The 115343-nt window shown below is 47.2% G+C and carries 103 protein-coding genes and 4 tRNA genes (2 of these 107 running past the window's edge); 57 read left to right on the top strand and 50 right to left on the bottom strand.

Annotated features, from left to right (window positions below; all coding sequences use genetic code 11):
- Positions 1–2089, top strand: the 3' portion of a protein-coding gene (locus tag K300_RS15290) for an efflux RND transporter permease subunit (protein ID WP_022851495.1). Its footprint begins 1043 nt before the window's first position; the window shows 2089 of its 3132 coding nt (coding positions 1044–3132); the start codon falls outside the window, past its left edge; the stop codon is at positions 2087–2089.
- 28 nt (positions 2090–2117) lie between these two features.
- Here K300_RS15290 and K300_RS0109805 read toward each other — a convergent pair whose 3' ends face one another.
- Positions 2118–2573, bottom strand: a complete 456-nt coding sequence (locus K300_RS0109805) for a Fur family transcriptional regulator (protein ID WP_022851494.1) — start codon at positions 2571–2573, stop codon at positions 2118–2120.
- A 273-nt stretch (positions 2574–2846) separates the two neighbouring features.
- Here K300_RS0109805 and K300_RS0109800 point away from each other — a divergent pair, with 273 nt between their 5' ends.
- Entirely contained in the window at positions 2847–3200 is a 354-nt protein-coding gene (locus tag K300_RS0109800) for a FeoA family protein (protein ID WP_022851493.1), read from the top strand.
- Between the two features lies 1 nt (position 3201).
- Complete coding sequence (locus K300_RS0109795) at positions 3202–3390, top strand: FeoB-associated Cys-rich membrane protein (RefSeq protein ID WP_022851492.1); 189 nt, start codon at positions 3202–3204, stop codon at positions 3388–3390.
- A gap of 701 nt (positions 3391–4091) precedes the next feature.
- Here the strand turns inward: K300_RS0109795 and K300_RS0109790 are convergent.
- From K300_RS0109790 to K300_RS0109770, 5 genes are all read right to left on the bottom strand, one after another.
- The gene (locus K300_RS0109790) at positions 4092–4352 is read right to left on the bottom strand and encodes a hypothetical protein (protein ID WP_022851491.1); all 261 of its coding nucleotides are present in this window, start codon (positions 4350–4352) and stop codon (positions 4092–4094) included.
- Between the two features lie 8 nt (positions 4353–4360).
- Positions 4361–4963, bottom strand: coding sequence for an acetate uptake transporter (locus K300_RS0109785; RefSeq protein ID WP_026836401.1), 603 nt, complete (start codon positions 4961–4963; stop codon positions 4361–4363).
- A gap of 489 nt (positions 4964–5452) precedes the next feature.
- On the bottom strand, positions 5453–5731 hold the full coding sequence (locus K300_RS0109780; RefSeq protein ID WP_022851489.1) for an EscU/YscU/HrcU family type III secretion system export apparatus switch protein: 279 nt from the start codon (positions 5729–5731) through the stop codon (positions 5453–5455).
- A complete protein-coding gene (locus tag K300_RS15285; protein WP_022851488.1) occupies positions 5706–7001 on the bottom strand; it encodes an aspartate aminotransferase family protein in 1296 nt (431 codons plus the stop codon). Before K300_RS15285 ends, K300_RS0109780 begins: the two co-directional genes overlap by 26 nt.
- Positions 6979–7770: a DUF72 domain-containing protein gene (locus tag K300_RS0109770; protein WP_022851487.1), complete on the bottom strand. Its 792-nt coding sequence runs from the start codon at positions 7768–7770 to the stop codon at positions 6979–6981. Before K300_RS0109770 ends, K300_RS15285 begins: the two co-directional genes overlap by 23 nt.
- A gap of 214 nt (positions 7771–7984) precedes the next feature.
- Here K300_RS0109770 and K300_RS0109765 point away from each other — a divergent pair.
- The 10 genes from K300_RS0109765 (at position 7985) to K300_RS16270 (ending at position 15610) form a co-directional block, all read left to right on the top strand.
- A tRNA-Arg gene (locus K300_RS0109765) sits at positions 7985–8058 on the top strand.
- Positions 8059–8079: 21 nt separating this feature from the next.
- Positions 8080–8152 (top strand) — tRNA-His (locus K300_RS0109760).
- Between the two features lie 16 nt (positions 8153–8168).
- A tRNA-Leu gene (locus K300_RS0109755) sits at positions 8169–8249 on the top strand.
- 39 nt (positions 8250–8288) lie between these two features.
- Positions 8289–8361: transfer RNA gene (locus tag K300_RS0109750), tRNA-Gly, on the top strand.
- A 29-nt stretch (positions 8362–8390) separates the two neighbouring features.
- A complete protein-coding gene (gene tig, locus K300_RS0109745; protein WP_022851486.1) occupies positions 8391–9767 on the top strand; it encodes a trigger factor in 1377 nt (458 codons plus the stop codon).
- A gap of 29 nt (positions 9768–9796) precedes the next feature.
- The gene (gene clpP, locus K300_RS0109740) at positions 9797–10390 is read left to right on the top strand and encodes an ATP-dependent Clp endopeptidase proteolytic subunit ClpP (protein ID WP_022851485.1); all 594 of its coding nucleotides are present in this window, start codon (positions 9797–9799) and stop codon (positions 10388–10390) included.
- Positions 10391–10480: 90 nt separating this feature from the next.
- On the top strand, positions 10481–11719 hold the full coding sequence (gene clpX / locus K300_RS0109735) for an ATP-dependent Clp protease ATP-binding subunit ClpX (RefSeq protein WP_022851484.1): 1239 nt from the start codon (positions 10481–10483) through the stop codon (positions 11717–11719).
- 41 nt (positions 11720–11760) lie between these two features.
- The gene (gene lon, locus K300_RS0109730) at positions 11761–14070 is read left to right on the top strand and encodes an endopeptidase La (RefSeq protein ID WP_022851483.1); all 2310 of its coding nucleotides are present in this window, start codon (positions 11761–11763) and stop codon (positions 14068–14070) included.
- A gap of 7 nt (positions 14071–14077) precedes the next feature.
- A complete protein-coding gene (rpsU, locus tag K300_RS0109725; RefSeq protein WP_238320649.1) occupies positions 14078–14305 on the top strand; it encodes a 30S ribosomal protein S21 in 228 nt (75 codons plus the stop codon).
- 465 nt (positions 14306–14770) lie between these two features.
- Positions 14771–15610 carry an ankyrin repeat domain-containing protein gene (locus K300_RS16270; RefSeq protein WP_162139876.1) on the top strand — a complete coding sequence of 280 codons (840 nt, stop codon included), beginning with the start codon at positions 14771–14773 and terminating at the stop codon, positions 15608–15610.
- Between the two features lie 14 nt (positions 15611–15624).
- Here the strand turns inward: K300_RS16270 and K300_RS16265 are convergent, their stop codons facing one another.
- The 9 genes from K300_RS16265 to K300_RS0109675 are packed head-to-tail and all read right to left on the bottom strand — an operon-like array spanning position 15625 to position 24112.
- Entirely contained in the window at positions 15625–16143 is a 519-nt protein-coding gene (locus tag K300_RS16265) for a DUF456 domain-containing protein (protein WP_022851480.1), read from the bottom strand.
- Positions 16140–16904 (bottom strand): MBL fold metallo-hydrolase, encoded by a 765-nt coding sequence (locus K300_RS0109710; RefSeq protein ID WP_022851479.1) that lies wholly within the window; start codon positions 16902–16904, stop codon positions 16140–16142. The genes K300_RS16265 and K300_RS0109710 overlap by 4 nt, the downstream gene beginning before the upstream one ends.
- Positions 16901–17452, bottom strand: coding sequence for a hypothetical protein (locus K300_RS0109705; protein ID WP_022851478.1), 552 nt, complete (start codon positions 17450–17452; stop codon positions 16901–16903). Before K300_RS0109705 ends, K300_RS0109710 begins: the two co-directional genes overlap by 4 nt.
- Complete coding sequence (gene mutS, locus K300_RS0109700) at positions 17452–19998, bottom strand: DNA mismatch repair protein MutS (protein WP_022851477.1); 2547 nt, start codon at positions 19996–19998, stop codon at positions 17452–17454. Before mutS ends, K300_RS0109705 begins: the two co-directional genes overlap by 1 nt.
- 22 nt (positions 19999–20020) lie before the next feature.
- Complete coding sequence (locus K300_RS0109695; protein ID WP_022851476.1) at positions 20021–21013, bottom strand: tetratricopeptide repeat protein; 993 nt, start codon at positions 21011–21013, stop codon at positions 20021–20023.
- Positions 21010–21330: a LapA family protein gene (locus K300_RS0109690; RefSeq protein WP_022851475.1), complete on the bottom strand. Its 321-nt coding sequence runs from the start codon at positions 21328–21330 to the stop codon at positions 21010–21012. Before K300_RS0109690 ends, K300_RS0109695 begins: the two co-directional genes overlap by 4 nt.
- Positions 21330–21833, bottom strand: a complete 504-nt coding sequence (locus K300_RS0109685; RefSeq protein WP_022851474.1) for an HIT family protein — start codon at positions 21831–21833, stop codon at positions 21330–21332. Before K300_RS0109685 ends, K300_RS0109690 begins: the two co-directional genes overlap by 1 nt.
- The gene (locus tag K300_RS0109680; RefSeq protein WP_022851473.1) at positions 21833–22573 is read right to left on the bottom strand and encodes an SIR2 family NAD-dependent protein deacylase; all 741 of its coding nucleotides are present in this window, start codon (positions 22571–22573) and stop codon (positions 21833–21835) included. The genes K300_RS0109685 and K300_RS0109680 overlap by 1 nt, the downstream gene beginning before the upstream one ends.
- 30 nt (positions 22574–22603) lie before the next feature.
- The gene (locus K300_RS0109675) at positions 22604–24112 is read right to left on the bottom strand and encodes a sensor histidine kinase (protein WP_022851472.1); all 1509 of its coding nucleotides are present in this window, start codon (positions 24110–24112) and stop codon (positions 22604–22606) included.
- 112 nt (positions 24113–24224) lie between these two features.
- On the opposite strand from K300_RS0109675, the gene nikR reads away from it, so the two are divergent.
- The 6 genes from nikR (at position 24225) to K300_RS0109645 (ending at position 28963) form a co-directional block, all read left to right on the top strand.
- On the top strand, positions 24225–24629 hold the full coding sequence (nikR, locus tag K300_RS0109670; RefSeq protein ID WP_022851471.1) for a nickel-responsive transcriptional regulator NikR: 405 nt from the start codon (positions 24225–24227) through the stop codon (positions 24627–24629).
- A 78-nt stretch (positions 24630–24707) separates the two neighbouring features.
- Complete coding sequence (argB, locus tag K300_RS0109665; protein WP_022851470.1) at positions 24708–25586, top strand: acetylglutamate kinase; 879 nt, start codon at positions 24708–24710, stop codon at positions 25584–25586.
- Positions 25576–26193 carry a protein-L-isoaspartate(D-aspartate) O-methyltransferase gene (locus K300_RS0109660; protein ID WP_238320648.1) on the top strand — a complete coding sequence of 206 codons (618 nt, stop codon included), beginning with the start codon at positions 25576–25578 and terminating at the stop codon, positions 26191–26193. The genes argB and K300_RS0109660 overlap by 11 nt, the downstream gene beginning before the upstream one ends.
- 168 nt (positions 26194–26361) lie before the next feature.
- Positions 26362–26877, top strand: coding sequence for a TIGR00725 family protein (locus K300_RS15270; protein WP_022851468.1), 516 nt, complete (start codon positions 26362–26364; stop codon positions 26875–26877).
- Entirely contained in the window at positions 26874–27788 is a 915-nt protein-coding gene (locus K300_RS0109650; RefSeq protein ID WP_022851467.1) for a sigma-70 family RNA polymerase sigma factor, read from the top strand. The genes K300_RS15270 and K300_RS0109650 overlap by 4 nt, the downstream gene beginning before the upstream one ends.
- Entirely contained in the window at positions 27785–28963 is a 1179-nt protein-coding gene (locus K300_RS0109645; RefSeq protein WP_022851466.1) for a M24 family metallopeptidase, read from the top strand. Before K300_RS0109650 ends, K300_RS0109645 begins: the two co-directional genes overlap by 4 nt.
- 503 nt (positions 28964–29466) lie before the next feature.
- On the opposite strand, the gene K300_RS16260 is transcribed toward K300_RS0109645, so the two are convergent.
- The 13 genes from K300_RS16260 to K300_RS0109575 all read right to left on the bottom strand — a co-directional run bounded on the left by K300_RS16260 (position 29467) and on the right by K300_RS0109575 (position 42812).
- Positions 29467–30063 carry a DUF4376 domain-containing protein gene (locus tag K300_RS16260; protein WP_026836398.1) on the bottom strand — a complete coding sequence of 199 codons (597 nt, stop codon included), beginning with the start codon at positions 30061–30063 and terminating at the stop codon, positions 29467–29469.
- Positions 30064–30072: 9 nt separating this feature from the next.
- A complete protein-coding gene (locus K300_RS0109635) occupies positions 30073–31941 on the bottom strand; it encodes a LamG domain-containing protein (RefSeq protein WP_081646948.1) in 1869 nt (622 codons plus the stop codon).
- The gene (locus K300_RS0109625; protein ID WP_022851463.1) at positions 31941–32414 is read right to left on the bottom strand and encodes a hypothetical protein; all 474 of its coding nucleotides are present in this window, start codon (positions 32412–32414) and stop codon (positions 31941–31943) included. Before K300_RS0109625 ends, K300_RS0109635 begins: the two co-directional genes overlap by 1 nt.
- Entirely contained in the window at positions 32377–32964 is a 588-nt protein-coding gene (locus tag K300_RS0109620) for a hypothetical protein (RefSeq protein ID WP_022851462.1), read from the bottom strand. The genes K300_RS0109625 and K300_RS0109620 overlap by 38 nt, the downstream gene beginning before the upstream one ends.
- Positions 32961–37913, bottom strand: coding sequence for a phage tail protein (locus K300_RS0109615; protein WP_022851461.1), 4953 nt, complete (start codon positions 37911–37913; stop codon positions 32961–32963). Before K300_RS0109615 ends, K300_RS0109620 begins: the two co-directional genes overlap by 4 nt.
- The gene (locus K300_RS0109610; protein WP_283804761.1) at positions 37882–38259 is read right to left on the bottom strand and encodes a C40 family peptidase; all 378 of its coding nucleotides are present in this window, start codon (positions 38257–38259) and stop codon (positions 37882–37884) included. Before K300_RS0109610 ends, K300_RS0109615 begins: the two co-directional genes overlap by 32 nt.
- A gap of 10 nt (positions 38260–38269) precedes the next feature.
- The gene (locus K300_RS0109605; protein ID WP_022851459.1) at positions 38270–38881 is read right to left on the bottom strand and encodes a baseplate hub domain-containing protein; all 612 of its coding nucleotides are present in this window, start codon (positions 38879–38881) and stop codon (positions 38270–38272) included.
- Positions 38875–39213, bottom strand: coding sequence for a DUF2460 domain-containing protein (locus K300_RS0109600; RefSeq protein ID WP_022851458.1), 339 nt, complete (start codon positions 39211–39213; stop codon positions 38875–38877). The genes K300_RS0109605 and K300_RS0109600 overlap by 7 nt, the downstream gene beginning before the upstream one ends.
- A gap of 44 nt (positions 39214–39257) precedes the next feature.
- Complete coding sequence (locus K300_RS0109595) at positions 39258–41171, bottom strand: hypothetical protein (RefSeq protein ID WP_022851457.1); 1914 nt, start codon at positions 41169–41171, stop codon at positions 39258–39260.
- Positions 41172–41248: 77 nt separating this feature from the next.
- Positions 41249–41503 carry a hypothetical protein gene (locus tag K300_RS0109590; RefSeq protein WP_022851456.1) on the bottom strand — a complete coding sequence of 85 codons (255 nt, stop codon included), beginning with the start codon at positions 41501–41503 and terminating at the stop codon, positions 41249–41251.
- A gap of 65 nt (positions 41504–41568) precedes the next feature.
- On the bottom strand, positions 41569–41901 hold the full coding sequence (locus K300_RS0109585) for a hypothetical protein (protein WP_022851455.1): 333 nt from the start codon (positions 41899–41901) through the stop codon (positions 41569–41571).
- Complete coding sequence (locus K300_RS0109580) at positions 41898–42413, bottom strand: hypothetical protein (protein WP_022851454.1); 516 nt, start codon at positions 42411–42413, stop codon at positions 41898–41900. The genes K300_RS0109585 and K300_RS0109580 overlap by 4 nt, the downstream gene beginning before the upstream one ends.
- On the bottom strand, positions 42414–42812 hold the full coding sequence (locus K300_RS0109575; protein ID WP_162139875.1) for a hypothetical protein: 399 nt from the start codon (positions 42810–42812) through the stop codon (positions 42414–42416).
- Positions 42813–43318: 506 nt separating this feature from the next.
- Here K300_RS0109575 and K300_RS0109570 point away from each other — a divergent pair.
- On the top strand, positions 43319–44230 hold the full coding sequence (locus tag K300_RS0109570; protein WP_155827587.1) for a hypothetical protein: 912 nt from the start codon (positions 43319–43321) through the stop codon (positions 44228–44230).
- Positions 44231–44249: 19 nt separating this feature from the next.
- Here K300_RS0109570 and K300_RS0109565 read toward each other — a convergent pair whose 3' ends face one another.
- The 3 genes from K300_RS0109565 to K300_RS0109555 form a co-directional block, all read right to left on the bottom strand.
- A complete protein-coding gene (locus K300_RS0109565; RefSeq protein WP_022851451.1) occupies positions 44250–45020 on the bottom strand; it encodes an RMD1 family protein in 771 nt (256 codons plus the stop codon).
- 68 nt (positions 45021–45088) lie between these two features.
- Positions 45089–45322, bottom strand: coding sequence for a thioredoxin family protein (locus tag K300_RS0109560; protein ID WP_022851450.1), 234 nt, complete (start codon positions 45320–45322; stop codon positions 45089–45091).
- Positions 45323–45331: 9 nt separating this feature from the next.
- The gene (locus K300_RS0109555; RefSeq protein ID WP_022851449.1) at positions 45332–46624 is read right to left on the bottom strand and encodes a permease; all 1293 of its coding nucleotides are present in this window, start codon (positions 46622–46624) and stop codon (positions 45332–45334) included.
- A gap of 275 nt (positions 46625–46899) precedes the next feature.
- On the opposite strand from K300_RS0109555, the gene K300_RS16255 reads away from it, so the two are divergent.
- The 4 genes from K300_RS16255 to K300_RS15255 all read left to right on the top strand — a co-directional run bounded on the left by K300_RS16255 (position 46900) and on the right by K300_RS15255 (position 53973).
- The gene (locus K300_RS16255) at positions 46900–50328 is read left to right on the top strand and encodes a PAS domain-containing protein (RefSeq protein WP_022851448.1); all 3429 of its coding nucleotides are present in this window, start codon (positions 46900–46902) and stop codon (positions 50326–50328) included.
- Positions 50329–50474: 146 nt separating this feature from the next.
- Entirely contained in the window at positions 50475–51869 is a 1395-nt protein-coding gene (leuC, locus tag K300_RS0109545) for a 3-isopropylmalate dehydratase large subunit (RefSeq protein ID WP_022851447.1), read from the top strand.
- Positions 51866–52465 (top strand): 3-isopropylmalate dehydratase small subunit, encoded by a 600-nt coding sequence (gene leuD, locus K300_RS0109540; protein ID WP_022851446.1) that lies wholly within the window; start codon positions 51866–51868, stop codon positions 52463–52465. Before leuC ends, leuD begins: the two co-directional genes overlap by 4 nt.
- A 287-nt stretch (positions 52466–52752) precedes the next feature.
- Entirely contained in the window at positions 52753–53973 is a 1221-nt protein-coding gene (locus tag K300_RS15255; RefSeq protein ID WP_022851445.1) for a TsoY family (seleno)protein, read from the top strand.
- 40 nt (positions 53974–54013) lie between these two features.
- On the opposite strand, the gene K300_RS15250 is transcribed toward K300_RS15255, so the two are convergent.
- The 9 genes from K300_RS15250 to K300_RS0109485 all read right to left on the bottom strand — a co-directional run bounded on the left by K300_RS15250 (position 54014) and on the right by K300_RS0109485 (position 64072).
- Positions 54014–55069 (bottom strand): AI-2E family transporter, encoded by a 1056-nt coding sequence (locus K300_RS15250; protein WP_022851444.1) that lies wholly within the window; start codon positions 55067–55069, stop codon positions 54014–54016.
- Positions 55070–56319: 1250 nt separating this feature from the next.
- Entirely contained in the window at positions 56320–57180 is an 861-nt protein-coding gene (locus K300_RS0109520; RefSeq protein WP_022851442.1) for a glycine betaine ABC transporter substrate-binding protein, read from the bottom strand.
- A 22-nt stretch (positions 57181–57202) separates the two neighbouring features.
- On the bottom strand, positions 57203–58036 hold the full coding sequence (locus tag K300_RS0109515; protein ID WP_022851441.1) for an ABC transporter permease: 834 nt from the start codon (positions 58034–58036) through the stop codon (positions 57203–57205).
- Positions 58026–59213, bottom strand: a complete 1188-nt coding sequence (locus K300_RS0109510; RefSeq protein ID WP_022851440.1) for a quaternary amine ABC transporter ATP-binding protein — start codon at positions 59211–59213, stop codon at positions 58026–58028. Before K300_RS0109510 ends, K300_RS0109515 begins: the two co-directional genes overlap by 11 nt.
- A gap of 162 nt (positions 59214–59375) precedes the next feature.
- The gene (locus K300_RS0109505; RefSeq protein WP_022851439.1) at positions 59376–60185 is read right to left on the bottom strand and encodes a 4Fe-4S binding protein; all 810 of its coding nucleotides are present in this window, start codon (positions 60183–60185) and stop codon (positions 59376–59378) included.
- Between the two features lie 2 nt (positions 60186–60187).
- Positions 60188–60904, bottom strand: coding sequence for a 4Fe-4S dicluster domain-containing protein (locus K300_RS0109500; RefSeq protein ID WP_238320646.1), 717 nt, complete (start codon positions 60902–60904; stop codon positions 60188–60190).
- 14 nt (positions 60905–60918) lie between these two features.
- A complete protein-coding gene (locus K300_RS0109495; RefSeq protein WP_022851437.1) occupies positions 60919–61236 on the bottom strand; it encodes a chaperone NapD in 318 nt (105 codons plus the stop codon).
- 84 nt (positions 61237–61320) lie between these two features.
- Entirely contained in the window at positions 61321–63702 is a 2382-nt protein-coding gene (locus tag K300_RS0109490) for a molybdopterin oxidoreductase family protein (RefSeq protein ID WP_022851436.1), read from the bottom strand.
- A 13-nt stretch (positions 63703–63715) separates the two neighbouring features.
- Positions 63716–64072, bottom strand: a complete 357-nt coding sequence (locus K300_RS0109485; RefSeq protein WP_022851435.1) for a cytochrome c3 family protein — start codon at positions 64070–64072, stop codon at positions 63716–63718.
- A 240-nt stretch (positions 64073–64312) separates the two neighbouring features.
- On the opposite strand from K300_RS0109485, the gene K300_RS0109480 reads away from it, so the two are divergent.
- Positions 64313–65020: a hypothetical protein gene (locus tag K300_RS0109480; protein ID WP_022851434.1), complete on the top strand. Its 708-nt coding sequence runs from the start codon at positions 64313–64315 to the stop codon at positions 65018–65020.
- Between the two features lie 76 nt (positions 65021–65096).
- On the opposite strand, the gene secA is transcribed toward K300_RS0109480, so the two are convergent.
- Both secA and K300_RS0109470 read right to left on the bottom strand, forming a co-directional pair.
- Positions 65097–67721, bottom strand: coding sequence for a preprotein translocase subunit SecA (gene secA / locus K300_RS0109475; protein ID WP_022851433.1), 2625 nt, complete (start codon positions 67719–67721; stop codon positions 65097–65099).
- Positions 67722–67738: 17 nt separating this feature from the next.
- Complete coding sequence (locus K300_RS0109470) at positions 67739–68629, bottom strand: phosphate-starvation-inducible PsiE family protein (RefSeq protein WP_022851432.1); 891 nt, start codon at positions 68627–68629, stop codon at positions 67739–67741.
- A 124-nt stretch (positions 68630–68753) separates the two neighbouring features.
- On the opposite strand from K300_RS0109470, the gene hisB reads away from it, so the two are divergent.
- The 12 genes from hisB (at position 68754) to K300_RS0109410 (ending at position 78594) form a co-directional block, all read left to right on the top strand.
- The gene (gene hisB, locus K300_RS0109465) at positions 68754–69350 is read left to right on the top strand and encodes an imidazoleglycerol-phosphate dehydratase HisB (RefSeq protein WP_022851431.1); all 597 of its coding nucleotides are present in this window, start codon (positions 68754–68756) and stop codon (positions 69348–69350) included.
- 4 nt (positions 69351–69354) lie between these two features.
- Positions 69355–69975, top strand: a complete 621-nt coding sequence (gene hisH, locus K300_RS0109460; RefSeq protein ID WP_022851430.1) for an imidazole glycerol phosphate synthase subunit HisH — start codon at positions 69355–69357, stop codon at positions 69973–69975.
- Entirely contained in the window at positions 69969–70685 is a 717-nt protein-coding gene (gene hisA / locus K300_RS0109455) for a 1-(5-phosphoribosyl)-5-[(5-phosphoribosylamino)methylideneamino]imidazole-4-carboxamide isomerase (protein ID WP_022851429.1), read from the top strand. Before hisH ends, hisA begins: the two co-directional genes overlap by 7 nt.
- Positions 70685–71143, top strand: coding sequence for a phosphatidylglycerophosphatase A family protein (locus K300_RS0109450; protein WP_022851428.1), 459 nt, complete (start codon positions 70685–70687; stop codon positions 71141–71143). Before hisA ends, K300_RS0109450 begins: the two co-directional genes overlap by 1 nt.
- Positions 71136–72356 (top strand): CinA family nicotinamide mononucleotide deamidase-related protein, encoded by a 1221-nt coding sequence (locus K300_RS0109445; RefSeq protein ID WP_022851427.1) that lies wholly within the window; start codon positions 71136–71138, stop codon positions 72354–72356. Before K300_RS0109450 ends, K300_RS0109445 begins: the two co-directional genes overlap by 8 nt.
- A 28-nt stretch (positions 72357–72384) precedes the next feature.
- Positions 72385–73401 carry a recombinase RecA gene (gene recA, locus K300_RS0109440; RefSeq protein WP_022851426.1) on the top strand — a complete coding sequence of 339 codons (1017 nt, stop codon included), beginning with the start codon at positions 72385–72387 and terminating at the stop codon, positions 73399–73401.
- A 129-nt stretch (positions 73402–73530) separates the two neighbouring features.
- Positions 73531–74664, top strand: coding sequence for a type IV pilus twitching motility protein PilT (locus tag K300_RS0109435; protein WP_022851425.1), 1134 nt, complete (start codon positions 73531–73533; stop codon positions 74662–74664).
- Positions 74648–75136 carry a regulatory protein RecX gene (locus K300_RS0109430; protein WP_430681897.1) on the top strand — a complete coding sequence of 163 codons (489 nt, stop codon included), beginning with the start codon at positions 74648–74650 and terminating at the stop codon, positions 75134–75136. The genes K300_RS0109435 and K300_RS0109430 overlap by 17 nt, the downstream gene beginning before the upstream one ends.
- Positions 75108–75551: a 50S ribosomal protein L9 gene (rplI, locus tag K300_RS0109425; RefSeq protein WP_022851423.1), complete on the top strand. Its 444-nt coding sequence runs from the start codon at positions 75108–75110 to the stop codon at positions 75549–75551. The genes K300_RS0109430 and rplI overlap by 29 nt, the downstream gene beginning before the upstream one ends.
- Positions 75541–76887 (top strand): replicative DNA helicase, encoded by a 1347-nt coding sequence (gene dnaB / locus K300_RS0109420; protein ID WP_022851422.1) that lies wholly within the window; start codon positions 75541–75543, stop codon positions 76885–76887. The genes rplI and dnaB overlap by 11 nt, the downstream gene beginning before the upstream one ends.
- A gap of 124 nt (positions 76888–77011) precedes the next feature.
- On the top strand, positions 77012–77920 hold the full coding sequence (gene lpxC, locus K300_RS0109415) for a UDP-3-O-acyl-N-acetylglucosamine deacetylase (protein WP_022851421.1): 909 nt from the start codon (positions 77012–77014) through the stop codon (positions 77918–77920).
- 113 nt (positions 77921–78033) lie between these two features.
- Entirely contained in the window at positions 78034–78594 is a 561-nt protein-coding gene (locus tag K300_RS0109410) for a manganese efflux pump MntP (protein WP_022851420.1), read from the top strand.
- A 1307-nt stretch (positions 78595–79901) separates the two neighbouring features.
- Here K300_RS0109410 and rsmI read toward each other — a convergent pair.
- From rsmI to K300_RS0109380, 5 genes are read right to left on the bottom strand one after another with little or no spacing between them, the layout of a single operon-like run.
- The gene (gene rsmI, locus K300_RS0109400; RefSeq protein ID WP_022851418.1) at positions 79902–80516 is read right to left on the bottom strand and encodes a 16S rRNA (cytidine(1402)-2'-O)-methyltransferase; all 615 of its coding nucleotides are present in this window, start codon (positions 80514–80516) and stop codon (positions 79902–79904) included.
- Positions 80517–80568: 52 nt separating this feature from the next.
- Complete coding sequence (gene serS / locus K300_RS0109395; protein ID WP_022851417.1) at positions 80569–81834, bottom strand: serine--tRNA ligase; 1266 nt, start codon at positions 81832–81834, stop codon at positions 80569–80571.
- 1 nt (position 81835) lies between these two features.
- On the bottom strand, positions 81836–82615 hold the full coding sequence (locus tag K300_RS0109390; protein ID WP_081646945.1) for an outer membrane protein assembly factor BamD: 780 nt from the start codon (positions 82613–82615) through the stop codon (positions 81836–81838).
- On the bottom strand, positions 82612–83922 hold the full coding sequence (rimO, locus tag K300_RS0109385) for a 30S ribosomal protein S12 methylthiotransferase RimO (RefSeq protein WP_022851415.1): 1311 nt from the start codon (positions 83920–83922) through the stop codon (positions 82612–82614). The genes K300_RS0109390 and rimO overlap by 4 nt, the downstream gene beginning before the upstream one ends.
- Positions 83919–84842: a bifunctional riboflavin kinase/FAD synthetase gene (locus tag K300_RS0109380; RefSeq protein WP_022851414.1), complete on the bottom strand. Its 924-nt coding sequence runs from the start codon at positions 84840–84842 to the stop codon at positions 83919–83921. The genes rimO and K300_RS0109380 overlap by 4 nt, the downstream gene beginning before the upstream one ends.
- 140 nt (positions 84843–84982) lie before the next feature.
- On the opposite strand from K300_RS0109380, the gene K300_RS0109375 reads away from it, so the two are divergent.
- On the top strand, positions 84983–86941 hold the full coding sequence (locus tag K300_RS0109375) for a 2Fe-2S iron-sulfur cluster-binding protein (RefSeq protein WP_022851413.1): 1959 nt from the start codon (positions 84983–84985) through the stop codon (positions 86939–86941).
- Positions 86942–86996: 55 nt separating this feature from the next.
- On the opposite strand, the gene K300_RS0109370 is transcribed toward K300_RS0109375, so the two are convergent.
- Positions 86997–87374, bottom strand: coding sequence for a response regulator (locus tag K300_RS0109370; RefSeq protein WP_022851412.1), 378 nt, complete (start codon positions 87372–87374; stop codon positions 86997–86999).
- A gap of 6 nt (positions 87375–87380) precedes the next feature.
- Positions 87381–87884 carry an RNA chaperone Hfq gene (gene hfq, locus K300_RS17120; protein WP_022851411.1) on the bottom strand — a complete coding sequence of 168 codons (504 nt, stop codon included), beginning with the start codon at positions 87882–87884 and terminating at the stop codon, positions 87381–87383.
- A gap of 384 nt (positions 87885–88268) precedes the next feature.
- On the opposite strand from hfq, the gene dnaN reads away from it, so the two are divergent.
- The 10 genes from dnaN to K300_RS0109315 are packed head-to-tail and all read left to right on the top strand — an operon-like array spanning position 88269 to position 101827.
- On the top strand, positions 88269–89375 hold the full coding sequence (gene dnaN, locus K300_RS0109360) for a DNA polymerase III subunit beta (RefSeq protein WP_022851410.1): 1107 nt from the start codon (positions 88269–88271) through the stop codon (positions 89373–89375).
- Complete coding sequence (gene recF / locus K300_RS0109355; RefSeq protein WP_081646944.1) at positions 89375–90382, top strand: DNA replication/repair protein RecF; 1008 nt, start codon at positions 89375–89377, stop codon at positions 90380–90382. The genes dnaN and recF overlap by 1 nt, the downstream gene beginning before the upstream one ends.
- 8 nt (positions 90383–90390) lie before the next feature.
- Positions 90391–92757, top strand: coding sequence for a DNA topoisomerase (ATP-hydrolyzing) subunit B (gene gyrB / locus K300_RS0109350; protein ID WP_022851408.1), 2367 nt, complete (start codon positions 90391–90393; stop codon positions 92755–92757).
- Between the two features lie 4 nt (positions 92758–92761).
- Positions 92762–95200: a DNA gyrase subunit A gene (gene gyrA, locus K300_RS15240; protein WP_040463101.1), complete on the top strand. Its 2439-nt coding sequence runs from the start codon at positions 92762–92764 to the stop codon at positions 95198–95200.
- The gene (gene folD / locus K300_RS0109340; protein ID WP_022851406.1) at positions 95181–96032 is read left to right on the top strand and encodes a bifunctional methylenetetrahydrofolate dehydrogenase/methenyltetrahydrofolate cyclohydrolase FolD; all 852 of its coding nucleotides are present in this window, start codon (positions 95181–95183) and stop codon (positions 96030–96032) included. Before gyrA ends, folD begins: the two co-directional genes overlap by 20 nt.
- 11 nt (positions 96033–96043) lie before the next feature.
- Entirely contained in the window at positions 96044–97372 is a 1329-nt protein-coding gene (mnmE, locus tag K300_RS0109335) for a tRNA uridine-5-carboxymethylaminomethyl(34) synthesis GTPase MnmE (RefSeq protein ID WP_022851405.1), read from the top strand.
- A gap of 38 nt (positions 97373–97410) precedes the next feature.
- Positions 97411–99300 (top strand): tRNA uridine-5-carboxymethylaminomethyl(34) synthesis enzyme MnmG, encoded by a 1890-nt coding sequence (mnmG, locus tag K300_RS0109330; RefSeq protein ID WP_162139894.1) that lies wholly within the window; start codon positions 97411–97413, stop codon positions 99298–99300.
- Entirely contained in the window at positions 99293–99958 is a 666-nt protein-coding gene (rsmG, locus tag K300_RS15235) for a 16S rRNA (guanine(527)-N(7))-methyltransferase RsmG (RefSeq protein ID WP_022851403.1), read from the top strand. The genes mnmG and rsmG overlap by 8 nt, the downstream gene beginning before the upstream one ends.
- Complete coding sequence (locus K300_RS0109320; protein ID WP_162139874.1) at positions 99870–101318, top strand: type 1 periplasmic-binding domain-containing protein; 1449 nt, start codon at positions 99870–99872, stop codon at positions 101316–101318. The genes rsmG and K300_RS0109320 overlap by 89 nt, the downstream gene beginning before the upstream one ends.
- Positions 101319–101320: 2 nt before the next feature.
- Positions 101321–101827, top strand: coding sequence for a nitroreductase family protein (locus tag K300_RS0109315; protein WP_022851401.1), 507 nt, complete (start codon positions 101321–101323; stop codon positions 101825–101827).
- A gap of 1107 nt (positions 101828–102934) precedes the next feature.
- On the opposite strand, the gene K300_RS16250 is transcribed toward K300_RS0109315, so the two are convergent.
- Positions 102935–104194 (bottom strand): thiolase family protein, encoded by a 1260-nt coding sequence (locus K300_RS16250; protein ID WP_238320645.1) that lies wholly within the window; start codon positions 104192–104194, stop codon positions 102935–102937.
- A 347-nt stretch (positions 104195–104541) separates the two neighbouring features.
- On the opposite strand from K300_RS16250, the gene K300_RS0109305 reads away from it, so the two are divergent.
- From K300_RS0109305 to K300_RS15215, 9 genes are all read left to right on the top strand, one after another.
- The gene (locus K300_RS0109305; RefSeq protein ID WP_022851400.1) at positions 104542–105339 is read left to right on the top strand and encodes an IclR family transcriptional regulator; all 798 of its coding nucleotides are present in this window, start codon (positions 104542–104544) and stop codon (positions 105337–105339) included.
- 229 nt (positions 105340–105568) lie between these two features.
- Positions 105569–107851: a PAS domain S-box protein gene (locus tag K300_RS0109300; RefSeq protein WP_022851399.1), complete on the top strand. Its 2283-nt coding sequence runs from the start codon at positions 105569–105571 to the stop codon at positions 107849–107851.
- A 69-nt stretch (positions 107852–107920) separates the two neighbouring features.
- Complete coding sequence (locus tag K300_RS15225; protein ID WP_022851398.1) at positions 107921–109231, top strand: GGDEF domain-containing response regulator; 1311 nt, start codon at positions 107921–107923, stop codon at positions 109229–109231.
- 51 nt (positions 109232–109282) lie between these two features.
- Complete coding sequence (locus K300_RS0109290) at positions 109283–109684, top strand: hypothetical protein (RefSeq protein WP_022851397.1); 402 nt, start codon at positions 109283–109285, stop codon at positions 109682–109684.
- 13 nt (positions 109685–109697) lie between these two features.
- A complete protein-coding gene (locus K300_RS0109285; RefSeq protein ID WP_022851396.1) occupies positions 109698–111110 on the top strand; it encodes an NAD-binding protein in 1413 nt (470 codons plus the stop codon).
- A gap of 227 nt (positions 111111–111337) precedes the next feature.
- A complete protein-coding gene (locus K300_RS0109280) occupies positions 111338–112285 on the top strand; it encodes an NADP-dependent oxidoreductase (RefSeq protein ID WP_022851395.1) in 948 nt (315 codons plus the stop codon).
- 71 nt (positions 112286–112356) lie between these two features.
- A complete protein-coding gene (locus tag K300_RS16245; protein ID WP_022851394.1) occupies positions 112357–114210 on the top strand; it encodes an HD domain-containing phosphohydrolase in 1854 nt (617 codons plus the stop codon).
- Between the two features lie 80 nt (positions 114211–114290).
- Complete coding sequence (locus K300_RS0109270) at positions 114291–115178, top strand: alpha/beta hydrolase (RefSeq protein WP_022851393.1); 888 nt, start codon at positions 114291–114293, stop codon at positions 115176–115178.
- Positions 115179–115269: 91 nt separating this feature from the next.
- On the top strand, positions 115270–115343 hold the 5' portion of the coding sequence (locus K300_RS15215; protein ID WP_022851392.1) for a nicotinamide mononucleotide transporter. Its footprint extends 562 nt past the window's final position; the window shows 74 of its 636 coding nt (coding positions 1–74); its start codon is at positions 115270–115272; its stop codon lies beyond the right edge, outside the window.

The raw sequence follows: 115343 nt of genomic DNA, 5'->3' as shown, positions 1-115343 counted from the left end.
CATGTTTCTCGGTAAACGAAACTCTCTCTTTGTCGCCCTTGCGATACCCTTCTCCATGCTCATAACCTTCGGCGTACTCTACGTCCTCGGGATGACCCTGAACATGGTTGTGCTGTTCAGTCTTATCCTAGCTCTCGGCATGCTTGTGGATAATGCCATCGTTATCGTGGAGAATATTTACCGGCATATGACCGAAGGAAAATCCAGAAACGATGCGGCAAGAACCGCCGCCACAGAGGTGGGCTGGCCAATAATTAGCTCCACAGTGACAACTCTCTGCGCATTTTTCCCAATGCTCTTCTGGCCGGATATCATGGGGGAATATATGAAATTCCTCCCTATGACGCTTATAATAACCCTCTCGGCCTCACTGTTTGTGGGTCTTGTTATAAACCCCGTTATATGCTCATCCTTCATGACGGTATCAAAAAAGGCTGTAAAGAGTGACAGAGACCCCTTGATTATAAGGCTATATGAAAAAACCCTAGTTCGTGCACTGCGCATGCGCTGGCTGGCCTTTCTTAGCGCTGTCGGCTTTCTCGTATTTGTAGCCATGCTCTATGGGAAGCTCGGTCACGGTGTGGAACTTTTCCCCGATGTGGAGCCCGAAAGGGCTTATGTAGAGATCAAGGCTCCGGAAGGGACAAACATAGAGAGAAGCCGTTCCCTTGCGCTTCGTGTGGAATCGGTGATTCTGAACGAGCCCGATGTACTCTTCGCTGTAACAGAGGTAGGCGTATCCCCCAGCGGCGAAGCTGGAGCGAATACCTTGTCAAACTACTCTAAGGTGAGCATAAGGTTCAAGGAGAAGGACGATAGGCTGGAGAGCAGTTTTGTTGTGCTGGACAGGATGCGTGAACACCTGTCCCACTTCCCCGGTGCAGAGCTGAAGATTGAGAAGGAAGAGGGTGGGCCACCCACTGGTGCGCCGGTGAGCGTAGAGATAAGCGGTGAAAACGTTGAGGTGCTCTCAGTTATAACTGATAAGGCCAAGAATATGATAAAGGATATTCCGGGGCTTGTGGACCTTAAGGACAATCTTGTTAAGTCAAAACCGGAGATAAGTGTCTCCGTTGATAGGGAGAAAGCTACCCTGCTCGGTCTCTCAACCTCTGATATATCAAACACCGTAAAAGCGGCAATGGGGGGCTACAAGCTCGGCGTGTACCGTGAGGGGGAGGATGAATACGATATAACCGCCCGCATGCCTGAAGACAGGAGGATGAGCATGAGCGATATAAGCAGTCTGCTTATACCCTCCTCCCTCGGCAAACCTGTTCCGCTTTCCACGGTTGCGGACGTTAAAATGGGCTCAGGGTTCGGCTCCATCCGAAGGATTGATTCGAAAAGGGTTGTCACAATAACCGCCAATGTAACGGGCAGAAACAGCAACGAGGTGCTCAAAGATGTTATGCAGAAACTCAGCAATCTGGAGACACCCGCTGGATACAATATCGACTACTCAGGCGAGCAGGAAGAGCAGAAAAAGGCCTCCGCATTCCTTTCCAAGGCCTTCCTTATAGCACTTTTCCTCATCGCTCTTGTGCTTATAACCCAGTTTAACTCTATCCTGCAGGCCGGGATAGTGCTTACATCCGTCATACTCTCCCTCTCCGGTGTGTTCCTCGGGCTTATCATCATGGCGATGCCCTTCGGAATCATTATGACAGGTGTCGGCGTGGTATCCCTTGCCGGCGTTGTTGTAAATAACGCCATCGTGCTCATCGATTATACAAACCAGCTCAGGCAGTCAGGTATGGAGCTTATCGATGCTGTGATTACAGCTGGACGTGTAAGGTTCCGTCCGGTCATGCTTACTGCAGTAACAACTATACTGGGCCTACTGCCGATGGCGGCGGGAATAAGCTTCAATTTTAGGGATCTCAGCTGGGAAATCGGCGCTGAATCCGCACAGTGGTGGGGCTCTATGGCCGTTGCTATCATATATGGACTAGCCGTTGCCACAATGCTTACACTGATAGTGGTTCCGGTTCTCTACAGCTGGGCTGCTACCGGTCTGTTTAAAAAGGTCGCTAAAAATGGCAAATCGGGTTCAGATAACAATAACCTTCCAGTTGATATGGAATAACCAGAGATTCAGCTAGAGCTTGGAGTAATCAGCGCATCCCGTTTTGCTGACAGTCAGGGCATATTCCGAAGAACACAACGCTCCTGTTGTCTATACTGAAGCCGTGTTCTTTAGAGAGCCTTTTGCCCAGGCTGTCCATTTCATCATCGGAAAACTCAACACGTTTTCCGCACTCGCTGCATACCAGGTAACCCTTGCGGATACCTTCGATATCTGCCTCATAGCGTACAGAACCATCGCCTAGATGTAGCTCTCGGGCGATCCCGGCGTTTACAAAGAGACGAAGGGTGCGGTATACGGTGGCGTGCCCTATGGTTTCGTCACGTTTCTTAAGAAGTTCATAAAGCTCTTCGGCTGTAAGCTGTCCTTCCGTATCAAGAAAGTGTTTCAGAATGAAGTCCCTTTGGCTGGTAAGCCTCAGTTTCCTGTCAGAGAGAAAGTCAATAAGCCTCTTTTTGGCTAATGTCTGCATTCTCTTTTTCATAATCACTGCTCGCTTTTTTTTGTGTATTTGAGTTTTGAGCACATGCGCACATCATTGTGCCCTTTATTTATCCGAATTTACCATTATAAGATGCTTTCGGCAATATATTTCGAAAATACGACAGATTGAATCTGAAAGATTATTCAGCATGGCTTGAAAACTTTGGATTGACAAACTTAGTTGGGGAAATAGAATACATAATAAGGAAGACAGATATAATCCGATGGCTAAGATGTTTAGCTATACGGTAGTATATTCATTCAGGTGTAGGAAATGGGCAGATTGTTTAATCCAGAATGCGAAGAGAATGTCCTCTCCCAAACAGGCAGAGGTGAAGAATGCGAATTCAGAGGCTTTTGCGAAGACTGCGACCGTAAAACAGCCAGAAGACTGCTCGATATAGGGTTTGTACGCGGCAAACGAATTGAGATAATCGATTCCACGTCAAACGGCGATGTGACTGTTAGCATAGATGGAAACAGGCTCTGCATTTGTAGCGACCTTTCTGAGAAGATGCGCATTGCACCATGCGGTAAAAGAAAGAAAAGAAGAATGGGACTCGGTAGAAGATGCAACCATGAAAACCGCTGTGCCCTGAAAGTCTCCAATGAAGAGGATAAAAACTGATATGATTGAATACATAGACCTCGCCCTAACACTACTTATCGTTGGTGCTGCCTCATGGTACCTCTACTCTAGATACTTCAAAAAATCTGAGAATGAGTGCACCTCCTGCGCCTCATGCCCCTCCTCCGGCTCCTGCAAACTGGAAAATACCATCGAAAGAATCGAAGAAACGCCATTAGTAAAGAAATAACAGCAAAGTAAGTTTTTTATAATTTTCTTGAACAGACATTAAGAGTGCTTTTTCAGAAGCAAGCACCACTTGAAAACCCATTTCTACCTATCTGAATTATTTCACATTCATGGAAAAGTCCATTTATAATATTAATACTAAGGGGAAATTTTTTGGGAAAACTTTCCCCTTAGAATCCCCTTAAAAACCCATTTTGATAATTATTATAATGATTGATGTGTAGTACACTTTCATCCATGAAAGCTTATGCTAATCATACGTTTGAGCTTGAAGCGGATAAAGCCAACATGGATGTTGGCTCTGGAGGCGAAGCTGAATTGGGCTCTGCTCAATTCACGCAGCCGGAAGTACGAGAGGGCAGGGTTACCCTGCCCGAACAACGATGGAATTTCCATGGATGGTAAATTCCATATATAATATTAATACTAAGGGGAAATTTTTAGGGAAAACTTTCCCCTTAAGATCCCCTTAAAAACCCATTTTGATAATTATTATAATGATTGATGTGTAGTTCGCTTTCATACATGAAGGCTTTGCCAAGCGGAGCGGCAGGGAAATTCTCAGGATGATGAATTTCCCTGATTATATGGATGGAAAATTCCATACATTAAATGTGATGAATAAAAAGGCTCCTGTAAAGGGAGCCTTTGAGTAATTCGCCTGATAGCATCAAGTAGCAGTTGCGCAGTGAAAAACCTTACTCAGCCTGTTTTCTGCTCAAGCAGTGTGTTTTCACCGGGGTAGATCCCTTTTCTGCGCAGGAACGAGCGGAAGGCAACAACGGCCATATCCTTATACTTTGCTTCGCCGCTGGTGAGTCTTATGTTGCCGTCATCGGTAATAGTAAACTCGGCAACCCTTTCACCGCCGGAATCAGTGACATCCCCCCTGCCTTGGGAGATGCACACTGTCCAGCCTGCGAAGGAAAGTGGGCCTGTTTCCACCTTCGCGAAATCTATCATCTCGTCTGCTACTTGAAAGTTCCCAAAGGGAGCAATTCTCTCCCGTATATTTCATTCAGTATCTGAGCAGCACCTGCATAGATAGCGGACGCACCGCAGATAACTCCCTCATAACCAGCAATAACCTTTATGGTGGGGCTTTCAAACATATCGCCGATTGCGAGAAGGAAGAAGAGGATTGTAAGAAGAAAGAAGACAACAACAGTTGCCATGTTTGTCTTAAAGGTTCCTATGAAGAGGATGAGAGTGAAGAATCCCCAGAAGAAGAGATACGCCGCCACAGCATTCGTCTCCGGTGCATCTGCAAAGCCGAACTTGGGAAGCACAATCATAGCCACAAGGCTTATCCAGAAAAGGCCGTATGATGTGAAAGCAACGGTGCCGAAGGTGTTCTTCTTCTTCCACTCCATAAGACCAGCGATAATCTGTGCCACACCGCCGTAAAAGATACCCATGGAAAGTATCATACTGCCTATACCAAAAAGACCGATATTGTGCAGGTTAAGCAGAATAGTTGTGAGACCGAAACCCATAAGACCCAGAGGAGCGGGGTTTGCAGTTGTGTCTTTGATTATCGTCTCCGCAACGGATGCCGCCTCGGAAACCGTCATTGAAACCTGCGGAGCTTCCGCTGCCGCTTCTGTTACGTTAGATTGTTTTGCCATGATGAACCTCCATTATATTTCTAGCCCTATCCAGCCTTTAAATTTAATATGAAGTAAAAATAAATATGTTTCGGATATGGTTGTATAAAGTATAAAAAAAGACAGTGCAAGAACAAAATAACGTGTTAAAATGAGTTTTGAGCGAATGCGGATATATATACTCAGAGTTTCCTATATATTGATGTACTCTATGTTACTTTCAGTTAAGAGTATAAATGTTCACTATTAACTTTTACTAATGTAAGTGAACAAATTTTATCTGATATGAAAAATATTCATATTTTATGAAAGCTAAACAGGCGATTATCGAAGGAAGCCCATGTTTCCAACCAGCGTTATTTTATAAAAAGTAAAATTATTCCATAAATGGCAAACGGCGGGGTTTCGCAGTGTCGGTATGTAAAATATATAAGAACGTTCTAAAACGGAGAATGATTAGACCTTGTTGTTGATGCGGTAAATTTCAGCCAGAAGCTCCGCCACGACACGGTAGAGGTTTTCGGGGATCTCTTCATAGATGTCAAGGGTTGACAAAACCTCAACAAGGTCCCGATCCTCTTTTATGTCGATATTATGTTCTTTTGCCCGTTCTATTATCTTATCGGCAATAATACCGGAGCCCTTGGCGAGGAGCCTCGGTGCCCTGTCGCTATCCTGGTCATAGCCTAATGCGGCGGCTTTTTTACGGTCAAAGAGCCCCTTTTTTTTCTTCAAGAGCTGCCTCCAGAGATGCTCTGTATCCTTTCCTCAGTGTACCATGTATGTCTGTTTTGAGGTGTGCAAAGGAGAGTGCGCCCCCTGAGTGAACAGTGTAAATATTGTTCAGAAGCATGGCAGTTTTAAAGGAGTTCTCCATATCTTTGTCGGCTGAGGGGAGGAGTCTTGAGGGGCGGCAGATATGTTCATCCCTGTTCATGTCGGTAAAGTGCAGGCAGAAAAAAGATCCGAAGCCTGTTACGCATCCCTTGGCGGGGCTGTTGTCCAGCTCCTCCTGCATAATCTCCCGCACGATATCACCCGAGGCATTGAGCATATCGTAGTCCTTGTCTCTCAGTTCTTTGAGCGTGGCAACTCCACCGATCATGCTGAGCGGGGATGCGGAATAGGTTCCACCCCCGACGATTAGACCCTTTTCGGTTATCGACTGCATAATCTCCTTTCTGCCCCCGTAGAGGCCAATGTTAAGCCCTCCGGCGATGATCTTGCCCATGGTAAATAGATCGGGTCGAACGCCGAGCACCGGCCAGAAACTGCCGTAGCGGAACCGGAATCCGGTGATTACTTCGTCGAAGATAAGGAGCGTTCCGGTGCGGTTACACCATTCCCTTATCATATTTACATACTCACGATCGGCAACAATGCCTCCGCCGGCTCCCAGCATCGGCTCCATAATGACAGCGGCAGCTTTGTCCTTAACCGACTCAAGAAGCCCGGATGTTATCTCCATATTATTATAGGGGAGTGAAAGGCTCAGCTCGCCGCCACCTCTTTTGAAAGGGGGCTTAACATCGTAGGAGAGTTCACTGTTTCCGCCGTGCCATCCCCCTTCGATCTTCAGGATGAGCTCCCTGCCTGTATAAGCCTTAGCCACTCGGCAGGCATACATGGTGGCCTCTGTGCCCGAGGCGGTGAAGCGCATCATCTCAAGCTCTGGGACCGCACTCTTGAGTAGTTCGGCGAATTCGATCTGGTAGCGGTTCAGCAGGCCGTGGTGTACACCTGCTGATTCAGCTTCGGTGAGAGCATCCTTCAGGTGGGGTGAGGCATGGCCAAGGATATTGGCGAAGTGCCCCATCCACATATCAGTTATCCTGTTGCCGTCTATATCATAGATGTATGCTCCATCCGCCCTGTCTGTAACAAAGGGGTACGGGGGATAGCTTCGGATATCGTGGCAGATCCCTCCGGGGAAAAGCTCTTTGCTTCTTTCAAACTCTTTGGCTGATTTTGGAAATTTCTTTCTATACTCTGCTTCTAGTCCCATCGATCATTTCCTTCATGTACTTGGCGTTGAAGGCTCCCCTCCCTTTTTTGATATTACAGAAGGAGACAAAAACCTCTCTGGTGACAGAGGCTATGTTCTCAACACTCATAAGGATATTCTCAAGTTCATGTTTTTTATAGCTGTAATTCAGATCGATGCTTCGTGGTTCTTTCCAGTCAGGGTTTCTTCCGTGGAGACGGAAGTATGAATATCCGTTGGTACCAACGACCTTCATAGGGGGGAACTTGGGGTTATTGGGCATATCGGTTACGACAACACCGATCCTTTCGTCACGGAACTCCTCGGTGTACTTCTCCTTATGCCATGTTCTGTGGGGGAACTCGCAGAATAGGGGGAGATCTCCGAAGTGGTCCCTAAGCATCTTGATCTTATCGAAGTTCTGTCTGGATGCCTCGAAGTTATAGTGGTAGTCCGCAAGCCACCCTTTGATAAGTCCGGCCTCAAGAAGGGGGGCGAAGCCCTCCATAAATTTCTCCTGTTCGCCGAAATGCCCCTTGAGGAAATCCTTGTAAAGCCTAACGGCAAAGGACACCCTCCCTGCGGCATTCTGGGCAATGTGTTCCACGGTCTCCCTCTCCGGTACTGCATAAAAGGGGAACGTCAGCTCCACAAAGTTAAGTCCGAACTCGCCGGAGTAGTAATTAAGATACTCTTCATTCTGCATAGAGCCGGGGTATACCGCTCCATGCCAGTCGTCATGCTTATATCCACTTGTACCGATATATACAGGCGTATCGTTTATTTCCAATGTATTTCTCCTCACGTTTCACCAGAAGGTATGACTTTTTATATGCTAAAGCAAGAAAAATATCAGAAAAATATTGACTTATAACGTTGGTTTTGGTAAATAGTTTGGCTCCCAGTAGCTGGGCAGAGTGTGGTACGAGGTCATTTAAAATGGCAGAAAATGAATCATGCTCAGTTTGTTGGCTCGTTCTGGGAAAAAGTATTGAACTATTCATGCGCTCATAGCTCAACAGGATAGAGCAACGGACTTCTAATCCGTAGGTTGGGGGTTCAAGTCCTCCTGAGCGCGTTAGATGAGAAGTTATTTGTGGTGGGTGTAGCTCAGTTGGTAGAGTACTGGATTGTGGTTCCAGTTGTCGCGGGTTCGAGCCCCGTCACTCACCCTTTTATAATTTGCCTGCGAGTGTGGCGGAATTGGTAGACGCGCTTGACTTAGGATCAAGTGCCCATGGCGTGGGGGTTCAAGTCCCTCCACTCGCACTCTCAGGTATTAGAAAGTCCAGTTAATAAATCTATTAAGCGGGTGTAGCTCAGCTGGTAGAGCGCGACCTTGCCAAGGTTGAGGTCGCCGGTTCGAGTCCGGTCACCCGCTTTTATCTATTTTATCAAGGAGAGTTTATAATGAATGTAGAGGTGAGAGACGCCGAGAAATCCAGGAAAGAGCTTTCAGTGGAAATCCCCGTGGAAAAATTCGATGAAGTATTTGAGGCAGAGTACAAGAAAACTGCCGCTGATGTAGAACTACCCGGCTTCCGCAAGGGCAAAGCACCCCGTGAGGAAGTTCTCAAAAAGCACGGTCACTCCATTAGAGTTAAAGCTCTTGAGCAGGTAATCAACTCCAGCGTCTTTGAAGCTATCCAGAGTGAAGGCATCCAGCCTCTCAGCTCTCCCGACGTACAGGATGTTCAGTTCGAAGAGAACGAGCCCATCAGTTTCAAGGCTTATGTTGATGTATTCCCCGCTTTCGATGTTGAGAAATACTCCGGCTACGACTTCACAAAAGAGCAGGTAACTGTAAACGAAGGGGATGTCGACAAGGTGCTTGATAATCTCAAGCAGCAGCAGGTTTCCTACGAGCCCGTTACCGACAGACCCGTTGAAGACGGCGACAAGGTCGTTATCGACTTCGTTGGCAAGAAGGACGGCGTTCCCTTCGATAACGGAGCCGCTGAAAACTACAGCCTCGATATCGGTACAAAAACCTTCATCGAAGGCTTCGAAGAGCAGCTTGTGGGCATGAATGCAGGCGAAGAAAAGGTTATCGAGGTAACATTCCCCGAGCAGTACCATGAAGAAAGCCTCGCCGGACAGCCTGTTACCTTCGACGTAACAGTTAAGGAGATCAAAGGGAAGAAGCTCCCCGAGCTTGATGACGACTTCGCAAAGGATGTGGACGAGAGATTCGAAACCCTCCAGCAGCTCAAGGATGCCATCCGTGAAGAGCTTGAGGAAAACGCCAAGCGTCAGGCAAACGACAAACTCCTCAACGATATGATCGAGAAGATCATAGAGGACAACCAGTTTGACGTCCCCGAAACTCTCATTAAGGACCAGGCCGAGAAGCTTGCTCAGCAGTCCCTCCAGCAGTTTATGCAGTACGGCATGGACCCCGCTCAGATGGGTATCGATGTTTCCAAAATTGCAGAGTCCCACTACCCCACAGCTGAGAAGCAGGTTAAGGGTGCTCTTATCATAAACAACATCACAGAGAAGAACAGTCTTCAGATATCTGAGGAAGAGCTTGAAAAGGCTGTTGCAGATTATGCTGACAAGGCTGGAATGAGTGTTGAGGACTACAGGGCAGAGCTTGAGAAGGCAAACCAGATTCAAGCACTGCGCAACACGCTCAACACCGACAAGGTAACAGAATACCTTGAGGAAAATAACACTATCGAAGAGGTTTTCATGACAAGCGAAGAATATGAAGCTAAAATGAAAGCCGAAGCTGAGGCTCGTCAGGCGGAAGCCGAAGCTGCACAGCAAAAAGAAGAAGAGTAATAAAGGGGATATACCCCGGGGAGGCTCAGATGGACTCCGCAGCTTATGTACCGTTTGTTATAGAACAGACCGGAAGGGGCGAACGCTCCTACGATATATATTCGCGTCTGCTGAAGGACAGGATCATCTTCCTCGGCACACCCATCGATGACAACGTTGCAAACCTTGTTATCGCACAGCTACTGTTCCTGGAATCGGAGGATCCCGATAAGGATATCTTCCTCTACCTGAACAGCCCCGGCGGTGTTATAACAAGCGGGCTTGCCATTATGGATACGATGAACTACATCAAGCCCCCCGTTTCCACTATTTGTCTCGGACAGGCAGCCAGCATGGGCGCTGTGCTACTTGCCTGCGGCGAAAAAGGGAAAAGGTTTGCTGTACCCAACGCCAGGATTATGATCCACCAGCCCCTCGGCGGCTTTCAGGGACAGGCAACGGATATCGAAATCCACGCAAAAGAAACGCTCAGATTAAAGAAACTTCTTAATGAGATCATCGCTGATAAAACAGGCAAAACCCTCGAGAAGATCGAGAAAGATTCCGACAGAGACTTCTTCATGGGAAGCAATGAGGCTAAAGAATACGGCCTCATAGACGATGTTATCACCAATAGAGGTTGAATTTTATCCTCTTACAGGTATCTTAATTAAGACCTGTTCGGGCGCTTCTCAATTTTTCGATATTCACCCGAATCAGTAAGGGAGAACTAAATGAAGAAAAGTAAAGAATCCCTGCACTGCTCCTTCTGCGGTAAGAACCAGGAGGAAGTAAAGAAGCTGATTGCCGGCCCCGATGTCTATATATGCAACGAATGCATAGAGCTCTGCAATGAGATACTCCGTGAGGATACCATTGAAGAGAGCGAAGACACAGCCCTCAATCTGCTTACACCGCAGGAAATTAACGTAAGGCTTGATGATTATGTCATCGGGCAGACTATGGCCAAAAAGGTGCTCAGCGTTGCTGTGCATAACCACTATAAAAGAGTAATAAACAGCAAAAAGGCGGATGTGGAGCTTGAGAAGAGCAATATCCTTCTCCTTGGCCCCACTGGTACGGGTAAGACACTCCTTGCGAGAACACTTGCAAAGATACTGAACGTACCCTTCGCCATCGCCGATGCCACCACTCTCACCGAAGCAGGATACGTTGGTGAGGATGTGGAGAATGTCGTTCTCAAGCTTCTGCAGAATGCAGACTACGATGTGGAAAGAGCCCAGAAGGGAATCATTTTCATCGATGAGATAGACAAGATCTCCAAGAAGGGGGACAGCCCCTCCATAACAAGGGATGTCAGCGGAGAGGGTGTTCAGCAGGCCCTTCTTAAGATAATCGAAGGTACTGTGGCAAATATTCCACCACAGGGTGGAAGAAAGCACCCTAACCAGGAGTATATCCAGGTAGATACCTCCGGCATACTCTTCATATGCGGCGGAGCCTTCGACGGCCTCGAAGAGGTTGTTAAAAGAAGGATCGGCGAGAAAACCCTCGGTTTCAGTTCCAAGATCGATGAAACCAAGGAGTTCACAAGATACGAAATCCTCAGGCAGGTTCGCCCCGAGGACCTCAATAAATACGGCCTTATCCCCGAATTCATAGGCAGGCTTCCCGTTTACGCCGCCCTTGAAGAATTGGATGAGGAAGCACTTGTACGTATCCTCACAGAACCCAGGAACTCCCTTATCAGACAGTATAAGGAGATGTTCAGCTTCGATGATATTAAGCTCGAGTACACCAACAGCGCACTGACAGCAGTTGCAAAGCTTGCGATAAAACGCAAGACAGGTGCAAGAGGTCTGCGCTCCATACTCGAAGAGGCTATGATGGACGTTATGTACGATGTGCCTTCTAGAGACGATGTTAAGGAATGCGTCATTAATGAAGACGTTATAACATCTATGGCTGAACCGATTCTAATCTATGAAAACGATAAGAAGGAGACGGCTTAAGGCCGTCTCTTTTTTTCACTAAATCTTCCAAGAGGTGAAGAATGAGCCTCAAGGAACAATATTCAATGATCCCGCTTCGGGATCTTGTCGTGTTCCCATACATGATTGCTCCTGTCTATGTTGGCAGGAAGAAATCCGTTGAGGCGATCGAGGTCGCTGAAAACACGGATAAGCTGGTATTCCTTACACTCCAAAAAGAAACAGAGATGAACGAACCGGGCTGGGACGATCTCCATAAGCTCGGTACGGTTGTGCGCATATTGCAGGTTCTCAAACTCCCAGATGGTTCTGTGAAGCTACTTGTGGAAGGTGTCCGCAAGGCTAAGATGAGCAGGATATACGAGGAGCCGAACTGCCTGTATGTCGATGTTGAACCCGTTGAAGAACAGGATGTTGTAGACAGCAACAGCGAAGCACTTATCAAGTCGCTCCTTGGTGCATTTGACGAATACGTTAATGTCTCCGGCCGTGTGGAGCCCTCCATAGTTTCTTCCATCATGGAGATAGATGAGCCGGTAAAGCTCTCATATATGATTGCCAGCAATCTCAAGGTGAAGAATGCTCAGTTGCAGGAAATACTGGCAATAACAAGTATCAATGAGCGCATTGAGGCGATCATTGAACTGATACACACAGAGCTTGAGCTCATCCGCATCGACGAAAGGGTTAAGGAGAAGGTTAAGAGCCAGATGTCCAAGGCCCAGCGGGAGTATTACCTCGGCGAACAGCTTAAGGCGATCAACAAAGAGCTTGGCCGTGGGGATGACTTTCAAGCGGATACCGATGAACTCGCCGAAAAAATTGAGAAAGCTAACCTCCCTGAGGATGTGAAGGAGAAGGCGGAGCACGAGCTCAAGAAGCTTAAGCTTATGCCCCCCATGAGCAGTGAAACCACCGTTGTCCGCAACTATCTGGACTGGATAACAAGCCTACCCTGGGGGGAGACAACTGAGGATAACCTTGATATATCTCGTGCAGAGGAGATCCTAAACAGGGATCACTACAGCCTTGAAAAACCGAAGGACAGGATTCTTGAATACCTTGCAGTTCAGATCCTCTCAAAGAGACTTAAAGGTCCCATCATATGCTTCACAGGACCTCCCGGCGTTGGTAAAACATCATTGGCAAGATCCATTGCGGAGAGTATGGGTCGTAAGTTCGTTCGTATGAGCCTTGGCGGGATGCGTGATGAGGCCGAGATACGAGGTCACCGAAGAACGTATATCGGCGCCATGCCTGGCAAGATGATTCAGAATATAAAGAAGGCTGGCAGCATGAATCCTGTCTTCCTGCTGGATGAGATAGATAAGATCGGTGCAGACTATAGAGGTGATCCATCCTCCGCACTGCTAGAGGCATTGGACCCTGAACAGAACTCCTCCTTCATGGACCACTACCTTGAAGTTGAGTTTGACCTCTCGAAAATATTCTTTTTGACCACAGCAAACACCACAGACACGATCCCCAAAGCACTGCTGGACAGAATGGAGATCATCCGTGTTCCCGGTTATACGGAGAAAGAGAAGTTCCGCATCGCAAAGGAGTTCCTACTCCCGAAACAGCTTGAGGAGCACAGTGTAAAGCCGGAACAGCTCCATATAACCGATGCCGCCATCACCGATATAATACGCTACTACACAAGGGAAGCTGGTGTAAGAGGGCTTGAGCGTGAGATAGCCTCCATCGTCCGTAAGGCGGCAAGGCGTATCGTCCAGAAGAACGTTAAGAAGGTTCGTGTGAACGGTAAGACCGTTGAAAAGATGCTGGGTAATCACCGTTACCGCTTTGACGAGCTTAAGGAAGATGAGGGTACAGGTGTAGCTACAGGGCTTGCATGGACCCCCTACGGCGGTGATATCCTACAGACAGAGGTGACAGCCTATCAGGGTAAGGGTAATCTCCAGATAACAGGAAATATCGGCGATGTAATGAATGAGTCCGCTAAAACTGCTCTATCTGTGATAAAGAACCGAGCGGACAGGTTCGGAATACCAGCGTATAAATTTACTGATTTCGATATCCATCTCCACGTACCCGAAGGTGCTGTGCCAAAGGACGGTCCCTCAGCGGGGATCACTATGACAACGGCACTACTTTCTGCGCTTGGGGAGATACCAGTTAACTGCCGTATAGCTATGACTGGCGAGATCAACCTGCGAGGGAAGGTGCTCCCGGTGGGCGGGATCAAAGAAAAGGTCTTAGCCGCTCACAGAGCGGGTCTCAGGGAGGTTATACTCCCCGGTGACAACAGAAAGGACTTGACAGAAATCCCCTCAGACGTTAAAAGTACTACCCGGTTCCATTTCGTTGAAGATATCGACGAGGTGCTGGAGACCGTATTAATCAAATAAAAAGGATGTGATTACATTGGCTACAAACGCAGTTGTTAGAGTTGAAGGCGATAACGTAGATTTCGCTCTCAAACTCCTCAAGAAGAAGGTAGAGCGTGAGGGTCTCATCAGAGAGATCAAGAAGCACACCTTCTATGAGAAGCCCACAGAGGTTCGCCGTAAAAAACTCCTCAAGGCTAGGCGTAAGCAGCAGAAGCTTCAGCGTAAGCTTCAGGAAAAGTACAAGTACTATTAAAAAGCACTTGTTCTAAAAAGTATATAAAGGCTCCCTCAGGGGAGCCTTTTTGCGTTATTAATTAATATTTCAAATTTGGCTTGGGCTGATTTAATTTATGGAATTTACCATCCATGGAAATTCCATTGTTGTTCGGGCAAGGAAACCTTGCCCTCTCGTACTTCCGGCTACGTGAATTGAGCAGAGCCCAATTCAACTACGCCTTCAGGGCTTCCATCCTTGGAAGCCTTTTATATATATCAACCTTTAAAAAATCTTAAAATGGGTTTTTAAGGGGATCCTAAGGGGAAAGTTTTCCCTAAAAATTTCCCCTTAGTCTTAATTATATCTATAGAATATACTCTCAGCTTGATTTCTTATTCAAACATTACAGATATATCACATATGTATATCGACAATCTCATACTCTGAGGTTATATTTCTCATATGTTTAAATTCATCTTCCGCACTCTAGCGATTTTCATATTGCTGATCATCATTGGTCTCATCGTAGATTCATTTCGTGATGAGCCCGTAATCGGCAAGAGTCTCAGCAAGCTCCTTGTGCCGTTTAGGGAGCCTGAGGTAGTGCAGCGGGATGTACAGGATAATGCCACCCCGCGCCCGGCTCCTGACCCTAGGGATCTGAACCGTCAGGAGGAACAGCTTTTTGATGCCATTAAAGGTGGGCGTGTAGGTGAATCCAGACAGCTTATTTCCGGAACTGAAACACCTGAGATAAAAGATGAAACGGGGCGTACACCTCTTATGCTTTCGGCAATGTACGGTGAGGAGAAGGTTGTGCGTGAACTTATCGCCAGCGGGGCTAAGATCAACAGCCGTGATGATTCGGGCAACATGCCTCTTACCTACGCAATCAAGAGCGGCAATAATGCGATAACCGAGCTCCTGCTCACCCACGGAGCCGATGTTAATGCACAAAATGATGAAGGACTCACCCCCTCCCACACAGCTGCCAAGCGAAACCGAGAACAGGTTATCAACATGCTCCTTGAGCGTGGTGCAAACGTAAATATAGCCGACAGTGAAGGTAAGACGCCCCTTATGCTCGCATCGAGGTATGGCTACTTTGATACAGCCGCCACACTGATAAAGGCAGGGGCTGATGTCAACGCTACCGACACCGAAGGCACAACGCCTCTGATGTTTGCCTCCGAACATGGTAATCGTGATGTTGTTATGGCGTTGTTAGCGTCGGGTGCTGACCCTATGAGAGCGGATAATTTCGGGAACACTGCATACAACTACTCTAAGATGTACGGGCATGACAAGGTGACGAGGCTTCTCGTCAAGCAAATGAATTAAAACCGGCAGATTAACTAGACCTGAATGAAGGAGGCAAGCCCTCTATAGGTTTGAAAGACCGCAATAAAGCCCAGGACAAGCTTCATCCATATGCCGAGGAAACGCCCCGCAAAGGTCGCAAGTCCCCTTCGGGCGGCCTCTCTCGTGTCGGAATACTTCAGATATTCGTAGATCCATGTACCGGCAAAGGCCCCCGCAAAGGTTCCAAGCACAGCCCCGAAACCGAGCAGCAGGGACGCACCCATTATGCCGCCGATAATTGAGCCTATGATAGAGGCGATGAAGCTGGCATTGGATACCCCATAGCGTTTTCCGATATAGTACGAAGCCAGAAACTCGATAAGCTCCCCCATCGCCACAGTAAAGCCGATCCACATAACCGTCTCCCATGCGATCCTGTCTCCGAAGGCCCAGAAAACAGGGATAAGCAGAGCGGCAATATTTCCCGGCAGACCAAAGAGGTTCACTAGGACAAAGCTCAGCATTATCAGTAACGAGATCGCCATGAAGAATTCAGGCACACCTTCCATCATATCTTAATACCCTTAACAACCGTTTCTCTTGGGAGCCAGCACGCCTTAACTCCGAAGTTTTCAGTGCAGAATGCGGTGTACTTCTCAAGGAGTTCGTAGTCATTATTGTCGTTGCTGACATGGGCGAAGACCACCGACGAGAGCCCGTTGCCGGAAAGCTCACCGGTGATGCGAACTGCATCCTTATTTGACAGATGCCCCTTATTGGAGAATATGCGTCTTTTGAGATATTCGGGGTATGACCCTTCGCTGAGCATGTTGTCCTCGTAGTTCGATTCGAGCACAACAAGATCCGTTTTGTGCAGATTCTCCATGATATAGTTGCCGGCGTAGCCTAGATCTGTAAGAAATGCTGCGCTTCTCTCGCCGAAGTCGAAGCGGTAGGCCACTGGCTCACTGCTGTCATGGGTAATCCGGAAGGGCTTCACGGCGAAGTTATCGAGTTCATAGTTGAAGTCCGCATCCACAATGAAGTATGAGGATACGTCAAACCCCTTGCGCTCAAGCTCCTCCGCTGTTCCCTCGCTGGTGTATATATCGGGCGAGTAGCGGTTTATAAAGGGCTTAAGCCCTTTGACATGATCCGTATGTTCATGGGTTATGAAGAGGGATATATGCTTGTCGTAGAATGCATCTTCACCGCATGCCCGCACAGCCTTAACAGGTACCCCCACATCCACAAAAATGATCTGATCGCCGTGTTCTATGTAGTAGCAGTTCCCCGAACTTCCGGAGGCGACAACGTTGAGAGTGGGGGTCATAGGATTCCCTCGTACCTACGGAGAAAGCCTGCCGACTCAAGAAGGACAGCACCGAAGGCCATAACAAGGGCTACCTCGGGATGCTCTCCTGCGAAAATAATATAGAGCCATATGGCCGCAGCAGGGAGCCTGTATAGAAGACCGGATTTATAGCTCCAGCTCTCCTGTTTAGGGTAGGAGACCCTGTAAAGAACAAGCATAAGCAGAGCGAGAAGAACGAGGAGACCATCCCATTGCTCGCCAGTCAGGATATAAACGATAAGGAAGGGGTAGACCACGATGAAAACTGTTACCCCGAAAATATAGGTAGCCGGCTTCCAGACAACCCTCTTAAACGCATCAACAAGGGGGGAACTGCCGAAAACGGTATGCTCAACATAGCTTCTGGAGATAAGCACAAGGAGGAGCAGAAGGGCAGATGAAACCGGATCCGCACCAGCATAAAGCACCGCCAGAATCACAGCCCATACGGGTATGCGTGAAAGGAGAAAGGTAAGCATAAAGAACGGGTTTTCCGTAAGGTATCGGCTGAAAACTGCCGCCGGCATTATTCCTCCGCCATCTTCTTTAGTTTATCGAGCATAGAAAGCGCCTCAAGGGGCGTCATCCCGTTTATATCCAGATTCTTGAGCTCGTCCACCACAGGGCTGTCGTCGAATACAAGCATAGGCTGAATAACCTTGCGTTCCCTTGCGGCGGTTCTTGCGAGCTTGGGCTGTCCATCCGCCCCGAACTCGTTCTTTTCCAGCATGGTGAGAAGCTCGTTGCTTCTCTTTGTAACATAATCGGGCAGACCTGCAAGTTTCGCAACATGTATTCCGTAGCTTCTGTCCGCTGTGCCCTCTACAACCCGCCTCATGAAGATCACCTCATCCTTCCATTCCCTAACCTCTGTGGTCCAGTTCTTAGCACCGGGAACGGATGCGGGTATATCCGTAAGCTCATGATAGTGAGTGGCAAAGAGGGTTTTAGCCTTTACCTCTTTCAGGATGTATTCCGCCACGGACCATGCTATGGAGATCCCGTCGAAGGTGGAGGTTCCTCTGCCAATCTCATCGAGGATTATAAGCGATTTCTCCGTGGCGTTACCAAGGATATTGGCTGTTTCCACCATCTCCACCATGAAGGTGGACTCCCCTCCGGCGAGGTTATCGCTTGCGCCAACACGGGTGAAGATCCTATCCAGCAAGGGTATGGAGGATTCGGAGGCGGGAACGAATGAGCCTATATGCGCCATCAGCGCCACAAGGGCACTCATGCGCAGATACGTACTCTTACCCGCCATGTTGGGGCCTGTTATAACAGCCATCCGGCTGTCCGTGTCGTTAAGGAATAGGTCGTTGGGTACATAGGACTCGGGGATATTCCGCTCCACCACGGGGTGGCGCCCACCTTTGATAACCAGGTCCTCATCCTCATTCAGGACGGGGCGTGTGTAGCCGTATAGGGATGCCGATTCCGCCAGCGATATGAGAACATCCATCTCGGCGACTATCTCAGCAGATGTTCTTATCATCTCCGCATAGCCCGCCAGCGTATCACGCAGCTCAGAGAAAAGCGTATATTCAAGATCCCCGAGACGCTCCTCGGCATAAACCAGCTTACCCTCAAGCTCCTTCAGCTCAGGTATTATATATCTTTCTGCGTTAACAAGGGTCTGCTTCCGGTCGTAATAGTCCGGAACCTTGTTTATCTGGGACTTGGAGACCTCTATGTAGTAGCCGAAGACTTTGTTGAACTTGACCTTCAGGTTATGAATTCCGGTCTTTTCCTTCTCCTCTTTTTCGATGCGCATGAGGAGTTTCCGGCTGTCTTTACGTATGGTACGGTATTCATCGACATCCTTATTGTAACCCTCTTTGATGAGCCCCCCCTCTTTGAGGTTAACCGGAGGCTCCTCCACAAGGGCATGGTCTATGACGCTGTGGATACCGTCCAGCGAATCAAAGCCGGATGCGGTTTCTTCCAGGTGCGGGTTACCGGAGCTGTTCATAAGCTCCTTGAGTTGAGGGAAGACGCCAATGGAGTTCTTAAGCCATACAAGGTCCCTCGCACCGCATCTTCCGGCGAGAAGTCTGGCTGTAATACGTTCCATATCGTATACAGATGATAGAAGGTTCTGAAACTCCCACCGGATATCCGAGCGGTATAGAAAAAACTCCACCATCTCCTGCCTGCGCAGTATCTCCTGCCTTTCACGCAGGGGATTGAGCAGCCAGTTCTTAAGCAGTCTTCCACCCATGCTTGTCTTTGTGTGGTTCAGTATGGAGAATAAGGTGCTCCGTTCGCTTCCGTCGTTGCTGTTCTCCACAAGCTCAAGGGTTCTTGCCGCTATGGAGTCAATAACGAGCCTGTTCTCCGGCGCAACGGTTACGGGGCGCTTGAGCCGAACATCTATCATAAGACGCTTGAAGTAAATGAGTGAAAGGGCTAGTGCTTTGGAGAATCCCTTTTTATCAATACCAAGGGACTTTACCGAAGCCGCCTCGTAATGCTCCTGCAGACGTTTTGCGGAGCTTTCGTCGGTGAGCTTTGCATCAACAGTGCTGCATACAAAGCCCTTAATCTCAAGGTCATCCATGGAGATAACCTCTGTGGGGCTCCATCTGCCAAGGGTTTCTGCGGCATCTACGGAGTTCTCCAGATAAACCTCACCTGTGGAAATATCGATGAAGGCTGTGAAATACTCGTTCCCCTCTTTGATAACAGATGCAACGAAGTTGTTCGCCGCAGAGTTAAGGGCGGCATCATCCAGCACCGTTCCCGGCGTTACAACCTGCACAACCCCCCTTTTGACGATCCCCTTCGCCTTTGAAGGATCCTCAAGCTGTTCGCATACTGCGACGTTCTTTCCCGCTTTGAGCAGTTTAACAAGATAGGGCTGGTATGAGTGATACGGGATTCCGCACATCGGTATCCCCCCATCCTTCTGCTTATCTCTGCTGGTGAGGGCAATACCGAGGATCTTCGATGCATCTTCGGCGTCCTGGCCGAACATCTCGTAGAAATCCCCCATACGGAAAAAGAGGATGGTATCGGGGTAGTTTTTCTTTATATCGAAGAACTGCTGCATCATCGGGGTGACTTTGCTCATCACACCCTCCTTATGCAATCTGTCACAATTTCCTCAATGTATCCCTGCCGCCGCATCCGGGGCAGAGCTCATGATCTTCATTAAATCGTTCGCCGCACTCCCTGCATCTGTAGAGATCGTGGCTGAAAACATCGAGCAGAACGGGCTCTTCAATGATCTCCGCATAGGTCCGCACCACGGCGGTGTCGTACCCATGGTTTTTCATGTAATAGTCGAGTATCTCTATCGATTTATCCCTGTTTTCCTTTTTCAGGAAATGCCCTGCAGCGTATACATATATCCACTGGTTTGAGCTTTTTGCCGCTATACGTGAAAAAACGAGCTTGTGCAGAGCATCGACCTCACCAGCCTCGTAGTAAAAGGCCTCAAGCTTACCCATATCCTCGTAGCTTTTAACAAGGTCACGCCTTACTATCTCCGACGCCTCGTCAACCGCCTTCTGCTTCTTCTTCCGTCCTAGGTAGTGTCTTGCAAGTTCAAAGCGTGCCTCGGTGCAGTTTTCATCAGCCTTCAGAGCCTTGCGGGCGAATTTAACCATATCCGCCTCGTTCTCTCCCCTGTTACCAAGGGCTAGCTTAAGCCAGCACCTGGCCGCATCTGCACCGTGTCCACCCATCTTTTCCCAGAGTTTGGCCGCCTCTTCGTATCTCGCCTGATTCTCCACAGCAGAGGCTCTGAGCCATGCGGCTCTTTCGGTATGCTCCGCACGATGGTAGTTATCCTCAACGCATTTGAAATCACCCGCAGCGTAGTAGTCCTCCATTAGTTCAAGAGCCACCAGACGTGCAAGCCCACGGTCCAGATTCTCCCATTCAAGGATACTGTTGTGCACATGAACAGCCCGGGCATGATCCCCGCGCACCCTCATCAGGACACCAGCGGCAAAGTATGAATCCACCGAGTTCGCATCCTCAAGAGCAAGTTCTTTCAGGGTCTCCTGGGCTCCTTCTATATCACCATTTATAAGGCTTAACCAGGAGCGGCATTTCAGCATATCCCTGTTTACACCTTTCATTTCTTTTCGCCGCCTTCCTCTTTTTCGTCGCTCATAAGGGGGAGGTTGCGAAGACGCTTAATCTCCCCTTCGGCTGTTTTAAGCTGTTTTCTGCAGTTCCTCAGCTGGGAGGTGAGCTTGAACCTGTCGAAAAGATAGAATATTGAGGCTATCACAATCCCCACACAAAGAGAGACCAACATAACCACAAAGAGAGGGACCTCTCTGGAGGGGGTCTCATAGAAATACTGTACGCTAACCACCTGATTGTTCATCACTGCGAAAAGCACAATGGCGATAACCATAGCTATCTTGAGAAGATTTCCAATAAATTTCATCAAGCTGTCTCCTTCCTGAAACCTTCGAGAAGTTTGTCGTAGGTTGCCGTAATATGTTCTGAAATAACCTTTGTTTCCCCCACAGCGGGCATGAAGTTTGTATCCCCCACCCAGCGGGGTACTATATGGAAATGCAGGTGTTTGTCTATCCCTGCACCTGCGGCCTTTCCGATATTGAAGCCTGTATTGTATCCACCGGGGCCGAGGGTATTGTCGAAGACTCTAATACTCAGCTTTGTGAGGGTCATTATCTCAAGGAGTTCCTCATCTTCAAGGTCGGTAAAAACACCCGTATGTTTGTATGGAACCACCATTAGGTGGCCGTTGTTGTAAGGAAAAAGGTTCATGATAACAAAGGCTTTCTCACCTCTGTGAAGAATAAGGTTGTCTCTGTCGTTCTTCTCAAGGGGCTTTGTGCAGAATATGCACCCCTCATCCCTCGCTATACCTGTTATATAGGCCATGCGCCAGGGAGCCCAGAGCCTGTCCATCGTTTCTGACATTATCTTGCCTCCAGTTCGGAGATAACCTCTCCGATCGGGTTGTGGATAACCAGCTGGGCCATGGTGTCATAGGGTGTGGGCATATTGTTGATAATAACCACCGCCGCACCGGCACTCTTTGCATATCCTGGCATGAGTGCCGCAGGCATAACCGCAAGGGATGAACCGGCCACAACAAAAAGATCGCACTCCATGCTGTCTTTAACAGCATTGTCAATGGTATCGGCGGGGAGCTCCTCGCCGAAGAAGACCACATCCGGCTTTATCACTCCGTTGCAGGAGGGGCAGAGCGGAGGGTTCATACCGTCACTCACCCAGCGGAAGACCTTTTTGGTCGCAAAGCTCATTCCGCATTTCATACAGCTTGAGGTCTCAAGCGTTCCATGGAGCTCTCGAACTATCACAGAACCGGCTCTGGCGTGCAGACCGTCGATATTCTGGGTGATAACGCTTTTGAGTCTCCCCGTCTGCTGCATCCTTGCCATAAAGCTGTGGCCGGAGTTCGGCTGAGCGTTGCGGAAAACATCGTAAAGCGGTGTGAATGTCTCATAGAAAGCGGCGGGGTTCTCGTTGAAATCATCTATCCCAAGCCCCTCGCCTGCGCCCAGATTCCGCCACAGACCAGTACCCGGGGAGCGGTAATCGGGTATACCGCTCTCTGTGCTGATCCCGGCTCCGGTGAAGAAAATAATCCTGCCGGACTCATCAAGCAGTGTCTGCAGTTCAGCTATGCTATCCATTAGAATTTATATCAAATTTTCAATATGTTCTCAAGACTGATCAAGATACGAGCTATCTTCGGTGCAGTTGCAGACAAGGGGGAAGCGGAGCATGAATACCGTTCCTTTGCCCACCTCTGATCTGAAATCTATGGTTCCGCCGCTCTGCTCAACGATCTGCTTCACGATTGTAAGCCCTAGCCCGGTACCATTATGCTTGGTGGTGTAGTACTCAGTAAAGATCCTGTTCTTGGTTTCCTCGGGGATGCCGCCGCCGTTATCCTCAAAATCGAACTCAATCATTTCATCCTTAACCTTGGCACTAAGGCGAACTCTCGGTTTTTTCGAGTTTTCCACCGCTTCCACAGCATTTCTCAGGATATTGATAAAGACCTGCTCAAGCTGGAGAGGGTTTGCATGTATGCAGTAAAGATTATCGTCCATATCAAGCTCGAGGGGTATATCCGCCCATTTCATAAGGGTTCGGTTCACATAAAGGGTTATCCTTTCGATGAAGTCCCGCACATCAATACAGGCAGTGGAATCCTGATCCACCCGGGAAAACTTAAGGGTCTGGTCGATAATATCCCTTATACGCTCTGCATCCAGCATGATCTTGTCGCCATAGGGCTTCGTTTCCGGATGCTTCATCATGAGAATATCCGCATTTATCATTATCGAGTTTAACGGGTTCTTTATCTCATGGCTTATGGAGGCTGTGAGCGTCCCCATGGTCATCAGCCTGTCCGTATGCAGCATATTTTTGTGCATCGAGCTTATGGTGGAGAAGGCCTTGCGGAGGGAATAGACCATATAGTTGAAGAGGGTGGACATTCGCCCGAACTCATCGTTGGAGCTTATCTGCGTCCTGATATCAAGATTATTGTCCGCAACCTCCTGCATACCCTTCTCAAGGATGCTCACGGGGCGGATAACAAGGATATAGATCATCGTAAAAAGGACGACAAATATGAATATATCTGCCACTATCATAAAGGTTCTGACCTCAAAGACCTCCTTGCGCAGAAGGGTTGTCAGCCTTGTGAGATCAATATTTATATTGAGAGCGCCAAGGTACTCACCTTCGTCCACATCGTGGCAGGACTGGCACTTCTCTTTATTTTCAAGTGGTTTATAATAGGAGAGGAACCTTGTGCCGTCGTACTCAAGGTCCAGAAACCTCTCTTCGAAGGTGGCGTTTTTCTTCACCATGCGGAGATACTTGCGGTCGTACATATGCCGCAGTTCCGCAAGAACGCAGGAGAGATCCCCCCGGGAGTTTATGATGTGGATACCCATAATGTTGGCATCCTTCTCCAGGCTGAGCACAAGCTCCTTAACACCCGCCTTGTCCTCCATAAGCATATAGCTGTCCAAAGAGCTTTCCACCAGATACGGGAGGGACTTGATATAATCCTCCGCAATGGTATCCGCCTTCTTTTCAATGTTGCTGGTCAGCATACCGCTTACAACAAGGCTTATTATGCTAAGCATTATAAGCATAACCACAGTTATCTTAAACTGCAGCTTCAGGTATCGCTTCTGCCCCGGTTCTTTCATCGCTTATATCTACACTATTTACACACCCCTTGCAATAAGCTGTAAAAGAGCTTGAAGAAAAACCCCTCTAATCCTAGAATCGATCAATACTAAATATATTAAGGTGGCGGATATGGCAGAACTTGTACGCTTCGGAGTCTCCATAGAAAAAGAGCTTCTGGATGAATTCGATGAAAAGATCAGACAGGAGGGCTACGACACACGCTCAAAAGCTGTTTCCGACCTGTTCAAGGAATTCGTAATAGAGAAGGAGTTCAGCACAGGCGGCAGGATCGCAGGCGCCATTACCATCCTTTACGACCATCACAACAAGGATCTGCTGTCGAAGGTTATGGAGATTCAGCACGAGGTGCATGATGCTGTAATATCCATCCAGCACATACATCTGGATCATGACAACTGCCTTGAGATTATCGCCGTTCGCGGAGATGCTGAGGTTATCAAGGAGCTTTATACATCCCTCAAAACGATGAAGGGTATAAAGCATGCCAGTATAAATGTAACTGGTGTTAAATAGATATTACTCTGCAAAAATTCTTTATATGAACACAAAAACAGTTTATAAATATACAAACTTTTAACCGGAGAGTGGCCCATGGAGGAGCTGATCCGCAAAGCGGACGTCCTGATCGAATCCCTGCCCTACATAAAGCGTTTCTACGGCAAAACCATAGTTATCAAATACGGCGGTCACGCCATGGTGGATGATGAACTGAAGAACGGCTTTGCCAGAGATATCGTGCTGATGAAATACATCGGCATCAAGCCCGTTATCGTCCACGGCGGAGGCCCCCAGATAGGGGAAATGCTGAAAAAGCTCAATATAGAGAGCGAGTTTGTCTCCGGTATGCGTGTTACCGACACCGAAACGATGAATGTAGTGGAGATGGTCCTCGCCGGAAAAGTGAACAAGGATATAGTACGCCTTATCAATAAAAACGGCGGCAACGCCATCGGCCTCTCAGGGAAGGACGGCAACCTTATCCGTGCAGAAAAGCTGATGATGGAGGAGGGTATTGAGTATATACGAACACCCGAAATCATCGATCTTGGACATGTGGGGAAAGTTAAGAGCATTAATGTCGATGTAATAGATAACATTGTAGACCGCCACATACCGGTAATCGCCCCTGTGGGTGTCAGTGACGACTATGAGGCGTACAATATAAACGCAGACCTCGTTGCAGGGAGCATAGCCTCCGCACTCAAGGCGGAGAAGCTTATCCTCCTCACCGATGTACCCTACGTTATGGACAAGGACAAGAACCGCATAGCCACCATAAAGCTGGGCATGGTAGAAGGCATGAAGAAGGACGGCACACTCACCGGGGGAATGATTCCCAAGGTGGATTGCGGTGCGGACGCAGTTAGAAACGGTGTGAGTAAGGCACACATTATCGACGGAAGAACATCCCACTCTGTCCTGCTGGAGATGTTCACCGATCACGGCATAGGAACCCAGATTGTTGAATAACGTAAAGGTACCCGAAGAGTTCATTAGAGACATTATCACCCCGGCATGCGGCGGCGATACGAGGGTTGTGGACGCCTTCCGCAGAACCCCTAGATCAAAATTTATCGATGAGGCTATGTGCCGAAGGCCCTATGTGGATGATGCACTCCCCATAGGCTACGGCCAGACCATATCAAAGCCTTCCACCGTTGCTTTTATGACCCAGGCTCTCGATGTCACCAGCGAGCACAAGGTATTGGAGATCGGTTCAGGCTCAGGCTTTCAGGCAGCCATACTCAGCAGACTCGCCAAAACAGTCTACACCGTAGAAAGGATACCCGAGCTATACCGCAGGGCGATGACCATCATCCGCCGGATGAGCATCACCAACGTTCGCTTCAAGATAGATGACGGCAACCTGGGCTGGGATGAAAACGCACCCTACCACAGGATCATCGCCACAGCCGAGGCAAGAAACCTCCCCAGCGAACTCACAGCACAGCTGGCAGACGGGGGGAAGATGCTCATTCCCCTCAACGGCAACATAGTCCTCGTAACCAAAGAGGGGGACTCCATTAAAAAAGAAAACATTGCTCCATGTAGTTTCGTGGACTTTGTATGCGAATAACAAAACATGGTTTTCAGAACTGATCAACTTCGTTAATCGTTTTTGTATATTTAAAATATTGAATATAAAGTATTTATGTAGATTTTCTGTCAATTTTGTCAAACTTTTCTAATTCGGACAAATTAGTTACTTTTCCCCTTTCATTTTTAATAGAACCACGTTAAATTAATGATCGTGAGAACGATTTGCGTCATAGGAGCTGCTGATACTGATGCTTTAGCCGGGTCTGCCTCTGCAACCCAGAAGGAAAGTCCTTCTGTTTGCGGGTCTGATTCAGTTTTAGCAGAGGCCGCCTACAAGGTTGGTGCCTTGGCAGCCGAAAGGGGCTTTGCAGTTCTCACAGGCGGACGCACAGGCATCATGGAGTATGCTTCAAAAGGTGCCCGGGAAAACGGCGGTATCACAGTGGGGGTTATCCCCGGCTACAAAAGGGAGGAAGCTAACCCTTTCTGTGACATTGTAATACCCACCGGACTTGGGCACGCCAGAAACGCACTAGTCGTCTCCTCAGGCGACATAGTAGTTTCAATAGGGGGTGGTATGGGAACCCTTTCTGAAATCGCCATCGCTCTCAAGATGGATAAAAACCTTATCAGCTTACACTCGCCCTATGCCCACTCAGCAAACTTCACTGATCCTTCAGGTTTTTTTAATCATTTTATTCACCAAATGGAGTCCTTATGATTAACGATGAAACTTTACCAAAAACCGCACTTGATGAACCGGTCGTTGCCGAAGAGGTAAAAAGCGACTACAACTCTGATGATCTTGAAGTTTTTAAGATCTATCTGAATGAGATCTCCCGCTATCCTGTACTCACGAGAGAGGAAGAGGTGGAACTCGCAAAGGGGATTGAAAACCTTGATGAACGCTCGAAAGAGATGATGATCAAGTGTAATCTCCGCCTTGTGGTATCCATCGCTAAAAAGTACATCAACAGAGGCATGACCCTCGTTGACCTCGTGGAAGAAGGGAACATCGGGCTTCTCAAGGCTGTGGAAAAGTTTGACTACACCAAAGGATTCAAATTCAGCACCTATGCCACATGGTGGATTCGCCAGGCGATCGAAAGGGCGATCATAAACCAGTGCCGTATGGTACGTATCCCCGTACATATGTCTGAAAACATCAGCAAGGTTCTCAAGATGCAGGCAGAACTTCAGCAGAAGATCGGCAGAGAACCCACTATCCTCGAGCTCTCCACTGCATGCAAGATGTCTCTTTCAACGCTCAAGAAGGTTTTCGATGCGATTAAGCAGGATACCTCCCTTGATATGCCCGTTGGCGGCGACGAAAGCAGCACGCTCCACGAATTCATCGCTGATGATGAAAAATATCTCGACCCATATATGAAGATAGAGTCCGAAAGCAAGAAGGACACTATCCTTAAATGGCTTACATACCTATCAGAAAATGAGAAGGTGATAATCATCCGTCGCTACGGACTCGGCGGAAACGACCCCGAAACCCTTGAGGCCATTGGAAACGATCTCGGCATTACAAGGGAACGTGTTCGTCAGATAGAGAAAAGGGTACTCAGTAAACTGCGTAACCTTCTCAAAACAAAGAATATCACCCTTGAGGAGCTTCTGTGACAATTATCCCCAAAGGGGAACTTGAGCAACGAATTAACAGGCTCCGCAGTGAGCTGACTGGCTTCGATGCGGAATGGAAAACAGCTGTCCTTATGGACAGGATCAACTGCTATTATCTTACTGGAACGATGCAAAACGGTGTCCTTGTCATAAAGCGTGACGGGGACGCCGTTTTTTATGTCCGTAGAAGCTGTCAGAGGGCCATTGAGGAATCAAACTTCCCAGATGTAAGATGCTTCAAAAGCTTCCGTGAACTTGAGATTGAGTCTGGCGGCATCCTGCATCTTGACACAGAAAAGATACCAATGGCCCATTTCTCCCGATTCAGCAAATACCACTCCTTCGATGAAATCCGCTCACTAGATTTTCCTGTGGCAAAGGCAAGGGCTGTTAAGTCCGAACTGGAGCTTTCATTTATGAAACAGGCTGGCGAGATACACCGAAGCGTCCTGGAGGAATATGTCCCCTCCATACTCGAAGTTGGTATGAGCGAATTTGAACTTGGAACAGAGATCCTCTCAGAAATGATGCGAAGGGGTTCTCAGGGGCTCACCAGAACAGGCGGCTATGGAAGCGAGCTCTTTCTCGGTCTTGTTTGCTTCGGCGAAAGTGCGCTTTACCACAACACCTTCGACGGTCCGGGCGGAGTAAGAGGTATCAGCACCGCAGTTCCACTCATGGGCAGCAGTGAAGTGAAGCTTGAAAGAAATATGCCGGTTTTTGTGGATGTGGCTTGCGGAATCCAGGGATACTATACGGATAAGACCTCGATATACTCCATCGGTGAGCTCACAGATGAGGCCTGCCGATACCACGAAATATGTGTTCAGCTCCAGCAAAGGGGTGCCGATATGCTCCGCCCCGGTGCTGTCCCGTCAGAAATATACAGGGAGCACACCGCAGGAGTAGATGCTGAATTCCTCAAAGAGTATAACGGGTTCGGCCTAGGCAAAGTAACATTTCTCGGTCACGGGATCGGCCTGCACGTTGACGAATACCCTGTTATCGCCGAAAAATTCGATGACCCCCTCGAAGAGAATATGGTAATAGCCCTAGAACCGAAACGAGGTATACCCGGACTCGGCATGGTGGGCATCGAAAACACCTTCGTCGTAACCCCCGAAGGCGGAAAAAGCCTTACAGGAAGCCATTTTGATATAATCAGCAAAGGTTGAATGACGACTGCATGATTCCCTGGGAAATATAACCGCAGGGGAGTCTTTTGAAAGAGCGGAAAACTCTAAATATCTACTGCAAGAAAAGATGGACGTTTACAAACACACTGTAAAGAAAGACTATCAATGAGACAAAGTTGATAAGCGAACTAACTCCTATCCTAGTAAAAGAATAGTTTACACTTTCAGGATAAACTAGTTATGATTGTGTTAAATTTATTATTTTATAAGGCCGAAGGAGACGAATTCCACATAGCAGTACCGTTATGATGATTATTATCACTAAATCTCTGCCAATAGAGTCAACACCCCAAAATCGCTTATTTTCTATCTAAACCCTCTTATGCTTATAGACAATAACACACATACACATGAAGCGAAACAAACATCCACTATGTGTCGGAGGGTGATTTTTATTTCGCTAACCTAACATACAGCTGCCTCCGTACTAAGAGGCAGCTGTAAACAGTCGCACAGAACACCAGTCCATTCAGCCGGCAACCTCACCAGTTGATTTCTACGATCTCGGAAATAGTTAACGCATTCGCAACAAGTCCCTCAAGCTCCCATTTTCTAGCATATAAAGCATGGAGATTCTGCAACATCTCAATCTCAAGGAGCTCGAGCTGTTCTCTTGTAGATGTAACAAAAGTGTTATCAAAGATACGAAACTCTGTCGTTTCTCCCGCATCTAAGGTTTTAATAAGACCAGAAAGATTTGCAATGTGTTTCTCTCCGAAATTAACCTCGGCTCCCAAAGCTTCTGATGCCATTGATCTTACCCTCTGGAAATCATCTCTTATTTCAAGCTTTTTTGCATTTTTCTCTGCCTCAAGCCGTTTTGATACTATATCCTCAGGCAGAGGCTCAACTGTATAAGCTTGGCAGTACTTGCCTGATTTTTCGTCGAATATAACTCCTGATTTGGCAACCCTCTCTGAAGCTGGGTTATAGTCAGGAAGCTCATCCTCCAAATAGTAATACCCTTCACCCAGAACAACCTCATCAGGAATTGATGCTGGAAAGGATTTATTCGGGACTGCCCGCCTTATTTCATTCTTACTCTTTAATATTGTAGAATTATCCGGATTGTAAAACATACGACCTCCTTAATAGTATGTGTGTATTATGCCATTTTGACCGCTAGCAACAAGAATGTCCCCATTTGAAACCATACCATATCCCCAGAATGTGTCGTTTTTCGTAACATCAGGCAGATACTCCTGAAGAAATGTGTCTGGATATTCATACAAGTATAGTTTACCCGGGTAATCTGCTCCTCCATATGAGCAGACAATGAACTTGAGGCTGCCGTCTTCTACCCATCTGGCTTTTCTGCCGAAATATTCATAATCAAAAGGAGTAGGAGATGTAGCCTTGGTAGGGGAAGACCAGCTTCCAGACCCTTTGTATCCTTCTTCATAGAAATGATAAACTGCACCTCTGCGGGTGCCGCTTCCATTATCGTAGTATGCTCCAGCCAGAACAAACCTGCCGTCTGAGGAGATATCAACGAATATGCCCATTCTTGAATCGATATCACCACTTCTATATGTAAGAAGATCTGGAGAGTAAGATATACATCCATCTTCTGTGAGCTCGTAAACTCCTACAACTCCTCTCTCAGAGGTGTTTTTATAAAAATCGGCTACTGCAAGCCTCAAACCATCGTCAGATATGGCTACTGAATATCCAAAATTACTGGAAAACCAGTTTATAGCGCCACCGAATACCCTTGTCTTAGTCCATGTGCTTTCTGAACGTTTAAAAATACCAACCCCGTTGCAGCCATACGAGCCAACTGCTACGGTATCGCCATCATAATCCACAGCTACCGAAAAGCCGAAACCATTAGGATTCCAGCAGCTTATTTCAGATGCCGTAAGTGTCGCTTCAAGGATCCAGCTTCCACTCCTATCCGAATAAACATAAGCCTCTTCAACCTGATTATATCCGCCAAGTACAACGGTATGACCATCACCGCTGATCCTTAAGGAGTACCCTAACTTGTCCCCTGAAACAGCAGACGGTGGGCAGAAAAAGTCAATCAGGCTCCATCCTCCTGTAGTTATGTCTCTTTCATATAGATAGAAACCACCTCGCTCAGAGTTGCGGAACCATGCGCCAACAACCATAACCATGCCATCTCTGGAGATGTCAACCTCTACTCCAGTTCTATCTCCATCAATATGAGATTCAACTGTAAATCTATCATCAGCAGCGGAACCATCGTTTGTAAGTATTCCGTCATTGATTATTGCGCCATTGTTTTCGTTTTCATTATATAGCGTATTCACCTCTGAATCTGAAAGTGCCCTTTCATACACACGGATATGATCCACAGTGCCTTCGAATATCTGGGAATGCTGACTAGCGGGGTCAGAGTTTCCTTTTCCTATCCAAAGGGGCTTTTCGGCATCACCATTGAGCTGTCCATCCCAAAGCGCTGCAGCATATTTAACGCCATCCATGAAAAGCACAATTTCAGAGCCGTCATATCTAAAAACTAGGTGATGCCAGTTACTGTCATATGAAAATGATGCAGAACTTGAAATAAAGGTGCAAACTCCATCGACATCTGCCCAAACCCCAGCGTGAGCTGTTCCTGTTTCTTCAAGAAAAATGGCATACCCATATGATTCTGCCCCTGCTGAAAGCCATCTACCAAAAATTGTGTCCAGACCTCCTGTATCGGAGCCTGCACTTTCAAACTTAGCCCACACGGACCAGGTAAACGCACTCGAAGGCACTGTTAATGGAGTCTCAAGATATGCCCCATTTGACAAAGATGCCCCAAAGCCTTCGAATTTACCCGCTGAGTAAATCACATTCGGATCAGAGTATGTTATATGATTGTTGCCTGTTTCATCAAAACCGGAATTATCTTCTAGCTTGTAGAAGGCCACATAATCCGACGGGATAGAGCTCTGTCCACTATGCGAAGAAGCTGTAAATGGCAGAATTGTTTGATAGTTCATCAGAGAATGCTCCCGTGCAATGTTGCTCCGCCGTCATCGGACCAAACTATTAGAAAATTTGTGCCAACTGACTGAAGGATTACGCCCGCTTCTGAGAAATTTGTCGTACTGGTGCCATCACTCTTTCTCCAATGGACTAAGGGGAATGTGATCACAGAGCTGCCGCCATTCTCTACACGGATTACAATTCCCTGGGCTTTGCCAGCGACAAAACCTGTAAAATCAAAGGATACGGAGCCTGCTATTGTGACAGCCTGCCCCCTCCCTTCGGAGTAGTCAAATGTTACGGTACCGCTGGAAACTGTTCCTTTGTTGATAAAATTATCAATCTCATCAACGTGTATCCCTGCAATTCTAGAATCAAGGTCGTTTACTGCATCCTCCACCAGTCCCCAGTTATCATCATGTTCTACAGCTGTTAAAGGAGCCTGCTTCTCATTTACTTTCAATACGTTCAACGGATAACTCGCCATTTTCTCCTCCACATTTTCTTTTATGCGCACTTATTATCACTTCAGAGTTTCTTCTGCTGATTTCGGCAATTAATTTCTTCAAGAACACCAGATATCTACTTACTGAATTAAAATGCTTCATCCTGTTTTCACCATCGATCCAGCAGAGCTCGTCGGAGTGTAAGTCTTCACCGCTCTCAGACCGGAAACTTACCTCATGCACTTTGGCCATAGCCATGACGAGTGCCTTATCGTCAGCATCGTAGGTGTCACCCTCAATAGTAACCCTTTCTCTAAGCTTTCTATTTCGGTTTTGATTAACATCAATTCTGACCAAAGATTTGTCCACAACCCACTTCTTTTGAGCGTGGTCGAAGGACATCTCTTTGGAAGGCCGAGGTGGTTTCTCTGTCAGTTTCCCGTTTTCAATATAATAACTCTTTGGGTTAATTGCCCCGTCAACCTCAAGCCAGCCCTTTAGATACCTTCGGTATATGCTTGCTTCTTTAGCTGTAACTGTTTGAATTTGTTCAATCTTTCCGTTGCCGTCATATTTGATAAAGGTTTTCATTTCTTGACCCCCATAATAACAAGAGACGGGTCGACAATGGCTACTGTAGGCTCATCAGAACGCCATATTAATTTGTATGTATAAGTGGAGTTCGGAGTTATTGTGTCATATGCCACATAGGACATGAAATCAGCGTAGAATGTGTCAATAATCTCTGTTATTTTGATCTCGGTATTATTTTCGTCAACTCTTGTAATATTAAAGCCTGCGTTCCTAGCCCCACTAGCCGAAGTATAGATAATTTGGCCATGCACAGTGATCAGAGCATTCATTGGTTGACTCGAGCTATTAACGACTACAGCTTCAACTATCGTGATGGGATTCATCACATCTGAACCATAGAATGTTCCATCGGAAGATGCATGAACCGGAACGGTAACCGCATTATTAGCAATCTGGAGGGTATCCACAGCCAGGTCGTCAATAATGCCCGATTCCGCTGTTACTGCCCCTGCAGCAATTTTATCCGACACTATAGAGCCATCGGCTATTAGATCCCCCTTCAGTTTAACGGTTGCACTTCCTCCGTCCATAAGTATCTCGAAAGGCCTCTCAAGAGTTCCAGCGTTACTGGGATCAACAATAAAGAAGCTGTCAGCATTGATTCCAAACGCGGAATTAGAGCCGTCATTAAACATTCCAAACCCGCTGATATAGCCGTTTACACCCATCTTGAGGAAGTATTCAGCCTGCAGGTTCCCTGTGTCATTCTCCTGAATAAGCATTGATTCCTGGATGGCAGCCATGCCCGAATTGTTTTCAAATGCCACTTGGGAAATACTTCCATATATAACACTCTCGTATACTCCTTCTTCGTATACTGAATTGGTATCTATGAGGTCTATACGTGACGATAGTGTATCCTCAAGCATGTCTGCGGTCACAGCTCCATCAAGGGCATCAATCAGTTCAGAAGGATCCTGAAGCGTCTCAGTGTACACTCCTCCGCTATCGCTGAAAGGATACCAGCCGGAATAGTTGCCGAAAACATCCTTGGTTCTTGCCCATACATACCTGTGATCAACAAGCTTAAGATTCGTAAATGAATATCTTAGCGACTCTCCCGAATGAACCATCAGTGAATCAGCACGGTTGTTAGTCTCGCTCGCCCATATCTCTAAGGACGAAAAGTTGTTATCGGTAATTACATCTACACTGACATCTATTCCATAAAGTTTGGGCGTATGGGTTATACCAGTGGGATTATTGGGAACAGGGATCTCTGCAGCAAGTATTGTTTCTGGGCCAACATTTCCGGCGGTATCAACGGCAGAAATTGTATAATTCTTGGTGCCATCCCAGTCACCATCAACAGCCAGGAAGCTTTCTCTAATTATCTCACCGTCAACAATATAATGGCTGATAGGATAGGTGGTTCTAGCCGTTAATCCGTTCCAAACCAGAAGCATATTTGCTCCCTGCCTTTTATAACCAAGCATTGTGATTTCGCCGGGAGGAAGCACATCAATCGAAACCTCCAACATTGTTGAAGACTTAACTCCAGCCATATCTACAACATATAGCTGGTAAGCATATGAACCAGCCAAAAGCTTTTGAGGATCAACTAACATCTTCTCAGGATAAGGCTTTGTAGCTATATGAACTGGCTGGCTATTATCATTAAGGCTATACCTCCATATTTCATAAGCTTCAACCCCCTCAATACTGACTGGATGCGTCCATTCAAGGAGGGTTCCATCGTCATGGATATTTGCTACAAAACTCATTGAAGAAAGATCAGTATCTGTAACGCCGTCTGTAGCGATAGCCACCCATAGATCAGAACCATAAGTCGGGTTATTGGATACTCCGTAGTTGGTAATTGATCTTATTGCTATATAGTATGTTTTACCTATTTCAACATTACGAATAACACCGTAATTACCGTTTGTTTCCTCTGCTATTTGCCATCTATTGCCGTCACTTGAATAAAGAATCTGATATCGCTCCACTCTCACAGTAGTAGCCAAATTATTAACCGCAGGAGTGAAATAGACTTCAATATTACTGATGGGTCTTGTTGCCTTTATTGAGATAACTTCCCTTGCTTCGATATTTGTTACAAAAGGAGGTATCACCGTGGCAGGGTTGGCTCCGGATTCGATATCAATATCATCCTCTTTCACCAAGCCTAGCTGAGAGTACTTTGTCTCCTCCACTAATGAATCGAAATCATCTGTATAGATACTTTCATTGTACTCTTCTGCTGTGATCTTGATTGTTTCATCCTTCGCCTTTTCAATGGAAAGGATACGGTACGGCTTTGATTCAATATTAACCTTGCCGAATACCCATTCGTCGCCTGCCTGAATATCAGAAGGCTCTCCCTGTTCACCTGAGTTGCCGGATATTCCTATAGCGTTAGTCGTTGCTGTCGGAGATGAATGGATAAATGTACGAACATACATTACTCCTGAACGTTTCTGAACTCTTAGTGTATAGGTTTCGCCTTCAACCAGCTCTATATCTTCATCAAGCCCCAGGCTGTCGGCAGTGGCTGAAGTTATCTCTCCTCCCTGACCGTATTGGGGTGTATCATGCTGAAGAAGTATCAAGTCACCCACTTGGCAAACAACCGCTTTCCAAGAAGCCTCGAAGCTTACAATCTTCTTTGTAGCCTTAGCTTTACGGAGGGCGAAGGCGACTTCACGTTTTGCTCTTGATTTACTTGTTATACCGTATAGCTGTATATCCTTGCTGTTCAGAGGCTCTCCGATTCTTTCACTATCATATACAGCGATCGTTGCCTGTTTGTAATTATCCTCTTCATCAAGGATTTGAGCTGAGATCTGATTGGGGATAGAGCCTACATCTGTAAAACTTTCCGAGAATGTATCTTCAACAATGCTGCTCATATTGAACAGCTGAACAGGGGTGTCCGCCTTATCAATAACGATTCTTAGCTTATCACCCTCCCATACGGGGGTTGCCCTGCATGTTGAACATATCTTTGCTACAATCTCAGATGCCCTGTACTCTTTATCAAGTACAAGGTTTATTTCAAAGCGTTTGTGTGCCTTTGTTACCAGAGTTCCGTTTTCTTCGATCTCGAAAAAAACCATTTCATCTGCATAGCTTGCAAACTCTCTGAACGACTCGATATCGATCTGCGTGGGCTTAATCCATTTACCGAATCCCCATCGTTTGCTTGTTAGCAATTCATAAAGAATATTTGCAGGGTTAGAGCTCGCTTCTGGAGCAGGAGAATCGCTCGGGAACACACCGGTTTCATCGATATACCTGACATCGCCGACTTTTATTCCACTGATAGTGGCTGATATAGTAGGCATATTACCCGCAAGTGTATCAGTGGCCAGTATACGGACCCCAAGGAGTGCGGTGTTGTTATAAGCAATCTCGGAATCAAGGATTTCCTGAACATAGCCGAGGTATGAATCTGCATTTACCCTAAGGTTATCCTCATAGTCCTCGGTAAGACGAGTAATCCTGATAGTATAGCGTTGTTGTGTTTGAGAGAACTTACACCTTACAGCATAGGTTATCTCGGAGCGGGTTTCCCCTGTTACTTCAAATTCTGAACGATCCTCTACGCTAGTGTCAGGATTTAGAACAGTCGTCCAGTTTTCGGGGATATCCTGATCTTCATATGGCTTGTATTCTAAGCGAAACTTAATCTTAAAAGGTTCTATCCCCCCACTATCGGAGGTTTTAAATAAAGCAGGGAATCTAATGCCTACAACGGCAGAATCTATCATACCTGTAGAAATATATTCTTGGTAATTGCCGTATGTAATTTTTTTGCCGGCAACATTAATATGCTTCTTAATTTCTGAAAACCCACCCATGGATCTTTGGTAGGATTCTCCGGTTCTGGTATTAAGAGAATAGACAGTCCCGCGGCCTCTGTACTCTATGTTTTTAAGAACTGGATAGCTGCGGGGGATGCTGTAGTAATAATCGTTTACCTCTTTAATATACCCCTTAAACCGCAGCTCATACTCACCTTCAGGCATATCAAAACTTACAGAGAAGAATTGGCTTCTTCCAGAAACTTCTTTTGTGCCAGCATTAATCCAATCTGTGTCTCCGATTGTTCTACATTCAGCAGAAATATATGCCTTAAGAGGTACCCAGCAAGAATTAGTATAATACTCACCCTCGTCATACTCTTCCCAAGTCACTTCTCTTTCTAAGCCTTCTTCAATAAATAAATTGCATGTTACCTCAGAAAAGGTATGAACACCAAACTCTCCCTGGGGCTGCACAGGGTCAGTATGCTGAGTGTCTGACAAAAGTTGTTCAATTGGATATACCTGGCTTGCCTCAACGGTTTCCAGATATTTTATGTTATTGTCTCCGACATATACCTCGTCTTCGCTAATACTTCCCACTTCTCCCTCTGACAGAGCAATGAGCACATTCAAATACTCCTTCTCAAAAACACCACTGTCTTTTTCTCCATCAATAAAGGCCTCAATAACTGCTCCGCCAACTCTATGTCTGCCGAAAACAGCAGGAACTACGTTACCCTCCCCAACCAGGTTTCTTATGCCGTCCCAAGAGTATGTCCTGGAGCCGGCAAACTCATCCTGTATATTATTAGTTGGAACATTTGGGGTGAACATACCTGCCATCATGCCCACAGCAGTTCCTGCAAGCATTGATATACCCGCTGTGACTACGTGAATTCCATTTGGATTGCCCATAGCTAATAAATAAGCACCACCACCTATGAGCGCAACGCCTAGGGCAAACGATACCATTGTGCCGTTCTCGCCCTTTATATCATTGATAAATATGACTTCGTCATAATCATTGGGTTTGTCTTCCCATTCAGCGGTCTTGCCTGATATAACCGGGATAAAATCTTCCCTGTTGTACTCCGTATACTCATCGAAAAGCTCCCCGCAGGTCTGACCGCAATAATCGACCTCAATTTCTTTGCGGTTTGTCCTATCAAGTGCGTTGGGAACTATCTTTATCTGCATTTTTTGCTCTGTAGTATCCATATGCCTTACCCTTCCAAACACCTAGTTTAGATACAATTACCCCATGACCTCTAATGGAGTGTATGAACCTGTTTTTACCTAAATAAACTCCAATATGATCCGGTATATCCGTCTTTGTTCCGAACAGAATCAATTCGCCAGCCTTCGGCTGTTCAACACGCTCAAACTGCTCATAAATGTGTTCAATTATCATCCCTCCAAGTTCCGAATCATCGGAATACTGATAATCAAACAGTTTAATCCCCATCTCTTCTTTCAGAATAAGGATTACAAAACCCCAGCAATCTATACCCGAACGATCCCTTCCTCCTGAGAGATACGGAATCCCAAGATATTTAGATATAGAAATGGGACTTGAGCAACGCAGGGAATCCTCCGAAATTTACCGAATTACCAAAGGCCATGCAGGCCTTCAGAGTTTTACCGCACCGAACATCAGGATCAGCAGTATAGTATTTGCAATTAGAGTCCTTGAACTGATGCTGGCAATACTGTGTGAACATCCTTCTGTTTGGAGCGGTTATATTGTATAAATCAAAACCCAGAGCCAGGGTAAATGTGGCAACATCTTTTCTGGCAGTTGCGTTCTTTATCCTATAGCTTCCTCTGATCTCACCCTTGATATTCCCATCCACATCGGAGAATAGTTGCGTGACGGTAACCGTTTTGCCTAGTATGTTATGGTTCTCAAGGTAATACTGTATCTGTCTGTCTGCATTACCAATTGAAAGGCTTACGGTGTTCGTCTCCGAACCGGAAGAGCTTTTCAGACCATCATGGGTTATTGCGTTGCTGGAGTATATTTTTCCACCGTAGTCAATATCCTCATCACAGTCGGTCATCCGGAGGAACATCCCGTCAGCGTATTCAAGCTCGTATAGGTGATGGATCAGTAGCTCTTCGCTGTTTATTACTGTGTTATCTCCACCGGTGTTTATTCTCAGCATTCTATAACCCTCGCAGTAAGGTTAAAGGAGTAAGCATTTGCATGGTCTATACTTAAGCTATCCTCAGCAAACCTAACAACGTAGACGAGATTATCCACGTGATTGGCAAAGTAGAACTTCCTAAGACTTCCATGTCTATCCTCATGAAAAGCAATTATCTGGTCCCTCTCTTCAATGGACAGGTTATAATGCTTCAGTTCGAATTCTTTCTTACCCTTCTTCCAGTTGCTCATTCTCTGTTCGTTTCCTCGCTCAAAGGTTGCAACAGTGGTTTTGTGCCTTATTGTGGTTACGGTTATCCTATTCGGTTTCAGCGGGTATGTATCTGCCATGTTCCCCTCTCATATAATTACGTCTTTGACTGAATTGAATGAAATTATGCGTAAGCCTTAATAGACTTACGAACCTGTCCGTTGTTTGCTATGTCCTCTGTTACAACATCTTTAATGGTCTGTCTCAGTGCAGGAAGTGCCCGCATTACACTCTTTTCATCGCCGCCGTTGATGGTAATGTTGTTGTGCATGTTGATACCGCCGGACTTCTGTTCCTTGACCCATTTAGTGGTGTTTTTATCGAGTACTGTTTCACCCTTTTCGAGGTAGTAAGTGCCCGTATCCGGAACATCTTCCCAGCCGTCGTGGGCCTGCCCCACAGGGGCTCCTCCGCCGCCAGATTCGCTGTCGCCGCTGGAAAGCATATTCCCCGCCTTGAAGCCTGCAAGAATGGAAAGGATTGCAGGAACGCCACTTAAGGCCGCCGATGCAGCTTTGCTGTGTTTTGAGTCTCCTGTAACAAGAAACATGACGCCATTATAAGCGGCCTCCATAAGTAGATGTGTAACCTTCTGCATTGCGAAGATCTCTAGCCCTTTGGCCATCTCGCTTATCATCGCTCCAGTGTCCAAAGTCCCTGTTTCAAAAAAGCTCTGAAGATGTTTTTGACCGATATCCTTCATCTCTGTGAGGGCGCCATCTGTTGCCTGAAACACCGGATCAGCCTGTCGTTCTTCGGCCTCCTTTCTCTGTTCCAGATCAGCCAGTTTGTAATCCTTAATTTCCCGTGCCGCTTCTATGACCCTCGGATCTCCTCCTGATCTACGGGCAGTCTCACGCATCTCTCTGTGGATCTCAGCCTTCTGCCAGTCATAGCCGTCTCTTTCGCCGTAAAGCTCAGTGAGTCTTATTACTTTCTTTTCACTTTCGATACCTTCCAGAATTTTTTCTACATCACTGGAACCTTTTTTTCCTGCACCAGGCTCAGAGGCTATGTCAAAGAAACCATTTTCGTCGCTGTCACTGGTGGTTATAGGGGCACCACCCCCATTTGGTGCGGGGGGATAGGGGGTGTGCTCAATGTTATTAATAGCTTGCAGGATTTCATTGAGTTTACTAACGATGCTTTGGATATCTATGATGTAGGCTGGTTCAACCTCGGGCATGTCTTCTTCACCCAGAATGACCTGGGAATCATTGACATTTGTCTCGGCATCAGTAGTTTGAAGCTTTTTTGACCCTGTGCCATCCGTTACAGTTTCTTGATAGCTTTTAATGACTTCATCGAGCTTTTTGGTTACAACAGATGAGGTAACATGAACGTCATGAATTCCTGCCAGTTTTCGATCAATCTCAAGTTTATTATTATTTCTACCCGAGCTTTGGTCCAATCTAGACAGTGTTTTTGCGTCAGGATTGTCTGAGTTATTAACCAGTGATTGATTGATTTGTCTTAATATCTCATTAACAATAACCTGTCTTTGGTCTGGATTTAGTCTCCCAGACTGTTTTTCAAGAATTTCCGCAACATTCATACTATCAAGATTGATCCCTGCATTTTTCAACTTTTCATAATCAAATGTCTCGATATTCTTAAAGAATTCTAAGTATAGATCTTTCATGTTTTTGATATCGTTCTTGTCTCCATAATCGGATAGGTACTTTGTAACTGAAAATATATCATCATATGAAAACCCTAATCTTAGTGCCTTGTTCGCATACTCATATGGTTCGTTAATTTGCTTTTCTGTAGCGTCAGATATATCTTTGAGAACTTGGGTCATTGAGAGCCCAAGTTTCTTTATCGTTTCTTCTAGTTCACCAAGACTCTGTTCGCTAAATCTTATTTCATATTTATTAGGGTCAGCTTCCCAGTCTTTATTTACCAGGAACTGGATTCCATTAAATAATACTTCTATAACTATTTCTTTAACTATTCCTGCAAGGTTCATCGATGAAGCTATTTTCATCATTTTGCCTGCAGTATTTACAGTTGCTTTTGCAGTACCATCTCCCATCTCACACCCCCACTTTCATTGAAAGGCAGGCGGGGGCTGATTTCTCAGCAACCCCTATCCCTTTTCTTCCAGCCGGTTCAGTCGTTATTCCCTTGCGTTTTCTTTTCATCCCTCACCCTCTTAAACTCAATGGCATCCTCAATAGCCCTGGCATCTTCGCCTTTAATCACATCCATCATCAGCGTTCGCCATCCAGCCATGATTTCACCGGATGGATCGCTTGCGGCTGCATTAGATATGGCTCTGTGCCTGCTTTCATTGACGGTGATGTACACTATCTGCCGGTAAAGCCGGAAGAACTGACCGAGCGGGAGACGATCCAGCTCGGCCATTGATAACTGATAAAACCTCAGAATAGAGCAGTAAACAAAGTCGTAATCGTATTCATCTGCTTCCTTTATTGCCCGTTCTGCTCCTCTTCCTTCCCCCCTTCCTCCTTCTGCTTTGTCGAATTCTCGATAAGCTGGTTGGGGTCATAGCCCTGTGCGGTTAGCATCAGCGCATCGATAAGCATTCCCGGAAACTTTTCCAGCCTATCGTGGGGGATGTCTGTACAGCTTTTGAGGATCTCCACATACCTCTCCCTTATGTCGAAGGATGAGGGATTGTCCTCATGGTACTTTTTAAGCTGAAGACTTTCGATATGCGGAATCCCCCGCACCTCGAACTCCTCGCCGTCGATCTCAACCCTGCATACAGTATGAAAACTGTTCAGATTGATTACTTTCATGCTGTAACTGCGGGATCGCCGATTCTGTAGAGCCTGTCGGACTCATCACTCTCAGGAAGCGCCTCGAACTTAACGGACATAATGGAGATGTCGTCCTTCTTATAAAGGAGCTTGAGGCTCTCCATCTTAGGTGCCGCCCTGAAAAGGGTGAGCGTGTCGTCCACTTTGCCGCTCTTAGGTGTGCAGGTGAGAATGTCTGCCTTAGTGCTAATGCTGGTGCCGATGGAATCGGATACATCAACTGCTGTCTTTGCGGGGTCTGTGCCGTCTGCAACAACGGAAGCGCCGTAGAAAACAGATTCGATATCCTCACCGTCATATACAGCGAGGGGTACTGTCACACTTACGGTAGCCTTGGAGACCTGGCTGTCCACGGGGCTGCTGTACTGGTCTACTTCCGTATCGGAATATTCAACGGAGTGTTCGAACTCAACACCGCCGGAAGTAAGGCCTAGGTCACGGGTACCGAAGGTCACATAACAGGGTCCAAGTTTTTTCGTTTCAACAAACATTTAGTCCTCCCATAGGTTTGTTTCATACTCAGCGGCCATTGATATTGCCGCTATGCTTTTTATTGTCTCCCCCTGCTCGATAACGATGCTATCGCTTACAGGATAAAGATTCCGAGCCTTTCCTCCGAGGGTGCTGTCCACGGAGACAGCTGAATAAAAGTCGGAAACTGCCTGCCTCGCCTGCGCGGCGGAGCCAGTTCCGGAGAAATGAATTTTGATTATGATATTGAGAGTTCTTGATGTGAAATCTTCGGGTGACAAATCAACTGTGCAGTTTGTGTCTTGTACAACTGCCACCGGAAGTGCAGACGCGGCAAGGCAGTCGCCATCAACACCGCAGACCGCCTGAATATCCGTAGCGTATCCTTTTGCCGCAGTTATTGATTGAACAGCGGACACGATTCCTAAGTAAATATCACTGCGGACACTCATCCCTCACCCCGATTAGCAGATCGAGAAACAACAGGCATATAACCCTCCTCCCCATGCATAGAGCATCAGCAAAAGATTTCGATATTGATCTTCGCTCTCGTTTGCTGTGGGAGGATAATACTAGTGTTTGCGTAAACTGATGTTACGGGGTGTGACGAGTTGAACAGGAAATGTGAAGCGAAGGATATACACATTGAGTTGACATTTATTTTAAATTATTTGAGAATGACACTATAGTTAGAGTGTTATGTGGACGAGAGAATGAACGATGCAACCAGTATAGTCAATATTGATAACAATTTACTTTTGAATGTCATAGGTACTAATCTAATCTCATATATTCACATTTCAGACATATCGCTTGACAATTCTCGTTTTTATCCGATATTATTAATCAGAATTAATCGTAAGCCTCACCGCCGGCTCCCTTCAGGGAGTACAGCTGCTTTTGGCAGTCAGGTGAGGTTTTTTATTTGGATAAGCTCATGATTTTCATATCCGATGAAAGCGGTGACACCGGAGTACCCCATTCCATAAATGCCTCAAAGCTATACACAATATCTTACGCACTTGTTATAAACAAGAATCCGGATAGCTTGAAACATCTTATCAGTTCAGCATCATCTGCAAGCAAAGAAGCGCTGGGGACAGGATTGTCTGAGTGGAAAAAACTAGGAAAGGATAATAAAAACAACCCCCAGAAACTCCATAAATTCATTCAAAATTTCTATACTAAAATGAATGAAAATGGTGAGTTAGTACTTTTTGGGTTTTACATTGTTGATAAACAAGAAATTGAACAAAATGACGGCGATAGTAACAATAAGAAAAGGATTAAAGATGCTGCCGATCAAGGATACTATTTTATACTTAAGAGGGTACTGGCGTGCATGAAAAAAATACATTATGAAAAAGGTTTATATCCAAGTAATGGCGAGCCCGCACTCAAATGGATAATTGATAACAACAGTAAAGAATTTATATCCAGACAGAAAAAGATAGCGCAGGATTTTGAAAAAAACATGAATGTTAAGATTGAAGGTCCTGAGTTTATCTCCAAAAAAGAGAAACATTCTCATTATAAAGTAAATGCAATAAAGATTGTCGATTTATTGGGCGGCATCGCTTCGAAAATTTTTGAAAGTTACGCTATATGTAATACATATTGTAACTCTCTTGACTGTTTTAGAGAGGCAAATTGTGATAATAAAATGTTCAAGGTATGGGAAGAAATTCTAAAGTGCGCCATGAACCAGCAGATATATCTAGAAGAAAAAGATAATATTATTTGGAGATGGAAGGGAATACAATACTACCCTGCATTATCTAGATCTAAGCATGATCGATTCTTTACTGAAGATGGCTTCTTTTCAACCTTGAGTTAGCTATAGTTATTGATAACAATCAAACATGTCTGATAAACATCTCGTAAAGTGTGAGCAGGATCTCAACGACGATGAGGATAACGATATACCACTCCACCCGGAGGGAGTGCTTATTGTGAAGGAGTTCCAGCTGGGTTTCAGCTGTTGTGGTGATGAGGCTCAATTTCTTCTCAAGGAGCTGGTGGCGCTCCCTTATCTCATATTCCCCCTCAAGGGTCAGGTAAAGCTTCTCCATCTCAGGATAGTCCCAGAGCACCTCCGGCTTGTCGTTAACCTCTATGCTCCCTATCATCCTCTGCTTAACAAGTAGAGACGAGCCTATCCTGCGGACAAGGCTCTTCGGGCTTATGGTAATCTTTCCCTGCTCAAGCCTGTGGGCGAGGGGCTCTATCTCGATAAAAACCTTCGCCATATCCAGCTCAAAGCGGTTCAGCATAACGCTTTTTGCAAGAATATCCGCAACCATAAGGACATATTCCCTCGTGAGCTCATTCAGGTATAGCTCGTCTTCGAGGTACTCATCCTTTTCATAGCCCGTGTTCACACAGAGGTTCTCCGGCTCAAGCCCCTCGAGGGGGGACCCCACAAAGGGCTGAAGCTCGCTGATTACATCAAGCCGCTCCTTATCACCAAGCCCAACGGATACAAGAACGCCGAAGCGGTATACAACTACCCACTGATTCTCGCCGAGCCTGGCACAGTATGGGAGATGGTTAACCTTTTCGCCGATGTTAAGCCCTCTGGGCTTTATCTTTTCCCCAATGGGAACCGCTGAGAATGTGAGCTGCATATAAGACCTCTGGACTGAATTATTCAGCCTCTATTATCTCACATTTCCTGAGCTTTGAAAGGAAAATATTAGGACTTAAGCATAGCCTCAAGCTCCGCAACGGAGGGAACCCGGCCGGAGACCTTAACCTCGCCGTCCACAGCCATGGCAGGGGTTATCATAACGCCGAAGGACATAATATCGTTGATATCCTGAACCTTCTCCATTTCGTAATCAAACTCCGATGCCTTAGCCGCCGCTTCTGCCGCTTCATAAAGTTTTTCGCATTTCGCACAACCTGTTCCGAGGATCTGTATCTTCATTAATGCCTCCTAAAATATTTTTCCGAATATATATCCGCTAAAAGTGGCCATAACTACCACAAGTAGAACGAATGTTGCAGTCTTTTTTGTACCAAGAACGCTCCGGATCACAAGCATATTGGGCAGACTAAGCGCAGGTCCCGCAAGCAGAAGCGAAAGCGCAGGCCCCTTTCCCATACCGTTGTCCATAAGCCCCTGTATTATAGGTATCTCCGTCAGCGTGGCGAAATACATAAATGCGCCGGCAAAGGATGCAATAAAATTCGCCCGTAGTGATTCACCGCCGAGGGATATGCTAACCCATTCAGACGGGATCATCCCCTCATTCCCCACACGTCCAAGAAGGAATCCCGCAATAAGAACACCCGCCAGCAGAAGGGGGAGGATCTGCCTTGCAAAGCCCCAGGACTGCTCGAACCACTCCCGGACCTCACCCTTCTCCGTGGCGATAACCACAGAAAGGGCGATGACGCCTGCGGAAAAGACAACCTGCTCCGATGCTCCCGGTATCAGGTACGAAGAAGCGGTAAAGCCCGCTCCTGCCGCAAGCTTCCAAAGGGTTACTCCGAACCAGCCGTAAAGAACAGCGCACAGCGACACGGCAAAAATAATGGTTAAAGCCCATTTATTCGCATAGAGAAGCCCGCTCAGTCCACCGGTTTCGTCCGGTTTTGCAAGGGTTGCGGATACAAGTATGAGTATCAGCAGAGCAAAATAGACGATATTCTGCCAGGCACTGCGTCCGTCCTCAACATCGGGCATCTGCGCCGCTCTCCCCTTATCCTCGGAACCGCCATGGAAAAGCTCCATAAACAGGCCGATAACGATACTGAAGACAACTGCGCCCACCGCCCTTGCAATACCTATCTCAGCGCCGAGAACGCTTGCGGTAAGGCTCACAGCAAGGATGTTTATCGCAGGACCCGAATAAAGGAATGCCGTTGCCGGGCCTATGCCCGCTCCCATCCTGTATATGCCTGCGAAAAGGGGGAGTATTGTGCAGGAACACACAGCGAGAATACCGCCGGAAACCGAAGCCACCCCGTAGGCAACCACCCTGTTTGCACCCGCACCCAGATACTTCATGATAGCGGCAGAATTAATAAATACGGCTATTGCTCCCGCTATAAAGAATGCCGGTATAAGGCATAGGAGCACATGTTCCCTCGCATACCATTTCGCCAACGCAAAGGCTTCCACCGCTGCACCTCTGAACCGTTCAGTCTCAGCGGGGAGGTTGTAAAACAGAATAAAGACAACCGCCGCAATAGATATAGCCTTAATTTCCTTCCTTAAATCCAAACAACAACCTCCATAACCTTTTTCATATTTCTATATATGCCGAAATATGCTCTCAGTCAACAGGTAAAATTTTTTACATAAACGCTGAAAATAGCACGGGTAACCGCTCTGACCATGTGTTATAATTATATCTCTTTGGCAACTCAGGTTTGTGATATACAATGAATACCAATATTAATATGTACCTTTACGTCCACAAAAGTGCATAGTATATTTTTTTCTCAAAGCACGGCGGATGCTTTTTTGGAACAGCCCTATAGATAAAGGATGTGTTTATGCCCTTCGATGCGTTGAAAGTCAGGAAAAAGGTTTTTAACACCGTTGCTGTTATCCTTTTTCTGATGCTTTTCCTGTTAACCGCACTCGAATTCTACGCCGAAAAAAGCGAGATGGACAGCTTGCGCATGAACATGTCAAAGCAGGTTCGATACGCCTTTAACGCAGAGATGAGAAGGGTATCCAAACATTATTTCTACCGAATAGACACCCTTCTGGAGGGTGGAAAGACCGCCGAAGCCCTTAACAACAATAATCGTCAACGTCTGATATCCCTGGTATCGGACGACTTTGAGATACTTCGCAAAGAGAACCCGTATCTGGAACTCCTCCATTTTCAGGATTCCCAGAACCGCTCTGTACTCAGGATGCATAAGATCGATAAGTTCGGCGACAACCTAACCGATGTACGCCCCCTCGTTGCCGATACAAACAGGCTTAAAGCCCCGCTACACGGCTTTGAGCTGGGGAAATACGGATTCTACTACCGTGTTTCAAAGCCCGTATTCACAAATGACGGGGAGCACGCGGGGAGTGTGGAATTCGGCATCAAGCTTTGCTATTTCTTTGACATTTTACGTGAAATAATGCCCGAGACCACCCCTGTAGCTGTTCTCAGCGGCATAGAGAGTGCGTCCTTTCCCGGCCTGGAGCGGGGAATTATCCATAACAACAAGCTTATTTTTTCACCGGACAATAACCTCGGGATTAGCGCAGCAGATGCTTCTGCCGATGATGGATACTTTTTGGACAACACCACTGGCAAGTTCATCCACGCCGAAGTCACCGACATAACGGACTACAAGGGGAGAAAAATAGGCGAACTCCATGCAGTGCGTGATGCTACACCGATGTTTAACTGGTCATCCGTTGTACTGATCCTTATGTTCGTGGGCGGGCTGGGAGTATGCTTTACAGTACTTTTCATGATGAACTACGGTTTCGCGTACTTCCTCAGAAAGCTTAACAGATCAAAACAGGATCTGGACAACCTTTACGAGCTCTTCAACGAAGGTGACACGGTAATCATTAAATGGAAGAACAACGAATACTGGGATGTGGAATACGCTACGGAAAACATCAGGAGGATCTTCGGCTATTCGAGGGATTCATTCCTCAGAAATGAAATAAGATATGGAGATGTTATCCATCCCGATGATATTGATCGTGTAACCGATGAGGTCGGCGAAGCACTGCGTGATAACCTCGCCTTCTTTAACCATGAACCATACAGAGTATTGTGCCCCGAAGGTAATTATATATGGGTACATGACAGTACAAAGCTAATCAAAAACAGCAGAGGAGTTGTAACCCATTTCCTCGGATATCTTAAGAACATATCTGAATTCATTAATAATAATATTGAACTGAATGAGATAAGGGAACGTTATAAACTCGCCGCAGAGGGCTCCAATGACGGCATCTGGGACTGGAACGTGAAAAACGGCGAGGTCTATTTCTCTCCCAGATGGAAGGAGATGCTCGGTTATAACGATGAGGACATCCCCCATCATGTAGACTCTTGGGCAAACCTGATCCATCCCGAGGATATAGACCATGTGATGAGCGAGGTCCGCCGGATGCTCGAGGGTGAGATAGACTTCTATGAAACCGAACACCGGGTCATGGCAAAGGACGGTTCATACAGGTGGATACTGGACAGGGGAAAAGCGTTCTTTGATGAAAATGGTCGACCTTATAGAGCCGTAGGCTTCCATACAGATATAACAGACAAAAAAACCCTTGAGCTAGAGTTGGAGAGCCAGAGAAGGTTTTTACAGACCCTTCTGGAAAACCTCCCCGTACCCGTATATTACAAAGATACCGAGCTCAACTACATAGGTTGCAATGACCGTTTCGCAGAATTCTCAGGAATACCTAAAGAGGACATAATAGGGAAGAACGCATACGATATAGTACCCCCCGAACAGGCAGAACTTGTGCACAGCAGGGATGAGGATGCCCTTGAAAACCCTGGCGAACTGCAGATATATGAGTCAAATATTAACCCCATCCACTGTGAAGAGGATGTGAGCGTCATCTTCTACAAAGAGGCCTATAGGGATGCAAGCGGAGAAGTCGCCGGCATCATAGGCACTATCATGGATATAACCCAGACAAAAGACCTCCAGAGAACACTCATCAACAGTGTTTTCGAGATGGAGGTAGCCAAGAAGAACATGGACGAAGCCCAGCGCATCGCCCGAATTGGCAGCTGGACATGGGACTTCGAAACAGGCGCTGTGACATGGAGTGATGAAAACTACCGTATTCTGGACATTGAGATAAGGGAGGTTGAGCCGGGATTCGATGTGATGATGAGCTTCATCCACCCCGAGGACAGGAGGGCGGTTAAAGAAGAGGCGGAGGCCTCTGTTAAGGAAAGACGCAGATACAGCATAGATCACCGCATCGTCAGACGTGACGGAACCATACGCATCGTCGAAGGGCGTGGCGAGCTCGTTTACGGTGAAGATAATGAACCTGTCTCCATGATAGGAACTATACAGGATGTCACAGAACTGCGTAATGCCCAGAACGAGCTGAGCGACCTTAACAGCCGCCTTATGGAGTACACAGAGATCGTTGATGAATACGTCATCACCTTCCGAACCAGCTCCGAAGGGGTCCTTGATTATGTAAGCAACGCACTCTGCAGGATCTCCGGCTACGACCGTAAGGAGCTTATCGGCAAACACCACAGAGTACTCAAACATCCCGATATGGACGAGGAGAGCTATTCCAAAATCTGGGCAACCCTTAAAGGTGGAAAAGTATGGCACGGCGAGCTAAAGCAGATGTGCAAGAACGGCTCTGAATACTGGGTAAAAACGAGTATATCACCCACCTTTGACCGTAATGAACAGATCAACGGATTCACCGCCATCAGTCAGGATATAACAGATAAAAAGAAGATCGAGGTTCTCTCCGTAACGGATAGGCTCACAAGGATCTACAACCGTATCCGACTGGATGAGGTTTTCAGAAACGAGATTGTGCGAAGTGAGCGCTATGGAACCATCTTCTCCATCATCATTCTCGATATAGACAAGTTCAAGAATGTAAACGACACCTACGGGCACCAAACGGGGGATGAGGTTCTCAAAAGAACAGCCGAACTCCTGCTGAACAATATACGTTCCGCAGATACTGTAGGTCGCTGGGGTGGCGAAGAGTTCCTTATCATCTGTCCCGAAACAGATATAAACGGCGCGAAAGAACTCGCCGAGAAGCTTCGTCTTGTAATTGCAGAAGAGGATTTCGGCGAGGCGGGCACAATCACCTGCAGCTTCGGTGCAACCCAATACATAGAAGGCTCCACAGAGAACATCATGATGAAATACGCCGATGAAGCGCTTTATAAGGCAAAGCGGAGCGGACGAAACCGTACAGAGGCGATACCAGTACCCCCATCCGAAGTAAAATAAAACACGCCCTCCCTGTTTCCGGCTTACTAAACTAATTTCAGGCTGATTAAACTTTCCTGTTTACAACTCCCGTTATATATTGTAGTGTTTCCATGATGGTGCACAATAGTCAGCACCCGATCCTTTTTTCAAAACAGGAGTGTTTTATGGGTAAAAACCTATTCCAGAAAGTATGGGAACGCCATAAAGTGCGTGACCTTCCCGGCGGTCAGGTTCAGCTTTTCATAGGGCTTCACCTGATCCATGAAGTAACAAGTCCGCAGGCCTTTGCAATGCTCAGAGAGCTCGACCTTAAGGTTGCTCACCCAGAGCGAACCTTCGCAACCTGCGATCACATAATCCCCACAGACAACCGCTCAAGACCCTTCGAGGATCCCCTCGCAGAGGAGATGATGCAGGCGCTTGAGAAGAACACCAGCGATTTCGGAATCAAGTTCTTCTCACCCGATTCCGGAGGTCAGGGTGTTGTTCATATTGTAGGCCCCGAGCAGGGGCTGACCCAGCCCGGCATGACCGTTGCCTGCGGAGACTCCCACACCGCAACCCACGGCGCCTTCGGAGCTATCTCCTTCGGTATCGGCACAAGCCAGGTACGGGATGTTCTTGCGACACAAACAATGTCGATCTCACCCTTCAAAGTACGCAAAGTAGAGGTGAACGGTAAGCTCGGCCCCATGGTCACTGCAAAGGATATTATCCTCCATGTAATCCGCAAACTCGGTGTTAACGGCGGTCTTGGCTACGCATACGAATTCTGCGGTGAGGCTATTGAGTCCCTCAGTATGGAAGGAAGGATGACACTCTGCAACATGGCCATAGAAGGGGGTGCAAGGGCCGGATACGTAAACCCCGATGAGAAGACCTTTGAATACCTCAAGGGAAGACCTTTCGTTCCGCAGGGTGAAGAGTTTGAGAAGCGCAAGGAGTACTGGAAGAGCATCGCTTCAGATGCGGATGCAGAGTACGACGATGTTGTGAGCTTCGACGCATCAGAGATAGAGCCTATGGTTACATGGGGTATCAACCCCGAACAGGGTGCAGGCGTCACAGAGAACATCCCCGAACCCGAAACCCTCTCCATGAAGGAAGCCCTTGAGTATATGGACTTTCAGGCGGGCAGACCCATCGAAGGCACTAAGGTTGATGTATGCTTCATAGGAAGCTGTACAAACGGCCGTATCGAAGACTTCCGTGCTGCAGCTGAATACCTCAAGGGGCGCAAGGTTGCCTCAAATGTTAAGGCACTCGCAGTTCCCGGCTCCCAGATTGTTAAGGAGCAGGCAGAGAAAGAGGGGCTCGATAAGATATTCATCGAGGCTGGCTTCGAGTGGCGTGAGCCAGGATGCTCAATGTGCCTCGCAATGAACCCCGACAAGCTCGTCGGCAGAGAGATCAGCGCATCCACATCAAACAGGAACTTCAAAGGCAGACAGGGCTCCTCCACAGGCAGAACGCTCCTTATGAGCCCTGTTATGGTAGCAGCAGCCGCTGTTAAAGGTGAAGTTGCCGATGCTAGAAAGGTTTTCGGAGGTGCAGAATGATAGATCCTATTAAGGTTATAAAGGGGCAAGCAGTACCGGTTCCCGGCGATGATATCGATACGGACAGGATTATTCCCGCTCGCTATCTCAAGTGTGTCACCTTCGACGGTCTCGGCGAAGCGCTATTCTATGACGAAAGATACGACGGCGAAGGGAACCCCAAAGGGCATACGATAGATGAAGATAAGTACAAGGGTGCCAAGATTATTCTCTCCGGAAACAACTTCGGCTGCGGTTCCTCACGTGAGCATGCACCCCAGTCCATAAAAAGGGCGGGCTTCGATGTTGTTGTTGCGGAAAGCTTTGCTGAGATATTCTACGGCAACAGCACGACCCTCGGCATTGTCTGCGCAAAGATGCCCAAGGATGAGATCGCAGAGCTTATGCAGCTCGTCCAGGAAAAGCCGGACACCGAGTTTGTTGTGGATGTTGAAAAGAGAACACTCACTGCAAACGGAAAGGAATACAACATAGAGATGAGAGAAGGCGCAAGAAGTGCTTTCCTTGATGCCACCTACGACTCCCTCGGGATGCTCCTGCAGGGAAAGGATCAGGTAGCAGAGCTTGAAAACTCTCTCCCTTATGACTTTCAGTAGATAAACATTGCTCCTGTCATTACCGTGACAGCCTCTGGGACTGCACTCCCGGGGGCTGTTGCGGTTAATGTCTTATACTGTTCTGGATATACAAAAAATACCTTCACTGAAATCCAGAGGGCTCTTTATACGCAACATTGCGTCCTAATTAGAACACCAACATCAAAAATAAGCCTCAGTCCCGAAAACACATTCTGTATTATGCGAATATTTATATATTTGCATTGACAAATACCCCCACTCCATTATATTCACTCAGGAATCAATATTTCTTGGAGGGTAACAATATGGCGCTAAAGAAAGGACTGGGTGAAAGCTATACTCCCATGTATTTCCTCGCATCACTCGGCAGCGGAGGCATGGCTGTTTCATTCTTCATCTACCTGATGTTCATGGTAGACCACCCGAATACGCCGCTTGCGACTTTTGATTTTATCTATCCAGTGCTTACAGGCGGCAACATTGCAATATCCGCCCTGGTGCTGCTTGTGCTTGCCTTGATACTAGTTTTTGCATATCTGCATTTCAGGCTCCTTGTATGGAACATCAAGGAATACTCTGCCTTCAGAAGAACCGAAGATTACAATAAACTTCGAGAATCAGATAGCGGCGTGGTTCTTATGGCAGAACCGCTGACCTACGCCATGACAGTAAACGTATCCTTCGTTCTTGGTGCAGTCTTTGTACCCAGGCTATGGACCATAGTTGAATTCATGTTCCCCGGTGCGATTGCTGCATTCCTCATAATCGGCGGATACGCCCTTAGGATCTTTGTTGGTTATTTTGGCAGAACAATCATGAAAGGGAATTACAGTTTTGAAAAGAACAATAGCCTCTCACAGATGCTCGGTGTTTTCGCATTTTCCATGGTTGCTGTGGGTCTTGCAGCACCTGCGGCAATGAGCCATATCAAGCTGACATCAGCCATAGGGATGTTCTTCTCTGTGTTTTTCCTTGTCCTTGCCATCTCCCTTGCAATCGTTAAAATGACGCTGGGTATGTACTCAATTTTTCGCTACGGGATATCCAAAGAGGCATCACCGAGCCTTTGGATAGCGATACCGATCATTACTCTCATGGGGATAACCATGGTCAGGCTTACTATGGCTCTGCATCATAACTATGACGTACCGCTTAATCCTGTATTCCTCTATGTCGCATCCTCAAGCCTCATCTCTTTACAGATCGTATTCGGTATAGTCGGCTATTCAGTAATGAAGAGGATAGGGTACTTCAGGGATTACGTGTACGGCTCGGAAAAGAGCCCCGGTGCCTTTGCCCTTGTATGCCCGGGTGTGGCGATTGTTGTCTTCGGAATGTTCTTTATCTACTATGGACTTTACCAGAACGGAATCGTCGACAGATTCAGCATCCCATACTTCCTTATCATTGCACCGCTGACCTTTATCCAGATAAAGACAGCCATGATCGTTTTCAGGCTGAACAGAAAGCTGATCTCCGATCAGGGTGGACTCAATAAAGCTGGTAAATTAGGCTACACTCAGTAAAGCATAACTCTATGAAAGGCCGGAGAGGGTCCGGCCTTCTTTATTCCTGCTCGATTATCTCAGACTTTTTGTTAAGGTACTCGGACACAAGAATCTTAAGAAACGCAGCAATGGGGAGTGCAATAATCATTCCGCCGATCCCCATAAGCGAGCCACCTGCCATAAGAGCAAAAATAACGGCCGTGGGATGCAGGTTCAGCGTTCCGCCGACAATCTTAGGGGTTATGATATTACCCTCAAGGGACTGGGCAATGGTGAAGCCTATGATTACTATGGCGGGATGCAGGAGGTCGCCATATTGCGCAACGGACAGGATAAGCGCAGCCCCAAAGCCAATAATAAAGCCTAGATAAGGAACTATACTCAGCACACCGGAGATGATGCCAAGGAGTAATGCAGGCTTAACACCTGCGGCCACAAGGGTTATCGTATAAAGAACTCCAAGTATTGCCGCCACTATAACCTGTCCTCTGAAATAGCGGCTCAAAAGAGAGTTGAACTTCATAAAATAGTCGGGAAAGTCTCTCCAGCCATGCTTTGTGAAGCTGTCGAACATCTTGTCACGGATTATGTCGAAGTCCTTCAGGAAATAGAACGTGAGGATAGGGATAAGAGCAAGATTCAGTACAAGACCCACAAGGCTGTTCATGGAAGCGATTACGCTGTTGAATGTCTTTAACGCACCCTGTGAGATCCCACCAAGCTTTGGCACAACAAAATCCCTGATACCATCCATGGAGATCTCGTAGTTCATCTTTTCAGCAAGACCTTCCGAAAGATCGAAAAGCTTTCTCAAATACCCAGGAAAATCACGCATGAAAAATACAGCTTCATTATAGAGCAAAGGAAGAAGATAACTCATAAACAGAATAAGAATGAACGCAGCAATAACGTAAAGAAATATTATCGTAAGCCCACGGTTTATCTTTCGTTCCTCAAACCAGTCCACAACCGGGTCAAAAAGATAACTAAGGAAAAAAGATATCGCAAAGGTAGTTACAAGGCTCTGCAAACGATACAGAAGTATCATAACAACCGCAACAGCAGCAACAATAAGTAGATTTTTCAGGGTAATATCAAATTTTGCAATATCCATAAATTATGCTAACCCATGCTCGCCTTTAAGTAAATTAAATTAGTCGAATTCCAAAAATTATACCCCGAACGCAAAGAACTGCAATTCATAAAACTAAGGAGAAATATTAGATGATTTGTTAAGAACAGGAATGTTTGTAAATATAAAGCAGGATACTTTCTCCATTCTTTGAATAAGTTACAGTCCTCAGAAATTATTCCGCCATTCAATGAAAATAACTTCATTCTCACTTACGCAAGCGAGGTTGATACACAACAGGCTTCCATGGATGGAAGCCATGTAGGTGAAACTAAATTGAATTGTATTCAATTTATGTAGCCGTAAGTAAGCGGAGCGAAGGCTTTGCCAAGCGAAGCGGCAGGGAAATTCTCAGGATGATGAATTTCCCAGATTATATGGATGGAAAATTCCATAGGTTTAATAGCTGGCTATACCGTTTACACCCAAGAGAAAACAACGTGAGACGTAAAAAGGTATTTCGTTAAACAGGTGACTAGTAGCCAATATTCTTTTTAGCTAATAACCCTCTTAATCTTCCCCGAATGTTTTACAGCCGAATGAGCTCTTTTGGAACCGCTCGGAAGTTTTGGCCGCACGTGACAGATGAGGTAGTCCTAAATATTGAATTCTGGAATGTATGAGATGCGTCTACACTCCTCAGCATCAGCAAAACTTCAGGTGGAAAAAGAGCGAAATGAGGGAACCGCCATCTCTTACGAATTTATGAATATAAATGAGTAACTATGGGGGCTGGAAAACTCTGAGGGAATAGTTTTGCATACTTTTCTAAAAAGTATGTGGCGCATAAGCGCAAAACAAATAAATAACTTATTTCGCATTTGACTGTTTATAGAAAAGACTTAAGGGGAACTTTTTAGGGAACAAAGTTCCCCTTAACAACCCCTCAAAAACTCCTTTATCTATCTGAATAATTTACCATCTATGGAAATTATTCTGCCGTTTGAAGAAAGAAGCTTCCTTCTCACTTACGCAAGCGAACTTTCATCCATGAAAGCTTATACTAATCATACGTTTGAGGTTGATACACAACAGGCTTCCATGGATGGAAGCCCTGAAGGCGTAGCTGAATTGGGCTCTGCTCAATTCACGTAGCCGGAAGTAAGCGGAGCGAAGGCTTTGCCAAGCGTAGCGGCAGGGAAATTCTCAGGATGATGAATTTCCCACAATTATTAAGGGAGCCCGAAGGCTCCCTTCCTTATAAACTTTACCTGAGTTTCTCAGACCCGCTGTTACTTAGCAGCCTGAAGAAGCTCCTTGATCTTATCCATATTGTTCTTAACGAACTCTTCGGCGCTGTCCTCAGGATCCATACCGTCCTTATTCTTTACGAGAACAGGGCTTAGGTCGATCTGCTTCCAGTCGAAGTTTTTGAAGAATTCGTAAGCTTCGGGCTGGTCTTCTTTAAGGTTTTCACGAACGATGGTGTTGATCGTCTCTGATGTACCATAGATCTTGTCCGGGTCCTGAAGGATCTTGAGATCCCACTCGCCGAACATCCAGTGGGGCTGCCAACCGGGTACTGCTATCCACTCGTCACGCTTGATTGCATTCGCAAGGGTTGCAACCATGATGGCGTCACTACCGGAAACGTACTCGAAATCACCAAGACCGGATGTGTTATTCTGAATAGCCTTCTCGGTTGATTTGGACATTCCAGCACCGGGATCGATACCGATAATCTTGCCGTCGAACTTGTCAATATTGTCCTTCATGTCTGCGATGGAGTCGATGTTCACGTATGAGGGAACAACGAGGCCAAGCTTTGCGTTAACATAGTTGGGTCCGAGATCCTCAACCTCATTTTTATACTTGGCGTAGAGATCAGCATGGGTATTGGGGAGCCATGCACAGAGGAGTGCATCGGAATCACCGGAAGCCACAGATGCCCACATAGCGGCGTTTGCCACTGAGTTGAGCTTAACGTCGTATCCCATCATTTCCTCAAGGATTTCGCCTGCAACATGGGTGATGGCAACGGCTCTTGCCCACTCAACATAAACAAGCTCTACTTCCTTGTCCTTCGCAAATGCTGTTCCTGTCATCATTACGGCGATCATCGCCGCAAGCAGTAAGTTGATAAACCTTTTCATAATTACTTCCTCCTGTTTATAATCACTTTTTCTCTGAAAGTTTCTGGGTCACTCTATCAAGGATCATGGCGATGATAACAACTGCGATACCAGCCTCGAATCCTCTACCCATCCATAGCCTCTGGATGGATCTCCATACCTCTCCACCGAGTCCGCCGGCACCGATCATCGCTGCGATAACAACCATGGACAGCGCAAGCATAATCGTCTGGTTGATACCCGCCATGATTGTAGGCATGGCTATGGGGAGCTGAAGCTTAAAAAGCTTCTGTTTTTTTGTGGAGCCGAAGGCATCCGCCGCCTCAATGAGCTCCGTGGGAACCTGCTGGATACCAAGGCTTGTGAGCCTGATAGCAGGGGGCATGGAGAATATAACCGTCGTGAAAATCGCCGAAACCGGACCAAGCCCGAAAAAGGGAATCGCCGGAATAAGGTATACGAAGGCGGGCATCGTCTGCATGAAGTCGAGTATGGGCATGAGAACCCTGTGGAACGACTTATACAGAGCCGCTGTGATACCCAGAGGCACACCCACGGCAACGGATACCATCGTTGCTATTATCACTAGGGCAAGGGTGGATATAGTCGCCTCCCATAGCCCGAGGTTCCATATGAATAGAAGTCCTGCAAAGGACGATATGGCGATCCGCCTTGTGGAGAACTTATATATGAGCGCTGTAAAAATAAGGATAAGCACAATGGGGTTAAAGAAGAGCATACCTTCTATGAGCGCATCGAGCCCTGTTTCGGTAATATCTGATATTGCCCTTGTTATGAAACTGAAATGATCTGTGGTGAAATTGATAAATGCTTCAATACCGTCACCAACGGGCAGTTTTGGAATATTAAGCTCCATTTTCCACACCTCCTTCGGCGAGTCCGGCAAGGAGCGAACCTCGAACCACAATGCCTAACAGCTTGTCGTTCTCGTCCACCACTACAATGGGATACTGTTCAACGGGGAAAAGGTCGTTCACGTTAACATCGGGTGCGACCTTCTTAACGTTTTCATTGATTAAACCGTCAAGGTTCTTTGCCCCTTCCTTGGAAGCCTTTGAGGCATCATCGATATCTACGCTGCCCAGGAACTTCCGCTCCTTATTCACAACCATTATCGATGAAATACCGGTGTCCCTCATCTTGTGCAGGGCCGTTTTAGGACCGTCCTTCGGATAGGTTACGGTGTACGGCTTGCGCATAACGGAGCTTGCCGTAAGCACCTTGGAAAAGTTCACATTCTCAACGAACTTCTCAACGTATCTGTTGGCGGGATTTGTAAGGATATCCTCGGGTGTTCCCACCTGAACCACCTTGCCGTCCTTCATAAGAACGATTCTATCACCCAGCTTAAGTGCCTCGTCGAGGTCGTGGGTAATGAAAACGATGGTTTTGTTCACCCTGCTTTGCAGAGCGAGGAGTTCATCCTGCATCTCTCTTTTGATAAGGGGGTCCAGCGCACTGAACGCCTCATCCATAAGGAGAATATCCGGCTCGACAGCCAAGGCCCTTGCAAGGCCGACCCTCTGCTGCATACCGCCGCTGAGGTTGGAGGGATAGTACTCTTCCCATCCTTTCAGCCCCACAAGCTCAAGGGCGTTCATAGCCTTTTCCCTCTGCTCTTCGGGGTCAGTTTCCTGCACTTCCAGACCGTAAGATGCGTTCTGCAGAACAGTTCTGTGGGGGAAGAGGGCAAAACGCTGGAAAACCATGCCGAATTTCTTCATCCGGATCCTGCGCAACTCCTCTTCATCGTGCTGCATTATGTCGTCGCCATCGATAATAACCTTTCCATGGGTAGGCTCAATGAGCCTGTTGAGGCAACGGATCAGGGTAGACTTTCCACTACCGGAAAGGCCCATAACCACGAGGATCTCCCCCTCCTCAACCTCGAAGGATACATCAGCGACTCCGACAGCAACCTTGTGCTTCTTCATCACTTCGTCTTTGCCCATTCCTCCCTTTACGGCCTTTAAAGCCTCGTCCGTACGGGAGCCGAAGAGCTTATAGACTTCTTCAACTTTAATCTTAGACATTAAATCACCACTCCATCCTTTTTGTTGGATTCAATACTGCGCAAATGTAAGCTTTATATATAAAATATCTTGTAGCAATAATTCAAGGGTGAAATGTTTAGAAGTGAGAATTTATTATGGAAAGGAGTCTGTTTTATTCGGCATTGACTGGTAGTTATACTATTACAGAATAAATTTAAGTGTTTGTTCTTTTTTATTATCTGGGCAGACCTCGATACACTCACCGCAGTTATGGCACAACAGGTTAGACCCATCCTTTATGGGATTGAGCCCCATGGGGCAGGATCTTGCACATGAGCCGCATTCGGAGCATGTTGAGCGGATTCGTTCGATATGCATACCCCTCTTTGATTTGAACAGGGAAAGGGTAGTGCCGGTGGGGCAGACAAACCTGCACCAGAAGAAGGGAACCCAAAGGAACTCTATGAGCAGAATGACGAGAATAAAGACTATTTCAAAGGTAACATAATGGAACTTCACCATCACAAGCGCCTGACTGGAGATAACACCGGGGGCGGAGATGAGGTTGAGCAGAGGTATCCCGGCAATAGCCGAAATGCCCACAAAGAAAATCAGAAGCCCGAAACGGGTTATACCCGTTCTACGCACAAGCCGGTCACTGTTTACAGGGAAGTCGCGTTTCATTCCAAGCCTTCTTTTAAGCCCAGCTATCCCCTCCACAAGGAGATGATAGGGGCAGAGCCAGCTGCACCAGACCCTTCCCAGGAGGAACATCAGAAGAATCGGAATAACGAGGGAGGCTAGCATGTACCCGTTTAAAACCCTGCTCGAAAGTGCGGCCTGAAAAATGGCTATGGGATCCGCCATGGCAACATCGCCAATATCTATGGAATAGAAGGTACCCTTGATGAAATAGATCTCCATGATGTTCAGCAGCGGGATTATGAACATGCCGATAAAAACCGTCAGCTGAACGGCTCTTCGCCATCTGCGTATAGGTCTTTTTGCCATAGCTATTCCCACCCCTCGATTCCTTCCTGAACATCAAAGTCGTATTCGAACTCCGGCTTGTCCCCTGTTGAGTCTATACTTCTTTTCTTTTTGACAGCCCCCTCAGCGCCTTCGGGGTCTACAAAATGCTTTCGACTTTTCTGGTAGTATATCCCAGCCCTGTCCGCATCACCCATTCCGGTGGGGATAATCTCCACGGAGCGGGGCTCTGTGGGGCATTTCTCAACGCATATGCCGCATCCTGTACATTTATCTGTGATAACGGGGAGTATATACTCCTTCATGATTATGGCCTCATCGGTGAATGGGCAGACATTGTAGCAAGTGGAGCATATCATAGCCGCTCCTGTGACCTCCTCTGCCTTCTCAGCCTTGAGGTATAGATAGTTGAGGCACGTTTCCTGATCAATAACAGCTATGCCTATCCTAACATTCTCCGGCTCAGCGAGCTCCGGATCGAGTGCTCCGGTGGGGCAGACAGGGGGGCACTTCATGCAGAGATAGCAAGCCCTTTCCTCAGCAAAAATGTATGGGGTTCCAATCTGGAGTTTTTCGAATAGATCCGCTCTTTTAACGGAGTCGTAGGGGCAGACCTCAATGCATCGGGCACAGCGTATGCAGAGCTCCATAAATCGTTTCTCTTCAACGGCACCGGGCGGGCGAAGCCTGTTCTTCTTAAAGAAACCTTTGAATGGGTTATTGTTAAGCGTATTCCTCAAACGCTCCCGGAGGCTCATGATTCAGCCGGATCCCCCCGGTAGCTCCTGAAAAGCTCCTCCAGCTCCTTGGGGCTCTCACCCTTATCTATCATCCTCTGCACCTCATCGCCGAAATAGACGTAGTGGTGGGATATCTCGATAATGGAGTCATGGGTGTTAAGCTCATTTGTTAGAGCTTCAAGCTCCTTATTCCCCTTTGTTTCGATGGCCACAACGGCCTGATAATCATCGGATACTGTGTAGACCTCTATTTCATCATAGGACTTAAGGAGCTCATCAGCCTCTTCGAGCATGTCTTTGTTTACTGTTATAATACTGCCTGCAAAAATCATATTTTCTGCTCCTTCTGAAAGAAAAAAAGCTCTGCCCCCTCTTTCGCGGCAAGGGAGCAGAGCAAATAACGGTCTGGAGGTTTTTTAAGCGTATGTAGAGTTCACATCGCTGATGTAGAACTTGTCAGCAACATCCTTTGGTCCGCTCACACGCTTTATCTTTACTGCGGCTATCTTGAACTCCGGCTCCTTAGAACCGGGGTCAACCACATCGTTGCACACGAAGTTGATCATCCTCTCCATCACCTGATCGTGCCATGGCACGAAGAGTACGCCGGGGAGGGTTCCCTTGGTGATTCTGGCGGGGAGGGTGTTCTTTCCACGCCTGCTCTCCACCTCAACCATATCACCGGAGGAGATACCAAGTTTGGAGGCATCCTCGGGGTGAAGCTCGATATAGGCATTGGGGTGGGCCCTTGCGATCTCGGGGATACGCATGGTCATCGTACCTGTATGCCACTGTTCGATAACCCTTCCCGTGGTGAGGTAGAAGGGGTACTGCTGATCCGGCACCTCGCCGGGTCCTTTGTAAGGACGGAGCCATATATTGGATTTACCGTCACCCTTCTTATCCGCATAGAAGTATATCGAGGCATCCGAAGGAATGTGCTCCTTATGTCCGGGCATTTCGAATACCGGGTCAAGCCCCCTGACGTAGCGGCGCTCCGTACCGGGGTGTCCGGGATAGGGGCAGGGCCACTGGAGACCTTCCTTGGACTTCTTAAGTATATCGAACTGAGCTCCCCAGAGGGTGTGCTCTGTGTCCTTGGTTACTGTGATATAGTCTGTCCACGCCATCTTGTTAGCAGCCATGGAGTCATCCATATTCCAGGGGATAAGCTCGGAGAGTCCCATTCTTTTGGCGATCTGTGCAGCGATCCAAACATCGGGCTTCGCCTCGCCAACGGGCTCAACTGCCTTCTCTGTAAGCTGGCTTCTTCTCTCGGAGCATCCGTATACACCACCCTTCTCATAGAGGAAGGCCGCCGGAAGGATAACATCCGCAAGCTGGGTTGTCCTCGTGGGGAACATATCAAGCACAACGAGGAAGGAATCTCTCATGCCGGGTATGTACTTATCAAGGTTCGGCAGAGACTGGGCGGGGTTTGTGGTTGATGTCAGCATAGCTTTGATAGGCTTGCTGGAATCATCCTCACCGCCGAGATTGTCGAACATCTTCATGGTATGGAAACCGGGCTTCGGATTGATGGTTCCCTTGGGGATACCCCATGCTTCCTCAACCTCTGTCCTAACCGCTTCGGAGGCAACCGGTCTGGTTCCGGGGAGCAGGTGTGCGAGGGAGCCTGTCTCACGAACACCGCCGCATGCGTTGGGCTGGCCTGTGAGGGAGAAGGAATCTGCGCCTGAGCGGCAGAGGTTTCCTGTTATGATATGAAGGTTGTGCACAAGGTTGTTCGCCCATACACCCCTCATCCGCTGGTTCAGACCCATCGTCCAGAGGGACATGGAGGCTCCGCTTGTGGCGAACCATTCTGCGGCCTTCTCAATATCCTCTGCGGGGCATCTGCTAAGCTTCTCTGCAGTTTTAGGATCAAACTGGTCTACAAGCTCTTTATACTTGTCGAAATCGAAGTTTTCCTTACCCGCAGTTATCCTTGCATAGTTCTTTATGAATTCGGGATCGTGGATACCCTTCTTTATGATCACATGGGCCATGCTGTGGAATACGGCAAGATCCGTTCCCGGGTCCACGGGTAGCCATAGGTCAGCGATCTTCGCTGTGTTGGTTCTTCTGGGCTCGCAGACGATAACCTTAACATCGGGATTCTTCATCTTGTGCCTCATAACCCTGCGGAATATGATGGGGTGGCACTCGCTCATGTTTGAGCCGACGATGAAGAGGCACTTGGACTTCTCGATATCCGAATAGCTTCCTATAGGCTCGTCGGAGCCGAAGGTGGAGATGTATCCACCCACCGCACTCGCCATACAGAGTCTGGGGTTTCCTTCCACCATGTTTGACTGGAAGCCACCCTTCCAAAGCTTGTTGAAGGTGTAGCTCTCCTCTGTGGTACACTGACCGGAACCGTAGTATGCAACCGCGTCCTTGCCATACTTGTACCTGAGCTCTTTGAACTTGGCTGCAACATGATCAAGGGCATCATCCCAGCTTGCACGTTTGAAGTTTCCGTCACTCTGACGAATCATGGGGTACTTGAGCCTGTCGGGGTGATACATACACTTATAGGCGAGGAATCCCTTAACGCAGAGGAAACCGAAGTTCGTCTTCGCATCGGGGTTACCCTTAATAGCTACGGCCTTGCCGTCCTTAACCCCTACATATACTCCGCATCCTGTTCCGCAGAACCGGCATGCGCCTTTTACCCATTTATCAACCTCGGCCCCTGCTGCGGCCTCAGCTCTTTCAGGGAAGGATATTCCTGCTGCTGCGGCGGCACTTGCGGCCACACTTAGCTTTATAAAATTTCTTCTTGAAATAGCCATTCTTGCCCTCCCTTTATTTATAATCGTTCTGTTTATGTACTGTGTAGTTGTGGACAGGGTGGCATGAGGAGCATTTCTTCTCCGCCATGGCGTTATTCTCCACCTGCTTAGCGTGGCAGCCCTGACATACTTCGTTTCCGGGTGATTTCCGGAAGTTTGCTACATCTCCGTGACAGACACCGCATTTAACTCCGGTGTATCCGTGGGCACTCTGATTCCACTCCTGCACTACATCGGGTGTTACATCCTGATGACACTCAGCACAGTCCATGCTGTTGTCTATTCCTTCAGGGTGTTTATCCGCATATACGGCAAAAGCCATCAGGAGTGTGGTCAATAAAACTACTGCAAATGTGGCGACCTTAGACATTAGATACCTCCTGTATTTTCGTCTCTCATATAATAAGTGCAATAATGTGAAGGAGGTCTTAATCTTGTATCCTCAATGTAAAAGCTGTTAGCCTCATCCTTTACATTATTTAATCTGCACTAATGTTGTATTCTTCTGCTGGATATATACTTTGGTGACCATCAAAACGTGTTATATGCTCGTGTATCCTATTGACTTTGTCGGCTTTTAAACATATTTAACATTCATGGAGGCAGAAATATGAAAATATTCACCCTTTTATTAGCGTTCACACTCATTACAGGGGCGGCCTTCGCCGAAGTGCATTCCCCCTTTGGCAAAGACTTCAAACCCGCCTATGAAGCTTTCAAGGAATCATTGATCTCAACCAGCAGAAACCGGAAGGCAGAGGCGCTCAGCAGTTTGGAGACCTTTAAAGGAGAATGGAGCAGCCTTGCATCCAAATATAAAGAAGCACCCGGCGCATACGCCTCACTATCCGACTATAGCGAAACGATGAATAAACCCATTTCGGTTGCCGATCGGGCAATAAGCACTGTTAAGGAGGGTAGCGTCCTCAAGGCCCATGGGGTCATTGAGGAGGTTCGTTACATAATATGGGATATGAACGCAAGGGCTGGCATCCGCCCCCTTACGGATCTGCTCAACGATTTCCATGAGATAATGGAACTCAGCTTCGAAGAGATGGACATCGCCGACGATGGAGCGGAGATGGCCGAGATATGGCACAGAAAGGGTGCATGGATGAAGATCCACTGGACCTATATTGACAGCATGGTTAAGGAGCTGGATATCAGAGACTGCGTTAACTTCTCCGAACTTGTGCAAACAGGCTTCAGCGAGATGGACGAGTCGGCGGAGAAGGAGAGCTTCGATCTTTACGACAAGGCCTCGGTCAAGGTTAAGAAGGGCTTTAAACGCATCTTCTTCTCACCCAACGTATACTGATAAAAAAAGGGGCTCCGCCGTGTAAATGCAGGAGCCCCTCTATGTATCCTTACTATTCTATTAAATCTAGGCCAGGTTAAACCACGGCGCCGTCATCGTTCGGTTCTTCGCCGGGTTCCTTGGCTCCGCAGCATTTCTTATACTTCTTGCCGCTTCCGCATGGGCATGGGTCGTTCCTGCCAACCTTCGGCTGGTCCCTTCTAACGGGCTCGGGCTTTCCGCTCTGCTGCTGGTCGTTACCGAAGATATTCCTGCGTTCCTCGATGGTACGGCGCTTCGCCTCCTCTTCCCTGCGCTTCTGCTCAAGGTCCACATCCTCCTGAACAAGGCGGATGCGGAAGAGGAACCGGCATGTGTCGGTGTAGGTTCTCTGGACCATATCTGTAAAGAGGTCGTAGGCCTCCTTCTTGTACTCGTTAAGGGGATCCTTCTGACCGTACCCTCTCAGACGCACACTGTCACGAAGGTGGTCCATGGAGAGGAGGTGCTCCTTCCATTTATCATCAAGTACATTTATAAGCAGGTAGCTGAAAATCCCCTTATAGTGCTGACCAAACTCCTGCTTCTTCGCCTCCAGAGCTTCAATAAGCTGCTGTTTAACACCCTTGAACTTCTCATCGGCGTTCTTCGTATCCAGATCCTTAAGATCGGGCTCTATGCCGAAGATCTCCTTGAGGTCAGATTCAAGGGACTCCGCATCTATCTGCTCCGGCAAGCCGATATGCGCTTCGTAGAGAGAATCAAGCACGTTGTCCAGTGTTTCAAGGGCAACATTCTCAACCTCCTCGTGGTCAAGGATATTGTTTCGAAGGGTATAGACGATCTTCCTCTGCTGGTTCATGACGTTATCGTAATCGAGCAGATACTTACGAATCTCGAAGTTCATCGCCTCAACCTTCTTCTGGGCGTTCTCGATGGCACGTGTGATTATGCCGTGCTCAATGGGCTCCCCCTCCTGCATACCGAGCTTATTCATAATGGTGGAGATCTTCTCCGAACCGAAGATACGCATAAGGTCATCCTCAAGACTGAGGTAGAACCTTGATGAACCGGGGTCACCCTGTCTTCCCGAACGCCCCCTCAGCTGGTTGTCCACCCTTCGGGACTCGTTACGTTCGGTACCGATAATATGAAGCCCGCCCAGATCCTTAACACCTTCGCCAAGCTTGATATCCGTACCACGTCCCGCCATGTTTGTGGCGATGGTTACGGCCTTCTGCTGCCCTGCGAGGGCGATGATCTGTGCCTCACGCTCGTGGTTCTTTGCGTTGAGGATCTCATGCTTTATCTTCTTGCGCTTGAGAAGTGCGCTTACAATCTCGGATTTCTCGATGGAGGCCGTACCCACAAGAACGGGGCGCCCCTGCTCGTTGAACTCAGCAATATCGTTAACAAGAGCCTCATACTTCTCCTGCATCGTTTTATAGATAACATCCGCCCGGTCGTCTCTCACCATGGGCATATGGGTGGGTATACTCACAACGCCGAGGCCGTAAATCTGGGAGAATTCCTCCGCCTCGGTGGATGCCGTACCCGTCATACCGCTCAAAGTATTATACATACGGAAGTAGTTCTGGAATGTGATGGAGGCGAGCGTCTGGTTCTCCTTCTCGATAACCACCTTCTCCTTCGCCTCAAGGGCCTGGTGGAGACCGTCGGAATAGCGCCTACCGGGCATCATCCTTCCGGTGAACTCGTCGACGATGGTAACCTTGCCGTCCTGAACAACATAGTCCTGATCACGTTTGAAGACGTGGTGTGCCTTGAGTGAGTTGTTTACATAGTGCAGGTCGTCCACATGGCCCAGGTCGAAGAGGTTGTCTATAGCCATGAGTTTCTCGACCTTATTTATTCCTGAATCTGTGAGCTGTACCTCACGGCGTTTCTCATCAACGGTGAAGTCCTCCCCGGTCTTGAGCTCACGAATAACCTCGTCCACACTGTAGTAGACCTCGGTGGAATCCTCTGTAGGTCCGCTGATAATAAGTGGCGTTCTGGCCTCATCAATGAGGATCGAGTCCACCTCATCAACGATGGCGAAGTTTAGGGGGCGCTGAACCATATCCTTAACGGAGAGCTTCATATTATCCCTGAGATAGTCGAAGCCGAATTCGTTGTTTGTTCCGTAGGTAATATCGGCGGCGTACGCTTCCTTCCTTGTGGCCGGGACAAGCTTTGTGGTGAACTCCTCTTCGTTGTCCCACACAACGAGATAGGATACCTCATGCTGGATAATGCCAACAGTAAGCCCGAGGGCGAGGTATATGGTTCCCATCCACTGGGCATCACGCCTTGCGAGGTAGTCGTTCACCGTAACAAGGTGAGTTCCTTTATCGGCAAGAGCCTGAAGGTAGAGTGCCAGAGTTGCCACGAGGGTTTTACCCTCACCCGTCTTCATCTCCGCAATCTTACCCTTGTGCAGAACGTATCCTCCCAGCAGCTGGACATCGTAATGCCTCATGCCGAGGGTTTTCTTACTCGCCTCACGAACTGCGGCGAAGGCCTCGGGCATAAGATCGTCAAGGGATGCTCCGTCCGCAACCTTTTGCTTGAGCTCCGCTGTGAGCTCCTGAAGCTCCTGGATCGATTTTTTCTCAAACTCCGGCTCGAGGCTGTTCACCTTTTCCACAGTGCCGGATATCTTCTTAAGATACCGCTGGTTGAAGTCTCCAAGCAGTTTCTTTGCTAAAACCTTGATCATGTATCACCCTTATAAATCTATTTTTCAGTTCTTCCAATAAGCCAGTAGATGAAGCCCAGTATTAATATAGACGCTAAAACGAACATATAGGTCATTTTTGTTTGCGCTTCATGTTTCAGCGTAATTATAAGGAGATCCCTTATAAATGCAATAAGGGCGACACCCACAAATACACTTATCTTGAATTTGCCCCCTTTGATGATCTGCACCTCGGTGTGCAGAAGCTCCACAAGAACCCATATAATAAGGAGGGAGCCGAGGGCAGTGAGCAGAACCTTGTCCGAATGGCTGTGGACAAGCTCAAGGATATCATGGCCGAAATATATCGTTGCGGCTACGGTGAGAACCATAAGCACCGTGACGAGCACCATGTGCATGAAGAGGGAGAACTGCTCTGAAATGCCCACAACAAAGTTGCGCATGCTGAAAAGGGAGGTGTAGCGCTTCATCTTACTTTCGTAGTAGGAATGCCCTATCACATCGTTGTTTATATCTATGAGCTTATGCATGCTGAGCAGAACCGCTTTCCTCGCTATATCATCCTCCATATTCACGAAGATCTTCTCGTGTATCCAAAGGCGGATATAGCTTAGCATGGAGGTTATCCACTCCGTCTCTATCTCAAACTTGGTGTGGAGCTTGCCGAACCTTGCCAGAAAGTCCAGATAGTTGTTATTGAGCTTCCCCTCAAAGAAACGATCGTACCATGCCCCGAGAAAGGCCTGATGGTGTTCCTTGAAGTCCTCAAATATCTTGTCGGGCAGGGTGAACCTGCTGATAAAGTTTTCATAGGTGTCCCTTATGAAATCTTCCCGGTACTGCTCCATAAATTCGGCAATGCTTGAAATATTCGAAAGATCCTTCTCCGTTACATCGTAGGAATTCTTAAGATTTCTGTAATACTTCACAAAGATGCTCCTTGTTGAAATGCTTGAAAACCGAGGGTTTCAGCCCGGAAAATTAGTTATTTATTTTTCGCTAATGTATGATAAAATCCGTTAAAAATAAAGGAAAATAAAACGGAGAGCCCCATTGGAAGAGAACTCCAGAACATCCCTCATCAAACGGACAACATCGGAAACGGATATCTCCCTCTCCCTTAACATAGACGGCAGAGGTGAGGCAAATATCGATACAGGCGTGGGTTTTCTAAACCACATGCTGGAACTTTTCGCCAAACACGGCGGTTTTGACCTCACAGTCAAGGCTTCCGGCGACACATATATTGACAACCACCATACCGTTGAGGATATAGGAATCTGCCTTGGCGACGCCTTCCGTGAAGCACTGGGGGATAAGAAGGGGATAAGCAGATACGGCTTTTTTCTCCTCCCCATGGATGAAACGCTAATCGAGTGCGCCATAGACTTCTGCGGTAGAACGTATCTCAACTACGATGCACCAATCTCCGCTGTCAGGGTTGGCGAGTTTGAGACGGAACTGGCAGAGGAGTTCTTCAAAGCCTTCGCCGATAGAGCGGGAGCGAACCTCCACATAGTTAAACGATACGGCAGAAACTCCCATCATATAATAGAAGGTATCTTCAAGGCGTCGGCAAGGGCAGCCAAGATGGCCTGCCGCATAGAATCGGATGAAATAATGTCCACAAAGGGAACATTGAACGGATAAACGAATGATTGCTGTTATAGATTACGGAATGGGAAACCTCCGGAGCGTCCAGAAGGCTCTGGAGAGTCTTGGATATAATGCTGTTGTCACCTCATGCCCGAAGGAGATCATCGAAGCCGACAGGGCTATACTCCCCGGTGTAGGTGCCTTCGGCGACTGTCTGGCAGGCCTCAGGGAGATGGAGCTTTACGATGCCACCCTAAGATTCATCGATACGGGTAAGCCTTTTCTCGGTATATGCGTAGGGATGCAGATGCTTTTTGAGAAGAGCTATGAGTTCGGCGAACACGAAGGTATAGGTCTTTTCAAGGGCTCTGTTAAAAAGTTTCCCGACATACTCCTTGAAAAAGGTATGAAGATACCGCACATGGGATGGAGCGAGATAATCATCCGTAAGGAACACCCTCTCCTCAAAGATATTGAGGACCGAAGCCGCTTCTATTTCGTACATTCGTACTATGCCGAGGCGGACAACAGCTCCTCCATTGCGGCGGAGTGCGAGTATGGCGTGCGCTTCACAGCTATGGCGGCAAAGGATAACATTGCCGCAACCCAGTTTCATCCGGAGAAGAGCCAGAAACTCGGCCTTCAAATGCTTAAAAATTTTGGTGAGTGGAAATGCTGATAATACCCGCAATAGACCTCCTCGGCGGCAGGGCTGTGCGCCTTCGCCAGGGGGATATGGACGACTACAAGGTATACTTCGAAGACCCCGCAGAGGCGGCTAAGCAGTTTCGTGATCTCGGTGTAAAGCGCCTCCACATAGTAGATCTGGACGGAGCCAAGAAGGGTGACACTGTGAACTTTCCCGTCATCGAAAGGATCGTTAAAGAGGCGGATATGGAGGTCGAGGTCGGCGGAGGTATCCGCAATATGGACAGGATGCACGCCTACTTCGACATCGGCGTCAGGTATGCGATCCTCGGAACCGTTGTAATAAAGGACCCGGGCTTCGTGAAGGAGGCGGCAAAGGCCTTCCCCGGCCGAATCATCCTAGGTGTTGATGCAAAGGACGGCTTTGTGGCCACCGAAGGGTGGTACGAAAAGAGCGATATTACAGCGGCAGAGGTTCTTGAGGAATACAGCGGGCTCGATTATGAAAGCGTTATCTACACCGACATAAGCCGTGACGGGATGCTCACCGGTATCAATATAGAGGCAACCTCCGCCCTTGCGGATAAAAGCCCGAACCCCGTAATAGCCTCCGGCGGGCTGAAGGATATAACAGATATAAAGGCGCTTAAGAAGCTGAACCACCCCAACATAAAGGGGTGCATCGCAGGAAAGGCCTTTTACGAAGGGAAGATTGACCTTAAAGAAGCTATGGAGCTTTAATGTATTTTCATCATATTCTAACATTCCTCGCCACAGGGGCGTATTCGGGCAAGAGCCCTGTAGCACCGGGAACAGCAGGAACAGTTGCAGGTGCAGCACTGGTCTACCTGACCTCCGATTGGCCGCTTATTATCAAAACACTCGTCTTCATTCTCCTGCTCATCGGCGGCATCATCGCCTCCGAATACCATGAGCACTACACAGGTATCGACGATCCGGGTGAGGTTGTCATCGATGAGATAGCCGCAATCTATCTTGTTATGCTCTTCTTCCCCTTTACATGGACAAATATTATTCTGGCTTTCATTATCTTCAGGGTTTTCGACATTACAAAACCCTGGCCGATCAAAAAGATGGAGAGCGTGGGCGGAGGCGTTGCCGTCATGCTCGACGACATCATCGCAGCCCTCTATTCCATCGCTGTATTCATAATACTGAGGTCTTTGATAAATGGTTAAAACTGCCATTTTCGCCGTGGGGAGTGAGCTCCTTGAGGGGAGCATAGTTGATACAAACTCCGCATGGCTCGGTTCCAACATGGTGCGCTTCGGTGCGCCTTCTGCGGATGTACGCCTTATCCCCGATAATCCCGAGATCCTCCATGATGCTCTGCTGGAGGCGTCCTCCAAGTATCAGATAATCCTTACTACAGGCGGACTCGGACCTACCTTCGATGATCTCACAGCAGAGATCGTTGCCAAGGTGGCGGGGCGTGATTACGTAACGAACGAAACCCAGAAGAAGCATATGATAGACAGGCTCGCTGAAAGGGGAGTTAAACCGAAGGAGGGGCACTTCCGCCAGGCTATGCTCCCTGCTGGGTGCACGCTCTTCCCCAACGACAATGGAACAGCTCTCGGGTTCGCAGTTGAACTGAACGGCGCTGTAATCGTCTCCATGCCGGGGATACCCTACGAGATGAAGCCGATGTTTCTGGATCATGTGATCCCCTGGCTCAAGACCCGCTTCGATCTGCAGGAGATTGCGATGCTGGACATGCGTCTCGCTGGTCTGCCTGAATCCGATGCGGATGACATTATACGTGATCTCGGCATCCCCGAAGGTGTTGAGTGTATCCTGAACGTATCCAGAGGTGAGCTTCTCATTAAGCTCAGGGGTTACGATGAGGATGTTCTCAAAAGCTTCGCCAATGAGATACGCCGAAGACTACCTGATAAGTTCGTGGGCTACGGCGATGAGGATCTCCCCACCATGCTGGTGCGAATACTCAAGGAAAAGGGGATGAAGGTCTCCTTTGCAGAGAGTTGTACGGGGGGTATGCTCGGTCAGGATCTTACGAATATCGCCGGAAGCAGTGAGGTATTCGAAGGCTCCCTCGTAACATATTCCAACAATGCAAAGATGAGCATGCTGGGTGTACGAGAGGATACGCTCATAGAGCACGGAGCCGTCAGCGCAGAAACAGCCGCAGAGATGGCGGAGGGGGCGGCAAAGGCTCTTAACACCGAATGCTCCGCTGGTGTCACAGGCATAGCCGGACCCGGCGGCGGAACCGATGAAAAACCTGTGGGAACCGTATACATCTCCATCAAGGTGAAGGACAGGATAATAACTACGCACAATCTCTTTCCCGGCGACCGGGAGAGCGTTAGAATAAGAACGGCGAAAACAGTATTTCGCGAAATGACCAAAATGATACGGGAGTCCTGAACAGGGGGCTCTTACGGAGGAATACAATATGGATAATTCAGAGAAGCTAAAAGCTCTTGACCTTGCCATGGGCAAGATAGAAAAGGATTTTGGCAAGGGCGCAGTTATGCGCCTCGGCGAGAGAGCTGTGGAAAAGATGCCCGTTATCCCCACAGGGATACTCTCCCTTGATATCGCCCTCGGCATAGGCGGCATACCCAGAGGAAGGATCGTTGAGATATACGGAAGCGAAAGCTCCGGTAAGACAACCATCAGCCTCCACGCCATTGCAGAGGCACAGAAGGCCGGCGGAATAGCCGCCTTCATCGATGCGGAACACGCCCTTGATCCCGTTTACGCAAAGGCTATCGGCGTTGATACCGATTCACTCATCGTCAGCCAGCCGGACAGCGGAGAAGCTGCCCTTGAGATCGCAGAAACCCTCGTTCGCTCAGGTGCAGTAGACATAATCGTTGTGGACTCCGTTGCCGCACTAACTCCCAGAGCAGAGATCGACGGCGAGATGGGGGATTCCCACATGGGTCTTCAGGCCAGGCTGATGAGCCAGGCACTCCGTAAGCTTGCCGGCATCGTGAACAAGTCCAAAACCACACTTATTTTCATCAACCAGACGCGTTCGAAGATAGGCGTTGTATACGGAAACCCCGAGACAACCACAGGCGGAAACGCCCTTAAATTCTACGCCTCTGTACGTATCGACATAAAGAAAAGTTCCGCTCTCAAGGAGAAGGACGAGCAGGTGGGTAACCACGGCATGGCCAAGGTTGTAAAAAACAAGGTCGCTCCCCCCTTCAAGACAGCCGAGTTCGACATCATGTACGGCGAAGGTGTATCACGTGAAGGCATCATAATCGACATGGGCGTTAAACACGGCATAATCACCAAGGCTGGGGCTTGGTTCAGCTACGGCGATACAAGGCTGGGGCAGGGTAAAGAGAATACAAGAACCTATCTCAAGGAAAACCCCGAGGTTGCAGACGAACTGGACAGGCTCGTAAGACAGAAATCCGGTATTCCCGTTGAAGAAGAGATTCCCGAGGAGTAAAATCCTATATGGGGAGTATTCGAAAAACAATACTCCCCGAGGATAATCTCATGAAGAAGGGGGCCTGCACAGCTATACCGGCATTAAAGTCTGTGCGGTTCCCGTAATCTCTTTAACGGAGGAAGCCCAATGCTTGATATAAATGTGATACTGCAGAAATCCGTTGCCAAAGGCGCAAGCGACCTTCATCTCAAGGTCGGCAGACCTCCAACACTCCGCCTCCACGGTTCTCTGGAAAACCTGGAGGGCTTCCCCAAGGTTACATCAGAGGACACCATAAAGATCGCCCAGGCCGTTATGCCCCAGGCACTCCGTGGAAGCTTCAAGGAGAATAAAGAGGCGGACTTCGCCTACTCCATCCCCAAGGTGGGTCGTTTCAGGGTGAACACCTTCCTCCAGAGGGGCGTCATAAGCATGGTTTTCCGTACCATTCCCGTGGGTATCCCCAGCGTGGACAAGCTGAATCTCCCCGATGTTATCAAGAAGATATCCATGGAACAGCGGGGACTAGTTCTCGTAACAGGAATCACTGGCTCCGGTAAGTCAACCACCCTCGCTGCTATGATAGACCACATCAACGAAAACAGAAAATGCAACGTAATCACCGTTGAAGACCCCATAGAATTCATGCACAACGATAAGAACTGCATCGTAGCCCAAAGGGAGGTGGGGCAGGATACCAACGGATTCTCCGAGGCTCTTAAGCGTGCCCTGCGTCAGGACCCCGATGTTATACTCGTGGGAGAGATGAGGGACCTGGAGACCATCGAAACGGCAATGCACGCCGCAGAGACAGGGCACCTCGTTATGTCCACACTCCACACCCTCGATGCACCGGAGACGATAAACCGTATCATATCCGTGTTCCCGCCACATCAGCAGGGTCAGGTGAGGCTCCAGCTTGCCGGCATCATCAAGGCGGTTATTTCCCAACGACTTGTCCCCACAGTGGACGGCAAAGGTCGTGTGGCTGCTGTTGAGATAATGGTGAGCAACGGAACTATACGGGAATGCATCTCAGACAGCTCAAAAACAAAGCAGATAACCGACTTCATCGAGCAGGGACGTTCCGTATACGGCTCCCAGAGCTTCGATCAACACCTGCAGGATCACGTAAAGTCCGGCATGGTAACCTTTGAGGAAGCTATGAAGTGGGCTAAGAAACCGGATGATTTCGCACTCAAGGTTAAGGGCGTTTCCTCTTCCAGCGATGACGACAGCGATTGGAAGCTTGGGGGTATGACCGATTCGGAAGAGGACTAAATCCAAATCCCCGCTTGATTACGCCTTTCGTGTTCTGGCTCATAAAGACTACACCGAAAAAGAGATGCGGGAGAAACTCCTCTCCCGCTTCAGCCGTGAAGAAGCGGATGAGTGTATGGAGAAGCTCCACGGCTATGGATACATCGATGATTTGAAGTTCGCAGAGAACTTTACAGCCTCCCGCCTGAACTCAGGATACGGCCCCTATTACATACTTCCACGCCTTAAACAGAAGGGTGTTTTCGTTGATGAAGGCTTCATCGAAAACACAGCCCATGCAAAAGATATCGATATTGAAGGAATAATGAGGGATACGGGAAAAAAGTATCTTGAAAAAAAATCGGGAGAAGATAGAATAAAGGTTCGGCAAAAAACCTGGGCTTTTCTTATGAGGCGAGGGTTTGAGGGCCGAATGATTGATAAACTAATCGAGGAGTTGTTTGATGAAAGTAATTTTCACTCAGGATGTTAAAAACGTAGCAAAGAAAAATGAGATAAAGGACGTAAAAGCAGGATACGCAAAGAACTTCCTTTACAAGAAAGGACTCGCTGTTCCCGCAACCAAGGCCAACATGGAAAGAGCCGAGAAGCTTCAGGAAGAAGAGCAGAAGAACGAAGAGATTCGTATCGAAGAGGCTAAGAAGCTCGCTGAAAGACTCAACAGCGTTGGCATTAAGTTCACCAGAAAGGCTGGAGAAACCGGCAAGCTCTACGGCGCTATCACAAGCCAGGAGATCGCAGACGAACTCGCCAATCAGGGTGTTGAGGTAGACAAGAAGGATATCGCCCTTGATGAGCCCCTCAAAGACATAGGCGAGCACAAGGTTAAGGTAAATATCTACATGGACATCAAGGCCGAAGTTAAGGTCGAGGTTGATGCCGAATGAAATAAAGCGGGTTCCTCCGCATAGTAAGGAGGCGGAACAAGCCGTTCTCGCCTCCCTTCTTATCGATGAGCGTGCTGCGGATAAGGTTATGCACACGCTCACACCTTCGGACTTCTATCATCCCCAGCATCAGTACATTTTCAGTGTACTGATAAAACTGCATGATGAGATGAAGCCGAAGGATATCGTTACCCTTGCAAGCTATCTCTCGGATAACAATACCCTGGCAAGGGCGGGTGGGGTTGAGTATATCTCATCACTTGTGGAGATAATTCCGAACTCCGCCAATGTGGGGTATTACGCAGGGATCATCAAAGAGAAATCAACCCTCCGCCAGCTTATACACCTCTCTGCGGATATGACAGAGATGTGCTACGAGCAGGTTGATGATATCCGTGATGTTGTCGAAACCGCAGAGAAAAGGATCTTCGAGCTTGCAGAGGATAAGCTTAAGGCGGATGTGCTTGCCATCGGCGAGCATATGCACCGCACCTTTGAAGTCCTCGAGAAGCTTTATCACAGAAAGGAAGAAACAACAGGTGTTCCCTCCGGCTTCCGTGATCTCGATGAGCTGACAAACGGATTCCAGCGTTCGGATCTTATCATTGTTGCAGGGCGGCCCGGAATGGGTAAGACAGCGTTCACTCTGAACCTTGCCATGAACGCCACATACAGACCCAAGGAGCAGGAGAGCTTCACCGTAGCGTTTTTCTCCCTTGAGATGTCCTCCCAGCAGCTGGTTCAGCGTCTACTCTCGGCTCAGGCCGGTGTGGACTCGAATAAGCTGAGAACGGGTAAATTCTCCATGGAGGAGTGGCAGAACCTCACTGCCGCCGCAGGCGAACTGTCCGAGCTTAAACTGTATCTAGATGATACACCCGCCATTAACTCACTAGAACTAAGGGCAAAATGCCGCAGACTTAAGCGGGAGCACGGGCTGGATATGGTCGTTGTGGATTACCTTCAGCTCATGGGCTCCGCCAAAGGCACCGAAAGCAGGGAACAGCAGATCGCAGAGATCTCCCGCTCGCTCAAGGCACTCGCAAAGGAACTGGATATACCAATCATCGCCCTCTCTCAGCTGAACAGGGGCGTGGAAAACAGACCGGATAAAAGACCCAACATCTCAGATCTTCGTGAATCAGGTGCCATTGAGCAGGATGCCGACCTGATCGTATTTCTATATAGAGATGAAATGTACCACAAGGATACAGCTGAACCAGGTGTTACCGAGGTTATAGTCGCCAAGCACAGAAACGGCTCCACCGGAACCGTAAAGCTCACGTTCATAAAGGAATACATGCTCTTTAAAGACTTGTACAAACACGGTGTATAATAATACATACACTTTTCCGCCAGTGTTGCGGGAAGTGTACACAGAATACTGAACACCCCGCCACACAAGGGGGTCTCGCAATGGCACAGGAATTGCATATAGAAAGCTGTGCATTGGAGGATAAATGTTCCAAACAACGGTTAATAATAAAGTCTCCTTTAAGGGAGTCGGACTTCACAGCGGTGATGATATATCTGTAACAATCAGCCCGGCCTTTCCCGAAACTGGTATAATGTTTCGCAGGTCGGATGTTACCGGATCGGAGTATACTAAAGCATCTCCGCACACCGTATCCTCTACCCAGCTCGCCACAACCATAAACTGTGGACATGAGCACATCGGCACAATCGAACACCTTATGGCCGCATTATACGGGCTCGGTATAGACAACGCCCTTGTTGACGTTACCGGACCAGAAATACCCATACTCGACGGCAGTGCCCTGCCCCTGGTTAAACTCATAGACCAGGCAGGAGTGCGCCAGCTGAATAAGAAGCGTAAATACCTCAAGTTTAAGAAAAGGATACGCCTCGAAAAGGGTGACAAGTGGATCGAGCTCATACCCTCAAGGTTCTTTAAGGTAACCTTCGGGATATCCTTCGACGATAACTTTGTCCAGGAACAGAAGGCGTTCTTCAACCTTTCGGACAACGTCTTCGTAGATCAAATAGCAAGCGCCAGAACCTTCGGCTTCAAGAAGGATGTGGATGCTCTCTGGAACATGGGACTCGCAAGGGGAGGCAGCCTCGACAACGCCGTTGTTATTGATAACGACGAAGTCATGAACCCCGGCGGACTCAGGTACGAAAACGAATTTGTAAGGCACAAGATCCTCGACCTCGTGGGAGATATATCCCTCCTCGGCTACAGGATCTATGGACACATTAGAGCCTTCAAATCCGGTCATCTGCTTAATAATATCTTCGCAAAGACTCTTCTGGAGTCTACGAATTGCTACTCTATAATTGAACTGCCGGATCATCCGGCCGCTCCTAATACGATTCTGGAGCTAAAACCACAGGGGATATCGTAGATTGCGCCCGGAAGCGGCCGCCTACACCGCTTCCGGGCCCATCTAAACCTCGTTCCTTCAAATCAATCCTTTCTCTGCTGGACTGAAAACAACTTACCCTTTATATTCTGCTAATGGGAATCACCGAAATTATACTCGTTGCCATAGGTCTGAGCATGGACGCATTCGCCGTCTCAGTCGGCTGCGGTGCTTTTATTGAGAATGTCACCAAAAGACACGTCTTTCGACTAAGCTTTCACTTCGGGCTCTTCCAAGGATTCATGCCCGTAATAGGCTGGGCCGCCGGAAAAGGCTTCGCATCCTACATCGAATCATGGAGCCACTGGGTCGCATTCCTCATACTTGCCGCCATAGGTGCAAAAGCACTCAAAGAAGCCTTCAGCCCCAACTCATGCCCATACAACGTTCCAGACCCTTCCAGGGGACTCTCGCTCGTATTCCTCTCCGTGGCCACCAGCATCGATGCACTCGCCGCAGGGGTCAGCGTTGCCGCCATGGGGGGCGGGATCATACTCTTCGCAGTCGTGACTTTCGCCATCACCGCAGGACTAAGCGCCTTCGCAACCCTCGCCGGGAACAAGGTCGCATCTAAATACCAAACCACCGCCGAAATCGCCGGCGGTCTCATACTTATCCTTATAGGCTTGAAAATATTGCTTTCGCATTATCTATAGTCAATTATTCTCGGGTGACTTTTTATATCTCTATTCACTAAATAGTTATCAATGACAAATTTCGAATGTGATTATTTAATAATAAGTCTGCAGGGAACTTTTTAGGGAACAAAGTTCCCCGCACCCCTCAAAAACTCCTTTATCTGTCTGAATAATTTCCCGTCCATGGAAATTATTCTGCCGTTCGAAGAAAGAGGCTTCCTTCTCACTTACGCAAGCGAGCTTTCATCCATGAAAGCTTATGCTAATCATACGTTTGAGCTTGAAGCGGATAAAGCCAACATGGATGTTGGCTCTGGAGGCGAAGCTGAATTGGGCTCTGCTCAATTCACGTAGCCGGAAGTAAGCGGAGCGAAGGCTTTGCCGAGCAGAGCGGCAATGGAATTTCCATGGATGGGAAATTCCATAGATTAAATAGGATGATGAATTTCCCAGGTTAATTCGCCAGAGGTATGCTGTCATGTGCCCGGTGCGAGCAAAACAACGTGCCCCGTGTGAACCTGTTTTGCCAGCAATCTTAACTCACGACACTAAGATATTGTGACCATGTCCCTTTCTTTTCTTCCCCGAATGTTTTTAAGCCGAGCAAGTGCTCACTTTTCCGCCCGGAATATTTCCCGCACGATAACTAGTGCTGAATGTATGAATAATGGCTTCGGTTAACTGTGATAAGTTAATAACCTCCTCAGAATCAGGAAATATTCAGGAAAAGGAAGTGCGAAGCGAGGGAACCGTCATCAGTTATCAGTATTTTATTAAAATGCTGATAACAATGACGGATTAAAAACCCTGAGGGAATAGTTTTGCATACTTTTGCGCCAAAAGTATGGCGTGCTTTAGCACGAAACCTAATTATTAGTGATAAATTTCGATTTTTATCATGTATGGAAAAGAATTTAAGGGGTGCTTTTTGGGAACAAACCACCCCTTAACAACCCCTCAAAAACCCATTTTGGGATTTTTATTATGGCTGATACATAATCAGCCAACATGGATGTTGGCTCTGAAGGCGAAGCTGAATTGGGCTCTGCTCAATTCACGTAGCCGGAAGTGCGAGAGGGCAGGGTTTCCCTGCCCGAACAACGATGGAATTTCCATGGATGGTAAATTCCATAGATAGAGTCAGGATGATGAATTTCCCAGATAGGATTAGCCTGGCTTCCATGGATGGAAGCCCTGTAGGCGAAACTAAATTGAATTGTATTCAATTTATGTAGCCGGAAGTGCGAGAGGGCAGGGTTTCCCTGCCCGAACAACGATGGAATTTCCATGGATGGAAATTCCATAAATTATATTAGCCAAGGCAACTATACTTTATCCACAACCACAACGAAGGGTGCTTTGATTTTACCTGGCAGTTTAGCCAGTATTTCTCCGGATTTACCCCGGTATGTTCTTTCATCGGGCATTCCAAGCGAGATTGAGAGTGAGATATCTCTATTGGTTATCTTAAGCTCTTCAAGGAAGCGGTTAAGGGCATATGGCCTTTCTAGTATGACTAAGGTTTCCTTTCTATCTTTGAGAGCATCGAAGAAAGTTTTCCGTTTTCTCTTGTCTCTTGGTGGAAACCCGAGAAATGCGAACTCTTCGGCGTAGAAGCCGGAGACGGAGAGCGCAGCTGTTATGGAAGAGGGCCCTGGTACGGAGAGTATTTCAACGTTTGCTTTATGGCATGCATCAATGAAGTCATAACCGGGGTCTGCCACGCATGGAGTTCCTGCATCGGAGAATAGGGCAGCGGTTTTACCGCTTTTAAGCATATCGAGTATGCGTTTCTTATCCTCTTTTTCGGAGTGTTCGTTAATCAGCTCGAAGGGATGTTCACGCAGTTTAATTGCGGCGAGGAAACGGTGGCATGTCTTCTTTTCCTCGCCTATGAGAAAGTCCGTTTCGGCGACTATATCCCCGATGAAGGGGGGCATACGTTTATAGTCGCCGTTGATGGGTGTTGAGATAACCCAGAGGCGGGCTTTATTATCCGAGATATTCCTGCCCGCCTAGGTATGGTCTGAGTGCTTCGGGTACAAGGATTCTTCCGTCCTCCTGCTGGCAGTTCTCCAGAAGGGCGAGGAATGTTCTTCCCACAGCTAGTCCGGAACCGTTGAGAGTGTGGACAAACTCAACCTTTTTCCCCTCTCTGCGGAAGCGTATATTTGCACGTCTTGCCTGAAAGTCTGTGAAACAGCTGCATGAGGATATCTCTCTGTAAGTATCCTGTCCGGGGAGCCACACCTCTATATCGTAGGTCTTAGATGCGGAGAAGCCGATATCACCGCTGGAAAGGGTCATTACCCTGTAGTGCAGGCCGAGTTTCTTGAGTATACTTTCAGCATCGGATAGAAGCTTTTCAAGCTCATTCCATGAATCTTCTGGCCTTGTGAGCTTAACTAGCTCCACCTTGTTGAACTGGTGCTGACGGATAAGCCCTCGAACATCCTTGCCGTGGGAGCCTGCCTCACGGCGGAAGCAGGGTGAGTATGCCGCATGTGCTACGGGGAGCTGGGATTCGTCCAGGATCTCCTGAGAATAAAGGTTCGTTACGGGAACCTCTGCGGTGGGGATAAGGTAGAGGTCTTCACCTTCGCATTTGAACAGATCCTCTTCGAACTTTGGGAGCTGGCCTGTTCCGATCATCGCCTGAGAGTTCACCATGAAGGGTGTCATAACCTCTGTGTATCCGTTCTCCCTCTGGGTATCGAGCATAAAGTTTATCAGCGCACGCTCAAGCCTTGCACCGTCACCGGTATAGGCGGAAAAGCGGGATTTAGCTATCTTCGTTCCACGCTCAAAGTCCACAAGACCAAGGTTTTCCGCAATCTCCCAATGGGGCTTTGCTTCGAAATTGAAAGAGGGCTTCTCACCCCATTCACGGTAGAGGGCATTATCATCCTCGTCCTTGCCTTCGGGTATGGAGTCGTGTACGAGGTTGGGGAGGGTTAGCAGGAGGGAATCCCTTGCCTGTTCAGCCTCCGCAAGCTCGCCGTCCAACTCGCTGATACGGTCGGATACCTTTTTCATCTCCGCCTGTATCTCGCCTATGTCTCCACCCTCACGCTTGATCTTGCCGATATTCTTCGAGGCATCGTTACGCTTCTTCTTAAGCTCCTCTCCCTCGCTGATGAGCTCTCTTCTTCTTTTATCAAGCTCAAGGAGTTTATCGAAATCAAAAGCGGCGTTTCTTGCTGCCGTCTTCTTTTTAACGTCATCCATGTTTTCAAGGATATACTTCATATCAAGCATGTTATTTATCTCCCCTCTCTTCGATATCTTCGGTAATTCTGGAAAGCAGAACAGAAAGACGTTTCGGCACATCACTGAACCGCTTGCTTTCGGGTGCTTCGGTTACAAGCTCTCTGAAATATTTTATTGCTTCAGCCTCGTACCCCTTCTTTCCTGCATAGAAATCCCCCAGCAGGTAGAGCGCTTCGGGATAGCTTGTGGTGTCCGGATAGTTCTTTACAAGGAAATGCAACCTGCGTATGGCGGCTCTTTCCTCATCGATGCGGAAGTAGAACTCTGCCACGTATAGCTCCCGCTCGGCCAGCATATCCCTGAGCTCACGTATCTTGTCGCCAAGCTCATATTCGAGACCGTAACCGGGGTATGCCTCACGCAGTTCCTGAAAGGCTACCATCGCCTCTTCGATATTCTTCTTATCCCTGTCGATGGAATCTATCTGCCTGTAATAGCAGAGACCGAGGCGCAGCATGGCTCTGGGGGCATTCTCCGATTCGGGATAGATCCTGATATATGTTTCATAGGCGGGTATGGCCATCTCGTACTCTTTATCGAGGAAATAGCTGTCTGCGAGGAATATCTGAGCCGTTCCAGCAAGCTCCGGATCCTCCGCCCTTTTTATGGCATTCTCAAATTCATCGGCCGCCATGCCGTATTTCTTTCTTTCAAAGAGCTTAAGCCCTTTCTGAAGGCTTATCTCCGATGGTGTTAAATCGTCCGGTTTCTTCCCACATGAGACAAAAAGCATCGCCGCTGTAAGAACTAAAATCAATATCCTCATCATATCTCCTCTTCACCGACCATCATGCAGTAGAGGTCGGGATAGACAATCTTATCGATGGTGCATGTATAGGGTCCGGCTCCGGAATCTGCTGTTCCGGCTGTGAAGATAACCTTGCCGTCTACCTCGGGAGCCTGAAACATTGCCCTCCCTTCTATAAGAAAGTCGAAATCCTCATTTGTTTTTTCAGCAAAGCATAAGATGTCATTTTTTTTGAGCTTTTTCAAGCGTTCCACAGTGTTGCGCTCCTGGGCACGGCGGAGCTTACCTATCCTTCCCCTGACATTGCGCCCGTCCATCTTTATATCGATCTCCGCCGCTGGTGTTCCTTCCTCTCTGTAATAGGGGAAGAATCCGGCGAAGTCAGGCTTGTATTCCTTTATGAATGACAGAAGTTTATCAAAATCCTCTTCGCTCTCGCCAGGGAAGCCCACAATGGCGGTTGTACGTATGAAGGCATCGGGGTTCTTTTCCCTTATCATATGAAAAACCTTCGCAATATCTGCGGAGCTCGATCTACGATTCATCTTTTTCAGCATCTCATCACTGAAATGCTGAACCGGCATGTCGTAGTAGCTTATGATCCGTCCGGATTCATTAACCTTTTCCACAAGCTCTTCGGTTACACCATCGGGGTTGAGATACATCAGCCGTATGTAGAAATCGCCGTCGACATTATCAAGCTTATTGATAAGCTCTATCAACTTTGGTTTTCCGTATATATCTGAACCATATTTTGTGCTGTCCTGAGAGACGATTACAAGCTCCTTAACGCCTGATTGCGTGAGCCTTACCGCCTCATCCACTATATCCTCCATGCGCCTGCTGGTAAGTTTTCCTCTGATGGATGGTATGGTGCAGTAAGAGCATCGGTTACTACATCCGTCCGCTATCTTGAGGTATGCGTAATAGGAGGGTGTGGTGAGAACACGGGGCTTGTCGTAGCGGTAGTTCTGGGTGGATTTTATCCTTCGTCCGTCGAGCCATGCGAGGAGATCGTCCATCCTCCCTGCTCCGGTGTGGAAATCTATCTCTGGGAGTTCATCGGCTATCTCGTCCATATACCGCTCGGTCATACACCCTGTTACGGCAAGCTTTGCTCCTGGCTTAAGTGCCTGAGCTGATTCCACAATAGTTTCAACGGCCTCGGTTACTGCGGGTTCGATAAAGCCGCATGTGTTCACCACCAGCAGGTCCGCATCGGGTATCTCAACGGTTATCTCATGCCCCTGTTCGTTCAGTTCACCTATGAGGTATTCGAGATCCACCCTGTTCTTTGAGCACCCAAGGCTTATGTATGCTACCTTCATTCCCTGTATCCCAGAATTGTTCTTGCTTTGCCGCAGTCTTTGCTAATCACTTCTGCGAGCTCTTCGGGTGAGGAGAAGCGCTCCTCCTCCCTGATATATTTTATGAGTTCGAGACATACCTCTTTTTCATAGAGATCGCCGTCGAAGTCGAATAGGTGTGTTTCGATGCGTACATTGTCGGGGAAGTTGAAGGTGGGGCGGCTGCCGATGTTTGTAACTCCATCAAACCTTTGCCCGTCAACATACATTCTAGCAGCATATACGCCTGTTTTAGGGATAAGCTCATTATCGGTATTCAGGTTTGCTGTGGGAAAGCCGAGCTTTCTGCCAAGGCTGTCCCCGGTCTCTATCTTCCCTTCAAGGAAGAAGGGCCTGCCCAGGAGCTTCTCGGCCATGACAACGTTACCCTCTTTCAGGAAGCGGCGTATGTTTGTGCTGGAGACGGTATATTCCCCGGCGGTAACCTTCGGGACACGAACAGCGGTGAAGCCGTATTTCTCCCCCAGCCTTTTAAGGAGGTCATAGTCCCCTTTTCTCTTCTGCCCGAAGCGGTAATCGTGGCCCACAATAACAGATACGGCCCGGAGCTTCTTGACCAGAAACTCTCGAACAAACAGCTCGGGGTCGATATCCGCAAGCTTCTTACTGAAGGAGAGATTGAACAGGATATCAATGCCGGCATCTTCCAGGATTCGGGCCTTGCTTTTCTCCTGCATTATAAGCCTTAGATCCATTCCGAAATACTTCATAGGATGGGGGGAGAAGGTAATGACGCCGTTCTTTAAACCCCTCTTCGCTGAATAGCTCTTAAGGGTGTCTATTATCTTCATATGACCAAGATGGAGACCATCGAAGTTTCCGAGGCTTACGGCATAGGGTTCTGCTGATGTATATGTTTCGATATCCCTTACAATACGCATTCGCTAAAAATACGGTAAACGGATGAAGTGATCAACACATTTCGCAATTGCTAAACAATAACGTTATCTGACCGAAATTATATTTGGGATTATTTTCAGTATTAAGTATCATATTACAAAACTAACCGAGGCGGAGATACATGTTTCTATCTAAAAAGTTCAATGTGTACGTTAAGAATCTGGACAGAAACCTTGAGGCAAAAGCGGGTACGGATCTTTTTAAGCTGCTTAAGGACAACGGTATAGACATCTATAACCTTTGCGAAGGCAACGGGCAGTGCGGGAAATGCAAGGTTAAGGTGGAGGGGAAGAACCTCGCAAAACCGAGCAAGACCGAGCGGAAGATCCTCTCGGAGATGACACTCTCCGCTGGTGTTCGCCTTGCCTGCGAGTATCACGTTAAATCGGATCTTATTATCGATACCGAAGAACCGAGGAAGAGGGAGGACACCGATCCTAATATCCTCGGCGTTGAGGTTCGCAAGAGACAGGCTCCCGTTGAAGCTGATGAGCAGGATGAGAACGAGTTTAAATCCGTACTCTCCACAGAGATGTTTATGAATAAGGCTGAGGAGAAGGAAGACGAAGAAGACTTTATCTCAAACTACACCCCTTCCGGTAAAAACAGCACAGAGCCGCTGCAAGATATTGAACCGTTGAAAGATATAGAAACAGAGCCGGAGAAGGGGATAACATCCGCACCACCCCACGCTTCGGATGGAAAGGGGGAGAAGGAGGCCGAGTCCGATATCGAGCCTATAAAGGATATTGAGACTGAGCCTGAGAAGGGGATTACATCCGCGCCACCCCATGCTTCGGACGGCAGGAGTGATGATGCCGAGTCCGATATCGAGCCGATAAAGGATATTGAGACAGAGCCGGAGAAGGGGATTACATCCGCACCGCCCCATGCATCGGACGGCAAGGGGGGGGGTGACACGGAAGAGCCTCTCATAAGGCGTGAGCCCGAAGAGGAGCCGGAGACGTATGCAACGGACGGTTTAATAATGATACAGGCGCCAGGCGGCGTGAAGTATTACCATTATTCTGCAGGTATAGGAACCATAAGCATGGACGGCATGGCGGAGAGTGATCTTCCACTTGCTGATATGCTTTCAGATGGAACGATCGGTGACTTCATCGATAAGAAGACGGAAACTAGCAGGCCTGAGCGTGTGATTGTCATCCTCAGCGAGGAGCGCTTTGATGGTATAGAGCTTTTCAACCTCATAACATACCACACAGCGGAACAGCTGGGGACGCTATACGAGGTTATCCAGCCCTTGAATTCCCCCATGGATATCCTGGCCTTCTTCCGCTTCCTGAATCAGGCATCGGGGAGAAAGCTGATAATCCCCCTTGATATGCTTGAGCGGGTTTACCACTACCACGACGGTAAGATATCCGAGCTGAGTACCGAGGGCTCCTATGAGGATATAACCTTCGACAAGGCCCCTCTTCGGGGGAAGAACCCTGTGGTTAAGGTTGATAGCAATCTTGTGGACTACACTTACAGGCATCCAGAGCGTGAGCCCGATTCACTAAGCCTTGCTTCATACTTCCGTATTGCGGCGCTTCTCTATGAGAAGGGTCTTACGGACAGTAAGCTTAATCTGATTAACCGTGCTGAAGTTGAGGAGCAGCTGGCTGGGGATCCCAACTCTATGACGATAACCACAAAATTCACCAAGACGCCCGGTGAGGATTCCTTCAGGATCTTCTCTAAATCGAGCAGTGATCTGTTCATAACAGGTAGCAGCTTGAGGAATCTACACAGGCTGCGCAAATTCATCATGGCGGCGGTTCTTTATACAGAGAAGCTTTACGGCAGGCCAGACAGCATCGTATTCTACACAATGTCGCAGTGCGAGGGTCTGGCTGAGAATATAGTTAAGCTAGAGATGGTTCCTGAGAAGTACGGGGATCTTATTAAGACCTTCAGCGGCGATCCCACCATGTTTGCGGTGAACTTCTTTCAGGCGCCGACTGTTAAGGCGTATCTGGACAATAAGCTTCGTATGGAAGAGAGCTTTAATCTCTTTGATACGGATGAGTTCAGGCGCATCTATGACAGGATGGAACAGGAATTCGAAGGCTAATATAGGGTCCTAAAATTACTAACGGGCAGTCCGGAATGGTCTGCCCGTTATTTTATCAGGAGCCTATGTCTCCAAGAACCTCATCCACAGCGCCTTTGAGGTCTGCAGCTTTAACTGGTTTATTGAGGTATGTCACAGCACCGAGATCTTGGGATTTCTTATAGGTTTTAAAGGAGCCGAAGGCTGTTATCACGATGGCCTTAGATATTTCATCGAATTTGCGCAATCTTTCGAGGAAGGCGAGGCCGTCCACCTCGGGCATTCGCAGGTCTGTTATTATAACGTCGTACTGCTTTTTGCCGGCAAGTTCCAGTCCTGTTCTTGCATCTCCTGCTGCATCCGCTTCGTAATCGGACATTTCGAGAACCTCTTTGTATCCCATTCTGGTGTGTTCTTCGTCGTCCACAATTAAAATTTTGATTTTGTCTTTCATTCTTGTTTATCTCTCGTTGTCGTATTTTATGATCTCACCATACTGGTAGAGGGGGAACACAGTGGAAATTGCGCTTTTATAGACGAGCTGTTGCCTTCCTTCGAAGGAGGTTAGTATGGTATAGTTATCGAATCCGATGAGTGAGCCACGGATCTTAACCCCGTTTACAAGGAAGCTTATGATGGGTGATTTCGATTTACGCACTTCGTTGAGGAATATGTCCTGCATGGGTGGGCGTGTATGTCTGGGGTGTTTTCCCTGGTGTGCGTGGTAGTAAATCTTGCTTATGAAATCGATATCCACAACTGTTCTTGCGGAGGCAACGGTTGCAATATCCTTCTTTGAAAGGAGAATCTTAATATCTGCATCATCGATAACAAAGTGGTACTGATCAAAGTCCACAACCTTTCCACGAAATCTTTCCTTATTTCTCATAATAAACATAAGCGGAACGTTCTTCGTTCTCGCATTATGCATGAAGACAAACTCAATCTGAGCGTAGATGGACATACTTCCCCCGGTGAAAAACTCAACTAAAGTAATATACACCCTCAATGCAGAGGGCTCTTATCAGATCATAAATATAGCAACGTGCATCTTAATTGTCAAAAATTACTGCAATAATACTACAAAATGTGATCTTGAATGATCTGTGCAATGATATTGGAAAAACCTTGAAAGATCCGGGGGTTTTCCACGTGATATTGAAAGATTTGCGTTTTCCACAAAATCGATCTTAACTTTCTTGAGAAAAGATCCAGAAAATAAACAAGTTTTTCCAAGCTTCAAGATGTTGATTTAAAAGGCGAAATATCACTTGTAAACAGGATCAAGATCCCCTATTATTACTTACTACTATTTTTAAATATAATTGTATTATTAAAAGAGGAATCGATGAGATTCAAAGTTGTTAAGGATGATATCTATCCGATAGTTCAGTATGCGAACAGCTACACCAGTCCGAAAAACCTCAATACGGTACTGCAGAATATCCTTATCGAAGCTGAGGGGGAGAAACTCACCCTGCGCAGTACAAATATGCAGATAGGTTTCTCCTGTACGATGGAAGCAAGCATAGAGGAGATCGGAACTGTAACGGTTTCCGGCAAGAAGCTCCTTGATATCGTAAAAGAGCTCCCAGATGGTTCGGTCATTGATTTTAATCATGACGGTTCCAAGCTTAACATCAAATCGGGCAAATCCTCTTTCAAACTCAGCACGATCAGTCCGGAACTCTTCCCCACGATGAGCGAGATAACTCCGGAATACTTCTTCAAGATCAAGAGCGAGGCCCTTCATCAGCTTCTCAAAAAGACCGCATTCTCTGTTTCTAACGATGCTTCGAAGATTGAGTACACCGGTGCTCATTTCTCCGTTTACGGAAACCGCCTTGAGATCTCTGCGGCTGATTTCCAGCGAATAGCAACAGCGAAGGCAGTTTTCGATGAAGAGTTCAGTGATGAATTTACCATCAACATACCTAAAAAGACCGTTATGGAGCTCATGAAGATCCTTGATGATGAAGAAGAGATAGAGATCGAGACGGACAAAAAGCAGGTTATGTTCAAGACGGGAAGCATCGTTATATACTCAAAGCTCATAGAGAAGTACATAAAGAGTATCACCAAGCTTTTCGATTCTGAATACCCCATAAAGGCCAAGCTGAACCGTAAGCTTTTTGCAGAGGTAGTCAGAAGGGTATCCACCATAACCAGCGAGATAACCCATGGTGTTGTTCTCTCCTTTGAGGACGGCAATCTTTCGGTAAACTCCCTTGAGACAGAGTATGGGCAAGGTCATGAACTTATTGAAGATGTCGTTTACGAGGGTGAGCCCATGGATATAATCTTTAATGCGAGGCATATACTTGAGATCGTTTCCAATATAGATACAGATTACTTCACCCTACAAATGCAGGGAAGGCGTAATCCCGCAATAATAGTCCCCGAGGATGAGGACTATAAATACCTGGTGGTACCGATCTCGATCGACAAGTTTTAATGTATTTAGAAGGAATACGGCTAGATAATTTCAGGTGTCACTCAACGTTTGAGTGCGGATTAGACAAAACAACATATATCGAAGGTAGTAACGGCTCCGGCAAAACTAGTGTTGCTGAAGCCGTTTTTTTATTGCTCACCCTCAAGAGCTTCAAAGAACAGTCTGTAAAGAATATCCGAAGGTTTGATACGGAGTTTTTACGTGTAGAGGGAAGCTGTGTTTCAGGTGATTCCTCTGAACGTCTTATCTACTTCCATGATGACAATCGAACCATAAAGCAGGGTGGAACATGCGTTCTGGATATACCAACCTATCTTACTGAGCATCCTGTTGTATGCTTTTCTCCTGACAGCTCAACGATACTCTCAAAGGATCAGCGTCTTAGGCGTGCCTATATAGACAGGGCTGCATTCTATTCTGACAGGGCTCATATTTATGATCTTCGCCGCTACAACCGTCTGCTTGCCCAAAAAAGTGCCGCATATCAGAAGCAGCGTATTGATTTTGATTACATAGAGACTGTGGATGATGCACTTGTCCCTTTGGCGGGTGTTATATCAGGTCGCAGACGTGCTGTAGCGGATATGATCAACTCCCGCCTGGAAAGGCTTTATACCGATCTAGGCTGGGAAATGGAGTTCTTTTCCCTCATTTATGAAACAAACACTGATAAGCTTGATACTCTTGAACGTGAGCGTGAAGGGAAAAGGCCCGTTTACGGCATCCAGAGGGACAGGTTTTACAGCGGAAACCGTGAGCGAAAATACGATAAATTCAACTCCTTCGGTCAGAGAAAGACTTTCGAACTTCTCGTTTTATTCTCCATCTTAATTGATGTTGAAGAAATCCTGAAAACTGGTATAATCACTCTTTTAGATGACTTCGAGGCGGGGCTTGACGAGCACCGCTCCGCTCTATTCAAAGAAATATTTTCAGGCGAAAGGCAGATAATAATCACCGGCGTGAAGAACCGGATATTTGCGGATACATATACTGTAAGCCTATAAGGTGAGAAATGCAGAACAACTATAGTGAAAACAGCATTAAGGTGCTGGAGGGTCTTGAGGCGGTACGCCAGAGACCGGGAATGTATATCGGCTCCACCGATGTACGCGGATTGCATCATCTTGTTTATGAAGTGGTGGACAACTCCATCGACGAGGCTATGGGGGGATACTGCGACACTATCAAGGTTACCCTTCATGTTGACGGCTCCGTTACCGTAGAGGATAACGGCCGAGGTATACCGGTTGGGATGCATCCCAGCGCAAACAAACCGACCCTTGAAGTCGTTATGGGAACGCTCCATGCCGGAGGTAAGTTCGACAGCGATTCATACAAAACATCCGGTGGTCTCCACGGTGTTGGTGTCTCCGTTGTAAACGCACTCAGCGAGTTTTGCGAGGTTACGGTAAAGCGTGATGGCGGCGTATACTTTCAGAGGTTCGAATACGGCAATAAGGTTACCGAGCTCGAGCGTATCGGTAATACGGATAAGAACGGAACCAAGATAACCTTCAAGCCGGATATAAAGATATTCGAGACCTCTGAGTATTCCTACGATACACTTTGCAGAAGGCTCAGAGAGCTTGCATACCTCAACAGCGGAGTAAGGATAAAGATCCTTGATGAACGCTACGATGAGGAGCAGGAGTACTATGCAGAAGGGGGTATAAAGAGCTACCTCCTTTATCTCAATAAGAACAAAAACCTTATCATAGATGAGCCCCTTTTCTTTGAAGGGAAACACGAGGGGATAGAGGTTGAGGTCGCAGTTATCTATAACGACACCTACAACGAATCTCTTTACTCCTTCGTTAACGCAATCCACACCGAAGGGGGCGGAACCCACGAGTTCGGCTTCAAGGCTGCCTACACCAAGATATTCAACAGCTTCGTTAATAAACAGGGTGTTGCCAAGGAGAAAATAAGCCTCTCCGGTGATGATGTTCGCGAAGGTATGAGTGCTATAGTCTCAATCCGTATGAGCGATCCGGTTTTCGAAGGGCAGACCAAAGGAAAGCTCGGTTCTACATCGGCTAAAACTGCCGTTGAGGCTGTGCTTAACAAAACACTGGCGGATTTCTTCGAGGAGAACCCCGCTGTGGTCAAGAAGGTTTATGAGAAGGCCGTTCAGGCTTTTCGTGCAAGGGAGGCCGCAAGAAAGGCTAAGGAGCTCACAAGGCGTAAGAACGCCCTTGAGATCTCAACCCTCCCCGGTAAACTTGCCGATTGTCAGGAGAAGGATCCTGAAAAGTCGGAGCTCTTCATTGTCGAGGGTGATTCTGCGGGTGGTTCAGCCAAGCAGTGCCGTCACAGACAGTTCCAGGCAATCCTCCCCCTAAAGGGTAAGATCCTGAACGTTGAAAAGGCCAGATACGATAAGCTCCTTTCAAACAACGAGATCCGTACCATTGTGACAGCACTTGGAACGGGTATCGGCAAGGATGATTTCAATATTGAAAAACTTCGTTACCATAAAATAATTATCATGTGTGATGCCGATGTCGACGGTGCACACATCAGCACCCTTCTGCTCACATTCTTCTTTCGTCACATGAAGGAGATAGTGGAGAGGGGATATCTTTATATCGCTAGTCCCCCTCTTTACAAAATCAAGAAGGGTAAGGGTGAGCGATATATACAGAACGAAGAGGCTATGGCGGATTATCTACTTGATCTCGGTCTGGAAGAGGTGACCATAGACGGCGTTGAGAAGCACAGGTATAAGGAGCTACTCTTCAACTTGGGCAAGCTTAACAGCATGATCCATAAATACGTCCGTAAAGGGTTTACCCGCCAGCTCGTAAAGTGTATGGCCACTTATCCTGAGCTTGATTATAAAAACCTTGCAGACAAGGAATTTGTTGAGACATTTGATAAGTACCTCAGCGACAATAACCTCTATGACGGCTATATGGAGCACGAACTGGAATTCAATCCGGAATTCAACCGTTACAACATAAAGCTTATGACAGGTACGCAGACCTTCACCATAAACACAGACCTCCTCGGCTCCCCCGAATTCAAGGAGCTGCGCAGGCTCGGGATATACCTCAAAGAGATCGGTTCAGCACCTTACACAGTTCGCATCAACGGCGATACAGAGGTGTTTGACGATCTTACAAGCCTCCTCAAGTTTATTGAGGAGAGGGGTAAGAAGGGTCTTGGTATCCAGCGATATAAGGGTCTTGGTGAGATGAACCCCGAACAGCTCTGGGAGACTACCGTGGATCCGGATCGCAGACTGCTCTACAGGGTAACCATTGAGGACGCAGAAGCGGCGGATGAGCTCTTCTCACTCCTTATGGGTGATATCGTTCTCCCCAGAAGGGAGTTCATCGAAACAAACGCCCTGAACGTAAGAAATCTGGACATTTAGGTGAATGATGGATATTAAAGGGATCAAAGAACTAAACATAGAAGATTCGATTAAGGACAGCTATCTCGATTATGCGATGAGCGTTATCGTGGGCCGGGCACTTCCCGATGTACGGGATGGACTCAAGCCGGTTCACAGACGTACCCTGTACGCTATGGATGAGATGGGTGTTTACTATAACAAGGCGTATAAGAAGTCTGCGAGGATCGTCGGTGATGTTATCGGTAAGTATCACCCCCACGGTGATTCAGCTGTATACGACACTCTTGTTCGTATGGCGCAGGACTTCTCGCTCCGCTATCCCCTTGTGGATGGTCAAGGTAACTTCGGCTCCATCGACGGTGATTCACCTGCGGCGATGCGTTATACCGAGGTTCGCCTTGCGAAGATCTCCGATGAACTCCTGAGCGATCTGGACAAGAACACCGTAGACTTCGCAGAGAACTACGACGGCTCACTCTCAGAGCCCACTGTTTTCCCCACAAGGATACCGAACCTCCTCGTTAACGGAACAAGCGGTATCGCCGTTGGTATGGCAACAAACATACCTCCCCACAACCTCACGGAAACCATCGATGCCATCGTGCATATGATAGATAACCCTGAATACACCGAAAGCGAGATATTCGAGATTATAAAAGGGCCCGATTTCCCCACGGCGGGTATGATCCTCGGCCAGGAGGATATCTATAAGGCATACCGTACAGGAAGAGGCTCCATAACCATAAGGGCTAAGACCCATATCGAAGAAACGAAGTCCGGCAAGGAGAAGATCATCGTTGATGAGCTCCCCTATCAGGTGAATAAGGCGATGCTCATCGAGAAGATCGCAGAGCTTGTGCGTGATAAGAAGATTGTCGGCATATCAGACCTTCGTGACGAATCGGACAGAGACGGAATCAGGGTTGTTATAGAGCTTAAAAAGGATGTAATGCCCGATGTCATGCTTAATCAGCTCTATAAGTTTACCCAGCTGCAGAATACCTTCGGTATAAACATGGTCGCCCTGGTGGATGGAAGGCCGCAAACACTCAACTTGATACGCATACTCGATGAGTTCATAGGCCACAGGGTAACGGTAGTAACCAGGAGAACGCAGTATCTTCTCGATAAGGCGGAGGCGAGGCTTCATATACTCGAGGGTCTTATCAAGGCCGTTGAGAATATCGATGAGGTTATCGCCCTTATCAAATCATCAAGAGATTCCGCAGAGGCAAAGATCAAGCTTAAGGAAAACTACGGTTTTTCTGATCTTCAGGCACAGTCTATCCTTGATATGCGTCTGCACAGGCTCACAGGCCTTGAGATAGAAAAACTCAGGGACGAGCATGAAAGAACTCTGAAGGATATCGAATACTACAGAAGCATCCTCGGCAACAGAGGCGTTCTCATGGGCGTTATCAAAGATGAGCTTCAAGAGGTTAAGGATAAATACGGCGATGAACGCCGCACGGATATAGTTCCCCAAACAGGCGAATTTAACATCGAGGACCTTATTCCCGATGATGAAACCGTTGTTACAATAACCCACAACGGCTACATAAAGAGGACTCTCCTCAGCAGCTTCACAGCCCAGAAAAGGGGGGGCAAGGGTAAAAGCGGTGCGAAGAGCAAGGGTGATGATTTCGCCGAAAGACTCATCGTTACCTCAAACCATGCACGTCTCTTCTTCTTCACAAACACAGGGAAGATCCACTTCCTCCGTGTTTACGAACTCCCCGAGATGGCTAGGGATGCCAAGGGTAGGCATATATCAAACGTCCTCACCCTTGAGAAGGAGGAGTATCTCGCCTCCGTTATCGCTCTGGCGGATACCGAGGATGAGAAGTACCTCTTCATGGCCACCAAGTTCGGCGTTGTTAAGAAAACACTCGTTGGTGACTTTAAGAGCGGGCGAAGCGGCATGATAGCCCTTAAGCTCCGTGAAGGTGATGAGATAGTAACTTCAGATGTTACCACCGATGATGATAATATATTCCTCGCAACGAGGAACGGCAAAACCATACAGTTCAGCTCACAGGAAGTGCGCAAGATGGGCAGGACAGCCACCGGAGTTCGGGGTATCACCCTTGAGGAGAAGGACGAGGTTGTTTCCATGGAGGTGCTCACTGGGCATCCTTACATCCTCAGCGTTACAGCTGGAGGATACGGTAAATGCTCCCTCGTTTCAGACTACAGACTCCAGACCAGAGGGGGCAAGGGCGTTAAGCTCTGCCGTGTAAGTCCTAAGACCGGTCTCGTTTGTGGAGCAAAGCAGGTTAACCTTGAGGATGAGGTAATGCTCATTACCAGAAGCGGCAAGATTATTAGGCTGGCAGTGGGTGAGATACCTGTTATGGGAAGAGACACCCAGGGCGTTAAGCTCATGTCCACCGATGAATACGAGATAATAGCTTTTGCAGTAGTTAAGGAGGAAAATGAGGATGACAGCAGCGAAGATTGACGGAAAAGCCCTCGCACAGAAGGTAAGAGGCGAATTAGCCGAGAAAGTAGCTGAAATGAAGGCAAAGAACGGCCGTGTACCCGGTCTTGCCGTTGTGCTTGTTGGCGAGGATCCCGCAAGTCAGGTTTATGTCCGGATGAAGGGTAAAGCCTGTGATGAGGCAGGGTTCAAATCTGTCATAGACCGCATGCCCGAATCCACAACCACCGAAGAGCTCCTTGCTAAGGTTGAGGCCTATAATAACGATGAGACCATTAACGGAATCCTCGTTCAGCTCCCTCTGCCCGATCAGATAGATGAGAAGAAGGTCCTTTACGCAATCAAGCCTGAGAAGGACGTCGACGGCTTCCACCCCGTAAGTGTAGGTCTTCTGAACATAGGCGAGACTAAAGGTTTTGCGCCATGTACACCCGCCGGTGTTATGGAGATGTTCAAGGAATATAATATTGATGTGGAAGGTAAAAACGCTGTAGTCATTGGCCGTAGTAATATTGTAGGCAAGCCGATGGCAGCTCTCCTTACAAGGGCTAATGCGACTGTAACTATATGTCACTCAAGAACAAAAGACATTGCGTCAATCTGTCGGGACGCCGATATTATCGTGGCTGCAATCGGAAAAGCAAAGTTTGTAACCGCAGATATGGTAAAAGAGGGCGCAGTTGTCATCGATGTCGGTATGAACCGTGTTGATGAAAAACTTATGGGTGATGTGGATTATGAAGCGGCAGCGGAAAAGGCTTCTTATATAACCCCCGTGCCCGGCGGTGTCGGTCCCATGACTATCGCGATGCTACTTGCAAATACATACAGGGCTTTCGAGCAGAGCCTTTAATAAATATTAGAATGGACACTATCGCCGCACCAATAACACCTGTTGTCCGTTCTGCAGTAATCGTAATCAGAGTATCCGGTCCGGAGGCTCTGTCTGTTCTCCGTTTTCTTTATACCCGAAACGGGGAACGGATTGAATCGCCGAAGCCGAGGCAGGCTGTCTATGCAATATTCGAAGACGGCAAGCTGAGGGACGATATCCTTTTCACATACTTCAAGGCTCCCTACAGCTACACGGGCGAGGATGTCCTTGAGATCTCATTCCACGGCAACCCTCTAATTGCAAAACATGCTTTGTCTTCAATGCAGTCCATCGGCATCCGCTACGCCGAGCCCGGTGAGTTCACCAAACAGGCATTCATAAACGGAAAACTCGATCTATCCCAGGCGGAGGCTGTGCAGGAGCTTATCTGTACAAAATCCGAGGATGGTCTCTTCTATTCCTACAACCAGCTAAAGGGTGGTCTGCGGGAAAGGATTGAAAACCTGCGTGATCTTTTTATCGATGTCCTCACCGTTGTTGAGGCATACGTTGACTTTCCCGAAGAGGATCTCTCCGATAAGGAGCTAAGCTACATTGAAGGAAAGTATGCTGAGATTAACGAAACGCTTCGAAAGCTTATCCGTTCCTATGAGATAACTAAAACTCTGAACGACACCCATGCAATAGCCATTGTGGGTAAGCCTAATGTCGGTAAGTCCTCCCTACTTAACTATATGGTGCGTGAGAATAGGGCACTGGTTTCCGATATTCCAGGAACCACCAGAGACTTTATAGATGCAGAGCTATATATAGGCGGTGTTCCTGTTCGCCTTGTGGACACCGCCGGAATACGTTTCACCGATGACTTGCTTGAAAAGCAGGGTATTGAACGAAGTCGTCAACGGATGGAGGAGGCGGAGATCGTCCTTGTACTACTGGATCTCTCAAGACCCCTTGATGATGAGGATAATAATTTACTCGAGCTTACAAATGACATGAACAGGGTTATCGTCGGGAGCAAATCAGATAATGCAGAGTATGAGCACGACTCAATCATTAATATATCTATTAAAACCGATGACAATATGGAGAAACTTTTCGATATCCTCGAAGCTGAGCTCTCTGGTAAGGATTCTGCAAAGTATGAGGCTGATATCGCTGTGAACGAGCGTCAACGCAACTCGTTCCAGTATATTCTCGATAAGATTAGCGAGCTGGACATTAGCCAGTACCATGATCTGGATATCCTCGCATTTGAGCTAAGGGACTGCCTCGGTAAAATCGAAGAGATAACTGGTGAAGGCTACACAGAGGATATCCTTAATAATATCTTCAGCAATTTCTGCATCGGCAAATAATGTGGAAAAGTGGATGTTTCACGTGAAACAGCGGAGTAATTCCTATGCTTGTATACGATAAAAGCTACGATGTAATAGTTGTGGGTGCAGGGCATGCCGGATGCGAAGCGGCTCTCGCCGCCGCAAGGATGGGTGCTAAAACCGCCCTTTTTACAATATCAGCAGAAGCCATCGCTCAGATGAGCTGCAACCCTGCCATCGGTGGTCTTGCCAAGGGGAATATCGTTAAGGATATTGACGCCCTTGGTGGTGAGATGGCAAAGAATATCGATGAAACGGGGATCCAGTTCCGTGTGCTAAATATGAGCAAGGGTCCCGCCGTAAGGAGCAGTCGTGCACAGGCGGACAGGCATCTTTATAGAGAACGGATGACACAGGTCACTATGGATCAGCCTAATCTCGACCTTAAACAGGCTGTAGTAGAAGAGATTGCAGTCGAGAAGGGAGAGGTTCAAGGGATTGTCGTTGATACCGGCATGTTCTATCTCGCACCAAAGGTTATTCTCTGCACCGGAACATTTCTTAAGGGAATTATCCACATCGGCGACTGTAATTACAGCGCCGGACGCATGAATGAATTCGCCTCCATAGGTATGTCAGACTCCCTCGCTAAGGCAGGTTTTATACTTGACCGTCTAAAAACAGGAACGCCGGCAAGGCTTGATGTGAACAGCATCGACTTCTCACAGCTCGAGGAACAGGCAGGAGATGAGATTCCACGTCCATTCTCCTTCGAGACCACAGTGATAAAACAGCCTCAGGTTTCATGCTGGATAACCTACACCAACGAAGAGACCCACAGGGTAATCAGCGAGAATATGCACCGCTCGCCACTTTACAGTGGTGTTATCAAAGGTGTTGGTCCACGCTACTGCCCCTCCATCGAGGATAAGGTGAAGAAATTTCCCGATAAGGACAGGCACCAGATATTTCTGGAGCCGGAAGGTCTCAGTACCAATGAATACTACGCCAACGGCTTCTCATCCTCACTCCCCATCGATGTTCAGATAGCTATGTATCGCACAGTGCCCGGGCTTGAAAAGGTCGAGTTTGTGCGACCAGCATATGCCATTGAGTATGATTTTGTTCAGCCCACTGTTCTGCTACCAACACTTGAGACAAAACCTGTGAGAGGACTTTACTTCGCCGGTCAGATCAACGGAACCAGCGGATACGAAGAAGCTGGTGCACAGGGGCTTGTTGCCGCAATTAACGCTGTACTAAGCTTGGATGATAAGGAACCATTTATTGTAGGGCGTGATCAAAGCTACATTGGGGTCATGATCGATGATCTCGTTACCAAAGGAGTTGATGAACCGTACCGGATGTTTACCTCAAGGGCGGAATACCGGCTGACACTGAGAGAGGACAACGCAGAATACCGCCTACTCGAAAAGGGTCATGAGCTCGGGCTAATCTCACAGGCAAGGCTTGAGCGTTTCAACGCAGAGAAGGATATGCTCAACAACGAGATCGATCGTCTCAAAAAGACTAGGATAGAGAACACGGACGAGGCTATCAGTATGCTGAAAGCCGAATCGATAAATTATAAACAAGGGATGACCGCCTACGATCTGATCAAAAGGCCCGAAGCGGATTATGCCCTTGTAGCTAAGCTCGCAGGCGGACACGAAAATCAGAAAGTTGCTGAACAGGCGGAGATAACCATCAAATACGAAGGCTATCTGACAAGGCAGAAGTCCGACATAGAACGGTTCAAAAAATTCGAGGATGTTAAGATTCCGGAGCGGTTGAACTATGATGAGATACACGGTCTCAGGCGAGAGTATATCGAGAAACTAAGAAATGTTAAGCCAGCAACATTAGGCCAGGCCTCCAGAATAAAGGGTATGACCCCTGCGGCTGTATCGCTGCTACATGTTCAGATACTCAAGCTCATTCGTGAGAAAGAGGGGAAGGATGGCTGATAGCGGAGAGTTCTCACCAAAAAATCTATTCGATGAATACTTCCCCTTGAGCGATGACAAGCTGGCTCTTCTTGAGCGTTTCTATCAGATACATATGAATGCTGGACTCAACCTTACCGCCATAACCACACGTGAGGACTTCTACAAAAAGCATCTGTTAGACAGCATCCTCCTATTCTCCGATTCCTTCTACCCTGCCGGCAATATTGCAGACATCGGCTCCGGAGGCGGCTTTCCCGGCATCGTCATCGCTATTGTGTACCCTGAAACGGAAGTAACCCTTATAGACAGCATAGGGAAGAAATGTCGATTCCTTCAGGATGCTGTGGAACAACTCGGACTCAGCAACGTCACTGTAATCAATGACAGGGCGGAGAATATCAAAGTAAAGTTTGATATGATTACCGCACGTGGTGTTGCGCCCGTTAAGGACATGTTGAAATGGACATTCGCTCTTACTATGGAAAATACTGTCATGGTGTTGTATAAAGGGGAGAAGTTAGAACAGGAGCTGAAGCACGCCCAAAAGCTTCTCACAAAAAAAAGGCTGAAGGTGGAAAATGTTCGATATGAAACGCCTATCAAAAGGACTTACTCTATTATTCACAGCATCGATGATGCTTTTCATAATCTCCTGCGCAGGCCAGTCAAAAACTGAAAAGCCGGTTGCCCCGTTCTCCGAAAGGTTCTATTCCGTTAAGGATCTCAATACACGCGATATAGATAAGCTTGAAAGCATAAACAGAGACGCTCCACCACAGCAATCCAGAGCCGCAGCGCTTATCCTCGGCCACTACTACGTCCAGAATGGAGAAGTCGAAAAAGGTCGTATCATGCTTTCTCAGAACTATGATGAAAATATCCTGAGCTCATACATGAAACATCAAGGGCTTATATGGCTATACGATGCCGAAAAGACCGCCGGTAACATGGAGCGTGCTGAGGAATATGCCGAGCGAATCTTTGCAAAATCACAGGACCCCCTCAACAGAAGACTGGCAGGGAGCTACTGCGCATCGGAAAAAATAACTGTCAAAGACAACAATCCCTTCACCTCGTGCTTTAGCGGTAGGTTCAGAACTCCCAAAGAACAGTTCGAAATGGACGAGCCTAAGCCGTTTGTTGAAATCGAACCAATCGAACCCATTGAAGATAATGAGACCGTAATGGATATGGATAATGAAACTATGCTCCATGAGTTCGTTCATGTTGTAAACCCTGAAAACACCAAACTTATGCAGGGTATGATCCAGGCTCTCGATACAAGACAGCTCCCCTATAAGGTAACAATGGAAACTGTCAATGAGCCGGATGCGGTGAAGGTCGATACCGTTGCATACGCACTCCAGCTGAGTGGAGATATATACCGTTTCGGTTATTCCAGAGAAAAGATAGCCATGGAGGCTGCAGGATATGTGATGATGCGTGAACAGAAAGCGGTTATCCTTGCATATTCAAATGCATATGAAGAGCCCGCACAGCGTCATGCAGAAGAGTTTAAAAGCCTTAATACGACTGTTTACACCGTAAACTTTGAGAAAGGTAGTCTTGAGCATGAAATGAAGGCCATCCAGAAAAAGCATGAAGAGGAAAGGCTCGATATACTCGTTCTCAGTGAGGAGCGCAAGCTTGTGGATGTTGTTCCACTTATAAGGTATCTTGTAGATGAACCAAAGCTAGTTAAGATCATTATCGGTACAGATGCTTTCACAAAGAAGTACCTTGAGAAGGACTTCCTCGATTATTTCCGTTACACTGTTGTGATAACCTCCACTATGCTCGTTGGCAAACCAGAAGCATCAGAGTTTCGCAAAAACTATATGGCAAACTACGGTGAGGAACCGCCGGTTGATTCATATCTAGGATATGATATCCTCAGTTTCCTGGCTTATAAGGAAGGTCGTATCGAACAGAACTACCTCACCGGAATTACTGCTATGGAGAACGGCAACGCAGTGCGTAATGTCGGCGTATATGAGATTATCTCAGACGTAAAGATCATTCATCACGGAGGTTAAGCATGAAACTTAAAGATATACTCAATAAACGCTACAGCCAAAGAGCTTACACCGATGTAGATATCCCGGAGGAAGACCTGCAGTACGTCCTCGAATGTACTGCTCTTGCCCCCACAGCAAAGAATATGCAGCCTTACAAAGTTTACATCATCAAAGATAAGCAATTACTTGAAAAGGTCTGCGAAGCCTATCCTCGTGACTGGCTCAGGACTGCTCCCGCCATAGCTATATTCGTTGGCCTTAAAGGTGAAAACTGGATTAGAAAGGACGGAGCAGACTACCTACTATGCGATGTTACCATAGCCGCAGACCATTTTATCAACGCTGCAGCCGAAAAGAATATCGGCACATGCTGGATCGCAGCCTTCGATGAAAGAATATTGTCTGACGCAATGGAACTGCCGGAAAACGAGATACCAATGATTATGACTCCTATCGGCGTCTATGACGCAGAAGCTAAATCACCCAAAAAACGCAAAGGTGTAAAAGATATCTACACTGTAATATAGAAGAAGTTATTAGGTAATAAAACTGGGGAACCCTGCTCCAATACAGTGCTCCTCGGATTATAATAAGTCGATATGAAGCTGGGGAACATTTTAGGAAACAAAGTTCCCCAGACCCCTCAAAAACCCATATTAAGCTAGAAATGAGTCAGTACATAATTGTTCTCTCAATATCATTTTACGTTAGTGTTAGTTTAACCATGTACAGCATCAACTTTAATGAAGATTATTACGAGTGTGTTCTAGGTGTTGGTATTAAGAGTACACTTAAATAAATATGAAGTGATATGAACCTGGGGAACTTTTTAGGGAACAAAGTTCCCCAGACCCCTCAAAAACCCATATTATGCTAGAAGTGAGTCAGTACATAATTGTTGTCTCAATATCATTTTAGGTTAGTGTTAGTTTAACCATGTACAGCATCAACTTTAATGAAGATTATTACGAGTGTGTTCTAGGTGTTGGTATTAAGAGTACACTGAAATACATATGAAGTGATATGAAACCGGTGAGCTTTTAAGAGAACAAAATCCCCAGACCCCTTAAAAACCCATATTAAGCTAGAAATGAGTTAGTATAAAATACCATGTCACAATATAATTTTGCGATAGCATTGGTTTAACCGTGTATGGTACGAACTCGAATAAAGAGAATTCAGAGTGCGTTCTTAAACGGTTGATATTTTGATATCGTCTCTCTGCTTACGCGTCTCATCAACTCAATCTATCGCTGGGAATAACTATGCTTGTAGTATGTGAATCATAAAATACAACTCTTTATTCAGCATGTTTCCTCATAAAAAGGAGAATAGCATTGTTATAAAGTGGAGTAACAATTCACAGACCTTTGGCGTTATTTAACATCGACGATGACACTAGGTACTTATTAAGGATCAAAGTGCTCGGAATACTCAAAAACTCATTCTAATAGTATTATTAATGTTGCTGTAGCTTGTGTTTAATAGATGAGTATAAGATAGCTTAATTAGTAAATGGTAAATACTCCCTCACTCTTAACACAAAAAACGCATTCATCCGTCGTTGATTATTGTTCTAGGGTGAATGAAGTAGATGTTGAAATGTGGAAAATTTCATTGTTTCACGTGAAACATCACCAGAGTCTGAGTTTGTTCTTTGGTTTTGTAACGGTTACTATGCGGTGCTCTTTGCCTTTAATTTTGAGTGCAGTGCCGATTCTGGGCAACTCTCCTTCGTATCTTGCGAGAAATCGTTTATCTTCGTGGTTGCAGATTACCAAGTTGAGTGGCGAAGGCACCCCTTTTGGAGTGATATGAAGTGTAGTTTTAGAGAAGAGTTTCAGGCGTTTAGATGTTCTGTTAATGACGTTGCTGTATTCTGGTTTGGGAAAGTCTGTACCTTTGCTGAAAGTTTTAGTTCTTTTCTTAAGTATAATTACAAAATTGTTTGTAGCCAGCCCGCCGATGCTTTGGGTAAGGCATGTATCAGTATTATTTGGTGTAATATCTAATGGGTATCTATCGCTCATGATATTGAATGCTTCTGCAATCTGTGCAAGCCCTGAAGCTCCAACGGGGTGGCCACGAGATTTAAGCCCACCGGAAATATTAACTGGTAATGAGCCATCGTGGTACGCTGCACCATCTAGGTAGAATTCCATAATATTGCTTTTATCAACCAACCCTGTATCAACGATACCCAGCATCTCGAATGTGGTGAATGCATCATGTATTTCAGCGAAGTCGATATCAGAAGGTGAGCAGCCAGCCATGCGATATGCATCATATGCCGCTTTCCTTGTGCTGTAAAATGAAGTGATACTGGGGCGTTTACAGAGGGCCTGTCTATCGGTTCCCTGGCCAACGCCGGCAACTTCGATATCTGTTTCATCAGCGGTTAATAGTACAGCGGCTGAGCCGTCACTGATAGGTGAGCAGTCGTATAAGCGTAGTGGGTCGGCAACTAGTTTAGAGCTGAAATACTTATCGTAATCTATTTCCTTTCTGAATTGTGCCATAGGGTTCATCGCACCGTAATGGTGTGATTTCACAGCGATACTGCCGAGAATGTGAGACAGCTTGTCTTCTGATATTCGGGTTTCATGCCTGAATCTGTTTGTGCAAAGGGCAGCTAATGAGGGCATCGATGCTCCGGTTATACGCTCTGCCGGGTCGATTACCGATGCAAGAATCTCGGTCACCCTGTCAGTTCCGAGGTGGGTCATTTTTTCAGCGGCAATAACAAGTACATTCTTGTATATGCCAGACGCTATGGATGCATATGCCTGGAAGAATGCTGCTGCGCCGGTTGATGAGGCAGTTTCAACACGAATGGCAGGTCTGCCGGGTATCTTAATACGATCACATATAATAAGATGCGATATTGCCGACACCAACGAACTCCTCTGGATTCATGAGCCCAATGAAGACAGCTTCTACTGGCTCGATAGAGTTATCTAGCCCGTTTATGGAGTCCCGTATAATATCTATCAGGCTTTGTTTATGTTTGCCGAATCTTGACAAGGCGGCATCCTTTACGTATACCTTCATACATATAGTATAGTAGCTGAGTATATTGATTTCGAGCCTGTTTTATAAATACTGGATTGTCAGGTTATATTTCGTACAATATCAATAATGTATTGACATGAAATGCGAGTATATAATAGATTATTAGACAAATGCCTAGATTGTTTTTTATCGAACATTGTTTTGTTTCGAAATTTGTACGGGGATTAGAATGAAAAGAGATAAATCAGAATACGCTGTCCAGGCGGTTAATAACGCCATCGACATCCTTGAGCTTCTTGGCGACGGTGATCACGAGCTCAGCATCAGCGATATAGTTACTAAGCTAAACCTTACCAGAAGCAATGTAAATAAGCTTCTGGCAACACTTGAGATGTTCGGCTACGTTGAGTACAACCGTTACACTGGCAACTTCAGGCTTGGTGTTAAAACGTTCCAGATATCACAGGCATACATTAATAAGCTGAGTATCATTGATATCTCGGTTCAGGTTCTTCAGAGCCTCAAGGAGCAAACTAACGAAAGTGCATACATCAGTGTTATGCGTGACGGTAATGTGGTTTATCTCAATGTAATAGAGACGGACCAGGCCGTTCGGGTCCTCCCCCGCATAGGCAATGTTGGTCCCGCATACGCCACTGCCACAGGTAAAGCTCAACTGGCGCACTACGATGAACGTGAGATCGATAAGCTCTACAGTGGTGAGATGACCTATATAACAGAGCACACGATAAAAGATATGGATGCGCTCAAGCAGGAGCTTATAAAAGTGAAGCAGGTTGGCTACGCCATTGACGATGAGGAGTATGAGCCAGGCGTAAGATGCGTTGGTGCACCTGTTCGTGATTTCATGGGTAATGTCATCTCCGGTATCAGTGTTAGCGCACCTAAGGAGCGTATGAGCATGGAGCGGATCGAAACTGAGATTGCCCCTGTTATTTTGGAGGCGGCAAGAAGCCTTTCTGTCAAGTTTGGACATAGAAGCAGTGATGTGATTGTTACGGAATAGTGGATAAGAAAACTTGGAATACACAGAACCCGGGTCGATGGCCCGGGTTTTTTTGTGTGAAAAATAGTAAGAAATATGTATGTAAATGACCGATACCTGTCATGTGCATGTAAATGTGCGAGTAATAGCTTATTAAAGGTGGCAAAATCGCATAATCGAACATATTTTTATAATTGGAAGCCAACAGTATTTGATTTAATTATATTGCTTGCCACTGAGGGTTGAAGGTATGGGTGAAGGGCTTAGATTTCTTATTGCGGATACATCTGCCGTTGAACGCAGGCGGGTTAGTGATGCCTTGTCTGCTGTATTTGGTGATGCAGAGTTCTTCACCGCTGTATCCATGTCTGAGTTCTGTTCAAAATTTAAGGAATGCCGATGTCAGATAATAATATCTGAGCTTAAAGCTGATGGGTACTCTGCACTGAGAGCGCTTGATTATCTGAACACGTCAAACAGCTCGATCCCCTTCATAATATTCTCCTCAAGTTCGGATGTGAATACCGTCGTTGAGTGCATTAAAAGAGGAGCGGCTGACTATAAAACAAAGGACAACCTTGAGGGATTAGTCGATTCCATACGTAATATTGCATCCAATCTTGTAAAAAACAGCCATAATCCATACAAAGAGGATATCGAGCTTTTGGGAGATATTGTTGAATACACATCAACAATCTATATGGCCGTTGATGAAAAGACGCTGAGAATACGGTATGCGAACAGTGCATGTATTAATGAGACAGGATATAGCCCTGAAGAGCTTATAGGGATGTCTCCCGTTGGGTTATTCAGCGGGTTCAGCTCTGGAAGAATGCGGAACATGCTTGCCCCTCTTATATTCAGAACGCGCAAAAAAGTCAGCTTTTATAATGATATAATCAAATCAGACGGAAGCAGCTTTCAAGCTGAAATAAGCCTTTATCCAGTATTTAAAACACATGAAACATTGATACTTATCTCCGCAGAGAACATAACACCAAAAATAAAAGCCCAGGAGCACACCTCATCATTGGCTCAGATTATTGAACGAAGCCACACGCCCATAACGGTAACAAACAGGTACGGGATCGTGACCTATATAAACCAGAGGGTTACGGAGGTGACAGGGCAGGACCCAGAGGCTGTTATTGGCGAGTCTATTGAGAGGCTCAAGGGTGGTGTAACCAAAGGTGAAGCCTATTCGCTTATTTGGAAAAATGTTACCGGGGGGCGAACTTGGATTGGTGAAACGAGGCTTCTAACTAAGGAAGGGAACGAGATAAGGACCTACAGCTACGTTTCCCCCATACGCAATATGAACAATGAGATAGTAAACCTTGTTTTTGTTGATGAGGACATAACGGAGAAGGAAACGATACGGGAACAGTTACGCCACGCCCAGAAGATGGAAACCCTCGGAGAGTTAAGCAGTGGTATAGCCCATGATTTCAACAATCTGCTTACAGCTATGGGCGGATTTGCTACCATTATAAGAAGAAGGCTTGGCGATGATAACGCTGCATCAAAGTTCGCTGACAAGATACTGGAGCTTGCAGTAACCGGAAGAGATATAACAAGGGGACTGCTTGATTACGGAAGGAAAAAAGAGTTCCGCAGAGAGACAGTATCCATCGATGATATTGTAAAGAAAACTTCGCAGATGCTGGCAGTGATAATCGCCGAGGATATTGTTATCGATACCGAGCTTAACTGTGACGAGCGAAGTATTTTCGCTGATGAGACTCAGATCGGGCAGGTTCTAATGAATCTTGCTGTAAACGCAAGGGACGCCATGCCGGAGGGGGGTACACTAAGCCTGGAGACAGGTGCGAAGTATATAGAGCCTGTTGATGAAAGCGGTAAAACCTGTAAGATTCCTGGTTATTATGTCTATATTAAGGTCGCAGACACTGGCAGCGGGATGTCCGAGGATACAAGAAGCAATATCTTCAAGCCCTTCTTTACTACGAAAACAAAAGGGAAGGGCACCGGTTTGGGGCTTGCCATAGTGCGTGAGATTGTTGAAAAGCACGGTGGTTTCATAGAGTGCTCATCGGTAATAGGCGAGGGAACAACCTTCAGTGTTTATATACCGGAGGCAAAGAGCACATTCCTCGCAGAGAAGGATGCGGTATACGACACCATCCCCTATATAAAGGGGAAAACTCTGGTTATCGATGACGATGCCGGAGTGAGGGAGAGTATCGAGACAATGCTCCAGGAGTTCGGCTATGAAACGATCTCCATGCCAGGGTGCAACGAACTCAAGGAATTTCTCTTGGATAGCGAATTTGACATCGGCCTTGCCGTTGTGGATATAGTGCTGAAAGATCACAGCGGTTTAATAGCAGGGAAGCTCCTCCATGAGCGGGATAGTGCAATACCGGTAATCTACATCAGCGGCTATGGTGAGGATGATCTTATGGAGAAAGGGCTGGAGGTTGGAGGGCTTAATATTGTCAGGAAACCTGTATTCACCCAGGAGCTTCTAAGCAGGATTTCTGCTGAGATATCGCAGGGTATTAGTAATTAGTGGTAAAAATATCTTCTCTTTAATCATGGTTATGATAAATTAGTTTAAATCTGGTAATGAAGCGGGTATATGGAGAAAACAGTTGCGCAGGGCGACATGCCCGAAGCCTTAAAGTCTGTTTCTATCCTTTGTGTTGAGGATGAAGTTGAAACTAGGGAGAGACTGGCTGGCTTTCTTGGCAAAAATTTTGGCGAGATACTAAACGCATCCGATGGAACCGAAGGGCTTGAGATCTATGAGGAGAAGCGTCCGGATATCGTAATAACCGATATTCAGATGCCAATGATGAATGGCCTGGAGATGGCAGAGGAGATACGTAAGGTTGATCCCGATGTTCCTATCATAATAACCACAGGCTTTGATGACGAGAAATACCTAGTCGGATCAATAGATATTGGCGCACAGAAATATATCAAAAAGCCGGTAGACATAAAGCACCTGCGTGGACTTTTGAGTGAGATAGGACTAACAGTGCTGCAGCGGAAGGAGGCAGAGCGTAAGAGAAAGCTCCTGCGCCTTGTTATGCAGAACTCTAACGAACTCTATATCGTGACTGATCTAGACAATATCGACTTTATTAACGATACATTCCTGCAATACCTCGGATACGAAAGCTATGAAGATTTTGTTCGCTCCGGGCTGGATATGAACCAGATAAGGATCCTTAAGGATCAGAACGATTATAAAGGAAACGATTTCTGTACCTGGGTTAGAGAGGCCGTTATCTCAGGAAACAGGGAGAGCGTTATATCCATCGAGGGAGCCAGATCCCTTAAAAGCGAGGCCAAGAGCTTCCTTGCAAAGATAATTCCCATACCCGAACAGAATTGCTATCTGGTTTCGCTGGTTGATATTACGGTGCTTGAGAAGAAGCTTAGGAACAAAGAGGAGCTTTCCCTAATTGACCCCCTAACCGGGGTTATGAACCGGAAGCGTTTCCATGAGGAGATGGACCGGGAGCTTCAGCGTGTCCAGAGGTATTCAAGGCCGCTGTCACTTATCCTTTTTGATATCGACGGCTTCAATGATATCAACGAGCGTTACGGTAAGCAGGTTGGTGATTACGTCATTAAAGAGATAGCCGCTGTTGTAGGCAAGAATATCCGAGTTGTAGATGTATTTGCAAGATATGGTGGTGAAGAATTCGCTGTATTGGCTCCTGAAACGGATATGGAAGGGGCCTGTATCCTTGCGGAGAAGATCCGGTTCCGTATCGAACAGCATGATTTTGAATATGCCGGCAGGGTTACATGCAGTTTCGGTGTTACTGAGTATGTCTTATTGGAATCCGCCGATCTGCTCATAAAGACCGCAGACGATGCCCTTTATATGGCAAAGAGCCGTGGTCGTAACAGAGTTGAGAAGCAATCCTTTATATAACCCTTCAAATGTATCAAAAATGTGTTAACCTTCTCCTAACAGGAGATGATTATGGTTAAGCTAAAATGCCGTGCCGTTGTACGACCATGCCTGCCCGAAGAGTTCCTTTGCCAAGAAACCCAAGAAATCTTCAAGAAGCATGGAATGCTATACAAAAAAGGTTCCTGCGGCTGTGCCAGCCTATTTTCTAATGACCTTACAGGTGTTGAGGAGTTTGCGGAATATATGGCTGTTCTCCTTGAGCGCAGACTGCAGGACAACCGAATGGATTACCCCACAAGCATACGTATCGAGTGTATCTGCCAGAATCAGGCAAGAAGGCCGGAACGCATTATCCGAAAAGGTATGGCGTTCTTCGTAACCGCGCTTAATGTGGAAAAGATGGATACGGGTGACTGGCTGGAGGAGAAGGCGGCGGAGTTTGAAGGTATGGAGGGGGTTGAGCTGTTTTGAGAGCGGGTAATATATGAATATGCACAAACCGACTGTGGTTCTTTGCGGTGTCGGCTACTTCGAAAGGATGCTTCTCTATGAAATAGTGGAGCAGTGGCCTGTTATTGTTGTGGAGATGGATACTAAGCGCATCGAGGATCTTAAAGATGAATTCGAAAGTGTTCGATTCCTCAATGCGGATGCGAGCAGTATTCTTACGTGGAAGAAGATAGATCTCGACGAAGTAGGGCATGTTGTTTCAACGTTCAGGGATTCGGATATAAGCCTGGAAATCGTGCGGATTCTGAGGGAGAGCATGGAGTCCAAGCTCCCCGCCATCGTTCTTAAATACGATGACAGGCCAGATGATAAGTTTATTGAATATGGCGCAACCCTTATAAAGCCACTGGAAACCTCCATTAATATCGTACTGAATAAGCTAAACCGCAACTACTCTAAGGCGATTGACCTGGGTCTAAAGCGTGGCGATATAATTGAGCTTTCCATACTGTCAAAAAGTCACCTTACAGATAGAAAGATGCGCACCATAAGGCCGAATAAGTGGCGCATTGCCGCCATATACCGTGAGGACGAGCTTGTACTCCCAACCCCAGAGGAACAGTTGAGAGTAGGGGACAGAGTCGTTTTTACAGGTGAGCCGAAGGTTCTTGAGAACCTTGCCAACATGCTGTTGCAGGGTACTCCGCAGTTCCCCTCCCAGTTTGGCTCAAGGCTAGGTGTAGCGCTGTCGAGCAAATGGCCGGACCTTGTTGATGAGGCAGTTTACCTTTCAAAGAATGTTAAAACGAGCGGTCTAAACCTTTATCCTGTCAAAAAAGGGCTCAATAAGGATCTCGTGGGGAAGGTGAAGGAGGAGCTGGAAAACTTCAGCGTTGCCGATCCTGTACACAGTATGAACCAGATACTTGGCAAGGACCCTGTGGATGGGCTTTATGTTCTTCCGGACAGATCAGAGACCATTCTCCGGCATTTCATTATGCGTGATCTTTTTGATACTGCGCAGAAACCGTTTCTTGTTTCACGTGGAACATTTCCATACGAAGAAGTGGTTGTATCACTGAATTGTGACGACCCCGGGTACGTAATGGAGACAGGGATGGAGCTGGCCAGGGAGCTTGATGTGCCCCTAAGCGTATTTTACGTTGCTTTCCCCAGGGAGCTGAGGGGTAAAGAGGGGAACGATGCTCTAGAGAAACGTGATATGATCATTGAGGATTTTAAGAGCATATATAAATTGGATATTGATTACGATATTCCCGAGGGGAATCCTGTTATCGAGTCGCTTAACTACATAAGAGAGAAGGAGCGTTCGATCCTGGTTCTCGGCCACGACAGAAAGAAGCCCATAGGTTTCTTCAGGCCAAACGTGACCTACCTTGTGGCGATGAAATGCGGTATGTCAGCACTTGTTCTGCCCACAGAATAAATTGGGCCTCTGAGCCTGCGGGGGCTGTGAAGTATGACTGTTTGCGATAATGTGCATCGAGCGCTCTGAGGGGGAATTTTGGAGCCGTGAAAGCTGCCTGAGAGATCGCGAAGGGATACGTGATCTGTAATGAGCTTTGCGAAGGCGCAGAGATCGATACAGAACAAGTATTCCCGCCTGAGAGGGTGCGGATTTTTTAATAATTTTTGAGGCAGGAGATTACTAAGATGAAAGCAGTAATTATCAGGGAATTCGGCGGAGCTGAGGTTCTTGAGACGGCGGAGATGGATAAACCTGCGCCTGGTGAGTATGAGGTTCTTGTGAAGATAGCTGGCGCAGGGGTGAACCCAGTGGATGCGAAAACCAGAAGAGGCTCCGGTTTTGTTGCAGAGATGATAAAGGACAGCCTTCCCTGGATACCGGGTTTTGACATATCAGGCACGGTGGAGGAGATTGGAACCGGTGTTCGTGAGCTCAAGGTGGGTGATAAGGTTTACGGCAGAATCGGTTTTTCCGCAACATCGGGAACTTACGCAGAGTATGCAGCGGTTAATGAAGATGAGCTCAGCTTCGCACCATCAAACATTGAACTTTACGAGGCGGCAGGTATACCTGTAGCGGCTCTCACCGCTTGGCAGGCATTCCACGATGCGGCTCACCTCGAAAAGGGGAGCAGTGTGCTTATCCATGCCGGTGCAGGTGGCGTGGGGCATTTCGCTGTCCAGTTTGCAAAGCTTTACGGCGCAGAGGTCACTTGCACAGCGTCTGAGCATAACAGGGATTTCCTTCTTAGCCTTGGTGCAGACAGGGTTATCGATTACAAGAGTGAGGACTTTACAAGGGTTATGGACGGTGCAGATTTTATACTCGACACGATGGGTGGTGAGATAGGCATCCGCTCAATGGATATCCTTCGCAAGTGCGGCGTTATGGTAACGGTCCCTACGATTACTGCGGAGGAGATATGCCGTAAGGGTCTGGACAGGAGTCTCGATGTAAGGGGCATCAAGGTGAAACCGTCCAGAGACAACCTTGATACGATTCGGGAGCTCATTGAGAACGGCAAGGTTAAGGTGCATGTATCCAGGGTATTCGGTCTGGACGAAGCCGCAGAGGCGCATCGTCTTATAGAGTCTGGACACTCCAAGGGGAAATGTGTACTAAAGATAGCCTGATTCTAATAAATATAATAAATATTTAACAATTAGATCACAACTGCCCCATATAAATCAGTATGGGGCAGTATATGAAAAGATTCTGGAAATCATACACCATCTTTCAGTCACTCACTATCTTTGCCGTTGCGCTGGTTGTCACGGTGGGTCTCAGTATCATGCTGATCTCCGGCCAGCAGTCCGAGAAAGCGCTGCACTCTCTGGCGGATGGAATCATGGTTCGCACACTAGAGAATGCCAAGGTAAACATCGGCGAGTCCATAGGGTCCGCAGTTCGGATATCCTCAATTCTGCAGGTCGCCATAGAAGAGAACGGCGGTCTTCCCAGGGAGCGTGCATATCTTAGAAAGCTTATGCTGCGCTCTCTACTCAACCACCAGAACGTATATACGGTTTACTACGGTAACGAAAAGGGTGAATTCTTCCTTGTCGGCAAGAGGGAACGAGAAGATGGGGTAACAGGGTATTTTGCGAAGGAGTCTGTTATTGATGATGGTGTTCGCAGGGTGACCGAAAAATGGATGAATACACGTGGTGAGGTGGTTGCGGTTACTGATCTAACAGAGACTGATACCTACGACCCAAGGGTAAGGCCATGGTATGAAAAAGCAAAACGTTCCGGTACATCGGTATGGTCCGATCCCTATATTTTTTACATAACAGGTCAGCCAGGGCTTACGTATGCGATTCCCTTTGAGCAGTTTGGTGAGTTTAAGGGGGTTGTGGGTGCGGATCTCGAGGTCAAAACTATCTCGCTTGCAAACCTTAGCTCCTACACGCCGAACACACAGTTCTTTGTGGCTGATGGTGAGGGGAGGATAATAGCACATTCGGAGCTGGATAAGTTCTATAAGCTTGCGGGCGAGAAGGGGAGAATACCAAGGGTTGATGATTTTGGCGATACCATAGTTGAGTCCATATTCACCTCCCACAGGGAAAACCTAAGGAACATGGACCTTCGGGATATCCGTATTAAAAACAAAAGCTACAAAACTATCTTTGGTGAGCACAGAAGCGCAGGGCTTCAGTTCCTTATCGGGCTTTACACTCCCTATGGTGATTACCTTGAACCGTTGCGGCAGGGAGAAAAACAGATACTGATTCTTAGCATTATCGTTATAATAATGGCCGTACTTTTCAGTATGGTCATTTCCTCCGCACTGGCAAAACCCTTCGTTATATTGAGCCGTGCCACTGGCTCCGTTGCAAACCTGGAATTTGGCCGGACGATAAGTATTAATACGAAATATTCCGAGGCGAATGTGCTTGTTGATAACTTCAACGAGATGCTTGAGAACCTTAACAACTATAAAGTCGCAAACGAATACCTTAACGAAAACCTACGTGAGGCACACCTTGATACATTCTACCGCCTCGCTCTTGCGGCAGAATATAAGGATTACTATACAGCTGAGCATCTTAACAGGGTTAGTGCCCTGTCTGTCTTTATTGCGGATGCCCTTGGTATGGGCAGAAAAGATGTCGAGTTAATTAAACATTCCAGCGCAATGCATGATGTTGGAAAGATAGGTGTGCCAGATAACATCCTTATGAAGCCGGGCAAGCTCACAGCTAAAGAGTATGATGTGATCAAGAAACATTCAGAGATCGGTGCAAAGATCCTGGAAAACCCGAGTTCAGAGCTTATGGAATGGGCGAGAATTGTTGCCCTGAACCACCATGAGCGATGGGACGGAAAAGGCTATCCGAACGGTATAGCTGGTGAAGATATTCCACTTTCTGGTCGAATTGTTGCCATTGCGGATGTTATGGATGCACTATTATCCAAGAGAAGCTACAAGGACGCCTTCTCCTTTGAGAAAACCATGGATATTATTGTCATTGAGCGGGGGAAGCAGTTTGAGCCGGAGCTTGTGGACCTTATCTCAAAGAATGAGGACCGTGTCCGAGGTATACTGCTCTAAGAATTAATTTGAGTAATCCATGACCGCCTGTTATATTCATAAAAACATAAAACTCAAATGTATCCCCCGGAGCAACACTAATGAAGATTCTGGCTCGTACATTCATTCATACGGCAGTCTTAACCCTTTGCCTCACCTCCATAGCAATGGCTTTTTCTGATCTCTCACCTTATGTGATCCGATACCAATGCACAGGAGGTTTCATCGATAAGTATCACTATAATGCCGTACCGGAACACAAGCTTGATATGCGTAAATCTAAGCGGATAGAGGATAAATATGAGTCAAACGGCAGGGAGCTGGACGTTATCTCGTACTACCCAGAGGGGAACGCCATGGGGGTTGTTGTATTCTTCCATGGGGGTGGCTGGACAGGTGGAGAGCCTGAACAGCTCGAATTTATGGGTGAATTCCTCTCCGGTTTAGGCTTTGTTGTCCATCTTCCATCCTATAGGAAGGTCTGGGACTATCATATGCCGTTTATCTCTGTGGATGATGCGAAGAGTGCAGTTATCTGGGCGGAGAGTAAACACAGTGGTGGTAGAGCGGGTGAATACTTTATCATTGGTGGGGAATCCGCTGGGGGGCACCTTGCTCTTTCGATGCTCACTATACCCCTCTTTTCGTATAATATTGATATTAAACCTGATAAGCTCATACTTCTTAACCCGATAACAAGGTTACGCAAGGAGGGGTATTACAGGGATGAGTACCGTGTGAATAAGAAGTTTATTGAGCCATACAACTATATAGGGGATGGGCTCCCTGAGACACTATTTATCCATGGAGACAAAGATAATACTGTACCATATGTGGATTCGTGGAACACAAATATGAAGATGGTATCCAAAGGCAATGTCTCTTATCTGTGCAACTCAAGAACGTTTATTCATGGGTACTATTATGAGAATAAAACAAAAAGGGCAAGTCTTCTTAATCTAATAAGGACATTTCTAGCTGATAAATAGATACACCACTGAGCGATTTTTCACACAACCCTTGCAACTCTGAATTCAGGGCACACCTTTTAAAGTGTGTCCATGATTTACGGAGGCGGTAATGGATCTGTTCCTGCAGATTTGGGGAGCTCTATTTTACCTTCTCAACAAGATCTTTTTTGCTGTTGCGGAGGG

The organism is Limisalsivibrio acetivorans, from assembly GCF_000421105.1.
GTDB classification, from domain to species: Bacteria; Chrysiogenota; Deferribacteres; order Deferribacterales; family Geovibrionaceae; genus Limisalsivibrio; species Limisalsivibrio acetivorans.
This window is presented reverse-complemented; position numbering and strand designations above follow the sequence as displayed.

Excerpts from the sequence above, each read along its gene's own strand:
- K300_RS0109305 (WP_022851400.1), top strand. The coding sequence starts at position 104,542 with ATGAAAAGAGATAAATCAGAATACGCTGTCCAGGCGGTTAATAACGCC.
- K300_RS0109675 (WP_022851472.1), bottom strand. The coding sequence starts at position 24,112 with ATGAAAGAACCGGGGCAGAAGCGATACCTGAAGCTGCAGTTTAAGATA.
- K300_RS0109380 (WP_022851414.1), bottom strand. The coding sequence starts at position 84,842 with ATGCGTATTGTAAGGGATATCGAAACATATACATCAGCAGAACCCTAT.
- K300_RS0109790 (WP_022851491.1), bottom strand. The coding sequence starts at position 4,352 with ATGATAGATTTCGCGAAGGTGGAAACAGGCCCACTTTCCTTCGCAGGC.
- K300_RS0109795 (WP_022851492.1), top strand. The coding sequence starts at position 3,202 with ATGATTGAATACATAGACCTCGCCCTAACACTACTTATCGTTGGTGCT.
- recF (WP_081646944.1), top strand. The coding sequence starts at position 89,375 with ATGTATTTAGAAGGAATACGGCTAGATAATTTCAGGTGTCACTCAACG.
- K300_RS0109705 (WP_022851478.1), bottom strand. The coding sequence starts at position 17,452 with ATGCCGGCGGCAGTTTTCAGCCGATACCTTACGGAAAACCCGTTCTTT.
- K300_RS15285 (WP_022851488.1), bottom strand. The coding sequence starts at position 7,001 with ATGGGACTAGAAGCAGAGTATAGAAAGAAATTTCCAAAATCAGCCAAA.
- K300_RS0109560 (WP_022851450.1), bottom strand. The coding sequence starts at position 45,322 with ATGAAGATACAGATCCTCGGAACAGGTTGTGCGAAATGCGAAAAACTT.
- dnaN (WP_022851410.1), top strand. The coding sequence starts at position 88,269 with ATGAGATTCAAAGTTGTTAAGGATGATATCTATCCGATAGTTCAGTAT.
- K300_RS0109785 (WP_026836401.1), bottom strand. The coding sequence starts at position 4,963 with ATGACGGTTTCCGAGGCGGCATCCGTTGCGGAGACGATAATCAAAGAC.
- K300_RS0109435 (WP_022851425.1), top strand. The coding sequence starts at position 73,531 with ATGCTTGATATAAATGTGATACTGCAGAAATCCGTTGCCAAAGGCGCA.
- K300_RS15225 (WP_022851398.1), top strand. The coding sequence starts at position 107,921 with ATGGAGAAAACAGTTGCGCAGGGCGACATGCCCGAAGCCTTAAAGTCT.
- lon (WP_022851483.1), top strand. The coding sequence starts at position 11,761 with ATGAGCCTCAAGGAACAATATTCAATGATCCCGCTTCGGGATCTTGTC.
- K300_RS0109515 (WP_022851441.1), bottom strand. The coding sequence starts at position 58,036 with ATGGAGCTTAATATTCCAAAACTGCCCGTTGGTGACGGTATTGAAGCA.
- K300_RS0109595 (WP_022851457.1), bottom strand. The coding sequence starts at position 41,171 with ATGGGAGATGGTACTGCAAAAGCAACTGTAAATACTGCAGGCAAAATG.
- K300_RS0109505 (WP_022851439.1), bottom strand. The coding sequence starts at position 60,185 with ATGGCAAAAAGACCTATACGCAGATGGCGAAGAGCCGTTCAGCTGACG.
- K300_RS15270 (WP_022851468.1), top strand. The coding sequence starts at position 26,362 with ATGATCGTGAGAACGATTTGCGTCATAGGAGCTGCTGATACTGATGCT.
- lpxC (WP_022851421.1), top strand. The coding sequence starts at position 77,012 with ATGTTCCAAACAACGGTTAATAATAAAGTCTCCTTTAAGGGAGTCGGA.
- K300_RS0109800 (WP_022851493.1), top strand. The coding sequence starts at position 2,847 with ATGGGCAGATTGTTTAATCCAGAATGCGAAGAGAATGTCCTCTCCCAA.
- K300_RS0109480 (WP_022851434.1), top strand. The coding sequence starts at position 64,313 with ATGAAAATATTCACCCTTTTATTAGCGTTCACACTCATTACAGGGGCG.
- K300_RS16260 (WP_026836398.1), bottom strand. The coding sequence starts at position 30,063 with ATGTTTTACAATCCGGATAATTCTACAATATTAAAGAGTAAGAATGAA.
- K300_RS0109635 (WP_081646948.1), bottom strand. The coding sequence starts at position 31,941 with ATGAACTATCAAACAATTCTGCCATTTACAGCTTCTTCGCATAGTGGA.
- K300_RS0109615 (WP_022851461.1), bottom strand. The coding sequence starts at position 37,913 with ATGCAGATAAAGATAGTTCCCAACGCACTTGATAGGACAAACCGCAAA.
- K300_RS0109285 (WP_022851396.1), top strand. The coding sequence starts at position 109,698 with ATGAATATGCACAAACCGACTGTGGTTCTTTGCGGTGTCGGCTACTTC.
- K300_RS0109590 (WP_022851456.1), bottom strand. The coding sequence starts at position 41,503 with ATGGCCGAGCTGGATCGTCTCCCGCTCGGTCAGTTCTTCCGGCTTTAC.
- hisH (WP_022851430.1), top strand. The coding sequence starts at position 69,355 with ATGATTGCTGTTATAGATTACGGAATGGGAAACCTCCGGAGCGTCCAG.
- K300_RS0109510 (WP_022851440.1), bottom strand. The coding sequence starts at position 59,213 with ATGTCTAAGATTAAAGTTGAAGAAGTCTATAAGCTCTTCGGCTCCCGT.
- K300_RS0109300 (WP_022851399.1), top strand. The coding sequence starts at position 105,569 with ATGGGTGAAGGGCTTAGATTTCTTATTGCGGATACATCTGCCGTTGAA.
- K300_RS0109805 (WP_022851494.1), bottom strand. The coding sequence starts at position 2,573 with ATGAAAAAGAGAATGCAGACATTAGCCAAAAAGAGGCTTATTGACTTT.
- K300_RS0109390 (WP_081646945.1), bottom strand. The coding sequence starts at position 82,615 with ATGATGAGGATATTGATTTTAGTTCTTACAGCGGCGATGCTTTTTGTC.
- K300_RS0109495 (WP_022851437.1), bottom strand. The coding sequence starts at position 61,236 with ATGATTTTTGCAGGCAGTATTATAACAGTAAACAAAGACATGCTCGAA.
- K300_RS0109650 (WP_022851467.1), top strand. The coding sequence starts at position 26,874 with ATGATTAACGATGAAACTTTACCAAAAACCGCACTTGATGAACCGGTC.
- rplI (WP_022851423.1), top strand. The coding sequence starts at position 75,108 with ATGAAAGTAATTTTCACTCAGGATGTTAAAAACGTAGCAAAGAAAAAT.
- K300_RS0109280 (WP_022851395.1), top strand. The coding sequence starts at position 111,338 with ATGAAAGCAGTAATTATCAGGGAATTCGGCGGAGCTGAGGTTCTTGAG.
- K300_RS0109445 (WP_022851427.1), top strand. The coding sequence starts at position 71,136 with ATGGTTAAAACTGCCATTTTCGCCGTGGGGAGTGAGCTCCTTGAGGGG.
- folD (WP_022851406.1), top strand. The coding sequence starts at position 95,181 with ATGACAGCAGCGAAGATTGACGGAAAAGCCCTCGCACAGAAGGTAAGA.
- K300_RS0109580 (WP_022851454.1), bottom strand. The coding sequence starts at position 42,413 with ATGTTTGTTGAAACGAAAAAACTTGGACCCTGTTATGTGACCTTCGGT.
- K300_RS0109695 (WP_022851476.1), bottom strand. The coding sequence starts at position 21,013 with ATGAAAGGTGTAAACAGGGATATGCTGAAATGCCGCTCCTGGTTAAGC.
- K300_RS0109710 (WP_022851479.1), bottom strand. The coding sequence starts at position 16,904 with ATGACCCCCACTCTCAACGTTGTCGCCTCCGGAAGTTCGGGGAACTGC.
- secA (WP_022851433.1), bottom strand. The coding sequence starts at position 67,721 with ATGATCAAGGTTTTAGCAAAGAAACTGCTTGGAGACTTCAACCAGCGG.
- serS (WP_022851417.1), bottom strand. The coding sequence starts at position 81,834 with ATGCTTGATATGAAGTATATCCTTGAAAACATGGATGACGTTAAAAAG.
- gyrA (WP_040463101.1), top strand. The coding sequence starts at position 92,762 with ATGATGGATATTAAAGGGATCAAAGAACTAAACATAGAAGATTCGATT.
- K300_RS0109585 (WP_022851455.1), bottom strand. The coding sequence starts at position 41,901 with ATGAAAGTAATCAATCTGAACAGTTTTCATACTGTATGCAGGGTTGAG.
- K300_RS0109410 (WP_022851420.1), top strand. The coding sequence starts at position 78,034 with ATGGGAATCACCGAAATTATACTCGTTGCCATAGGTCTGAGCATGGAC.
- K300_RS0109605 (WP_022851459.1), bottom strand. The coding sequence starts at position 38,881 with ATGCTGAGAATAAACACCGGTGGAGATAACACAGTAATAAACAGCGAA.
- clpP (WP_022851485.1), top strand. The coding sequence starts at position 9,797 with ATGGACTCCGCAGCTTATGTACCGTTTGTTATAGAACAGACCGGAAGG.
- K300_RS15255 (WP_022851445.1), top strand. The coding sequence starts at position 52,753 with ATGGCGCTAAAGAAAGGACTGGGTGAAAGCTATACTCCCATGTATTTC.
- K300_RS15250 (WP_022851444.1), bottom strand. The coding sequence starts at position 55,069 with ATGGATATTGCAAAATTTGATATTACCCTGAAAAATCTACTTATTGTT.
- K300_RS0109520 (WP_022851442.1), bottom strand. The coding sequence starts at position 57,180 with ATGAAAAGGTTTATCAACTTACTGCTTGCGGCGATGATCGCCGTAATG.
- K300_RS0109485 (WP_022851435.1), bottom strand. The coding sequence starts at position 64,072 with ATGTCTAAGGTCGCCACATTTGCAGTAGTTTTATTGACCACACTCCTG.
- K300_RS0109270 (WP_022851393.1), top strand. The coding sequence starts at position 114,291 with ATGAAGATTCTGGCTCGTACATTCATTCATACGGCAGTCTTAACCCTT.
- K300_RS0109320 (WP_162139874.1), top strand. The coding sequence starts at position 99,870 with ATGAAACGCCTATCAAAAGGACTTACTCTATTATTCACAGCATCGATG.
- gyrB (WP_022851408.1), top strand. The coding sequence starts at position 90,391 with ATGCAGAACAACTATAGTGAAAACAGCATTAAGGTGCTGGAGGGTCTT.
- K300_RS16255 (WP_022851448.1), top strand. The coding sequence starts at position 46,900 with ATGCCCTTCGATGCGTTGAAAGTCAGGAAAAAGGTTTTTAACACCGTT.
- mutS (WP_022851477.1), bottom strand. The coding sequence starts at position 19,998 with ATGAGCAAAGTCACCCCGATGATGCAGCAGTTCTTCGATATAAAGAAA.
- K300_RS0109685 (WP_022851474.1), bottom strand. The coding sequence starts at position 21,833 with ATGTCAGAAACGATGGACAGGCTCTGGGCTCCCTGGCGCATGGCCTAT.
- rsmG (WP_022851403.1), top strand. The coding sequence starts at position 99,293 with ATGGCTGATAGCGGAGAGTTCTCACCAAAAAATCTATTCGATGAATAC.
- K300_RS0109370 (WP_022851412.1), bottom strand. The coding sequence starts at position 87,374 with ATGAAAGACAAAATCAAAATTTTAATTGTGGACGACGAAGAACACACC.
- K300_RS0109315 (WP_022851401.1), top strand. The coding sequence starts at position 101,321 with ATGAAACTTAAAGATATACTCAATAAACGCTACAGCCAAAGAGCTTAC.
- K300_RS16245 (WP_022851394.1), top strand. The coding sequence starts at position 112,357 with ATGAAAAGATTCTGGAAATCATACACCATCTTTCAGTCACTCACTATC.
- K300_RS0109690 (WP_022851475.1), bottom strand. The coding sequence starts at position 21,330 with ATGAAATTTATTGGAAATCTTCTCAAGATAGCTATGGTTATCGCCATT.
- K300_RS0109450 (WP_022851428.1), top strand. The coding sequence starts at position 70,685 with ATGTATTTTCATCATATTCTAACATTCCTCGCCACAGGGGCGTATTCG.
- K300_RS0109600 (WP_022851458.1), bottom strand. The coding sequence starts at position 39,213 with ATGGCAGATACATACCCGCTGAAACCGAATAGGATAACCGTAACCACA.
- K300_RS16265 (WP_022851480.1), bottom strand. The coding sequence starts at position 16,143 with ATGATGGAAGGTGTGCCTGAATTCTTCATGGCGATCTCGTTACTGATA.
- leuD (WP_022851446.1), top strand. The coding sequence starts at position 51,866 with ATGATAGATCCTATTAAGGTTATAAAGGGGCAAGCAGTACCGGTTCCC.
- K300_RS0109290 (WP_022851397.1), top strand. The coding sequence starts at position 109,283 with ATGGTTAAGCTAAAATGCCGTGCCGTTGTACGACCATGCCTGCCCGAA.
- rsmI (WP_022851418.1), bottom strand. The coding sequence starts at position 80,516 with ATGCCCCCCTTCATCGGGGATATAGTCGCCGAAACGGACTTTCTCATA.
- tig (WP_022851486.1), top strand. The coding sequence starts at position 8,391 with ATGAATGTAGAGGTGAGAGACGCCGAGAAATCCAGGAAAGAGCTTTCA.
- K300_RS0109625 (WP_022851463.1), bottom strand. The coding sequence starts at position 32,414 with ATGGCGAGTTATCCGTTGAACGTATTGAAAGTAAATGAGAAGCAGGCT.
- hisA (WP_022851429.1), top strand. The coding sequence starts at position 69,969 with ATGCTGATAATACCCGCAATAGACCTCCTCGGCGGCAGGGCTGTGCGC.
- nikR (WP_022851471.1), top strand. The coding sequence starts at position 24,225 with ATGGCAGAACTTGTACGCTTCGGAGTCTCCATAGAAAAAGAGCTTCTG.
- dnaB (WP_022851422.1), top strand. The coding sequence starts at position 75,541 with ATGCCGAATGAAATAAAGCGGGTTCCTCCGCATAGTAAGGAGGCGGAA.
- rimO (WP_022851415.1), bottom strand. The coding sequence starts at position 83,922 with ATGAAGGTAGCATACATAAGCCTTGGGTGCTCAAAGAACAGGGTGGAT.
- clpX (WP_022851484.1), top strand. The coding sequence starts at position 10,481 with ATGAAGAAAAGTAAAGAATCCCTGCACTGCTCCTTCTGCGGTAAGAAC.
- K300_RS0109565 (WP_022851451.1), bottom strand. The coding sequence starts at position 45,020 with ATGCAGCTCACATTCTCAGCGGTTCCCATTGGGGAAAAGATAAAGCCC.
- K300_RS0109375 (WP_022851413.1), top strand. The coding sequence starts at position 84,983 with ATGTTTCTATCTAAAAAGTTCAATGTGTACGTTAAGAATCTGGACAGA.
- mnmE (WP_022851405.1), top strand. The coding sequence starts at position 96,044 with ATGGACACTATCGCCGCACCAATAACACCTGTTGTCCGTTCTGCAGTA.
- K300_RS0109490 (WP_022851436.1), bottom strand. The coding sequence starts at position 63,702 with ATGGCTATTTCAAGAAGAAATTTTATAAAGCTAAGTGTGGCCGCAAGT.
- K300_RS0109680 (WP_022851473.1), bottom strand. The coding sequence starts at position 22,573 with ATGGATAGCATAGCTGAACTGCAGACACTGCTTGATGAGTCCGGCAGG.
- K300_RS0109620 (WP_022851462.1), bottom strand. The coding sequence starts at position 32,964 with ATGAAAACCTTTATCAAATATGACGGCAACGGAAAGATTGAACAAATT.
- recA (WP_022851426.1), top strand. The coding sequence starts at position 72,385 with ATGGATAATTCAGAGAAGCTAAAAGCTCTTGACCTTGCCATGGGCAAG.
- argB (WP_022851470.1), top strand. The coding sequence starts at position 24,708 with ATGGAGGAGCTGATCCGCAAAGCGGACGTCCTGATCGAATCCCTGCCC.
- hfq (WP_022851411.1), bottom strand. The coding sequence starts at position 87,884 with ATGTCCATCTACGCTCAGATTGAGTTTGTCTTCATGCATAATGCGAGA.
- leuC (WP_022851447.1), top strand. The coding sequence starts at position 50,475 with ATGGGTAAAAACCTATTCCAGAAAGTATGGGAACGCCATAAAGTGCGT.